Here is a 115,343-nt window from a genome sequence, read left to right as displayed (position 1 = left end):
TGGCGGTGACTATCATATTACCCCTGATTATAGTATTTGCTGTCTACGAATATAAGACGGTCATTACGCTGACCTTTGTCATGTTTGCGCTGAACTTTTTGACATTCTGGTGGGAATTGGCACGCTGGTTGGACAGCTGGTTACTGGAGGCATTGTACGGTTCAGATACGCACAGCCGCTGGAATATGGCCGGTTTTCAGAATAGCACAGACGATATCATTATGAGTTTTGTGATGGGGACGATGTTTATTGTGCTGCCGGCATTGTGGATGAGTGCTTTGTCTTGGGCGGGAATTAAAGGTGGAACAGTAATATCTGGAATGTTAGGTAACGGAGTAAAACAAGCACAAGATTCGGGGGGAAAAGTCGGTGGAGTTGCTGGGAATAAACTGACAAAATAAATCAATAACATCTTAAGAAAAAAGCGAGGCTTGGCTAAGACCCTGCTTTTAGTTGTCATCGGAGTCCATTCTAAATCCCCCCATGTAGTATCCATAACCTTCATAGCCATTCCGGTAGCCATTTTCATCTTTTGGGGTGTTTGAAAGATGTAATGTTTCTTCCTTGTTAGTCTGTGAAAGTCCTAACAACAGCCCGAAAATTAGTATAATTATTCCTGCTATAGCTAATGAACTCAGGAGTAATGCAATAGCTGAACTGCCAACAAATAAATAAATTGGCAAGTGTCCCACCCAGCCAGGGAGATTATGTTTGTGGGCTTTAGTAACACAATTTGCATCCCAGGTACGTAAACGTTGGCATAAGTTGAGATAAATTCCAGCAACTTTTGCTCCCCTAATTTGAGCACGTATTGTACGTTGTGTGTCATGATTGTCAGTCATTGAGTAGCCTCTTGTTGAGATGGTATTTATAAATAACATAATTATTTCTTGGTTAGGTTAGCCAAAAATTTAAGCGGCGTCTATGGTATGAATTGTAAAACGAGTTGTGTGTTATGCACATTTGCACAGCTGATAAAGTTCATTCACCTGACCCCATCAAAGGGTCGGGTGAATGAAAGCAGTTGGTGAGCGGGGTTGGCGAACCAACATCAGCGGTGTAACTGTGTATAACGCTTATTTAACGAAAGATGGGTAGTCATATTTTTAATCATTATGACATATATAGGTACAAATTTTTTGGTTGGTAAGATATGTGTAACTCAGCTTACCTTTTCGTTTGTCAAGTTAATATGGGATGTAAAGGATATTCTTTTAGTATTATTGGCAAATTTTAACCATGTATTAAGATATTTTTGCATCGCCAAAATATATGATAACTCTAAAGTTCCCAGAATGGATCTGTATTCCAGCTTTCTGGAAAACCAGCAGAATGTAACAGTGGTATTACTCTTGGGAATTCATGTGTTAAAGTGTGAATATCTTGGCCCACGTTTACGCCCAGTTTTAAGATTTTGCTTAAATGGTGAAGGGTTGCAAGAAAAACATAGATACGATTGTTATTAGTTGGAGGTATAGAAAGGTGTGGGATAATTTCTGCTGGGGCTCTTAAATTTGAATTCCAAAGACGATTATGATGTGCACATTTGTTTCTTACATCTCTTAATCCACTAATCCATCCAACCAGCGTTTCAAATTTTTTTACGCCAAATTCTTTGGATAAATTGTTAAGGATGTTTTCTCGTTCTGATATTTGAAAACGACGTTTGTCCAAGCAATCGTAAATAACAAATATATTTCCCAATGTTGCTAATTCACCGATAATCCAAAAAGGGGGTAGGGATTTATAATTATCATTTTTCTCATTATAGTACTTTTCCTTATAATGAGTGGCATATTTTTCATTACAAGATGTAAATGAATTTGATAACTTTGAACGTAATAAGTTTATTTTCTTTTCTTTTTTATTAAAGAAGTTTTTATCGTCGAGATACCAAAATGGATCATCTGTATATTCTGATATAGTGTGATCTAGCCTACTACGAAATTTTATTTCGAGTCGAGAAATTATGCGAAATATGTAATTGCGTAATGATTCATCGAAACGATAAATATCAAGGCCGTTTTCAAAAAAAATGCCATCACGAAATTGTTTTTTTCCTTCTTCATCTTGATACATGAACTGGAATAGATAAATTTTAAAACGATAATAGCTGATAAATGATAATATGTGTTCGGCTAATGCTTTATCTTTGAAATTTAGTCCCAATCACTAATAAGGTCTATAGGTTTGCGATGCGACTTTGCGTAGGGGATATGAACCATGATTAAAATTCCATAAAAAAAGCCCGCTTACGTTCCCGGAGGAAGGTAGCGAGCGTTGTCGATGCTTATGCTACCAGAGAAGAGAAAGATGTCAATAGCATATTGATGGTTTTTTGCCTTAACAGTAGGGTGTTTGACGCTATCTGTTTGTTGCTGTAGGATCCCTGTTGCTGATTGTGGCTATTGCTGCCAGCAACGTGCTAGGGTCACAGATGATGGAAATCATGCTGCTGATGCCGAAAAATATTTGGGATAAACCCTTGTTGAGAAATCAACAGGGGTTTTCTCGTTCTTCTTAATTAAAAGGAAAAAATTAGTATACGGAAATCCTATATATTGGCATTTGTTAGTACTATAATAGTACATCTTTTGTCTTGACAGAAGGTACATTCATAGGAAAGCTTTAAGTCATGTGGTTTCTCAGCATTGTGAACATCAAAAAACACAGATTTTTGGTTCTTATAGCTTGTAGTACTGAGTGATGATAGGGGAAGGTTATGCAATCAAAACGCCGAATTTCTGAACTTAAGCAAATGTCCGTAAAAGAGCGCAAAATTGAAGGCATGCGTCGAGCTAAGGCTGCTTTTGATCTGGCTGAACGTACAGGTACGTTAACAAAGCGTCCTGTTATCGTTGAGTGCTGCTTTTTTCGTTAGCTTGCCAGGTTGGTAATTATTCTTTGGGTGTTCTATCCAATTGTTTTAATACTCGCACACTCATTTCTCCGTGCTGCTTCTTAAGTGTACTGCATTCTTAATTGGCTATTTAGCCTGATTAAGCGAGAATTGAAAGGTATCGTCATTCTATACCTTGTGCTTAGCTCTACACTATTATGATCACTAATTGACGGTGTTTAATTTTTTTCTTGACTTATCAGGGTAGTAATGTAACGCAAAATTTCTTTATCTGTTGATTCATTCCCATCAAGAGCTACTTTGATTGCTTGTTTCAAATTTGATCTAATTTTAAGCTTATCAATAAGTTCTTCGATATCTTGCTTTTCATGGATCATGGTTAATATCCCTTCAATACCTTTTCTATGCATTAAATTAATTAATGTTTTTGCTTCTTTGACATCAAGAGAATCTAAAATGAGGGACCATGCTGTTTTTAGTTCATCATATCCATAGCCTGTGTCGTCTCTTTGAGAATCATCAGTAGGTTTTTCATTCGGAGTCCCAGAAGCTAGCCATTCCAAAGAAACACCTTCTATTCTAGCGATTTTCTGAGCTACATATAGAGATGGTAGTGTCTTTTTATCGAAGTAGTTATTTAACGTCGAATAAGGTATTTGCCATTCTGTTGAAACAGCTCGAAGACTCCTTCCTTTAAGAAGCTGTTTTAACCTGTTTTTAAAGGTTTCTTTTCCTTCTTCAAGGAAAGAAGCTTCGTTAGTCTTATTGTTCATATTTTCCTTTTTACGAATGAATTTCTATTTAAAGATCAGTAATATCTATAAATAGAAAATAATGGTTGAAATTTTCTATTTATAGAACGATAATCTACAGCAGTGAATGATCCTCCAAGGATTATCTGCACTGATATCTTTTTAGAGTAATTGAAATATAGATTGAAGTAAAACATACCATTAGCAGAGCTTAAAGCAGCGAAGTTACTTTTTGTTTTACAATGTTATTAAATAGTTATACCTGCTTGGAGAATTCTTGTGGAGAAAAAAGATTGGCACCCGGCCGATATTATTGCTGCATTAAGGAAGAAAGGAACGTCATTGGCTGCCGTTTCTCGGGAAGCTGGACTGGCATCGTCAACATTATCCAATGCTTTACAGCGTCCTTGGCACAAAGGTGAGACAATCATTGCGAATGCATTGGGACAGAAGCCTGATGAAATCTGGCCTTCCCGTTATCAGAAAAGAAGGAAGGGATATTGATCTCGAAGAGAAAAAATATGGTGGCTGCTATAGGAGCCATAAAAGCAACGCTCTGAAAGTGAAGCAACACAATCAGAGCGTCTGACCACAACATTATCGGAACTAATGCTATGGCTAATATGAATAGTAACATATCCTCATACTCAAAGCGTTATACATTTAACGCGCAATCTAATGTAGAAACCGAAGCACATACCTTGCTTACAGACTTTTCTTTGGTTTTAATTTTTTCTAAATCAATTGAGAAGCAATATTATGCACAGTAGCATCCCAGACATTCTCGACGACAGTAATATACCTGATCTGGATATCTTATGGTCTGCCATGTCGGATGCAATTGCATCACTGGATTTTTCATGTATTAGCTATACTGTACTGTGTCAGTTAATTGAATCATCCAAAGAAAATACTATGGGCATGTGTCATGGTGTAACTTTTCTTGGTGACTCAATGTTGTCGTTTGCCAGTAATAACATCCATGAATTTACGCCAGAGAGTTTGTGTCAGCTCGGGCATAGCCTAGAGGCGTTGAGTTCTCTATTACCGATGTTGTTTACTCTGCATGAAAAAGCGAGTGGTGAATGTCACCGTAGGGCTTTGAAAAACGAAATAAAATAGTTTTTTCAAATGAAACCGGAAAATTTTTGGATGGTTTTCCGGTTTAAAGGCATAAACTATTGCCGACAGGGTGTTCGATACTCATTAGAGCTGATTTTTCCCCTTCCCGAGGCCCGGTAAAAGTTTCTTTTGATGTATGGGCCCGTGTATTTTGTGAGTGGTGTATTAGTTCAGATTAGATCTGACACTTCGATTTGAAAAGAAGAGAGTTACCCGTTTTGATTAAAGGTCGCGCTAGGAATAGCCAGTAACGGCTATTCCTAGCGCGACCAATGAACACATTAATAAAAAGGACGTTAGTTGCTGCGGCTGACGCTCTTAATGGGATTCCTTCTGGTGTCAGAATCAATGACGGATCTGCGCCAACTCGTCTTCAGATAAGCCAGTCGCTTCGAGAACAGCCTCGCGAGGCATCCCCATTTTCAGAAGGCTGTGGGCAACGTCGAGTTTACCCAGCAGCACGCCTTCTTCACGTCCTTTCTGTTCACCCAACTGAATCCCTTTCCGAATCCCGCGTTGTTCGCCCTCGAGGCGGAGTTTTTCAGCGATAGTCATCAGAGCTTCCTCATGCTGTGGCACACGTGATGCCAGAGTGTTTAGCAAAGCAGCCGGATCGTGAGATTCTCCCGCCTGCAGCATATAGTTTATCACAGATATCAGTTGTTCCTGCGTGGTATATCCTTCCAGTAACAATGTTACCAGCTGGTCAAGCAGCTCGGTCAGATCACGCTGGCGAATGTGTTTCTGCAACATTTCGAGCACAGCCATACGACGATGTTTCATTATTTCGTCGTCCGGAATAACGGTAATATCAACCAGCGGAAAATCTTTATTGTACAGCTCGCCGGCAAGTTCCGGATCATCGAACTCCAAAAGCCAATTCATCGGATACGGATACGGACTGATCTTTCCCTGGTAGAATAGTACGGGTATCACCAACGGTAATGTTTTATGACCAGCATCAAGATGACGTTGCATGGCAGCAATGGCATAACGCAACATCCGAAAAGCCATGTGTTTATCAGGCGAGCTTTGATGTTCAATCAGACAGTATACATAACCGTCACCCTTACCCGTTTTCAGTGAATACAAAACGTCACTGTAGTATGGCCGCAGATCGTCTTCAATGAAGCTTCCCGATACCAGTTGCAGCGTATTCAGATCACAAACCTTCAGCAGAGTTAGTGGTAAATGGAACTGTAGAAAATCTCTGGCCGTATCTGGATGCGTCAGAAACTGCTTAAAAATAGCATCATGTAATGTTGGCGTAGTGTTCTTCTTCATTGTTCATCATATTCCCTGTAACCCCGATACTCATTTTAACATATTCTCCGGAGGTTCACAGAGAGATCAGTTCAGGTAAAAGGTTAAATGACCCTCGACAGAAACCAACCCCACATTTGTGATTTTTACTCCTACCTAGGTCAATACACATCCATAAATCAAGAAAACCTTGCTCTAACAGAACAAGGCTTTTTAATACATAAAATTTATTAATTGATTTTATTGGCTTTTTCCATAACAATTTTTAAGTTATCACGGGCATCTTTTTTTGTTTTGCCTTTACCTTGTATTGTTTTTGCATACTCCTCTACAGATATAATTTCATTTTTAGTTATGGTGTTATCCATTCTAGATACATCAAATTCAATAACATACTTACCATTAACAAGATAAGTATAAATATCTACACTTTGATCTATACCCTGACCTAAGAAATAAGCTGAATTAACAACCCCAAACTCTTTTTTTAAAAAAGGGATAATATTGTTTTGTTCTAACAACTTAAAATCAACCAACATCTTTTTTGCTAATTCATCTACATTCATATTACATCTTTCCCGGAGTTGCTGTTATCAAATTACCATGTTTATCTGTAAGAATTGTCATAGTATTTGTTGGTTTTCCATCACTAAATTTATCGACACCTATATTTCTATCAAAAGTAATTACTCGTTCATAAAGAATCTCTTTTTGACCAGTTGTCTTATTAATTGAAATACGAGTATTACTAATAGGTATTTTTGTAACTTCTGAACTCTTAAGGATATTTTTCACTTCAGACTGACTGATAGTAAATTGACTCGCGTTATCTTTACCAGAAAAATGACGTTTAATAACATGCTCCCAACCAGCCTTAGAGTCACCATTTTGAACATTGATACGAGATTGAACAATTGGGTGATCTAAATTTGTTTTAGCAATTACATTATCAGCACCGTTTGAAATTTTATATCCATTGACAGTAGAGATTTCCTTCCCTTTTTCGGTATTAACCTGCTGACCTTGGGCTGCATTGATGGCACTCTTACCTGCCTTACTAATCCCACCGGCCACCCCCGCAGACGCCGCAATTCCCGTCTGCCCCATAATCTTCACGATTTCCTGGGTCGTTTCTTCTGAACCGCCGGTGACTTGGGCACGATGGAGCACCAAATTCCGTGATGCGTCAATATTTGACATGGCACCCCGTAAATCTGCCCATTCCCGCACTTCTGCCGGCGTAAGGGAATCCAGCCCCTGCATTCTGGCTTTTTCCTGAATTTCGCCTATTCGTGCGCTGTAATCACCTTGCAATGCCCGCAGTTCTTTGGCAACAGCAACGCACTGGTCAGCGCCTGAACACGTTGCTATCCGTTCCTGAACCTTGTCATACTCCTGCCGATATTTATCCCTAACGGCAGAGCGGCAACTGCTATCACCCTGACAATTAACCAGTTCCTCACTGCGCGATTGATTCTTCTCCACACTTAGGTGATTGTTATCGACTGCGTTCTTCCCGGCTTGAGCCCCGGTAACGGCGCTGGCGGTGGAGTCACCAGCAATGCCGCCGGCCAGTCCTGCCGCCAGGGTGGAAAGGGTGCTGATAGTTTGCTTCTGCTCTTCCGTTAACTCACTGACTTTTGCCCCGTCGCCGTAAAGCTGCTTAATCAGGACCTGAGCCGCCAGTTCACCCGAAGCGGCACCGGCTGCCCCTGACAGGGCATTGTTACCGCTCACTTCCGCCGCCACCGCGCCTAAAATCGCATGGGCCAGCGTGTTGGTGGCGATATCCACCTGATGGTTTTTCGGGTCGGTGGTCAGCTCTTTTATCACGCCCGCCAGATACGGTGAAGCGCCCCCGGCCAGCGCCTGACCGAGATTGTTGCCCGCTAAGCCCTCAATCGCTGCCGTAGCCGCCTGTAGGGCTTTCTGATAGGTTCCGCCGGTCCCAAAGCCCGAGTCATTCAGTGCCTGTGTGTAAGCGGTGTCATAAACTTGCTTATTAATATCCGCCGCAGTCGGGTGTGGATTGCCACTGTCGACCAGTTTTTTTCTGGCTGCCGCTTTGTCCGGTTCACTGATATGGTCCAGCTTCGCTTTCGCCGCTTTGGTGGCGATAATTTTCCCTTCCGTACTGGCTATCTCGGTCATCTGGGCGCTGATTTCGCCAATCAGTCGCGCCTGTTTCAGCCGTTGCTGCTCTTTTTCCTTGTCAAATATCGGACTCAGGACATTGGCGGCATTATCGGTATCGCGGCTGAGGGTCGCGACATCCTGCGTCTGGTGCGCTTTATCCCGAATAATCAGGTTGCCGTCGCTGACGGCGGCGTGCGTGGTGCTGCTGTCATGGCCCTGGTTATTGGAACCGCTCAGCCCATTGACCGCCAGATTATTCAGGACCTGACCGGCGGTCGGTTGGCCGAGGCTGACGCCCGCGCTTTGCTGCTCAACAGTAAAGTCCGCTTGATTTTTAATATCTTTAAAGCCCAGCGTTCCGGTGTTCAGGGTGTTGTTGGCTTTATCGGCTTGACTCGCTATCACCGCGCCGTCCAGTTGGGTGTGGTCGCCGACGTTAACCTGATAGCCGCTTTTGCCGGCAAACAACCCGGTCTGCTCCTGCACGCTGTCATAGTTGCTGTGGAGTTTATTGCGGCTGGCATTGAGGCTCGCGGTGCCGTGGGTGAGGGGGCCCACGGCGGCGCTGACGCCCGCGCTGGCGTTGTGTTGCTGGCTGTCATAGCGCTGGCTGTCCTGCTCGCTGCTTAATGTCAAATGACGTTTTACCTCGGCGGTAATCTGCTCGCCGCTGACCTGGGCCCCTTTCAGCGTGGTATCCCGGCCACTGTTCAGCCCGACGGTCTGTCCCGCCTGTAACGTGGTGTTAGTGTGACTGACGCCGTTGCCGTTTTCACGGCCGGTGCCCCGACTGACATTGGCTGAGACGTTCAGGCCGGTGCCCCCCGGCCCCGCAGTCAGGCCCACGCCCAACGAGCTGCCGAGGCTGCTGTTTTTACCGGTAGTCTGTTCGGTGTTCTGGCTGGAGGAGAGCTGAATATCCCGGTTAGCATGCAGTTGCAGGTCTTTACCCGCCTGTAACTGGCTGCCCTGAATACGGATATCGCCATGCTGGCCTGATGCGCCTTTGCCATCCCCTTTGGCGGTTATGGTCAGGTTATCCCCGGCAGCGAGATGGCTGCCCTGTTGAGTGGTCTGGCGGTGCTGCTGTTCTGAACGGGAAGATTGACGCCCGTAGGACAGGCTCACCCCGGCCAGATTGTTATTGCCTTTGTCGTCACTGCCCTGAGCCTCCGCCAGTCGGCCAGCCTGCACGGCCTGTACCCCGCTCAAGGCGGCTTGAGTGTTTTGCAGGGCTTTCACTCGCGGGTCACTTTCATTGCGAGCGGCTCTGGCGGTTTGCGCCGCGCTGTTGACGGCACCCCCGGCGGCGCCACTCAGCGCCACGGTTAAGCCGCTCTGTTTTTGTTCGGTTTTTGTCGTGGTGTGATGGCGGTTTTCCGCGCTGGTGATATCGACCTGTTGACCGGCCAGCGTCAGGTCTTTACCGGCAATCACCTCGCTGCCGTGAACCCGGAGCTGTTCCCCCGCGTTGAGGGTGACGTTGCCCTGGCTGCTGCCGACCGTGCTGCCTTTACTCAGCTGGCTGTCACTGTCGGTGGTGACTTTCTGGCTGGCTTTGCCTAAGGTGAAGCCAATCCCCCCGGTCCCCATCAGGCCGGATTTTTTCTCCTGCCGCAAATGGGTTTCATCGTGTGCTTCCGCGGCGGTGGTGACGGTGAGCTGATGACCGGCGTTCAGGTTGACATCCTGCGTACCGGCGACATTGCTGCCGCTGATATTTAAGTTTTTACCTGCCTGGAGATTGACCTTATCGCCACTGAATGTGGCGCTCAGAGCCTGCCGGTCATGCACTTCGTCGTGGGTTTCCACTGACGATTTCGACAGCCAGCCTTTGCTGGTTTGTTTACTGTGCTCCACTAAATCGGATGAAGCCGTCCCGGTGGTCAGCGTCAGGTTATTGCCGGCCTGCGCCGTCAGTTGTTGACCGGCGTTGACGTGGGCGGCGGTGGCGTTCAAATCCTGCCCGGCTTGCAGGGTCACCTCACCGGCGCCGGTTATCTGGCTGCCGATATCTTGTTGCTGGGTCAGATGGCGATAGTTATCTTTCCCCCAGTTGCCCTGTTCTGTACGGCGCGTGCTTAAGGCGTCCAGCGTCAGGTCATGGCCTGCGGTTATCTCGGTGTGACTGTATTTACCGGCATTCTTGACGTCACTGGCGGTTAATTGGACATTGTTAATGGCGCTCAGCGATAAGGCGCCTTTATCATTCTGCACATAGATGCCCGCTGGACGGTCTAACCAGCGGTTAGCCTCATCCCCGCGCACGGTCGATGCGCTGATGATATCCCGGCCTGTCAGAGTCACCCGGTCATCGCCCTGAATCTGGCCGCCCCGGTTGGTGAGCGTCTGTTGGGCCGTCAAATCCACTTTGCCGCCGCGAATAAACCCACTATTGGTCAGATTGTTGGCCGTCAGTTGGGTGACGTCACGCCCGCTAATCGTGCCGCTGTTGGTGATATCGCCCTGACTGTTGAGCGCCACGGTATTCCCGGCCAGCAAAGCGCCGTCACTGCTCAGGTCGCCCTGACGGACGCGGGCATAAACCTGCGGCACGGTGACCACCTCGGTAGTGCCATCCGGCAGGGTCACGGTTTGGTTAGTCAGCCAGATAATATCCGAGGTCAGCAACGCCATCTGTGCCGGGCTTAAGGCGACGCCCGGCGTTAATTGCTGCTGTTTGCCAAAAGCGACACCGGCATCCATCAGCGCTTTAAACTGGGCTTCGTCGTTGTTGTAGCCCGGCAGATAGCGCTGGCCGGTCAGTTGGGTGATTTGGTCACGCACCAGACGCTGTTCGTAGAACCCATCGCCCAGGCGTTTGTGAACCAGCGCCGGGTCGTGCGTTAACTGTTGCCGCATGTAGTCCGAGCCCAGCCACTGTTTATACTGGGTAAATTTCGGGTCGGTCTCGACCAGATAGTGGCTGTCGCTGCCCGGCTGCACGGTATACAGGCTGTTATCCGGCAGGCGAGTATCGGGGGTCACCACGCGTATCACCGGATCGACTGTTTGCCCTTTGACGGTCTCCGGGGGCAATACCAGTGGCTGATTTTTGATACCGTTCACCGGCGTGACCGTCGTGGGGGCAGAATGTATCTGACTGGTCTGTCGGTCTGTAATCGTGATATCGGTGCCCTGTGGACGGGTATTCTCCTGCCAGGCCAGCGTTTTCAGGTCGAGGGTTTCTATTACGGGGGCCGGGTCATAATTGCTGCGGCTTTTCCCCTGCGAGGTTTTGGTGCCACCGAACCCGAACTTTTTCTTTTTGGTTTTTTTAGCATACCAGTGGGTCTGACTGCCCGTATCGGTGGTAATCCGTTCTCCCTGAGTAGCGATATTGTGCAGTTCGCCAATTTCACCACCGAGCGTGCCGCCAGCGACAATCTGGCTGTCGTGATTAGTGACCTGCGCACTGTTGAGCGTCATATTGCCCCCGGCCAGAATTTTACCGGGGTCGCTCTGTTTAACCTGAGTTTCCTTGACGGTGCGGGTGTACTGATATTCGTAAAAGTCATTACTGCGGCTGCCATCCGGCATGATGGCATCGTGCACTTTGTATTTATTGCGGTGGGAAGTGTCCACCTGTGACCAGTCATAACGGGTGGTCTGGCCGCTCAGTACCGCGTCATGATGCTGAGACTTTTCCGTTTCGACGACCTGGGTGACCAACCCGGCGTTGGTGTTGTTAATCCGGTCGGCATTAATCTTCAAGTGGCGCCCGGCTTCAATCGTCGCCGCGTGGTTATTGAGCTCACGCGCCTGACCGGTGGCCGTCAGGGTATTATCCAACTGACCGCCGATGCGCATGTCGCCCACGCTGTAAATCTGCGCATGATGCTGGTTGTTGAGCGTTCCGGTGCCGATGTCCAGCCGGTCACGTGCCGCAATGACCGCAGCTTTGCCGTCCTGGGCGGTGTTATTCAATGTGCCCGTCTGGAGGGCCAGCTGGTCCCCGTAAATGCGCCCGGTGCCGGTATTGTTCAGGGTGTTGGCCGTGAGATGAGTCAAACCGCCGTCAATCAGTCCGGTGTTGCTCAGGGTATCGTGAGCCTGGATTTGCGTTTGCCCGGCGCTAATTTCACCGGAGGCGCTATTGGTGAGATTGTGAGTGTCAAGATGCAGCGCCCGACCGGCTTTTATCTGGCGGTCGTTGAGGAGATTGCCGGTTGTTTTCAGGGTCAGATTGCCATTGGCCGCGGTGTTGCCGGTATGATGAAAATCCTCGGTTAAAGTGACCGCCATATCGCCCTGCGATAACAGTTGGCCGTCACCGCTCAGAGAGTGTGCGTTAATCGTGGCCTGTTCCCCGGCAATTAAGGTGCCTTGCCGGTTGTTAATCACCAGCGAGGTGTGCCCGCTCTTGTCGTCTACGGTAAGCTGTTTGCCCGCGGAGATTAACCCCTCGGCATTCTCCAGCGTGTGACTCACCTGAGCTTGCAGATGGTTGGCTGCCCGTAAAGCGCCCTGGGTATTGTCCACCTGTTGGGCATTGACCGTCAGGTTTTGTGCTTCCACCCCGTTATCCGTCTGCGCCGTCTCGCGGTTAATCAGGCGAGCGGTGTTCAGGGTCAATTGCTGACCGCCACGGATAAGGCCGCCGGTGTTATCGATTTGGGTGTCAACATTGAGTGTGGTGTCGCCCACCGCCTGCACCTGCCCGTGACGATTATCGAGCTGGTGAGTGTTCAGGGTTAAGGTGTCCGTGGATAACAGTTTGCCGTCCCGGTTATCCAGCGCTGCCTGCCGGGTGTCGATAACCACCTGTCCGCCTTGAAGATGACCGTGGCGATTGTCCAGTGGACCGCTGGTTATTGTGGTTTTTCCTTCTCCAATAATCTGGCCCTGCTGGTTATCCAGTAACTGCCCGTTAGTATCCAGAGTCAGGGCGTCGGCGGATTGTAAGGTGCCCTCGCGGTTTATCAGTTGTCGGCTGTGAATGTCCAGCCCGCCATTCCCGGCAATCTGTCCCTGAGTATTAGTGAGCTTGGCGCCGGTCAGCGTGGTTTTACCGTCCGCGGCGATTATCCCGCCGGTGTTATCAACATCGCCGGCGCGCAGGGTTAATTGCCCGCCGCTTAACACCCGGCCCGCCTGATTGTCCAGGGTGTCTTTGACGGTCAGTGTCAGCGAGCCTTTTTCGGCGGCCACGATGTTGCCGTGACGATTATCGACGGTCGTTGCTTTAAGGTTCAGGTTGCCGTTGCCCGCAAGGGTGCCGTGCTGGTTATCCAGCATTCGGGTGGTGAGGGACAGCGTATCTTTGCCCTGTTGTTGCATCATGCCGCCTTGATGGCTCAGGGTGTCGGCGTTGACGGTTATCTGCCCGGCCTGAGTTTCGGCGTGGTTGAGTTGCAGTTCACCGGCCTGTATCGTCAGGGCGCCATTGGTGAGCAGTTTGCCCTGATTGCCGAGCCACCGTTGGGTGTTGAGCGACAGTTTCCCGTTGCCTGCCAGTTGCACTGTCCCCTGAGTGTTATCGGCCTGATGCGCGGTCAGATGCAGGTCCTCGCCCTGACTGGCAATGTTGCCCTGCTGGTTGTTGAGCCGATCAGTAGTGAGAGTCAGTTTCCCCTGATTGAACACCATCCCTTCACGGTTATTCAGGGCGCGGGTATGGAGCGCCAGTTCACCGGTCCCGGTCTGGTTAATTTTTCCTTTCAGATTAGAGATATCCGGGGTCGTGAGGTGGATTTCCCGCGCCACTAACTGGCCGCCGTCGTTGTTAAACTGGCCCGGCGTTTTCGCGCTAAAACGGTCGGCGTTGACGGTAGCGCGAGTGGTACTGATGCCCGATTGACTGGCAGTCAGTTGAATTTGCCCGGCCGCCGTCTGGCTGTCGCTCAGGTCAATTTGTTGGCTGTGGATAGCCAGCGTATCGGCGGCCAGATTTTTGCCATTAGCCTGAACGTGCTGCGCGGTCAAGGTCAGTGAGCCGGGGCGGGTGGTGTTGCCGTTATCATCCAGTCCCGCGGCCCACACACTGTTATGGCTGCTGTGTATTGTGTCTGCGTTGACCGTGGTATCGCCGCGGGCTTCCACCCGGCCCTGATTATCTAACGCGCTGCCCGCCTGTAAATTCACCGCCGATTGTGACAGCAATTTGCCGGTGTTAGTGACATCGGCAGACGAGGTTAATTGCAACGCGTCACGGCTGCTGAGGGTGCCGCGGTTCTCTATCCGGCCATCGGCGGTGATATGGACCTCCCCGGCAGACGCGCCGATATTACCGGCATTATGCACGCCCACCCCCGCCTCGGTGCCTATCAGCCTGATTTTATGGGCATACATGCCGCCCAGCGCCGCCACATCCAACGCAAACTCTGGGTGCTTTTCATCGTCAACCGATTTTTTCTTAATCTGCTGATGCGTCGCATCGACAATATTGCGCCCGGTGGTCACTTTCAGGTCTTGCGCGTGTAATTTGGCGTTAATCGCCACGGAGCGGGCGATAATATCGGTGTAACTTTGCTGTGTGCTGTCCATGCCGCGCCCGTCAATCCGCACTTCCCCCTGATTGACATCAAACCCTTTCAGCCGGCCCTGTTCCATCAGCGCCTGTCCGGTGGTGAGCGTAGTGCGATGTGAGTTAATGAAACCGCAACCGTTACAGGTGATGCCCGCCGGGTTGGCAATAATCACCTCGGCTTTATGCCCGGCCACTTCAATCCAGCCATTAAGGTGACTGGGGTCACGACTGTTGACCTCGTTAAGAATAACGCTGGCGTCTCCTTTGGCTAGCCACGGATTGCCTGCGACCATACCGCCCAGTTGCGTCTGGGTGGCCTGATGGCTGTTATTGAGGATAACCCCCTGTTTATCCACGTCAAACTGACGGTAGGTATTGTGGGAAACGCCATCGGCGCCCGGCGTCTGGATATTGACCTGCGGCGTGCCGTTGGCGCTGCGAATGATCGTCGGTTGCTGGCGCCCCGGCGCCTGTCCGTCGGCCACAATCGCCGCCTGCGCGGTGAGCGAAATCCCGCCAAAGGCTAACAACAATCCAAACCGTAGCGCAGTGAGTCGGCAACGATGCTGTGGTGAAGAGGGGCACCGATATCGGCGCCCGGTTCGTCCCCGTCCGGCCCGCGCTATCTCGGCCACCACCATCCACAGCTGGCGGGATTGATTAAAGATAATACGATACAACTGCTTGTTCATGATTTTTACTCCACACAACACTACCCACCGGCAGTTTTGCTATTTGAATTAATACTGCCAATACAGGTTGAATCCGGCCGTGACGGGGGAAGTTTGGAAACCGGCGGGTTTGGACAGCGGGACGCCGACAAACAGGTCGTAGCTCACCCCTTTCAGGTTGCCTCTCCAGCCCAGGGCGCTCCCCGCCAGGTGTTTTCCGAGCAGCGCGTCGCTGCCCCGGCCGCCCACTTCGCCATAATCCATTGCCAGATACAGCGACTGCCCTTTCAGCGGGGTTTGCCAGTCCAATTCGTTGCGGCTGTACCAGCCCCGATCGGCGGATAAGGTCAACTCGCCATCAAAGCCGCGCACCGTCCAGCGACCGCCAATCGAGAATCGATCCTGGGGTGTCAATGGGCTGGCGCTTATCTGCCGCAGATATTGGGTTTGATAAGAAAAGGGCTGAGAAAACAGCGTTAACGGCCCGGAAAGCGTCGCCGAGAACTGGGTGATTTTAGGCAAGGCGGTCCCCTCATTGCGGTACTCTTCCGGCGCCGGTTGCGCGCCAAACCAGCGCATGCCCTGCTGGTAAGTCACCCGGGTATCCAGCGTCGCGCTGCCGATAAAGTGATGATGAGACAGCCCCAGCTTCCAGCCCGCAGTTTCCCGGCGCTGAACGTCGACTTCGGTCTTATCAATAAAATTGCGCGAAGTCCGGCGATAAATTTCACCGTTGAGCAAGGTTTTCTGGTCGGCGTTACGATGCAGCACCCGGCTAAGCTGGACCGCCAGGTTTTGGCTTTTGCCCCGGTATTGGATCGCCTGATTCAGCCCGGCTATCGTCTGGGTATAATCGTAATGACTGGCCGTCACGCTCGCCATCCAGTAGCCGAACGGCAGCGAGTAATAGAGCGTGTCGTTTTGGCTGCCTTTCCCGGCAGATGAGTGAATATCGCGCCCACCGGAGAGATAGAACAGGTCGCTGAGCGCCAGCGGGTTATCCAGAAAGAAGGTTAAACCGCCCTGATAACGCCCGGTGCTTTTGGAACCGGTATCATCCAGATACGTGGCGACTCGCCAGTGCCGGGACTGACGCCAGTCCAGCACAATATCGCTCTCCCCCGGCTGCGCTGCCGGGACAATGTTCATCTCCGCCTGCACGGTCGGGAAACGTTGCAAGTTTTCCAATCCCTGCTCGATATCCCGTAAATCCAGTAACTTGCCTTCACGCGCGGGAAAGGGGGTTATCCGCTGGATATAGTTCCCGCTGTCTGGGGTATAGCGGATATGCCGGATTTTGCCCGGTATCATCACCAGTTTTAAGGTTTGGGTACGCAAATCCTGGGGAGGAGCCAGAACCCGGCTGGTGACATAGCCGTGATTAATGAGCTGATCTTGCAACTGGGTTATCAGCCGGTTAATGCCTTTATCGCCCAGGCAATGGTTTTCGCCCTGTTGAGCGACACGCCGGAACGGTAGCCAGTGCGGGAAATTTTCGGTGCCGGCCAATACCACATGGGTGACAGGAAAACAGGGGGTTTCCACCGCAAAGGCGGATGCCTCCCCGGTTTCCGGTACCGACAGATGAACTTCCGCAGGCGGCGGGGCTAATTGCGCTTCCAGCGCTTGCTGGCGGGCCTGTTGATGAATGAGTTGTTGATCTGCGATGTCGGCGGCTTGACTGCCTGAGGCTACGCTACAAAAGACCGTTAATACCAAAATACTGCTTTTCATTGACTTTCTATTCCACAATGTCGAAACAGCATTAACCACGAATTTAACTTAACGATCAATATTTAGGGTTGATTATCAACCAGGCAACTAAAATAGGGGGTTGGTTAAGATAGCAGCAAAAACAAGAGGTTATATGACAAAGCAAAAAACAGGCCAATGTGATTATTTTGTAACAGCATTGTATAAAAAATAGATTAATATTAATCATTTAATAACCAGCATTAATAATTTCAAATTAACTTTATTGTTTTATTTTAATTATGTGATGTAAATCACATTTATGATGATTGATTTCAGCATTGAATGACTTGAACTGTGACAGTTATTTTTAATTTGTGATAAGTAATGACCTTTTCTGATTAGGTTGGATGATAACTTTTAGCTCAGTTGGCAGAACTATGCTATTGCGGATTGGGAGATAATCATCAGAAGCAGGTGTTCGTAATTCATTCACAGAGTGGAAAAAATCATGAACCTTAAGGAGACAAAGATCGCTAGTGCGGATTTATGCCAGTCTTGCTTTGTGTCAACTGTTCGGCCTGTCATTTTGCTCACTTTTTGAAAGGCATAAATGATTATTCTATACAGTATGAAAAGCTTTCTTGACCTTGAAATGGACCTTGATTAATTTAAGGCAGTATTCGTTGTCGCGTAAGCGATCGTTAATGTTCCCGCAGTCTGAGAGGAACGCCTTCGGGTGACTGATTTCAATGCCATTGTAGCCTGAGAGATGGCGTCTTCGGACGGCAAATCCGTTTATCCTTTGAAAACGGGTATCACTAACGATAGTGATGAAGGTGCAATTTCACAGACAGTTTTCCGACTTGCCAGTATCCTCAAACAACAACCTACGGTTCATTTTGCTTTCTACGCTTGCCTGGGTGGTTTCGTTCAGCAGTCTGGATGACTGTTGCCAGATTCGACAGGTTATTGGCTATTTTGCGGACAGCGCATTGGGTCCAGAGGAAACGGGCAGCGTCACTTGTTGGCGTGATAACGAAAACCAAGTGACGCTGCCAGCGTACAGCCTGCCAAGCCACGTAATACAAGCTTTCCCCACGTCTTCTACCGTCTGATCGACACGTAGTACATTGGTCAGGATAGTTTGAAGACTGCCACTTACCCTAACGTCTTGAGTGAAAAACAATCATGTTGACGTTTTATATTCAGAAGAAGGAGAACAATCGACTCGATATTGATGGCGACGTCAGTGAAAACTGGCGTTGGAGGTAGTCTGACAACGGTCAGGACGGTGTAAACCGCGAACAGCTCAGAGAGCTGGGGTGCCTCGTAAGAACTCAACATTTCGCCACCCCGATGCACAGATATCAGTCGAGCCGCAGGAAGCGCAAATCAAACCGTGCCGTTGGGGTTGAGAGATGACATTCAGAATACTGTTTTGTATTGCTTGCCTCCGTCAGGTTACAAGCGGTGGTGTCGTGTGGGTTAAAAAGGAAATCGTTTGAATGTCAAAGTTGAGTAAACAGTTAGTCACATTGGCCCGTCAGGCTGGCGGCAGTTTTAAAACCGTTTCAGACAGAATGAAAATAGCCAAACGTCTGGCAGAAAGCATGGCGATATTAAATATTCAAATCCGTGATATTAAGAATATGAAAATTAATCATATTGAAAAATATATTGATAGCCGAAAGTCAGAGAATATTTCAAAGCGCACGTTACAAAATGAGATGGCGGCTGTTCGGGCGATATTCGCTATGGCGGGAAGATCTCAATTAGCTAACCCTCATCACAAACGGTTAAGTAATCATGCGCTCGGATTATCTGGCGCCAGCCGGGAGGGGACTAAGATGGCGATTTCGGATGAGCGTTATCACACGACGCTTGTTGTGGTCCGGGGGAAAGATGAAGGGGTAGCTGCGGCTATGCAACTTTCTCGTTATCTGGGACTGCGAACGGAAGAAGCGGTTCAGGCGGCAAAGTCATTAAGAACGTGGGAAAAAGCCTTATTGCGTGGGGATGAAAGAGTGAGGGTGGTGTTTGGTACAAAAGGAGGACGTCCCCGTGACACGACGGTGGTTGATCGGGATAAAGTGATCCAGGCAGTCAGGGCGGCAATAAAGTATGCCAATAAAAATCAGGGTCGTTTGATTGATAAACCGAATTTACATTCGGCCATTGATCGTTACCGGAATATCGTCAGGGAAGCGGGGTTAACCGGAAAGTCTTCGCCACACAGTTTGCGTTATGCTTATGCTGTTGAGGCCATAAATTATCATTTATCGAAAGGATTAAGTCGAAAAGAAGCGGAAGCGATGGTTTCGATGGATTTAGGGCATGGGGATGGACGCGGGCATTATGTTGCCCGTGTCTACAATAAACAGCACGGTGACGATTAATCGGTTTTTGAATTTAATTTGAATCGAAACAGCCTTGGGCTTAGTTACGCTAGCAACAGGCTGGGCGGGGATACGCTATCCCGAAAACCTTTCTGCCTTTAATCGCTGGATGGAGAACTATCAATCGTTGTGGCTGTTATGGCGATTAAGCCTTTACGCGCTGTTGGTCTGGGGCAACCGGAAAATCTGGCAGTTGACGGAAAACAAACCGGAATATTGTGCCGTGTTAATCAGCGAATGTGCTGTTTATCCTGTTGTGTGAATATGCCCTGTCAGGCAGCATGGAGGTACGCGCGTGACGACAAACAGTTATCTGGAATATTTCCTGACTCTGCTCGGTTCAAACCGGGTTTTAAAACTTAAGGGATACGCAGTTATCCCTTAAGCATCATGGTTCGAATTTTATGCCAGTTTTATTTTTTTCCGCCTGTTTAACCTGTTTATCATTGCCCCGATAATTAAAAATTAGATAAATATTATTAGCGGGGCAGGTAAATTATTAAATTTATTTGTTTTCTTAATTTAGATTGGCTTTATATCCGTTTTCTGTGTTTTTATATTTCATATTGGCATTGCATTGACTCAATATGTATGATGTATATCACAAAAAAGCAAATGGCTTAATGTCATTTAATTCAAGGTGATTTACACTGAAAGCGCTATATTTCTCATGTGCTATTTACATTAACTCTTTTGTTTTTGGTAGTAGACGATTTATAGAAGCCTCAATGGTCGAACCCATTGAGGCTTCGCCATTTATGATAATGAAAATAAATAGAATTGGACCCGATTTACCTATTAATTTTAGCTATTCCTCTATTGAATTAATAGTGAAAACGGTTAGATTGTAAAACCTTTAATATATTCTAAAATGGTTCAGGGAAAGTGATGGTCGATACCGATAAAAATGATAATAGAAAGAAAAGTCAAAAACAATCCAGTCATTTTATTCCTTACAAAACGACATATGATTTACGTTTAAATAAAAGAGAGCCCAAATTAATCAACATATTGATGCAGGTCCAGGGCTATGAATATGGCTTTTTTACGGTGTTAGGAGTCCGCCCTTTATCACAACGGGGTAACCATAAAAACAGTGCCATCTATGTCGTGCGGTGCCGATGTGGTAAATATGCTGTCAGGACACTTAAGGCGATCAAAAATCCGGCTAATGTTACTGACATGTGTGAGCATTGTCTTCACCTGTACAACCTGAGGCGCAGAAAAATCTTTCACACTGAAGGAAAAGATGTCGATTTGTCAGAATTAACCGGCATTAAATATAAAAAACCTTTAGAAATTAAAGAATAAAGGAATAGTATTGCGCTTCAGTGTTAGATCCCAGGAGTGTGTGAAAGCGGCTGGTTAGATATCATAGCACTGGCATTGGCCCCGCCTGAGACACACGCTACCATCTGAATGTGATTACTAGTGATATGATCGCCTGTAAGGATCACCCATTAGATAGCGAAATAAAACGCCTATAGCCTGTAAGGGAGAGTATCACAATGCGGTACATCTGCGCACTTTTGGAAGCCGGTGTCGTCGGACAACAACCCACCGTCCGGCGATGAAAGTTACCCGGTGTTATTCACAACCGGCTTACCACGCAATACGGACAGAGCATTCTTTGCTTCGTTCTGAAAAACATTAACCTGCGTTTTGAACACTGACGATAAACATTCTGAATTCTGTACGGAAATTGTGCAACAGGATCAGTGAATGTCAATGATTTCAGCGTCCACCGTTGTGCGGCGTCACTTGTGTAAAAGCAGAGCGATTACTAAGTGATGCTGCAAGCGTACAACATCCAAAACCACGTAATACAGGTTTTCCCCGTATCTTCCACTTTCTGACCAATACGTAGTACCCTAGTCGGAGGGTTTAAAGATCGCAATCCACCTTAACGTCTTGAGTGAAAAACAATCATGTTGACGTTTTATATTCAGAAGAAGGAGAACAATCGACTCGGTATTGATCGGCGACGTCAGTGAAAATTGGCGTTGGAGGTAGTCTGACAACGGTCAGAACGGCGTAAACTGCGAACAGCTCAGAGAGCTGGGGTGCCTCGCAAGAACTCAACAATTTCCCCGCCCCGATGCACAGATATCAATCGAGCCGCAGGAAGCGCAAATCAAACATGCAACTTTCTCGTTATCTGGGACTGCTCTGGGACTGCGAACGGAAGAAGCGGTTCAGGCGGCAAAGTCATTAAAAACGTGGGAAAAAGCCTTATTGCGTGGGGATGAAAGAGTGAGGGTGGTGTTTGGTACAAAAGGGGGACGTCCCCGTGACACGACGGTGGTTGATCGGGATAAAATGATCCAGGCAGTCAGGGCGGCAATAAAGTATGCCAATAAAAATCAGGGGCGTTTGATTGATAAGCCGAATTTGCATTCAGCCATTGATCGTTACCGGAATATTGTCAGGGAAGCGGGGTTAACCGGAAAGTCTTCGCCACACAGTTTGCGTTATGCTTATGCTGTTGAGGCCATAAATTATCATTTGTCGAAAGGATTCAGTCGAAAAGAAGCGGAAGCGATGGTTTCAATGGATTTAGGGCATGGGGATGGACGCGGGCATTATGTTGCCCGTGTGTATAATAGACAGGGTGGCCATGATTAATCTGTTTTTGGATTTAGCTTGAATAAGAAAAGTATTCTGTTTAGCATAGATTGGCTTATTTGTTGTTTTTGAACAACTGTCAATGTTCTTGCAGTTTGAGAGGAACGCTTTCGGGTGACTGCTCTTAATGTCAGGGGGTCTGAGACTGACGCTTTCGAGTGACCTGTAATGCCACTGTAGCCTGCAAAGTGGCGCCTTTGGGCGGTACACCCGTTTATCCTTTGAAAACGGGTATCACTCATCAGTGATGAAGGTGCAATTTTACTGACCCAGTGGAGGCGTTTAGTTTCCCGATGGGCGACAATCTTCCTCAGTCATCAGGAGGATTGCTAATAGGAAATATAAAATGCGGCTTTGAGACTCACGAGTCTGCCCGTACAAGCGAACCACGTATAGGAAACCTGTTTGACCCCTGTTGACAGCAGTGATGATAATGACTGCGGTGACTGGCGTCATGAGATTTTCTACCTGCCGGATAAGCGGTTAATACCGTGATACCCATTCTGACTACCACCCTGACGGGGAAGACTTTTCCCTGATACAGGGAGAGTGTTCCTCGTTTTTTTCATTCGAGGAAATATGATGCAAACTTTATCGTTATCAACGGAAATATCGGTGAAATCTGTCCGGTTTGAAGAACTGTTTTCGACACAAAGCTGGCTTGAGGCGTTGTTAAAGAAAATGTTTTTTCGCCGGGCCATTCGGTTATGTCCCGGGTATCAGGGCGATTTCTGGGAGGGCCGTGTTTTGTCAAATGGCATTTTTTATGCCGTTCCGACGTTTCAACAACAATACCGTGTGTTTGTTGAGGATAATGGTTTTGAGGGGAGCATGTCAGCGGAGGCTTTTGGCATCACGGTGACGCTATTCTCTCTGTATGAACTGGCAGATTTCAGTGAGCAGGACGACGATATTAAAGCCTTTCATGCTTTGTATGGTTATGCTCGTGGGCATTCAGAAGCTAAAAAAATACTCGCGGCTATTGATTAAATATTATCTGCTTATTCGAACTGAATTTTTATTTAACCCAAGTGAGGCGTGTTTCCCGGGTTGGCGATAACAGGGCCAGTTCCCGTATCTTAAAGGCGTCCTGATAAGGATTGACCTGACGGATTTATTCACTTTGTATGATGTTCTTGACGGACATCTTTTTTCACTTCCCGGGGCTTGTCCCCGTCAAGGGCGGGTTTCCGGTAACAGGAGCTGTTAATGCCTGCTTTTCATTCACCTTCTGATCCGACAATCCTGCCGGCTTCAGAGACATTAACCCCGAAACAACGCTCACTTATCCGCGATTTGATCCGTGATGAGCGTGACTACCGAGATCGTGAAGCACTTCTTAAACTTTTGGGCATGATAACGCTGTTCAAAATTGCGGGGATCCTGACGTTAGGTGTGCTGTTGCTGGTTTTCCAGTTGTTATGGGGATAAAGGAGACGAACGATGTTAATGATCTTTGTGACAGTACTTTGGAGCGTTATTCGTTGGATTTCGCTGTCATTTTACCATGTTATGTCCCGGCTATTACGTCGAAGACAGGTGAGACTACCGGCAGCTCATACGCGAAGACACACGGTGTATGCGGGTAAATGGCAACTTTCTGATGACGCGAAGTCGTGCGGGAGACCAGTTGTGGTCAGAGATAGACACCGCTACAAACCGGGTGTGGAGTTGCTGTATTTCGGTGAGGAGAGTTCGGAGCCGTTTTATGGCGAGCGGTACCTTATCGACGAAACGGAAGCGGTGGATTCGGCGCAGCAGATGCTCACGCGTCTGTTGAGACAGCGTAGTTTGTCAAAGGTTTATGATGAGGCTGCATAATGGTCAATGAGACGTTGACTGCCGTTACCCGGTCGGTGATGCCGGCTGTGGCGATTGAAGAGCCAGTCTGGCTGCGAATGGTAAGTTATCCGTCTGCGCCGGAATATGAAACCGAGCGGTTTCATCAACTGATTTACCAGGCATTCAAAGCCTGGTCGGCAGCAAAGCCGGGAACGTGTGAGGTGACGTTTGGTTTTTTCTGTTTGCCGCATGACGGCGACATGAAGGCCCCCTTATGGCAAGCGCTGCGGCTTAAACATGAATCTGATCGGTTGCTGATTGCGTTGGACGCCTAATGGATTGATTACCCTGACGGGGAAACCCGTGAGGGTTAACTCCGTCAGTCATTTTTTTACAACAGGAGTTAACCCTATGAGTACAATGACGACGAAAGAACACATTCGAGAACCGTCCCAGTCCCTGTCAGTGCAGGCGCTGGCTGAGCCGGAAATATTCAGAAAAACCCGTAGCCGGTTTAATCAGTGGCTGCAGGCGCAATTCGACAATCACTATCACACGCTGAGAAATCACGGTTATCGCTGTTTTCTTGCTCGTCATCATCCGACCGAGCTTGAGCGTTACGATGAGGCCTGTGAAGCCTTACGGCGTGAGGAATTTCACCGGTTCAGTGAGTTGCAGACGCTGGGGCTGTTCCTGTATCAACAGGTTCAGCTAAAGGAGAAAAAACTCAGGCAGCGTCGTCGCTGGCTGTTGACCGGGATAGCATTAACGTCGCTGGTGACAGGCGTGTGTTTGATGTTTCACGCTTACGAGGTTGACTTGTCAGCAGTTTATCACTGGCTGACCGCGTTACCGGCCAAAATAGCGCATTATTTCATGCGCTAATTATTTATCCCCCGGGGAGAGACGACTCCCTGTGGAAGGGTCTCTTCCTTAATTTTAGACAGGAAAAATGATGACCCTTTCTTACCTACCGGATGATATCTGCCGGTTAATAACCCGACGTCTTACAGACAGCCTGGAAAGTGGATGGGCGCCCTGGCAAGCGGCCAGTGAGTACGGTTTGCCGCAGCATGCGCTGACCGGACAACCGTTTAGCGGTATCAATGTGCTGTTGCTCTGGCAAACTATGTTGCAGCGGCAGTTGATATCTAACCGCTGGTTAACCGGTGATGATTTAAGAGCGTTAGGCGGATGGGTGGTCAACGGTGAAAAACCGACAACCATCGTCCGTTACCGGCCTTCAATGTCGCTGATACGTGTCATTAATTTGGAACAATGTGAAGGACTGCCGACAGAACTTCAACCCGGTTTTCCTTTACCTCCGCGTCCGGCTCCCGGTTTTACCGCTGTTCAGCAACTGGTGACGGCCAGTGGGATCCCGGTGGTTCATCGGTCGGGCATCGTGCCCGTTTACCGACCATGGCATGACCGTATTGAGCTGCCTGTCCGGCGGGACTACGTTGAAGGTTCACAATACTGGCATGACTTGTTGCATCAACTGGTTTATGCCACTGGCCATCCGTCCCGGTTAAACCGCTTTGGCCTGACAACCCAAAGTGAGTTAGATGAAGCTCGGGAACAATGGGTGACAGCATTGGGCGCGGCGTTTGTGGCGGCATTAACCGGTGTCCGGGGTAACTCGGTCTATCCTGATAATACAGTACATTGGGAACACGCTTTGGGTTCAGATCCGTGGTGGTTATTTCAGGTGGCTAATGATGCCCGCCGTGCTATGGATTATTTGCAAGACCGCAGACAGCAGTTACCGACCCAAGTGGAATTGTGGCAGCAGATGGCTGCCGTGTTGCTCAGTGAGCACTATGGTTTGCCGCTGAATGACACCATGCTGGAATATGATGAGGTGGTTCAGCGCCATATTGATCAGGGTATCACGCCGCTGATGGCTGTCAGTGCTTTAGCCCGAATATATCACTGGGAACGGCATGACCAGCCAGAAGGCAGGTTGTTCCCGGAAGAGTTGGGGCAGGCCAGCGAGGCATTGGCGTTATTTGCCAGCCAGCCATCGTGTCTGAACTATGCTCGGATCCCGGTGGCAGAACCCGCGGATACTGGCGAGCCGGACAGATCATCACACGCTGAGGAGTTGTTGTTACCGCCGGTGGCGTCTGACCGTGGCTATGCGGATGAAGATAATGATCCGCCTGACGATAACGTTGTGGCGCTGCCATTAGCGGCAACTTACCGGGAACCGAATCCACATAAACAGGCTTTTATCAGACTGTTTAACCAGATTGCGCCCCATGAAAACCGCTGGCAGGTGTTCTGTGATTTTGTGCATATGGCAGCCTGTTCATTGTATAACGCGCTATTGCAAAATGAGGAATTTGAAGCGGACTATATGCAGCGGGTTAAACGTTATTCCCGTGAAGATGCATTCCGGCTGAGTCGTTTGCTGAGTGAAGTTATTATGGGACTGGAGTATGAGGTCGGTGATTTTCTGGGGTCTATTTTCATGGCGCTGGAATTAGGTAATGACCAGGCTGGCCAGTATTTTACGCCGTTTCCTGTCAGCCATATGATGGCCAGAATGCAGTTCGCTGAAGGCTTGACGAGGTTGGGATCCGGAGAGCATGAATATATCACGGTGTCTGACCCGGCTTGTGGCGCCGGCGGGATGATTATTGCGATGCATCAGGCCATGCTGGAAGCGGGGTTTAATCCTCAGCGGCAGATGTTGGCGTTTTGTGTCGATATCGACCCGGTTGCCGCGATGATGACGTATATCCAACTGTCATTGCTGGGCATCCCGGCCGTGGTCACGGTAGGCAATTCACTCACTCATGTCATGTCTCAGCAAATGGTGACGCCAATGTACCATTTAGGCTTCTGGCAGTTCAAACGTCAGCGTCAGGAAGCTGAAGACGAAATAGTGATGCGCAAGGCTGGCTGACATCACATCTTTAATTCAAAGTCACCATTGGGTGGCATCACATTAACCCGATAGGGGATATCCCCTACAGGGGGAACCCCGTCAATCACGAGATTTCCCTTATGTCTTTATTACGTTTTTATATTCGGCATCAATTCGCAGAGCGAATGGGGCTGGAGCTGGATGACGACGCTATTTTCTATCTGTTTCATGAGAGCCAGGGAGATTACATCAATACCTATATAAAGTTTATCAAAGAGTTACTTTTGCCCATCATGACTCATCTTTTGGACAGTTTGTCTGAGGATCCGGCAAACCGGGCCAGATGCAGAAATAGTGAGCGTATCCTGACGTTATGGATACGGGGAATGGATGCGATATCTCATGCTTATCAGGATCCGATGCTGATGCCCTATACCCATCCGGAAAGCAGTGGTCGTGTGGATACCCTTATCAGACCCGACACAGCCGTTTTGCTGAATATGTCGGCGGAGGAGTTTCTCCGTCTGACGGCACAGGATAACTTGCCGGAGGAGGAACAAATCACGCTGGAACAGTTCAGTAAAACGCAACAGTACTGGACACGTTTTATGGACTATTTGGATAAGCAGTTGACAGAAACGTGTCTGTATTGTTTTGAACGTTTGGGTCAATTTCTGCGTTACTTACAGGTTGAACCCCGTTTAATCCGGCGTTTTTCCTCCGCTATCGGTTACATCGATGTATTAATGGGGCCACAGGATTTGCACAATATTGATGCAGAGGAATTTGAGTCAGGGTATCTCGAAGACTATATCGATGAGGTCTCCGATGGATTTATGACGCCCGTCCAGTTTCGGGTTGATGTGGTATACAAAAATGATCGTGTGATAGAGAGTTTTCGATCAGATGTAGACATTGAAGATGTTAACAACCCAACAGTCAGAGATTATCGGGATGTGGTGGATGAGGCAATCACCTGGGTAGATGAGCAGTTTGTGCTGAAAACCCGTTCAGTGAGCCTGTCTTCGCCAGTACAGAGGCTGGCAGCATAACTAAAATTTAACCCATTGGGGGAAATGTTCCCTCAAGGGGAACGTTTCTCCTCAGGAGAACGACGATGTTACTTTTTAAGGCTAAAGACCTGAAACCCGTGTTGCGGGAAGCGATAGCCCATCAGTGTGACGTGTTGCTGGTCAAAGATCAGGGTATTTATATCATGTCTGATATGGGTACGATGCAAAACGGCAGGTATCTTGTCGCTTATGCGTGCGGTTATCATCCAGAGAAGGACGAAGGCTGGTATGAACGTGCCCGGGAGGCGGTGGGCGGAGATGATTTTGCGGAAAAGCTGGGTTTCTCCGTATTAACACTCAACCGGTTACTGAATGACAAATGTGATCTGAAGGTGACGCTGACAGCCACACAAATTATCACACAATTTTACCCCTGATTGCCGGGATGTCGGCAGTCGTTTTCACCCTGACGGGCGTTATTTCCCGTCAGGGGATAACGCCCGTTTTTATTTCGGAGCGTTACTGATGAAAAAGATTAAGACCAAAACAGCCTCAAAAATTATCCGCAAGAACAAAGTCGCTCGTCGTCATGGTAGGCGTTTCCGGCCTGATTTGTACCGGGTGATGACGGGCAGGATTATCGCGGCGTTTGGAAAAAGAAGGCGCCCTGATGTACAGGCCACAAAATTGTGGAGACCGGCTGTCCGGCTATAAATAATTCGGATAGGTCTATCCGAAAGCGGGATAGCCTTTTTTCACATCGCTGAACTTATCACCTGCCTGTGGGGGTATTGCCTTCACAGGGTATGCCCTGTTTCAGGTAAAAAAGAGGATTTTCTACTATGCCGAAGTGGTACGCTAATCGTTTGCATATCACGGGTCAACCTGACCAACTGGAGGCTCTGCAACAATGGGGATTGGGAGACGTCATTCCCTATTACGGGCAGGCTATCCATCAAAGTATTAAGCTGTTTGTCGCGGGCTGTGCCGGTCTCCTGCAACCCACTGAAACGACAGATTACCCACTTTATCCGGCGCTGGTAGCGAAAGGAACAGGGGTAGACTCACCGGAAAACCGGGCGTTTGAGCACTGGCTGGCCTTGTTAAAAGAGAATGTTGCGCTTGATGAAGTCACCAGCCAACAGATTGACAGGCTATACCAACAAAGTGGTCTGGCCGCGCGAAAATGGGAGACGTTGCTCCCGGCAGCGCAGGAAACCATCATAGCGTTGTTTAACCAAAAGTCCTGCGACTGGTTCGGTCTGGTTGACTGGAACGCAGAACGTGACACGGAAATGCTGTGGTCTCATCTTGATGACCGGCTGACAGAGACAGTTCCTTGTGACTTGTTTCTGCTGATACCGACCCGTCTTGCGAGTGAAATCAATGGATTTTGCGGTGGATTGTTAAGGGATCACGAAACGACTCGTGAGTTGTATATCCGATTGTACGGTATGGCACAGCCGCGAGGTTATGAAATAGCCTGGAAGCACAATGATGATGGCAGTCTGACCGGACATTTTGACAAAACACCCAGGGAACCGTGGTATGAAAAAGTCATAACACCTTTATCCAGGCAATATCACTGCCATATCACCCATTATTTTAAAGGTGGCCGTAGTTTTTGTGGTTACGACAGATACCGGAATGGGCAGAGGGAAGAGGGTAGCATTGATACACTGGAATTTGGCGAGGAAGATGAGGACGGTATCCGTAAAGTGGTTGGGCCGGACTACATTCTCGGCAATATTTCACATGACGGATGTTAGTGCGCTGACAATGTTATCCCGCAGGGAAATTCCTGTGGTGAATTGACATAAAAAACAGGTTCAGGTTTGCCTGAGCGTCTGATAACGCTACTGCCGGCGGATATAACGCCGGCGATTTACCCATTGGGGGAATATTTCCTCTGAGGGGGCGTGTTCCCCCTTTTCTCAGGAACACGTTTTGTCTGTATTGATTAATCACAAAAAAGCGTTTATGGCTTTATTGAATGAGACAGCTTGTTATCATCATCGCTACCGGGTATTTGGTGATTTTGTGCAGTGTGCGGCAATCAGTTTGCATAATGCTGTTTGCCCGGACAGTGAGCTGGAGCAACAGTATTTGCAAATCATAAAATATTATGAACCGGAAGATGTGACCCGGCTGTCTCAACTGCTTGTGCATGTCATGAGGGGATTGGAACACGAACCCCACGATTTTCTTGGCGGCATTTTCATGGAGATGAATCTGGGTAGCAAGCACCTGAAGCAATTCTTCACACCCTGGCATATTAGCCGGGTGATGGCAAACATGCAGTTGAGTGACATGCGACAATTTTTAGAGAAACACCCCTTTTTCACCTTGTACGAGCCTGCCTGTGGCGCGGGTTGTATGGTTATTGCGGTGGCGGAAGAATTGAAAACCTCAGGCTATATCCCTGCCCGGCATATGTGGGTATCCTGCGTTGATATGGACGTCGTAGCCGCTTCCATGGCGTATATCCAGCTTTCTCTGTTGGGGATACCCGGGGAGGTGGTGGTAGGTAATGCGCTGACAAATGAACGTCATCGGGTCATGTATACCCCGGTACACTGGCTGGAAAACTGGCCTTGTCGTCTCAGGAAAAATCGTAAGCAGCATGAAGTTCAAACGGTTTGAGACACTGGATTAAGCAAATTCCGGCTCTTGGGCCGGAGTTTTATCCAACAGGACGGAGATGAGAAATAAATCGATTGAGGCTGTTTTGTTCATCTCTGACACGTTTTGGTCTGAATCGGCAGTGCTTCCCAGAGGCACTGGACACATTCTATTTCCCTTAATCCTTTCTTGCATGAGCCGCCATGTGCCTTTTGTACTTATCATGACTGATTCAACGAAATAACCGGATACACGCTTCGTTTACCCGTGACGGAATTGGGAACGTTTGAATCATTGCGCGTGGTTTTCATCGATTAATTTTTACTCCCGGAAAAGAGTTTTGCCTTGTCCCTGTCAGAGGATGTATTAGGGTTTTGGGAAAAAAGAGGAGATTAATCGTGTTGAAAAAAATTAAAATCCTGCTGGCGGGAACATCCGCAGGAAAAAAGTTACTTCCACAACCCACCGCCATCCCAGAAACGGTCAAAGCAGGCTACTTTTTGCCGTCTGAGTCCAGACTGTTGCTGGATACTGCCCGGCGACGGCAGTGTTTACAGTGTCTGTGGGACAATAGCGCATTACCTAAAACACACTATCAGGCATTGTGGCTGGCCCCGTTACATGAGTGTGTTGCATTGATGCAACAACTTCCGGCGGCACCGCAGGGGTCTTATGCCCACCTGGGTGGCTTGATAGATGTGACTTTGCAATGTACTGCATTTGCCGTACGTCTGGCGAAAGGACAGATGTTACCGCCGGGTGTAGCCCCTGAGACGCAGGCAGAACAAAGTGTGATATGGAGCACGGTGGTGTTTTACGCTGCGTTATTTCATTTTTTACCTGTTTTGGCCCAGTTTGACGGAGAACTGGATGAAGGCCAACCCTGGTACCCGAGATTGGTTGTGCCGCAGGGGCCGTATCGTTTCCGGTTCAAAACTCCTCCAGTGGAGACGAGGGTTGCCTGTCATTTCGGGCTGTTACTCGCCGGACGATTGCTGCCGGCCAAGGCGTTGACCTGGCTGGCGTCAGTACCTCATGCCTTGCCTGCGCTGTTCTGTATTTTATCCGGTGACATGAAGGAAGATGACGCAATAAATCAGATAATTACAGCAGCTTTGAATAAAGCGGGCGCGCCGACAATATCAGAAATATTCTCTGTCGCGGCGGCATCACCGCAAATGATTGTTTCAGGAAACCTCGATGTTTCTGCTACGCCTTTATCAACAACAATGGACAGTGTTCTGCCTTCTCAGAGACGGCAGGAAGATAACACGATGACTGAAATTGTTTCATCAGCCGTGAGGCCGGTTGATGAGATCTCTTCTGCCGTCATGACAGTCGCGCCGGAGAAGGGGATGCCGCCGGATGGGAGCACGCAACAGCTATTGTCATTAATGGGGATAAATGTCGCGGGCACAGTGACAGAACAGGTTGTGGCCAGTGAAGCAGAAATCATACCGCCATACACGCCGGTGCCTTCACAACACGCGGTTCAGACAACATTGCAGCATGAAAATGTTATTGAGACATCCTGTATTGGAGAGCAATTCTGGGACTGGCTGTCCGCTGGGTTAAGGCATGGAGTGATGACCATTAATACGCCGCAAGCCCGGATACATCTGGTCAGTGGTTTTGTGTTTGTGAGTGCGCCGGCCATTTTCTTCCAGTTTCTCGGTGAGAAGAAACAGGCAGATGGCAAAGAGGTTAGCCAAAAATGGAAACGGGTACAAACCGCATTTGAGCGGCTGGGACGACATCGAGTCAGTGGTGGAAAGTGTTTTTGTTGCTGTCATCTTTATGATTCAGCTGATCGGACTGGCTCCTATCAACGTATTCATGGCTACTTAATCAAAAACACGTTGCTTTATCGTGACCGTTCTGTACCGGAAGATAGCCCTTTTCTCATGATTTCATGAGAAAGCATCTTTAATAACAATATGTTATTTTCTGCGCCCCGCAATGGGTTTTTAAATTGATGAAGTGAGGAAGTAGAGATGGACAGTATGACCTGGGATAACCTGCTGGATGAGTATTTCTTTGCCAAAATGTTGCGGCCGGATACGGAGTCAAGTTATCGCAAGGTGGTGAATACCTTCCAGGTGTTTGCAGGTGTGGACAATCGGCCTGCTCAAGTGACCCGACAACAGGTGCTGGCGTGGCGCAGATATGTGTTGCATCAGTCCGGACGGAAAGGTGTGACCTGGAACAGTAAGATTGCGCATATGCGGGCGTTGTTTAATTTGGCGATAAAAGAAAAAATACTGCCTCAAACGGAAAACCCATTTAATGGTGTCGTGGTTAATGCGAACAAGAAGAAAAAGAAAACATTAACCAAAAAACAGCTGACAGCCCTGTATCTCACGATGGGGCAATTTGAAGAGCGGGAACGACAGGCAGGGGATAACCATCGTGCCCGCTGTGCATTATATCCGACCTGGTATTGGCTGACGGTACTGGATACGTTGCGTTATACCGGGATGCGGCAAAATCAGCTATTACATATTCGGCTTGGAGATGTTGATCTGAAAGAACGCCGGATTATTCTTTGCTCCGAGGGGAGTAAGAACCATTATGAACACCTGGTGCCGGTGGTGAAATGGTTGTATCCGCGACTGGAAATTTTGCTGGAACGTGCCCTGGCGGCTGGGGCAAAACTGAGTGATCCTCTGTTCTGTGTGAACTATTTTACCGCCAAAACAGACAGAGGAAGTGAAACCGACCAGTTACAGACGATAAAGTCATTCTTTCGGCGCTTATCAAAGGAGTGTGGATTTGATGTGGGTCCACACCGTTTCCGGCATACATTGGCAACTGAACTGATGAAAGCGCCTGATCGTAATTTGCAAATGGTACGCGGATTACTGGGGCATCGCAGTATTGCCACGACGATGGAATATATTGATATCAATCTGGATATTGCCGGGCGTGCGCTGGAGCGTGAGTTAATGCTGTATATCGATGTTGAGCCAGAGAGAGGAGAAATGTTAATCGGATAAAGCAGAGTATGCCTGCTATTGATTGAACTTGTCTTAATCTATTACAAATTCCCTGTTGCAAGATAGGGAATTTTTTTGAACTGATACCATCACCCATAATTAACTTTCTTCTGATCAATGAGGAAAGTTGAGTAACCAACATACAACATCGTGTTAATTAATTCATTGATTTTAGTTTGGATGGCTTGACAGTTGCAATAGAACTTGTAAATATTGCGCTCGAGCGAAAAAAGGACACCTGATCTCTCAGATATCCTGAATCTAGAACCTTTATACTTTATATCGAAGCGACGCAAGATTAAGTCAACTGTAACGATGCACTTAGGTCCCAGTATCGAACGCCCGTTAAGTTTTTATCTCCCAACAAGCGCACTTTGAATTGGTGCCCGGAGGCGGAATCGAACCACCGACACGAGGATTTTCAATCCTCTGCTCTACCGACTGAGCTATCCGGGCAACGGGGCGCATTAAACCGTATTCAGCCTAAGTCGTCAATGCCTTTCTGATAAAAAATGATAAAAGCTGATTGTTTGCTCTCTTTTTGCCCGGAATTTGTGTGGTTGTTCATCTTAGGCTGATTTTTGTTAACTTAACGCACCATTTTTGCGACATAAGGCAATAGCTAAAACATCTTCTGCCAGCAGTTTTGCCGTAGCGATGTCATCAATATCCCGTTTGACCAGTAGCTTGCTCAGGCAACCTTCCAGAATCAGTTCCATCTGTTTAGCAACGAGTTCGCAATCTTCAATATCCAGTTGGTGTAGTAGCTCGGTGGTGTAACGGGAAGAACTCTGTTTTTGTAATTCAGCTAATTGATGAATAGGGTGGTCAGATTCAGGGAATTCGCTACAGGCCGCGATAAATAGGCAACCTGGGTAGCGCTTTTCTTTTACTTTTTCATCAAGGGCGGCATAACGAGCTAGTAGCTTCTCTTCCGGTGTCAGATTTTCATCCAGTAATATTTGTCGCTGCCAGACTTCAATTTGTTGGCCGTGATAACGTAGGCAGTCATAAAGCAGCGCTTCCCGATCGGACCAGAATTGCTTGAGATATTCGATATCCATGTTAAGCGAGCCAAAAAGTATCTCAGTTGTGATGGATAAGCCATGTTGCTCCAGTAAGTTTAAGGCATGACTAAGAACTTGTTCTCGTTGCACGGTGTTCTCCTTCTGAATCATTTTGGCAGATGTTGCAAATGTTCGTTAAAGCGGGTTGCATTCATAAAGCCATTTACCCGTGAATCAGGGATCTCTTTTCCCTGGGAATCAAAAAACAGAATGGTCGGTAATCCCCGAACGTTCAGTTTTTCTAAAAGCTGTTTCTGTTGCGGGCTATTATTCGTGACATTGGCCTGTAACAGTAAGGTATCCCGCAGTTGTGACTGAACTTGTGGATCGCTGAATGTATATTTTTCAAATTCTTTACAAGCGGTACACCAGTCAGCATAGAAATCAAGCATAATGGTTTTATGGCTGTTTTGTGTCATTATTTGTTCTAATTCCTGCCAGTTATTTATCTGACGGAAGTTGAGGCTGTGTTGCGATTGTTGGGTAACTGTTGTACCCCAAAACCAATCCTGCAATGGACGGGTAGCTATCAGCATCAGAATTAACAATATCAGTTGTATGACTCGTACCCAACCGTTTTGGCTTCTAATCGTCAGAGCAAATCCCCATCCCAGGAAACTGACGGCCAGCAGGCTCCATAATCGTATTCCCCAAGTATCACCGATAACTCTTTCCAGCAGGAAAACGGGTAGCGCGAGGATAATGAAGCCAAAAGCTTCTTTAACATACTGCATCCAAGGCCCACTGCGTGGCAGGAGTTTATGACCAAATAGGGTGACGGCAATGAGCGGTAATCCCATTCCCAAAGCGTAAAGATAAAGGGTTAGGCCACCTGCCACAGTATTACCACTTTGAGCAATGTAGAGCAAAATAGCGCTTAAAGGCGCGGTAGTACAAGGGGAGCAAATTAATCCCGCTAACGCCCCCATAGCGAATACACCGAGAAGTGAACCGCTTTTTTGCTGGTTGCTCCAGTTGACTAAGCGTGTCTGAACAGTGGAAGGCAGTTGCAGAGAATAGAGGCCGAACATTGATAGTGCTAGCAGAATAAACAATACGGATAAGCCAATCAGTACATACGGATGTTGCAGTGCGGCTTGAAATTGTAGACCCGCAGCCGCTACAACCAATCCAAGTAATGTGTAGGTGATCGCCATGCCTTGAACATAGCTTAGCGCTAACCAAAATATCTGTTTTAGGCTCTTAGGGCGTTGGCTGCCAAGAATAATGCTGGAAATCAATGGATACATCGGCAGTACACAAGGTGTAAAGGCAATACCGATGCCAATCAAAATTGCCCAGAGTGGTGAGAAAGGTAAATGCTGTTGATCATTTGATGCACTTTCTGGTGTTTTCTGAACAGGTTCAGTCGGTGTTGAGTCAGTTGTTTTTGATGGAACAACTGCACTCAATGGAACAAGACGGGTTTCCGGTGGATAGCAATATCCTGCGGCGGCACAGCCTTGATAAGTGACAACGATATTGGAATTGTTGTTCGCCTCTGTAACAGGAACATTGACGATAAGTTGTTGGAAATAAACTTCGGTTTCACCAAAAAATTCATCTCGATGAGCTGTACCTTGTGGCAACGTGATTTTACCCAGTGTGGCCTGTTGCGGCTCAATATGAAGTTGTTTGCGATAAAGGTAATAACCCGGTTTGATCTGCCAGTCTAACGTCAATTTGTCGCCTTTTTGCTGAAAATCAAACATGAATGCCTGATCTACTGGCAAATATGGATTTTGCCCCGGTTGTTCAAACAGCGAATTCGCTGCCGTTGAGGTAAAGAGGGTGCTGCAAAGCAGCAAAAATAGCATCAGAGTACGTTTAATCATAAAGATAATGATCGCTAATTAAATGAAATAGATTCAGCACTATAACCTAAGGCTGTCAGACCAGAAAGTGCTCTGGTTAAGATTAGAGCAGCCATCGAAGGTTTTCAGCGAAAATAGATCGTTTGGGAGAGGGGAGTCAGGGGCGGTATACGCCCCTGGGTTAAGTGGTTATTGGCAGCCGGAATTAGAGGATCATACTGCCGAATAGGAAACCGAAGGCAACAGCTAGAGCAACCCCAATGGTGCCAGGGATAAAGAATGGATGATTAAATACAAAACGGCCGATACGGGTAGTGCCGGTGTCATCCATCTGAACCGCGGCAACCAAGGTTGGATAAGTGGGCAGTATAAACAACCCAGAAACCGCGGAGAAAGAGGCGATGGCTGTCAATGGTGTGACGTTCAGAGCCAAAGCCATCGGCATCAATGCTTTTGCGGTTGCCGCCTGAGAATAGAGTAGGGCGGAACAGAAGAAGAAAATAATCGCTAGCAACCAAGGTTGAGAGTGGATTAAGTCTCCGGCAGTGTCTTTAATCCAATCCATGTTCGCTTGTACAAAAGTATCTCCTAGCCATGCAACACCGAGAATACAGATACATGCGCTCATACCCGCCTTAAAGGTACTGGAGTTCAGGATAGCGTCAGTATCAACTGAACAGAACATCGTCGTGATAGTTGCGACACTCAACATAATGATCAGAATAGCGTGAGTGGTGTTCATCAGAGGTTCTTCAATCAGGCCGATGCTTGGACTATTGACGATAGCATAAATAACAACACTGATAACACCTGACAGGAATAACAGAACGGAAGCTTTAGCTTTTGGTTTAACTTCAATTTGTTTGCTGCCACGCAGAGTTACTAGATTGTCTTCCAGACGTTTTAAGTAAACGGGATCATCAGACAGCTTGGAATTGAACGCCCAAGAGATGATGAAAGACATCAGAATGATAGCGGCGAAAGTGGATGGTAATAGCACCATTAACAGATGGATATAGCTGACGCCGTGGCCTTCCATCAGAGAAGACATATAAACGACCGCCGCGGAAATGGGGGAGGCGGTGATGCCAATTTGGGCCGCTACAACCGCCGTCGAAAGTGGACGGCATGGCTTAATGCCTTGCTCTTTCGCAACTTCAGTAATAACGGGCAATGCTGACAGAGAGATGTTACCTGTACCTGCAAACAGTGTCAGGAAATAGGTAACGATAGGTGCGAGTATCGTGATGTATTTTGGATTTTTACGCAGCAGTTTTTCCGTTTGCTGAACCAGATAATCCAGACCACCGGCAACCTGCATTGCAGAGATAGCAGCGATAACTGCCATAATGATGGAAATAACATCAAATGGGATATGCCCTGGTTTAACGCCAATTGCAGCCAGCACCAGAACGCCAAGACCACCGGCAAATCCAATGCCAATTCCCCCTAATCTTGCACCCAGGAAGATGGCCAGCAGAACGATAATCAATTCTACGGCTAACATAATAGTGACTCCTTGAAATAATTAAAAATTTGAAAATTTTAGGTTAATACTTTGTGCATGTAGGGAAGTAAAAAGGCACGCTATCCAGTTGGAGTTGCGTGCCTTGTTGCTAAGAGCTATTTTTTATTATATTCAACAACTTAATCGTCAAAACGTTTTGCCTTGTAAGATGGGCATTTTAGGTTCTCTACAGAGAAGATGTCATCCAATTGAGTTTCGGTCAGTAAGCCTCGTTCCAGCACGACTTCACGAACACTTTTACCGGTTTCAGCACAAATTTTACCAACAATGTCACCATTGTGGTGACCGATGAATGGGTTCAGATATGTCACGATACCGATCGAGTTGAATACGAAATTTTCGCAAACTTCTTTGTTAGCCGTGATGCCATTAACGCATTTTTCTACCAGGTTGCGGCAAGCGTTGCTTAGCAGGGAGATAGATTCAAACATGGCCTGACCGATAGCAGGTTCCATTACATTGAGCTGTAACTGGCCTGCTTCGGACGCCATAGTAACACAAATATCGTTACCAATAACTTTGAAGCAAACCTGATTCACAACTTCTGGAATAACCGGGTTCACTTTTGCCGGCATAATAGAAGAGCCTGCCTGTAATTCTGGTAGGTTGATTTCATTCAGGCCAGCACGAGGGCCAGAAGAGAGCAAACGCAGGTCATTACAAATTTTAGACAGTTTGACAGCCAGGCGCTTCAGAGCACCGTGGACCATAACGTAAGCCCCACAGTCAGAGGTGGCTTCAATCAGGTCTTCGGCTGGTACGCAAGGTAAACCTGAAACTTCCGCCAGTTTTTCAACCGCCAATTTCTGATAACCTGGTGCTGTATTCAAGCGGGTACCGATAGCAGTAGCGCCAAGGTTAACTTCCAGCAGTAATTCAGAGGTTCGGTTTAGGTTTTTAACTTCCTCTTTCAGCAGGATAGAGAATGCGTTGAATTCCTGCCCCAGCGTCATAGGAACAGCATCCTGTAACTGGGTACGACCCATTTTTAGGATATCGCTGAATTCTCTCGCTTTTTTATCGAAGCCCGCAATTAACAGTTCAATAGACTCGATCAGTTTCAGGATGGAGTTATAAACTGCAATACGGAAACCGGTTGGGTAGGCGTCGTTAGTTGATTGGCTTTTATTCAAGTGGTCATTAGGATTCAGGTACTCATATTCGCCTTTTTTATGGCCTAACAGTTCCAGACCAATGTTTGCCAGAACCTCATTGGTATTCATGTTGAGTGAAGTACCGGCGCCGCCCTGAAACACATCGACCGGAAACTGATCCATGCATTTGCCGGTATGGAGCACTTCGTCACATGCTTTGATGATGATGTCTGCAATCTTTTTAGGAATCGTTTGCAGTTCTTTGTTAGCTAAGGCTGCGGCTTTTTTTACCATCACCATGCCACGGATAAATTCGGGTACATCATTAATGGTGTTGTTACTGATATGGAAGTTTTCAATCGCACGTAAGGTGTGAATACCATAATAGGCTTCAGCAGGGACTTCTCGTTTACCTAACAGGTCTTCTTCGATACGAATGTTGTTTGACATGAGAACCTTCTTATTAGATGACGTTTTTACTGTCTAATTATGCGTTCATTAAATCATTATGTTGCCAACAGCAATAGTTATGATATGAACTTTTTATCACCGGATTGCCCACGTGATCATATGCTGGTTAGCAATAAATGCATTGAATCTGGATCACTTTATAGTGGTATTTGTTTAGTCTGATTTGATATATGTGATATTTATCACAATTGAGTGTTTAATTAGCAAAATTTTCAGAGGATTGAAAACGATAACTGTGACCCCAATTATATCTTTAATAAACTAAAAAACATTAATTTGGTTGTCCCTTGGATTTTGTTGATATGATTTATTCAGGATACAACCCGTTCATCCAAATCAATTGAAGGAGCACCAAGTGCGTTGGTTGCCATTTATCCTGATATTTTTGCTTGTCTACATTGAGTCAACCTTATTTGTGCGCGTTGCCTCCGAACTAGGTGTGCTGTTAACTCTGTTACTGGTGTTGTTTACTTCTTGTGTTGGTATCTCTTTGGTTCGCAGTCAGGGCATAAAGAATTTTCTCCAGATCCAGCAGAAGCTGGTTAACGGCGAGAGTCCGGCCGCAGAAATGATAAAAAGCGTTTCTCTTTTACTGGCGGGTTTCCTGTTAGTCCTTCCCGGCTTTTTTACGGATTTCCTTGGATTGCTGTTGTTACTGCCAGCGGTTCAAAAAACATTAGTGATGAAACTGATGCCACATATCAATTTCTATCGTCCTCATAATAGCGGTGGGTTTAGACGAGATAGTAATACTTTCGAGGGTGAATATGAGCGTAAGCAGGATAACGCCTCCCGTACGTTGAAAGATAGTAAACCCGATGATGACGAGCATAAGCCTCATTGATAAGCGGTAATTTTCTGAATGTTTAGTTTAATCATCGGTTTTTTTCTGTGGGCAAGAAAAAAGTAAAATATTTTTTTGCCTGCCCTTGAAGTATCATAAATAAGTCCCCATTTAATTTATTATGATACTGGTTTAATGAAAGCATGCTGGTATCAATCCTCTTACCTGATATGGACTTTCTTATAGGAGAGCTATCAATGAATATTCGTCCATTGCATGATCGTGTAATCGTCAAGCGTAAAGAAGTTGAATCAAAATCTGCTGGCGGTATTGTGCTGACTGGCACTGCTGCGGGTAAATCCACTCGTGGCGAAGTCCTGGCTGTGGGCAATGGCCGCATCCTTGAAAACGGTGATGTAAAAGCACTGTGTGTGAAAGTTGGAGATATCGTTATTTTTAACGATGGTTACGGTGTTAAGTCAGAGAAGATCGACAACGAAGAAGTGTTGATCATGTCTGAAAGCGACATTCTGGCAATTGTTGAAGCGTAATTGTTGCGCTTAGATCTTCTTAACTGAACGAATTTAAAGGAAAGAAACAATGGCAGCTAAAGACGTAAAATTTGGTAGCGACGCTCGCGTTAAGATGCTACGTGGTGTGAATATTCTTGCTGATGCAGTAAAAGTAACCCTGGGTCCTAAAGGCCGTAACGTTGTGCTGGATAAATCTTTCGGTGCTCCTGCAATCACTAAAGACGGCGTTTCCGTAGCTCGTGAAATTGAACTGGAAGACAAGTTCGAAAACATGGGTGCTCAGATGGTGAAAGAAGTTGCCTCTAAAGCGAATGATGCTGCGGGCGACGGCACAACAACAGCAACTGTATTGGCTCAGTCTATTGTTACTGAAGGTCTGAAAGCCGTAGCCGCTGGTATGAACCCAATGGATCTGAAACGCGGTATTGATAAAGCCGTGGTTGCAGCAGTGGCAGAACTGAAAAAGCTGTCCGTACCTTGCTCAGATTCCACCTCTATTGCTCAGGTAGGTACTATCTCCGCGAATTCCGACGAAACTGTGGGTAAATTGATCGCAGAAGCGATGGATAAAGTCGGTAAAGAAGGTGTAATCACCGTTGAAGAAGGTACTGGCCTGGAAGACGAGTTGGATGTCGTTGAAGGTATGCAGTTTGACCGCGGTTACCTCTCTCCTTATTTCATCAACAAACCAGAAAACGGTTCTGTTGAATTAGAAAACCCATATATTCTTCTGGTAGATAAAAAAATCTCCAACATCCGTGAACTGTTGCCAGTTCTGGAAGGTGTAGCTAAAGCAAGCAAGCCTTTGCTGATTATTGCGGAAGATGTTGAAGGTGAAGCACTGGCTACTCTGGTTGTTAACACCATGCGTGGCATCGTTAAAGTTGCTGCGGTTAAAGCGCCTGGCTTCGGTGACCGTCGTAAAGCTATGCTGCAAGATATCGCTGTCTTGACTAACGGTAATGTTATTTCTGAAGAGATTGGTCTGGAGTTGGAAAAAGCAACTCTGGAAGATTTGGGTCAGGCAAAACGTATCGTTATCAACAAAGATACCACCACCATTATTGATGGCGTTGGTGAAGAAGTTGCAATTGCAGGCCGTGTTTCTCAGATCAATCAGCAGATCAAAGAGTCCACTTCTGATTATGACCGTGAAAAACTGCAAGAGCGTGTAGCTAAACTGGCTGGCGGTGTTGCTGTTATTAAAGTTGGTGCTGCAACAGAAGTTGAGATGAAAGAAAAACGTGCTCGCGTTGACGATGCTCTGCATGCAACTCGCGCAGCAGTAGAAGAAGGCGTGGTAGCTGGTGGTGGTGTTGCACTGGTTCGCGTTGCGGCTGCTATTGCTGGTCTGAAAGGCGATAATGAAGATCAAAACGTAGGTATCCGTGTTGCAATGCGCGCAATGGAAGCTCCTCTGCGTCAGATCGTTGACAACGCAGGTGAAGAGCCATCTGTTATCGCAAACAGCGTGAAAGCAGGTGAAGGCAACTACGGTTATAACGCAACGACTGAACAGTATGGCGATATGATCGCAATGGGTATTCTGGACCCAACCAAAGTAACCCGTTCTGCACTGCAATTCGCAGCATCTATCGCTGGCCTGATGATCACTACTGAATGTATGATCACTGATATGCCTAAAGATGATAAAGCTGATTTAGGTGCCGCAGGTGGTATGGGTGGCATGGGCGGTATGGGCGGCATGATGTAATAGTCGCGTAGGTAGCTAGCCTGGTGGGTTACGTCCATAGTGGGTGCTAACTAAAGTTGTACTCATTACCTTCCCGTCGAAATAGCATTTGATAAAATCCGATATTCGGGCTGAGTTTTAGCCCGGATATCGATTTCCGTTTTACTAAGTGATTAGTTTATTAGGATAGCTGGAATACTTTCCCGTCAATCTTGTTTTTGCTGACGCCCCGATGAATAACGCAAGAGCTGCTCTTGCTATAGCGTTCTCCTCTCCTGTTCCTCTCCTCAGCACTATCTGGTGTGTCATGTTCGTGATCAAAAGCTTGGGCAATACAGTTCTGTTCTGTACCTGTGTGAAGCTATGACTTTATAAAGTGACTAGCCCCTTTTATCAGCTTAAAAGGCGACTTGATGTTCCACTATCTTATTCGTAAACAGCGTCAATCCCAATATTGCATCAATAAGCAAAATTCTCACCTAAATTTCAGATAGGAATTAACGACATTCGATCAGGTTGATCCGTAGGCATTGACCACAAACACGCAACGGGCTAAGTAATAAAGGTGGTTTGGAATGGGATAAATTCTTAAGCAAAAAAATATTTCCTTAAGTTTAGAAAAAATGAGCATATTAGACTAAAATTCATTTATTCATAGGACTTTGGAAAATAATTCAAATATCTATGCACAAATTTAATCGATCTACAGAAATGGCTGTGTTCGTTCAGGTAATTGAGTCGGCGAGTCTCTCTGCCGCTGCTCGCAAGCTCGACATGACGCCATCAGCAGTCAGTAAGCTTATTAATCGACTAGAGATGCGACTTGGTGTACGGCTGTTGAATAGAACAACACGTAAACTTCAATTAACGGCTGAGGGTTCTGTTTTCTATGAGCGTAGTGTCAGGATTTTGGAGGACATCATAGCCGCAGAACAAGAGGCAAATCAGGGAACAGCACCGCGTGGACGTATACGTGTGAATTGTCATGTTGCCTTTGGAAAACATTGCTTGATGCCTATATTACCGGACTTCCTGCAATGCTACCCGGAGATCACGCTCGACATCTCGTTATGTGACTTGGTAGTGGATTTACTTGATGATCATAGCGATGTGGCAATTCGTACTGGTCCCCCTCTGGACGACTCATGTCTCATGGTGCGCCGGTTGGGGTCAAGTCGAATGGTTGTGGTAGGATCTCCTTCATACCTTGAAAGAGTAGGGATGCCTGCTACGCCTGGCGATCTAGGGCGCTACAATCGACTTGGTTTTGGTTTCACCCGCCATGTGAAAGCGTGGCCTTTCATCGGTTCGGAAGAGTGGGTGCAACAATTGCCTTCAGGGAACTTGTTACTTGGTGATGGAGAAACCATGCGTAAAGCCGCAATAGCAGGACTTGGCTTAGCACGACTGGCCTGTTTCCATGTGAATGCTGATATTCAGGCTGGTTTGCTGCTACCTGTACTTGAGAACTATAATCCTGGCGATAAGGAAGAAATATATGCCGTTTTTGTCGGCACAGGCAGGCAACCTCCATCACGAGTACGGGTATTTCTCGACTATCTAGCAGAGTACATCCATATTGGTGATGGATGGTAATAACCATGAAATTGGTACCACGAAAATATTTGATCGAGTGTTATCGTGGTATCAATGGAATATCTGTATTCAAATTGAATCCGTGTTAAAAAGACATAGTTATTTATATATAATAAAATCCACATGAAATTAAGATGAGTATAATTGCTAAATCATCTTAATAAGTGTAATTTTTGCTAAATATAACATCAGATAATTACTTAATAAAAGATTGTTGTGAGATATTACCAATTTAAAACTGTTGATAGATGTTCTAATGGTATTTTTAACGAGATGGTTTAAGTTTAATATCATTCGCAACATCGGAATTGAATTTATCAGATAAAAAACAAGCACAAATATGCTAATAGGAAATATATGTCGGATTATTATAAGCTTATCCAAGACACTTTTAGGAGTTAAAGAATCGGTTAAATGTTTACATTATACTTTTAATATTGCAGATTGATTTTTTAAATGAAGAGAGATGTAGGAAAATTTATAATCCATATTAGTTTTGGTACTTGTAATATCGTGAATGATTTATCAGGTCATTAATATAATGGATAAAAGATTTTTTTGGGATATAACTAATGGGATAATTAATGAATTACCTTTTTATGGGAAAAGTAACTTATTGAGCTTATTCGTGTTATTTATTCGGTTATTTTCCCTATTTTTTTACTGAATTCATCTTGGTATAAAAGATTTTTGGCCTAAACATTCTACCTTAAGGATACTTTATTAAATTATTTTTTGCGATATTGGCACACAACAAGGTATATTGATGATTAATTGTCGAATTTACAACAATGAGTGAGGAAAAACATGCGAATTAAAGTTTTGCTCAGCGCTTCAGTGTTGCTACTGCTGGCAGGGTGTACGACCACCAACCAATTAACTTCTGGAGGTTCACAGGTTCTTTTTGTTGACATTAAGCCCGATAGCGAGTGTCAGTTATTAGGTGAAGTAACAGGTACACAAAGCAATTGGATGACTGGTGTAAGTAATGAAAGTAGCTCGATGCGTGGGGCAGCCAATGATTTACGCAATAAAGCCGCAGTCATGGGGGGAAATGTGATTTATGGAGTCACCAGTCCGAGTGAAAGTCTGTTATCGAGTTTTGCTCCACTGGATAGTAAAATGATTGGTCAGGTCTATAAATGCCAGTAATGGCATTCAGGATTTGAATGATATGCCCGGCTGAAAAGTATCCGGGCATGAATTTTTTGTTAATTTTGCCTTAATCCCAAATCAAGAGGTGTCTTACTCGGTTCTCCGCCGATTTCCCTTGCCAGACGAGGTACTAAGTAACCTGAAATTTTTGTCAGTAATTCTCGAATAAGCTCCCTGGCTTCTTCATCGCTGACCATAAAGTGGGCTGCTCCTTGTACTTTATCCAGCACATGAATGTAATAAGGCAGAATGCCTGCATCAAACAGAGCATTGCTCAAATCAGCCAGAGTATCAGAATGATTATTGACACCGCGTAACAGCACACTTTGATTTAATAACGTGATACCTGCTTGTTTCAGCAATATCATGCTGTTCCGTAAGGATTGGTCGATCTCATTAGCATGATTGATATGTGTCACCATGAGCACCTGTAGTCTTGATTGTGCCAGCCGATCACAAAGTGTTGTTGTGATCCGGGCAGGAATAACCACAGGCAGACGAGTATGAATACGTAGTCGTTTGATATGGGAAATTTTTTCCAGATTGCTAATCAACCAATCAAGTTCGTGATCTTTTGCCATTAAAGGATCGCCGCCAGAGAAGATAATCTCATCAAGTTCAGGATGTTGCTGAATGTAATCTAACGCTTGTTGCCAATTGCGTTTATTACCTTTGTTATCTTCGTATGGGAAATGACGGCGGAAGCAATAACGGCAGTTAACCGCACATCCTCCTTTAACCAGCAATAGTGCACGATTACGGTATTTATGTAATAGACCGGGGACAGCACTGCGTTGTTCATCCAGAGGATCGGTAGAAAAACCAGGTGTAAGTGTAAATTCTTCTGGTGTCGTTATGACCTGAAGCAATAGCGGATCATCAGGATCGTTTACTTGCATACGTGCAACAAAAGCCCTAGGTACCCGTAGTGGAAACAGGCGACGTGCGTCACTCCCCTTACTCAATGTCGGGTGTTCATCTAAAGATAATAATTGTAATAATTCATCAGGGTCGGTAATAACATCTGTAAGTTGTTTCAACCAGTCTTCTCTGATGATGATCTTTGGGGTTATAATGTGCGCCATTTTTTGGCTAAGCCATTTTGTTTAGAAAGAGGATCTCCATGGCTACTTATAGTACCAATGAATTCCGTTCAGGTCTTAAAATCATGTTAGATGGCGAGCCGTGCGCTATTCTTGAAAGTGAATTCGTGAAGCCGGGTAAAGGTCAGGCGTTTGCCCGTGTTCGTATTCGTAAGCTGATTTCCGGTAAACTGCTGGAAAAGACCTTTAAGTCTACTGACTCTGTAGAATCTGCCGACGTGATGGATATGAACCTGACTTACCTGTATAACGATGGTGAGTTTTGGCACTTTATGAATAACGAAACCTTCGAGCAATTAGCTGCTGATGAAAAAGCAGTTGGCGATAATGCGAAATGGTTAGTAGAACAAGCTGAGTGTATCCTGACGTTGTGGAATGGTCAGCCTATCTCTGTGACTCCGCCAAACTTTGTTGAATTAGAAATTACTGATACTGATCCAGGTCTGAAAGGTGATACCGCAGGTACGGGTGGTAAACCAGCAACTTTGAGCACTGGTGCGGTAGTTAAAGTACCTCTGTTCGTTCAAATCGGTGAAGTGATTAAAGTGGATACCCGTTCTGGTGAATACGTTTCTCGCGTAAAATAATTACCCCGACTGTATTCGATAAAAGCCGCAGTTCTGGAAGCAGACTGTGGTTTTTCTTTATTGGTGATAATACCGGGCATGGCTATTTTGTCTTTTAAGCTCACGATATTGTGTTATTGATACTGCAATTTTACACGACTATAATTCATCTCTGTTTCTAATGGTTATCCGGGACGACCTGGATATACTGCCGTTTTTTGGGGACGACTCCACAACTATATATGGGGCGTTGATATGTCCTGGTTTGTTCTTGTTATTGCTGGTTTATTCGAAGTCGTCTGGGCGGTTGGCCTGAAATATACTCATGGTTTCACCCGGTTGATACCGAGCCTTATTACAGCCGGTGCTGTGGCGCTCAGTATGGGGTTGCTTGCTTATGCGATGAAAGGCTTGCCAATAGGTACAGCTTATGCGGTGTGGACTGGAATAGGGGCAGTGGGTACTGCCATTTTTGGCATTATAGTGTTCGGTGAATCTGCAAGTTTTGCCCGGATTCTAAGTTTTGTTCTGATTATCGCCGGTATTATCGGTTTGAAATTGTCCAGTTAATATTGAACTGCACTCCAAAGGCTTCACATTTTGGCAGTGCAGCTTCTATATGGGATATTCTTTATCAAGAAATACCGACTTTTTGTAGTGCTTCTGCACGTTTCGTGCATTTGTGCATAGATCTTTACGCTATCAAAAAGGGTTGGTAGCGTGAATTAGTGACGTATTTGCTCCAGTTCATTCTGGCTTAGTCCGGTAGTTTTCATCACTGTTTCACGATCGATGCCAAGATCCAGCAGTGAACGGGCAATTTTCAATGCCGCTAGTTTTTCACCTTCCAGACGCCCTTTCTGTTCTAATTTCTGTGCAATGGTCATTAGTACCTCCTCATACTTCGGCACCTGCTTTGCCAGTTGCCGGATAAACCCTTCCGGATCAGCCGTATCGCCTGCCTGTAACAGATAGTTTAGCACGCTTTTTAACTGCTCATCCGTATAGTAATCGTACGCCAGCAGTATTACCAGCTCTTGCAATAGCTCCGAGATGTCTCGCTGTCGGATATGTTTTTGTACCATCTCCAGCAGGGCGACCCGTTTGTGCGTCAGTATTTCATCATCAGGGATAACCGTGAGGTCCACCAGTGGGAATGCATTGGAGTAGATTTCTGCTGCCAACGTCGGAGTATCAAAGCAGTCGAGCCAGTTGGTACTCCACGGATATGGCCGCGTTTTCCCGTGGTAAAACAATATTGGGATCACCAGCGGTAATTTCTTATGTCCTTGCTCTAAATGCCGCTGCATTGCTGAAATACTGTAACGCATCAGCCGGAACGCCATCATTTTGTCTGGGGAACTCTGGTGTTCAATTACACAATACACATAACCGTCACCTTGCACCGTTTTCAGGGAATAGAGGATATCGGAATAGTGTGCTCGCAAATCCTCTTCAATAAACGACCCAGGTTCCAGCCGGAGTGTATCGAGATCACATACTGCCTGTAATGCCGCCGACAAATGTATCTCCAGAAAATCCTTGGCTGTTTCAACATGACTTAAAAACTGCTTAAAAACGGCATCATGTGGCGTTGGTGTATTTTTTCTTTTCATGGGTGAATGGTAGCATACTTTCTTTTATATTGAAGGAATATTAGGCAAAGGAACTATCACTTCCGCCTATGCTTTTTTCACTTGTGTAGTTTTTCCTTTCGTGAATCAAAAGCAGGAGAATTTCGGAGAAATGAATATATCTTGGATGATAGCTTGAATAAGTTAAAGGCTGGACAAACCAGCCTTTAAAGATGTTTTCCTGCGTAAACAGATGTGAGGGTAGGTTTTTGACAACATTGATCAGGGTAAAGAGTATTTATAACTTCAGCTCGTTGCTGTTCGACTACAACGTAAAAACCCCAATAATCGCGACAACACTCAGAATCGCTGCCAGGCCGTAGAAAATCCATTTACTTGCAGGGATATGAATTTTCAGGTCATGCATACCGTGGTGGATACGGTGTGAACCACACCATAGCGGTAGAATAATCATCAGTAATAGGAAAGCACGACCAATAAAACTCTGGCTAAAAGCGAGAATTCGTGTGTAGCTTAATGCTTCTGGTGCTACTCCCAATGGTAAAAGGATTGCTACCAATAAAATAATGGCAGGGGCTACAATTGCGCCCCACATACCACCGGCGCCAAATAATCCCCAAAAAATCGGTTCATCGGAACGTTTAGGTATTTGATTCATTAGATCCTCCTTGAGGTTAAAATAAGGCTATACCTAATATAATCATGGTGGCGATAATAGTGACGGTCCATAGTAGTTTGATTACTGGCCCAGATCCCATTTTTTCGCCTTTTATCACTATGTTAGCTGCCTTCGGCGCTAGCTCAAACCAAGTTTTAGTATGCAGCAGAGCACCTAGCAGGGTGATGATATTAATCAGCAGAATGACAGGATTTTTCAGGAACGTGACAAATTCATCCCAGCTTTGTGCGCCGCCTTTTAGGGCGAATAGACCGTATATCAATAAGATACTGAACCACATAGTCGTCACTGCGGTACTTTCACGTAGAATATAGAAGCGGTAAAAGCTCAGTTTCTGCCACCAGTTGGGAGCCATGCTGCGAATATAAGGTTTACGTTTAGTCGTCATTACTCTCTTCCTCCCCCTTATTGTGGTTTTAGCATGGCGATCATGAAATCTTTCGCGCTTTCGATCTTGCCTTGTTGGATAGCCGCGGCTGAATCGACATGTTTCGGACAGACCTCAGAACAGTAACCAACGAATGTACAGCTCCATACCCCATTCTGGCTGTTAAGTTGGGGCATACGCTTCTTCTTACCGTGGTCGCGGTCGTCGAGGTTGTAACGATGAGCCAGAGTGATTGCCGCCGGGCCGATAAATTCAGGGTTCAGACCAAACTGAGGGCAAGCGGCATAACATAAGCCACAGTTAATACAGCCGGAAAATTGATGATATTTCGCCATCTGTGCTGGAGTTTGAATATTTGGTCCTTCAATAGGTTTACGGTCATTCCCGATGATGTATGGTTTGATAGCTTCCAGGCTTTCAATGAAGTGGGTCATATCCACTACCAGGTCACGCTCAATAGGGAAGTTAGCTAGCGCTTCAACTCTCATCCCTTGAGGATAATCACGCAGGAAGGTTTTACAGGCCAGCTTCGGCACGCGGTTAACCATCATGCCGCAAGAGCCACAGATAGCCATACGGCAAGACCAGCGGTAAGAGAGGTCGGGAGCGAGATTGTCTTTAATGTAACCTAGGGCATCAAGTAGAGAAGTTTGCTCATCATAAGGAATTTCATAGGCTATAAAATGGGGTTTATGGTCACTTTCTGGGTTATAGCGCATGACCTCCACTCTCAGGGTGTTCATATCAACCATTCTCCTGCTCCTTATATTTTTTCTCTTGTGCTGCGGCTTCACCGCCATATACACGTTTTGCGGGTGTGGATTTGGTGATTTTCACATCGCTGTATTCTAGGTGAGGGACATCTCCAGAGTTATAGAAAGCAAGTGTATGTTTTAGGAAGTTTTCATCATCACGTTCGGTACAACTTTTATCCAGACGTTGATGAGCGCCACGGGACTCTTTACGGTTTATCGCAGAGTGAATCATACATTCAGCCACATCCAAGCCAAAGCCAAGCTCAATGGTGTACAGTAGATCCGTGTTGAACACATTGGTGTTATCGGTGATTTTCACTCGTTTGAAGCGATCTTTTAATTCGGCAATCTTATCGATCGTTTTTAACATGAGTTCAGGGGTGCGATAGATACCGCAGCCTTCTTCCATCGAGATACCCATTTCATCACGGATTTTCGACCAACTTTCCGTCCCTTCTTGTTTCAGTAAGTTGTTCAAACGTGCGACTACATCACGTGCCTGGGCGTCTAATGGGCGGTCATTAACGGATTTGGTTTGTTGAACATGTTTTACAGCTTCTTCACCGGCCAGACGGCCAAAGACCACCAATTCAGCCAGAGAATTGGAACCAAGGCGGTTTGCGCCATGCAGGCCGACAGAAGAACATTCACCGACAGCGAACAACCCTTTAATGCGAGTTTCACATTTCTGGTCAGTTTCGATACCGCCCATTGTGTAATGTGCCGTAGGTCGGACCGGAATGGGTTCTTTAACGGGATCAACGCCGACATACGCTTTTGCCAGTTCACAGATGAAGGGCAAGCGTTCAAGCAATTTCTTCTCTCCCAAATGGCGGAGATCAAGATAAACCACATCGCCACGTGGAGTTGAAATAGTACGACCGGCACGCCATTCATGCCAAAAAGCTTGAGAAACTTTGTCACGAGGACCTAGTTCCATATATTTGTTTTCAGGTTTGCCTAATGGAGTCTCAGGGCCGAGGCCATAATCTTGTAAATAGCGGTAGCCATCTTTGTTGACCAGAATTCCGCCTTCACCACGACAACCTTCTGTCATTAGGATACCTGAGCCTGGCAAACCGGTTGGATGATACTGAACAAATTCCATATCACGCAGTGGTACGCCGTGACGGAATGCCATGCCCATACCATCACCGGTCACAATACCGCCGTTGGTATTGTAACGGTATACACGGCCTGCACCACCGGTTGCCATAATAACGGCATTGGCTCTTATCTGAATTCTGGCGCCTTCCATCATATTTAGTGCAACCAGACCGCATGCTTGCCCTTCGTCCACCAGAATATCGAGGACAAAATGTTCATCAAAGCGCTGGATTTGAGGGTACTTAAGGGAAGTCTGGAATAGCGTATGCAGCATGTGGAAGCCAGTTTTATCCGCAGCGAACCAAGTACGCTCTATTTTCATACCACCAAAACGACGCACATTGACGGAACCATCTTCTCTACGACTCCACGGGCAGCCCCACTGCTCTAGCTGGATCATTTCTATCGGGCAATGTTCGACGAAATATTCAACAACATCTTGCTCACATAACCAGTCGCCACCGGATACTGTGTCGTTGAAATGGAAGTCATAGGAGTCGTGAGCTTGGGTGACTGCGGCTGATCCACCTTCCGCTGCCACCGTGTGGCTACGCATTGGGTAAACTTTTGAGATCAGAGCAATCTTCATTTGAGGATTAGCTTCAGCGGCGGCAATTGCGGCACGTAGACCAGCGCCTCCGGCTCCGATAATAGCGAGATCGGCATTAAAAATTTGCACTGTGCTTCTCCATTATTTAAGTTAAATTAATTAATAAGCAAAATCGTCGTAACTTTCCTAAATGTTGTTGTTATTGTTTCTTATATCGCAAGATTTTGTAGATAAAATCTTGTGCTTTAACGATTAAGGACAGCTATTTATCACTATTTGTATTGGATTAAGTATAGCGATTTCCAAGTGAGATAAATTTGATATGAAAGGGTATTATTGTCAGATTTAGCAAAATCCGCCGTAAACCCTCGCCCAGTGCGAGGGTGTCGCAAAAGGCGTGTATTATCCGTTAAGATCTGCGTACTTCTTTTAAGCGCAGATCTTTTATGACCTTATTCATTCGAAAACGGGAACCTTCCCTTCATACCGGACGTCAGTTTGTCAAAGCTCAGCACTTACCTGTATTGGATGGCTCCCTTTCCCTTTCTGATTATCTCAGGCAAATGGGGGAGCGTAGCGCATTTATTGTTACTGACATTCTTGATGAGCAAGATTGGGGCCCTTTTGAACGCCATTATGCTTCGACAGGGAGAGCCCCTTATTCTCCACGCTCCATGATAGGGATCCTGCTTTATGGGATCATGAAAGGACACTGCTCGCTCAGAGAACTTGAACGACTTGCGCGTTTAGATTTAGGCTGTATTTTTGTCAGTCAGGGAATTACGCCCGATCATGCCAGTCTTGGGCGTTTTATTTATCAGCACCAATCCGTCCTGACGGGCTCGTTTTTTAAGGCACTGACCTTATCCATTTTGCACCGTAGTCATTCGGACGGCTCGTGCCTGGCCGGTGACGGGACAGTGATAGAGGCGGCCTGTTCTCATTACCACCTTTTAACTCAGGAAGCGATTTCACGTGAAAAAAATACTCTCACGGCCACCCCTGCCACAGCGCAGACAGAAAAACGCATAAAGCAATTGGAACAGGGAGCCAGCGTATTACGGCGCCGACAAGAAAATCGCGAAAAAAAAGGGAAGGATGCCAGCCAACTGCGTATCAATCCAACAGAACCCGAAGCCGTCGTCCAGAAACTTAAGCGGGGAAGGGGATTTTCAACTTCCTATAAACCGTCTGTTTTAGTCAACAACAGACGTCTTATCGTCGCTCACACGGTCGATCCCTCCAGTGAAACCCAAGTGATGGCCGCGTTATTGGCGCAGAATCTCACTATCTCGGGCGGTCACCCGGAAAAATTGATATTGGATGCCGGTTATTTCCATGACGATGTGATTGCTGAGGCGAAGAAACATCAGATCTTGCTGTTTTGTGCAGAAAATTCAGACCGACAGCGTGCACGAAAAATCTATCCTAAATCATTATTTACTTATGATGCTGAGCAAGATTGCTATATTTGTCCTGCGCATCACCAATTGTCCCTGCAAAGTACAGTGAAAGCCACTGAAAAAACGCGGCCCTATCGGGTTTATAGCGCTGACAATTGTGCCGGATGCCCGCAGAAAGCGGGCTGCACAAAGGCTAAAGGAGGAAGAAAAATAAAACGTTATCCGGAAGATGAAGGGAGGGAGGCGCTTCGTTTGCATATGGCCCGACCCGAGTCAAAACAGATATTGAGTCAACGAAAGAGCCTGGTAGAACCGGTATTTTCGGCATTACGGGGAATTCAGAGACTGGAACGCTTTCGGCGTAAGGGATTGTCAGCGGTAAAGCTGGAGTTTTCCCTGCATGCAATGGCCTATAACTTATCAAGAGCGGTGGCTCTGATATTAGGGATTATTTTTAGCCTGTTATCCATACAAATAACAGGCTGCCCAAAGTCAGTGATTGAATTTAACTTGATGCTTGAAAAAGTGACCTTAACCTTTTGCGACACCCTCTTTACGGAGGGGAGCAGTCACTTACAAAAATATGATCTGAGACAGGAATAAGTTATTTTTTTCTTCCGTTCATCACGATCTGGTAATGAGAGTGCCTTTTGAGGAAAATAATGGAGTGTTATGGTGGGGCTGAGCACACAGTCTGTGTAGTGTGAATTTAACTTATCTGATATTTTTGTCAGTATTAGAAATTGTGTAAATATCCAGTGAGATTCAGATAATTTATTTCTTCTGATGATATTATAATTAATAATCTTAAGTTATTTTTATTTTCTATAATTATTATTTAAATTAAATATAAAAATGACTTCTGTTTGTTTTATGGATGTTATAATTGAAAGTAAAATAACCATGTTATTGAAAATAGATGTGGAAATATAATTTGCCATTTGATTTTAATGACCTATATTTAGTAAAGGAGTTTTGTTTTTACAGGTATAGGGATAAGTAACATTTAAATAGTTTTTCATGATTAAAGTCATTTAACTTAATTAATTTAAGAAATCAAAATGTATTTAAATAGGAGAATATTATGGGATTACCAAATATCACTATTGCATTACAAGCAGATAATAATCTCTACCTGAGTCGAGTAGATCTGGCGGGGGTTCAGTATATTGAAGCTGTTAAATCTGCCATTGATATATACTCAAGATATAAATTAATACAGCTTGGTACTAATAAGATAGCGCTTCTTGCTGATAATGGGCTTTATTTGAGCCGGATTACTCGAACTGGTGGTGATTATATTGAAGCAGCGAAATCGAGTATTGATGTTTATTCTACGTTTACAGTAGAGGATGTCGGATGTAATGTGATTGCTCTACGCGCGGATAACGGGAAATATTTAAGTCGAATCACTCAGAATGGTGTTGATTACATTAAGCCGGATAAAGTTAATTTAGACGTGTATTGCCGCTTTAAAGTGACTACATTAATTGCATAAGTAATGATCTTTATTTGAGTTTTTTATGGTGGACAGGTAAAACTGGCCACTATTATTTTGTCTTATTTTTGTACTAATAATATCAGCCATTTACTATGTCAGATAAAAACCTATTACTTATTTTAAGATAATTAAATAATAATGGGTTTTAAAGTTATTTATAATGTTGAAATTAATAATTAAAAATAACTTTTATTTATAGTTTGTGGTTTTATAATTTAAATGTGAAAATGATTTATATTTAATGAATATTATAATTAAATCTTAAATTATCATATCATTCAAAATAGATATAAAAATATATTTTGGTATTTAATAATTATATTGGTTGTATATATTCATTGAAAAGATTTTATATTTACAGGAATAGTAAAATGTGATGCTTAAATTAATGCGCTATAAATAATATAGTTGACCAAAATAAACTAAATATATCTATACCCTATGGATTTCAAGATGCATCGCGGCGGCAAGGGAGAGAATCCCCGGGAGCATAGATAACTATGTGACTGGGGTGAGTGAGTGCAGCCAACAAAGAGGCAACTAGAAAGATGACGGGTATAAACAGGAGAATGTTATGGGATTATCAAGTAGCCCTATTGCATTACAAGCAGATAATGGATGCTATTTAAGTCGAATTGATCGAGGAGGAAGATTTGACTTTATTGAAGCTAATAAATCTATTATTGATATTTACACAAAATATTCTGTAACACAACTTAGCTCTAATAAGATAGCCCTTCGTGCAAGCAATGGCCTCTATTTAAGTCGGATCTCTCTGGCTGGTAGTGATTATATAGTAGCGATAAAATCAGACATTGATGTTTATTCTACTTTTATTTTAGAATATATCGACGATAATGTTATAGCTTTGTGTGCGGATAATGGAAAATATCTGAGCCGGAACAATTCTGGTGGTATTTTTAACTATATTAAACCGGATAAATACGACTTAGATATATATTGCCAGTTTAAATTTATAAAACTGTAATTGGACAATTGTGATCTCTTCTGGCGTATTATTATGGTGGTCAGTTTTATTTGACCACTATTGTTTTACTATTAAAATAATAGGATTAGTCATTTAATACATCAGGTAAAACATTAATTATATTTCATGATAATTTTATTGATAATGTATTCTTCGTGTTACTGGTCATATTATAATTATCATCTTAAATTATTTTTCAGTTTCCTTATAATATCTTAATTTTAATATGATAATTTCCCCTGGTTATTTAATAATTATAAGTAATAATTGGCTATATCGTCCATAATAAAGAGAGGATATATTTTATTGTTTAACGGCAGTAGTATATATTCAACAAGGGAATTTTATTTTCTATGGGCATAGAGAGTCGATATGAAGTTTAAATGGTATTCTATAAAGTAATTAATTATACCCTATGGATTTCAAGATGCATCGCGACGGCGAGGGAGCGAATCCCCGGGAGCATAGATAACGATGTGACTGGGGTGAGTGAGTGCAGCCAACAAAGAGGCAACTTGAAAGATGACGGGTATATATTTAAACGGAGGGTATGATGGCATTATCAGAGCACACTATCGCCTTGCAGGCAGATAATGGACTCTATTTGAGTCGATTCAGTCAAGGAAAGATTAATTACATTCAGGCTGGAAGATATACTATTGGTGCTTCTTCCCGGTATGTAGTGACGCTATTTGATGCTTATACAATGGCACTTCGGGCAGACAATGGGTTATATTTGAGTCGGGTTTATCGTCCTGGCGGTAATTATATTGAAGCTACAAAATTGAGTGTTGATGTTTATTCTACGTTTGCTGTAGAAGATGTCGGCTATAATTTGATAGTACTAAAGGCAGATAATGAAAAATATTTGAGTAGGATCAGCATAAAAGGTATTAATTATATTAAGGCGGATAAAACCCATATAGATGCATTTTGCCATTTTAAATTGATAACTCTGTTAGAGTAAATGGTGATTTTGTCTGGTATTGGCTTTGTTGTGTCAGGAAAAATCGATCACTATTTTATTGTTTATCTGGCGGTAATATTTTGGCAGATAGCTAATAATATATCCGGCAGTAGTCAATCTGCGATAGTCTTGATGCGAGACAAGCTAAGTTGTTCCGGGATGATCAGACGGTAATAATTTGTCTGATATGTGTGATGCAGGTAGACTGCACGTTTGGTTTTATTTTGGAGTCATTTACATGAGCGAAACAGCAAACTGGCAGCCAAGCGCACCTATCGCCAACTTGTTGAAACGAGCGACTATTTTAGCAGAAATACGGCGCTTTTTCGCAGATCGTGGGGTATTGGAAGTTGAAACGCCTGCGATGGGTCAGTTTACAGTGACTGATATTCAATTGTTTCCTTTTCAGACGGAGTTTGTTGGTCCAGGTGCCGCGGATGGTATGACTCTTTACCTGATGACAAGCCCGGAATATCACATGAAGCGCCTGTTGGCAGCAGGAAGTGGCCCAATTTATCAGCTGAGTCGCTGCTTCCGTAATGAAGAGGCGGGTCGTTACCATAATCCTGAATTTACCATGCTGGAATGGTATCGTCCTCACTATGATATGTATCGTTTGATGAATGAAGTTGATGATTTACTTCAACAGATCCTTGACTGTGAAAATGCGGAATCACTCTCTTATCAACAAGCTTTCCTGCGTTATCTGGATATCGATCCGCTATCAGCAGAGAAAGAAAAGTTGCGTGAAGTCGCGGCCAAACTGGATCTGAGTAATATTGCTGATGTAGAAGAGGATCGGGATACTTTATTGCAACTTTTGTTTGCTGTTGGCGTTGAACCGCATATTGGTACTGAAAAGCCAACTTTTATCTACCATTTTCCGGCTTCTCAGGCTTCTCTGGCGGAAATCAGCAAAGAAGATCATCGGGTGGCAGAGCGTTTTGAAGTCTATTTTAAAGGCGTTGAATTGGCGAATGGCTTCCGTGAGTTAACTGATAGTCATGAGCAGCATCAGCGTTTTGAACAGGATAACCGTAAACGAGCAGAATTGGGTTTACCTGTTCGACCGATTGATGAAAATCTGATTGGCGCCCTGAAACAAGGGATGCCTGAGTGCGCAGGGGTGGCGCTTGGTGTCGATCGTTTGGTGATGTTGGCTTTGCGGGCTGAAAAGCTCAGTGATGTTATGGCTTTTTCGATAACTAAGGCGTAATTATTAAGCGATAGGAACAGGGCGCAGATTGAAGCGCCCTGTTTGCATCTTATTTATGTTGATGCTGTTTTTGCAGGAATTTCACACCTAAGTCAGGAAAATCGGTGAATACACCATCTACGCCCGCTTGGTTATATATGATATCGAAAAGTTGATCGCCGCTGGCGGCGTATTTAGGTAGTTGATCAACCCGAATCGTATATGGATGGATTTTCATATTATTAGCGTGAGCCTCTTTCACCATACCGGTTAACTTAATATTGGTTGGGGTGGAATCCTCAGACACAATCATATGGTAATCAGGGCCAATGCCATCAGCATATTTTGCCACTTTTTGCATAGCTCCGGGTTTGAACATCCAGTCATAGCTGTAATTTGTCCATTTGCCGTCTGGTTGCTTTTCATAGGTTTCATTCCAGTCAGTGTAGGCGATAAGTTGAATTAGCTTCAGATCCATGCCTAACTTAGGTTCCAGTTCGTTTTTGATGCGTTTAAGTTCGTTGACATCAAAACATTGGAGGTAAACTTTGTCACTTTTCTTGGTGTAACCATACTCTTTTAGCACTGTCAGCACCTTAGTGGAAATATCTTTACCCTCTTGCTGATGGAACCAAGGTGCCTTGATTTCAGGATAAATGCCGATGTTTTTTCCGGTAGATTTATTCAATCCCTGAACAAACTCAATCTCTTCTTGAAAAGTGTGGATTCGGAAATCAGACTTCCACATTGGAAAACGGTTGGAGAAATTTTGTATTTGTCGGTCGTTTTTAATATCGAAGCCTTCTGTGAATTTTAATGATTTTATTTCAGACAAGGTAAAGTCGATGGCATAGTAGCGTCCGTCTTGACGAGTACGGCCGGGGAATTTGCTGGCAACGTCAGTGACGCGATCAAGGTAATGGTCATGTAAGACTATCAGCTCATCGTCTTTAGTCATAACCAGATCTTGTTCCAGATAATCCGCACCTTCGGCATAAGCCATCGCTTTGGCCGGCAGAGTGTGTTCAGGCAGATATCCACTTGCGCCTCGATGGGCGATAACAATCTTGTCTGCCGCTTGGGTGATACCTGACATAGATGAGGCTAAAATAATACCTGTTATTATTGTTTTGATTGGAGTTTGCATGTGTGTTTCTCCGTTTTAGTTATGAGATGAAATCTATCTCATTAAACTGTGCGCTTGATTGTGTTAGACACTGACTGACATAATCTCTTAGCTTAGTTTAGATGCTGAAAAAAGCCGCAACATATAAATGCTGCGGCGTAATTAATATTATCGGTGATATATCACAGTTTAATGACAGAGATTAGCCATATTGTTGGGTGATTTCTTGTTTATGTTTGCTTTCGGTAATTGTAACGATTAGCAATAGAATAACGGACAAGATACTCCCGCCAATCATTACCATAAAGCCGCTGTCCCAACCGAAAAAGTCAACGGTGTAGCCGATGATAGCACTTGCAGCAACAGAGCCGCCTAAGTAACCAAATAAGCCGGTGAAGCCAGCGGCTGTACCGGCGGCTTTCTTGGGAGCAAGCTCAAGGGCATGTAGACCAGTCAGCATAACCGGGCCGTAGATAAGGAAACCAATAGTCAGCATACAAGCCATATCTACCGCTGGATTACCTGGTGGGTTCAGCCAGAATACGATAGTTGCAATCGTGACCAGTGTCATAAAGAACACACCGGTTGCACCACGGTTACCTTTAAATATTTTGTCTGACATCCAACCACATAGTAGCGTGCCTGGGATACCGGCATATTCGTACAGGAAATAAGCCCATGAAGATTTATCCAGTGCGAAATGTTTGGCTTCACGCAGATAAGTTGGCGACCAATCAAGAATGCCGTAACGTAGCAGATAAACAAATACGTTAGCCATAGCAACCATCCACAGCAGTTTGTTCGGTAACACGTACTGCATGAAAATCTGTTTAGCGGTTAATTCTTTTTCATCTTTCTCTGTATAATCAGATGGATAGTCGTTTTTATACTCTTCGATTGGTGGCAAGCCACAGGATTGTGGTGTGTCACGCATCAGCGCGAACGCAATCAATGCAACGAGAATGGCGGCGAAAGCTGGCATGTAAAGTGCGGCTTTCCAGTCATTGAACCACGCCATACCCAACAGGAATAGCAATGGCGGTAAGCCTCCGCCGACATTGTGCGCGCAGTTCCAGATAGAAACGATACCGCCACGCTCTTTCTGTGACCACCAGTGCACCATAGTACGACCACAAGGAGGCCAACCCATACCCTGGAACCAGCCACATAGGAACAGCAGTATGAACATGGTAGTGATGCTGGAAGTTGCCCAGGGTACGAAACCCATAAACAGCATAACAACCGCCGCGAGGAGCAGACCCGCAGGTAAGAAGAATCGTGGGTTAGAACGGTCGGATACGGAGCCCATGATGAATTTGGAGATGCCGTATGCGATAGAGATCCCTGATAGCGCGAAACCGAGATCCCCTTTGGAAAAACCCTGCTCAACCAGATAAGGCATTGCCAGAGCAAAGTTTTTCCTTACCAGATAATAAGCCGCGTAGCCAAAGAAGATCCCCATAAAAATTTGCCAGCGTAAGCGACGATAGACGGGATCTATCTGTTCTGTTGACAGCCGGGACCTATGAGGTGCCGGCTTGAAAATACTTAACATATTTTGCCTCCGATGGCATTTCTAGTTATATAAATAGCTCGCCGGTTGACTAATGCCACCGGATGGGAAAATGAAAGGTTTTGTAAGTGGTTATTTTCCATAACGAAAATTATGATAGTAGAAATAACCCAACCTATCTGTGAAACAACCCTCAGTTGTTAAAGTTGTTCTGCCCCGGCGACAATTCTGAGTGATTTGTTAACTTTTTAAAATGTACTTTACCAATGAAATTGTGACTATTGTCACAATAACGAGCTTTACTTAATTGCTGGTGAGCGTTTTTGGTTCGTTTTTGTTCTTTATCAAACAAAAACCGTAGATTTTATGCATCTTCTATATGTGTATCCTTTCAGACAAGGGAAACGTTTCAATTGACGGTGAATGGGCTGCTAATCGATTTTAACGATAAACATACTGTTTTGACGGTATGCCTATAATCTGCCAGACTCATAATTTATACAGTTGTATAGCTGATATACCCAGTGGAGGAACCCATGACGATACGTTATGACAGCGATTTTTATGGTTGGACTCGGGAGCAGGCAGGTTTGCTTCGTTCCGGTAACTTGAGTCAATTGGATAGGGAAAACCTTTCGGAGGAAATAGAAAGTATGGGAAATAGCCAAAGAAACGAGCTGGAATCTCGTCTTGAGGTACTGTTTCTTCACCTCCTAAAATGGCAATTCCAATCTGAACGGCAAGGCCGGAGCTGGAAGCTTACGATTGAAGAGCAGAGAAGAAAAATAGCCCGTCGTCTTAAAAAAAATCCCAGCTTAAAGTCAGAACTTAGCGAAATTTCCTCTGATGCTTATGGTGATGCCATTATTGCAGCGGAGAGGGAAACTAATATTAGGCGTAGTGTATTTCCTGAAACTTGTCCTTGGACGTTTGAGCAAATAATGGATGAGAATTTCTGGCCTGAATAGACTCGATAAATTTATTCTTCCAAATGAAAGGGTAAAACCACCGGCTTTAAGCTGCAATACTGTGCTGTACCTTTATGGTGAATGGGCTGCTAATCAATTTTGATGATAAATATACTGTTTTGACGGTATGCCAATAATCTGCCAGACACATAATTTATGCAGTTGTATAGCTGATATACAAGTGGAGGAACCATGACGACACGTTATGACAGCGATTTTTATGGTTGGACGCAAGAGCAGGCAGGCTTGCTTCGTTCTGGTGATTTGAGCCAGTTGGATACGGAAAATCTTCTTGAGGAAATTGAGGCTATGGGGAGAAGCGAGCGCAGAGAATTACGATCCCGGTTGGAAATTTTACTCGCACACTTACTGAAATGGAGATATCAGGCAGATCGCAGAGGGCGAAGTTTGGAACTGACCATTGAAGAACAACGTGATAAGGCAATTGACTGTTTGCAAGAATCTCCTAGTTTGAAAAATAAGTTGGATGAGCATTTGGAAAAAGCTTACATCGCTGCTCGTCGATTAGCAGAAAAAGAAACGCTAATTAATCGGAATATGTTTCCTGAAACTTGTCCTTGGACATTTGAGCAAATAATGGATGAAAATTTTTGGCCTGAATAGACTCGATAAATTTTTTTCCTAACGCACTGATTTTGAACAGTGCGTTTTCTCGTTGCTCAACAACGTGGTTGATTGATTTTCACTTCACTGCAAGCAGTATTAACAGAAATTATTTGCTTTTCAGTGGATACTCATTGTATTAGCTAAAATGATTTTTTTTCATTTTTATGACCTTTGTCGTATCAATAATTACAGAAAAATTCATTGTGATCGCTGTGGCTGTACTCAAGGCAACAGTAGGAGCCAAAATAGTAACGGAAGTAAAATGCTAACAGTTTTAATTTCTTGTCGAAGAATATAATAATAAAGATAAAATATTAGTAAATTATTAATTTGATTTTTTTATATAAACTTATAAAATTTCGGTAGTGATATTGATAATTATTTCCATTTGTAGTAAATTGTATTTTCTTTAATTTATCAAAGATAATCATGGAAGTTTTCAATAAGGAAATAACTATGCCAAGTAAAGACTATGGGTTAGTTGATAAAGTTTTTAACGAAAATTTTAAAGGAATGCATGTAGAAACAATAACAGTAAAAATAGCGCCTTCAGGTACTAAATATACTAATTCGGCAGGAGACGTTAGCAAATCTACTTTTGGACATGTATGGGTTGAATTTCAGGGTGAATCAATCGGATGGGGCTTGGGTGATAATAAGCAAGTAGGAGGAGTTGAGAACATAACTTTTAGAGATTCAATCGCATACGATAAATCAAAAATTTCCAGTGTTACATATCCAATATATTCAGAAAGTGTTGTTCATAATATGAGAAATTACATTTCTGATTTAAAAAATGGAAATTTCTATGATTTTAAGCCGAATTATAACCTCCTTACTAATAACTGTATAGATTTTGTAAACTCAATTCTTCGAGTTTCACATTATGATAATGATAAACATGGTATAGATTTCATTCAGGAATTACGAGGAATGAGTCCAAATGCCGTATTAGATAATCTTGAAGAAATTGTTGAAGATCAGAAAAGTACAGAGACACCACTTATTATTGATTTAACTGGCGATGGTATTATTACCATAGCGGAAAATGGTTCTATATATTTTGATCATGATAATGATGGTATTGTTGAAAGTTCAGGATGGATAGAAGCCAATAATGCATTTCTGGTATGGGATAAAAATGGAGATGGAAAAATAAATAACGGAAATGAGTTGTTTGGGAATAATTCTATATTAAAAAATGGAATCAAATCAGCAAATGGGTTTGCTGCATTAGCAGATCTTGACGATAATTTTGATGGTATTTTTAATCAAAATGATAGTCTATGGAATTCATTAGAGTTATGGATTGATGCCAATAAAGATGGTATAACTGATAATGGAGAGTTGTATAAATTAAGTGAATCAGGAATCTCTGCTATAAATCTTACCTATAAAGAAAATGGATTCAAGGATATAAATGGTAATATTCATGGGCTTGAAAGCTCAGTACTCTGGAATAATGGGGATACGACTAAGATAGTGGATGTGTTTTTTGCTGTGGATAAAAACATACAGATGGCGTCACTAAATTCAAATATTGACATAATAGGGATAAATAATACTTTTAGCGAGATTATATTATGAGTAATTTTTTTGTAAAAAATAAGAAATATTTTCTCTACTCACTATTCTTTTTTTCTTTTATTGTTCAGAGTTCAGATATTAACATACAAGATATCCCATCGATTGTCTTCAATCATTCAGATGATTTTTTATCAGAATTCTCTATTCCAATGCCTAAAAATGAAGATGAATATCATGCGTTAATAGAGAAAGCAAATAGTGGTAATATAGATGCAAACTGGATGCTCGCTGTAATACAACAAACAGAAGGTTATCGTCAAGAAGCCAGTAAAAGATATAAGTTATCTATATCAAGAAATGATAAATATAAGTTAAGATCTATGGTTAATTTGGGATTTATTTTAGAGGATGAAAATAGATACTCAGATGCGAGAGCACTTTTCGAATTAGCTGGAGAAAGTGGATATTTTGAAGGCTATCGCACCATCGGAACCAATTATTTAAATGGGATTGGTGTAAATCAAGATTTTAATAAGGCCAAAGAGTATTTTAATAAAGGAAGCCAAATTGGATGTCATGAATGCACATTTCTTATTAATAATTGGAGTGATGTTATTAAGTTGAAAAAATCAGAATAGTGAATTTATATTTTGAGTTAATCTGTTAGTACTTAAGTGATGAGATCTTTTCAGGAATAAAAATTTGGGGAGGCGGGGTTCTTAAATATGGCGGCAGGCTCTGTTTGATGAATGAGACTTCATTAAAACAAATGATTAAATAAAAAATCAGTGCCTTGTCAACAAATTGAGCGGACAATTTGCCCGCTCTTGTTAAACTTAATACAGCCAGTCGCGTCCCATCCGGTCAGCAGCCATAATAGCGGCGTACACTTTTTCCGGTGTCACTTCAAAAGGCAGGTTGTGAATGGTTTCTTCCTCGGCACAACTGGCTTTCGCTACTGCCATCACTTTTTCTTTCAGTTTTTCACCATCTTTTACCCCAAGTTGATCCAGAGTAACCGGTAGTCCCATCTGTACACAGAAATCAAGGAAAGTGTCTAATTCTTCATTTGGGCTATTTTCCAGTATTAGTTGAACTAATATCCCAAAGGCGACTTTTTCGCCGTGGTACATGTGGTGGCATTCTTCTAATACGGTAAAGCCATTGTGTACGGAATGCGCGGCGGCTACTCCCGTATTTTCAAAGCCCAGGCCGCTTAAGTAAGTAATAGCTTCGATGACATTTTCCACCGCAGGTGTACTGACGCCCGCTTCAACAGCCAGTTTTGCTTTATAGCCCTCTTCTAACAAAGTTTCGTAACAGAGATGAGCAAGGGCTATTGCGGTACGGGATATCCCACCATCTGTCATTCGAGGTTTATGGCCGTCTCCACAAACACGGGCTTCGAAGTAAGTTGCCAACGCGTCGCCAATTCCGGCAATCAGAAAACGGGTTGGGGCTTTAGCGATAAGGCTGGTATCGATTAAGACAATATCTGGGTTTGTGGGGAGAAACAGATAGTCTTCGAATTTGCCATCATCGCTGTAAATAACTGAGAGAGCACTGGTTGGGGCATTAGTGGAAGCGATAGTGGGGGCAATCAGAACAGGTAGTCTGGATTCGTAAGCGACCGCTTTTGCGGTATCTTGTACTTTGCCGCCACCGATACCAATAACGGCTTGGCATTCATGTTTTTTAAGAATGTCAGACAGGCGTTTAATCTCATTCCGACTACATTCACCGCCAAACACTTCAAAATGGCGAGTAATTTCATACTGTTCCAGGCTGTTATGAACGGTATCTCCCACCAATTTCATCGCGGAATTACCGATGATAACCAAAACGTGGTCGGCGATAGTTTTTGTATATTTACCAATATGGAGCAGGGCATCAGGTCCCTGAATATATTTGGAGGGGGATTGAATAATTTTCAACATAAGAATATTCCTTTTGTGGAAACTCAATATCTGTTTGTCGCATCAATTTTCCTAACGAACAGAGAACAAAATGTGACAAACCGGTAAACTGTCTTCGGGTGAAAAAGTACTTAAATTACTTAACAGGCTAACACCATCTATAAAAATTAATGGTTGGTTATGGATAAATAAAGTTGTTATACCCGTTTTATAGTAGGAAATGTGTGTTTTTTTGATCTATGCCCGGATCTTTGCACTGGAACAGGCCCTTCTTCTTCATTGATCTGGCTGCGTTTGGTGCAGTTAGTGCCATAATGACTGCCTGACAAAATGGTCCTATTTTTTCAATTTTTTTCAACTTTTAAGCCATATGTCTTAAATTTCTCAAGCACAATTGCTATTTCCTCCGGGCTTAGAATAGGAACTGGATTTTGGATCGCCAGGGTCTGTAAATATAGATGAGCGAGCACTTCAACTTCATGCGCGAGCCACAGTGCTTTTTGTAGATTAGCCTCACAAACAATCATCCCATGATGCTGTAATAGAATGGCTTTTCTGTTTTTAAAACCATTAAATACATAGTCAGAAAGTTGTTTGGTGCCAAATGTTGCATAAGGTACACAGGGAATTGAATCTCCTCCCGCTGCTGCAATCATGTAATGAATGGCCGGGATTGGCTTATTTAAAATAGAAACCGCTGTGCAATGAATTGCATGATTATGGACAACGGCATTGGCATCGGGTCTGGCATGATAGACCGCCTGATGAAAGCGCCATTCACTCGAAGGGATCTTATTATTCTCAGGTTGACCGTTTTCATCTACATAAACAATATGTGTTTCAGTCAATTGTTCATAAGGGATTCCTGTCGGCGTAATTAACATTCCATTGTGATAACGGACGCTGACATTACCCGCAGTGCCTTGATTTAATCCTAGTCGGGTCATTTCTAAGCATATATTAATAATTTCACGAGATAATGTATTTCTTTTCATGATTATTTACCTTGTTTAAACTCGAAGTATGCTTTTATGCTAGTCAATGAAAAATAAATGAAGTTTGCTATTTGTTTTTGTTGTAATACTTTGTTGTTTTTAAATAAATATTTAAATTAATTTTTGTGATTAAGCTCAAATGTTTTTATCACTTTTTGGGGGTTAAAGATATCTATATTTATTTTTTTATTCCGTATTTTTCATTTCTAACTCAAACGGTCATTTATTGGTTTTATTGACCGTTTTTTCATAAAAAATATTATACGGTCATCTTTATGACCGAGTTAAATAAAAAAAACACAAACGGGCATGTGTAATGGATCTAATTTTAGTGATTAGGTTCACAATTTATCGGTATGAATAAATAAGTGTGATTGGGATCATTTTCTTATCTTACAGATAGCTAAAAATATGACTGATTCTGGAAGGCTTACAGTATCAACTGCGATAGATGAGGGAGCTATGGATAATATATCGATACAATCAAATATAGTGCGGGATAATAAAAAAAACAGAGGTTATTTAATCCCTTTTATTCTTTTATGTTCTCTCTTCTTTCTATGGGCTGTGGCAAATAACTTAAATGATATATTGTTGCCTCAATTTCAAAAAGCTTTTGTCTTAACAAATTTCCAAGCGGGATTAATTCAATCGGCATTTTATTTTGGTTATTTTATTATTCCTATTCCTGCTGGCATATTAATGAATAAGTTAAATTATAAAGCAGGGATAATTACTGGATTATTATTTTATGCTGTTGGCGCCGCCCTTTTTTGGCCTGCCGCAGAAGCGATGAGTTATACACTATTCCTGGTGGGGCTGTTTATTATCGCTGCGGGGTTAGGGTGCCTGGAAACAGCGGCTAATCCTTTCGTCACGGTATTGGGTCCTGAAAAAACCGGGCATTTTCGCATTAATCTGGCACAAACATTTAACTCGTTTGGGGCAATTGTCGCCGTTATTTTTGGGCAAAGTTTAATTTTATCTGATGTCCCTCATTTTCCCCAAGAAACACTTGATAAAATGACTGTTGAACAACTTGATACTTATAATCACAGTCTCGTCTTAGCGGTACAGTCCCCTTATATGATTATCGCTGCTGCTGTTTTAATGATTGCATTCTTGATTTTATTTACTAAATTTCCAGTGATACAAAGTGATACGCATGATAATAACAGCCCATTTTTTGAGTCTTTAGGTCGCCTTATTAAAGTCAAGCATTGGCGCTGGGCAGTGTTAGCGCAATTTTGCTATGTCGGTGCGCAAACAGCTTGCTGGAGTTACCTGATTCGTTATGCTGTTGATGAAATTCCAAGTATGACTCCGGGATATGCCGCCAATTATCTGACAGCGACAATGGTGTTTTTCTTTATCGGTCGATCGACGGGTACTTGGTTAGTTAAGCGATTTGCTCCGGAAAAAGTATTAGCTTGTTATGCTTTGATCTCCATGATCCTTTGCATTATTTCCGCGTTGGTGGGGGGATACATCGGTTTAATTGCATTGACCATTTGTAGTATGTTTATGTCTATTCAATACCCAACTATCTTTTCATTAGGAATTAAAGGATTAGGTCAGGATACCAAATATGGTTCTTCACTTATTGTAATGACGATTGTTGGAGGTGGCATTGTGACGCCTATTATGGGATTTGTCAGTGATGCAGTGGGCCACATTCCTACGGCTGAGCTTGTGCCTGCTTTCTGTTTTGTTGTGATCTTTATTTTCGCAAAATTCCGAGCGAATGCGTTACCTGGTCATCCGTTTAATTAAGAAAGCAAATAACAACTTTATTTGTATGGAGGAAATCGCATGAGAAAGAATATGAATTTACCCAAGATTGGTATTCGCCCAGTTATTGATGGCCGCCGTATGGGAGTGCGTGAATCACTCGAAGAGCAAACCCTGAATATGGCAAAAGCGACAGCTAATTTATTAACTGGACATATTTACCATGCTTGCGGCACCCCTGTTGAATGCGTTATTGCAGACACATGTATTGCTGGTCTTGCTGAATCTGCGGCTTGTGATGAAAAATTCAGTGCATTAAATATTGGTCTGACAATTACCGTCACGCCGTGTTGGTGTTATGGCAGTGAAACATTAGATATGGAGCCAACAAGACCAAAAGCTATTTGGGGATTTAATGGGACGGAACGTCCAGGTGCAGTCTACCTTGCGGCAGCTTTAGCCGCCCACTCGCAAAAAGGTATCCCCGCTTTTTCTATATACGGGCATGACGTTCAAGATGTCGATGACACTCGTATTCCTGATGATGTCAAAGAAAAATTGCTACGATTTGCTCGTGCTGGATTAGCCGTTGCTAGTATGAAAGGAAAAACTTACCTTTCTATTGGCGGTGCCTCAATGGGCATTGCAGGTTCAATGGTTGATCATGATTTTTTTGAATCCTGGCTTGGTATGAAAGTCCAATCTGTTGATATGACAGAATTACGCCGTCGTATTGATCAGCAAATATATGATGAAGAGGAACTTGAACTTGCCTTATCTTGGGCGGATAAGTATTTCCAATATGGTGAAGATCTGAATGCTAAGCAATATCACCGTTCACCAGAAAGTCGTCGCCAGGTTCTTCGCGAAAGTTTACTCATGGCTATTTGCATTCGCGACATGATGCAGGGAAACCCAAAACTGAAAGAAAAAGGGTATGGCGAAGAAGCACTCGGCTACAACGCGATTGTGGCGGGTTTTCAGGGGCAACGTCATTGGACAGATCAATACCCCAATGGCGATACTGCGGAAGCGATTTTAAATAGTTCATTTGACTGGAACGGCATCCGTCAGCCCTTTACGGTTGCAACTGAGAATGACAGTCTAAATGGCGTTGTGATGTTATTTGGCCATATGCTAACAGGGACGGCACAGATTTTTGCTGATGTTCGAACTTTCTGGTCTCCAGAATCTGTCGAGCGTGTTACGGGCAAAAAACTTACGGGACAGGCTGAAAATGGGGTGATTCATCTGATTAATTCAGGCTCTGCGACGCTGGATGGAACTTGTTGCCAAAAAGACGCTCAAGGCTATCCTACGATGAAGCCTCATTGGGAAATTACCGCAGAGGAAGTGGATGCTTGTCTGGCTGCAACGCAATGGCGCCCGGCGCTTCATGAATATTTCAGAGGGGGTGGCTTCTCCTCCAAATTCTTAACAAAAGGCGGCGTTCCTTTCACCCTGAGTCGTGTCAATATTATTAAAGGTCTTGGCCCGGTCCTGCAAATCGCTGAGGGTTGGAGTGTGGAGTTGCCTAAAGATATCCATGACGTTCTGGATAAGCGGACAAATGAAACCTGGCCGACAACTTGGTTTGTTCCGCGTTTAACCGGTAGAGGCGCCTTTAAGGATGTGTACTCCGTTATGGCGAATTGGGGGCTAATCATGGTGTGCTTTCTATTGGTCATGTTGGCGCCGATTTCATTACATTAGCTTCTATGCTCAGAATCCCGGTTTGTATGCATAACGTGGATGAGAAAGATATTTATCGTCCTTCTGCATGGAGTGCGCACGGTATGGAGCCAGAAGGTTCAGATTACCGAGCCTGCCAAAACTACGGGCCTCTCTATAAGAAATAGTGGCTGCCGGCGGTATGAATTGTACCGCCTCTTATTCCATGACAGGAGAGCGTATGGTTCAAGATGTGGTTTTAGTTTTGGATTGTGGGGCCACCAATGTGCGGGCTATCGCGGTTGACTCTCAGGGTAATGTGATTGCAAAGGCGTCAACACCGAATACTAGCGAGCCTGATAACGCCAATCCTCACTGGCATATATGGTCGCTGGATGCCATTTTAGAACGGTTGGCAGGCTGTTGTCGTGTGATTATCCCCCAATTATCGGGTTATAAGATACGTGCAATAACGGTGACGACTTTTGGTGTTGATGGAACATTGGTCGACGCAAAGGGTGGACTACTTTATCCAATAATTAGTTGGAAGTGTCCACGAACAATCCCTATTGTTGAAAATATTGAGCGTTACTTCTCCGCTGAGAAATTGCAAACGATATCCGGTGTCGGGCAATTTAATTTTAATACGCTTTATAAATTAATTTGGTTAAAGGAAAATCATCCTACTCTCTACGATAAAGCCCATGCATGGTTATTTATTTCTTCTTTAATTAATTATCGATTAACAGGAGTGATGTCAACTGATAGAACGATGGCCGGGACTAGTCAGTTGCTAAATATTCATAAGGAGCAGTTTAGTGGGGATATTTTAGATGCGATTTCTATTTCAGAGACTTTATTTCCTGAACTCATTGCTGCCGGTGAACAAATTGGTACTTTGACATCAGAGATAGCTAAAAAATTTCGCTTGCCTGCGGGAATTCCAGTTATTTCTTCTGGACATGATACGCAATTTGCTTTATTTGGCTCAGGTGCGGGTTTGAATCAACCTGTTTTATCTTCCGGCACTTGGGAAATTCTGATGGTACGTACTTCTCATGTGAATACCCATATCTTGCCTCATTATACTGGCTCTACATGTGAATTGGATGCAAGAAAAGGGGTCTTTAATCCCGGATTACAATGGTTGGCTTCTGGAATACTTGAATGGATTAGACAGCTTTTTTGGCAAGGAATTTCTCCTTCGGATGCTTATTTTCAAATGATCCATGAAGCTTTATCTGTTCCTCCCGGCGCTAATAACTTAAGAATGAATTGTCGTTTATTAACCTCCGAGGCGGGATGGTGCGGAATAACGTTAAATACTGAACGACGTCATTTTTATCGTGCCGCATTAGAAGCATTGGGATATCAATTAAAACAAAACCTATCTCTTTTGGAAAAGATAAGTGGATTTCATACTAAGGAGTTGATATTAGTAGGTGGAGGTAGCCGAAATTATCTTTGGAATCAAATAAAAGCAGATATTTTAAACCTACCCATAAAAGTCGTTAATGAATCGGAGACGACGGTGTTAGGCGCTTCTTTCTTTGCATGGTTTGGTATCGGTTGCTATGAATCCTCTGAGAAAGCTCGTGAGCAGTTTTCTTATCGCTATGAACTGTATACACCTGGTGAGCACCAAGAAGCTTATCATTCATTAGCTAAAAGTTTTATATAGGAATAGGTAATCTTCCGTTAAAGACAATTGTCCTATTTATTTCTTCTCGCCATCTCTTTTAAACATGCCGGTTAAAGTAGGAAATGGTAACGTTTTTGCTATCATCGTCACAGAGAACACGGCTAAATGTGGAAATATATTGCTAAACAAGGCGTGGTTTTCTAATGCTGATATTGGGCAGAATCATCCTATTCTGTCCCAATATAAAAGGGATTCCTTTATGAGAAATGAACGTCATCAAAAAATCATGGATCTTCTCCATCACCATGAATCGTTAACAACCACTGAACTTTCCGTAGTTTTGCAAGTAAGTAAAGAGACAATACGCCGAGATTTGCGATTTCTCCAAGAGCATGGTCATCTTCTTCGTCTGCATGGGAGAGCAAAAAGTTTAAACAGGGAAACACAGGATAATGGTGATCCTTTTAACATGCGGGTTAAAAGCCATTTTTCGAGTAAATCACTTATTGCTCAGCAAGCTGTGACTTGGATAAACGAAGGAATGATAATCGCACTTGATGCAAGTTCAACATGTTGGTATCTGGCAAAGCAACTTCCTGATATTAATATTACTATTTTTACCAATAGCATTCGTATTTGTCATGAATTATCAAAGAAGAAAAATATTCAATTAATCAGTTCAGGGGGAGTGCTGCATCGTAAATATGCTTGTTATATTAGTTCATCACTTATTACACAATTGAAAAGTCTAGAGATCGATCTATTTATTTTTTCCTGTGATGGCATTGATGCGAATGGTGATTTATGGGATTCGAATATTGATAATGCGGAATTTAAAGAGATTCTTATAAAACGAGCATTACAATCAATTTTGCTAATTGATAAGAGTAAAATTAACCGAAAAAGCGAAATTAGAATAGGAAATCGTAATAATATCACTGACATAATATCGAATTATTAGGGCAGGGCGGCAGACTATTGCTTTGTCCAATCTCTTAATCAGGCGATCTGATTAAGAGACAGGTATTTGTCGGACGTATAAAAATCAGCGTACTTGAATATAGGTACTATTAGTTTGATAGTTAAAGAAATATTTGAGGATTAGGTTCAATAAAATGCCGTAAGCGGGTAGGAAAAAGAGTAAGCAGATTAATAGCTTAAAGCAGTAATCGACTAACCCAATCTCGATCCAGTTAGCAGCCATGAAAGCATCGGTACTGCGATAGAAAGCGATAGAGAAAAAGGCAAGGGTGTCAAGTAAGTTGCCGAAGAACATCGCCGCTGCGGGAGCGACCCACCAATTACGTCTCCGGCGCAGACGATTGAAGACGTATACATCCAGGATCTGCCCAAGGAAGTAAGCCATAAAGCTGGCGCAGGCAATACGTGCAACAAACAGATTGAATTCAAGTAGTGCGGTAAACTCTTGCCACACGCCTTGGAAAAACAGGGCAGAAATCATATAAGAGATCAGCAATGCGGGGAGCATAACGGTGGTAATGATTCGCCTTGCCAGTGGTGCGCCGTAGATACGAACCGTCAAATCAGTTGCAAGAAAAATAAATGGAAAAGTAAAGGCTCCCCAGGTGGTATGAAAACCGAAAATAGAGACGGGGAGTTGCACCAGATAATTACTGGAAATAATAATTAGAATATGAAATAGCGAAAGCCAAATTAAAGCGGTAGTGCGCTGTTGTGTAATTGTAGTTGATAAAAACATTATTGTACCTTTTTGGAACATGGGGTGAGGGAACCCAATCAAATATCTGCCGTTTTAACTGACGACGCCTCACATGATACGTCGGTTGTACACAAATTCAAAATGCCGTATGTAAAGTTAATTTTTGCTAGCTTTTTTATAATATAATCCAGTTCCATAGATTGCTTGAAATTGTAGAGATAAGTTATGCCCGATGTGTTTACTAATCCAGACAAAACCCTTGATACACAGGGGCTTCGCTGTCCTGAACCGGTAATGATGGTGCGGAAAACTGTGCGTCATATGGAAGCAGGGCAGATGTTATTAATTCTTGCTGATGATCCGGCAACTACGCGGGATATTCCCAGTTTCTGCCGTTTTATGGAGCACCAATTGGTTGCGCAAGAAACGGAACAAATGCCTTATCGCTATCTGGTGCGGAAAAAAGAGAGCCAACTCTGAAATAACAACCAAGTTGAGAAATGAACGATTTTGCTTTTTACCATGCTTTCGAACGTCAATGAACTTTTATCACTGAATTCATCTTGCTATGGTACAGGATATGAGCCGGAAATAAGACTCATATCCTTATAATAGCCAGGCAATTTTCGTTATTTCAGCTTAATCCTTAATAACCTTACCGCGTTTGCTGTCACAAGAGCGGTTGCGCCGGAATCCGCCAGTACTGCCATCCACAAGCCTGTAATACCCAATAGGCTGGTGATAAGGAAGATACCTTTTAGTCCCAAGGCAATAGCTATGTTTTGGCGGATATTATTATGCGTTGCGCGGGAAAGGGTGATGATTTCCGACAAACCTGTCAGACGGTTGTGAGTCAATGCCGCATCTGCGGTTTCCAGAGCGACATCAGTACCGCTTCCCATCGCTACACCGATACTGGAAGCTTTCATTGCGGGAGCGTCATTGATGCCGTCGCCGACCATCATTGTGTTGTGATCTTTATTCAATGCAATGACCGCTTTGACTTTATCTTCCGGCATTAGCCCGGCGCGGAAATCTATTCCTAACTGACCTGCAATTGCCGTTGCTGCGCGTGGGTTATCCCCCGTCAACATCACTGATTTAATCCCTTGATCTTTTAGTAAACGGATAGCATCAATTGCATCTTGACGTAACGTATCTTGCATTGCGATAAGGCCAGTAAATTGTTCATCATGCATCACGGCAACAACGGTTTTACCGCAATCTTCTAACTGAACAATTTTTTGTTTCCAATGATCAGATAACGTGTTTTCTGGCAGTTTTCCGGGCGCACTGACGAGAATTCGCTTACCGTCTAATTGACCTTCAACACCAATCCCCGCCAACGCTTTACGCTGTTCAGCTTCGGTAATATTAACCTGTTTACTTTCTGCATATTGCAAAATGGCTTTAGCCAGTGGGTGGTGAGAGCCGCTTTCTACAGCGGAAGCCAAAGTTAATAACTGAGATTCGCTGATGTTTTCTACTGGTTGTACATTTGTGACTTGTGGTTTACCGGCGGTCAGCGTACCGGTTTTATCAAAAGCGATTGTGGTGATTAGTCCCAATTGCTCCAGCGCCGCACCGCCTTTAATCAAGGCGCCTCGGCGGGTTGCGGCTGCAAGGGCAGAGGTAATTGCGGCGGGTGTGGAAATCACCAAAGCACAAGGGCAACCGATCAGTAGTAAAGTCAGACCACGGTAGATCCATGTTTCCCAAGGTTGGCTGAATACAGTCGGTGGAATAATGATAACCAGCGCAGAGAACAGCATAATCAGCGGAGTGTAAATCCGGCTAAAACGGTCAATGAAGCGCTCAATCGGTGCGCGGCGTTCTTCGGCTTCTTCAATCAGTTGCAGAATGCGGTCAATGGCATTGTTGCCCTGTTCGGACAGCACTTTCATTTGGACGGCACGATCCACGGACAAACAACCTGCCGGAACTTTCTCGCACTGCATTCGTTCAACCGGAATAGATTCGCCTGTCAGCGCGCTTTCATCAAAGCTGGCGAATGAATTGAGTAATTCTGCGTCAGTGGGTAAACGTCCGCCGGGAGCAATCTCAATAATATCGCCGGGACGAAGGTCTGAAACTGGGACAGTTCTTTTCTCACCATTTTTTACCAGTAATGCTTCTTCAGGCACCAATGCCATCAATGCACTAACCCCTCGACGAGCACGGCCGGCAGCATAAGCTTCCAACATTTCACCAAGCATAAACAGTAGCAATACCATTGCCGCTTCAGCGGTGGCGTCGATAAACAGCGCACCGATGGCGGCAACACTCATTAATGTTTCAATGGCGAATGGCGTGCCTGATCGTATGAGCTGCCAGGCTTTGGTAACGATAGGCACCAGTCCAATCACGGTGGTGATAATAAAGGCAATACGGCCAAATGAAGGATTGATGTGAGAGATTCCCCAACTTATCAGCATCATCAGTGAAAGAGTGATGATCGGGGCAAATTCTTTCCAGCGGCTGCTTTTTGCTGCTTTCTGACTTGAATCGGAATTACGTAGAGCAAATCCAGCCTGATTAACAGCTTGAATAACTGCCGAACGGATATCTGTATCCGCATCCACGACTAGCTTTTCTGTGGCGAATAGAACCTTGGCTTGTTTCACTTCTGGAATTTTGCTGACCGCGGTTTCAATTTTGCGGGCGCAGCTTGGACAATCCATACCATTAACAACCCAACTGAAACGTTGGCTTGCCAAAAGCTCAGGTGCTTGTGTCTCTTGTGTATCATGGGAATGGTTATGCTTATGTGAGCAAGCCTTACCAGGTTCATGATTATGTAAATGCTCACTAACTTGTTTAGCCTGATCTGAACAAGTGGTAGTCGCACAGCAGCTTCCATGCTGGTGGTTATGTTGATGAGCACTATTTTTGTTTGAATTTGAGTACATGGACTCCCCCTGAACAGAGTTAACTCAAAGATAATGAGCAAACTCTACACTTTGGAGCCTACTCTAGAGTCAAACAAAAAAGAAAATAAATGGGTAAATTGCGCGACTGAGTACGGCTGTTCATTTTCAATATAATTTTTCTCTTAAAGATAAAGGGAACGAATAATTAGAAAATGGCCGATAAAATAACAGGTTGCTACAATCGCCTTAGAAGATTTGAATTGGAGGCGGTAATTGTTGATCAGCCAGAAACTGTGTGACAGTAACAACAAGATAGTGCCTGCTAACAGAGAGAAACCATACGCTGTATTAAGGGAGAAGTATTGTTCACCTGCCATCCACACCATTATCAGGAGCATAACGACTGAGGCGACAACCAGCCAGCGCATCTCCTCCAATTTATTCCAAATGACCAGCAGAATAATGGAACCCAGAACCAGTAAAATTAATGGCAACGGGAAGAAGAAACTGAAATTCATCTGCAATACAAAGCTTATCGTGTAGAGCAGATAACAGAGGAATAATGTGCTTAGAGAGAATAGTGAATACTTACTGGGGAGCATACGCAGAGCATCTGATATTAAAGCAGTCAATAACCCAAGACAGATTAAATAGCCTGAAATATGCAGCTCAGGCGCTTGCCATGCCCACAATAACAACAATAGCAAAGTGATTGGCCTAAATAGCCATCTTTGCCAGTTTGGACCACGGTAAGCTGCGTCAACATACAACCAACCAGAAAAAAATACTGCGATAAATGGCCAGCTCATCTTCGTTCCTTAAATAAGTGATGGATAAGGGGTCTGCTCTCTTACTATCAAAATATATACTGAAATAATGATGATTGGTTTAAGTATCTGTGCGGAAATAGGCAGTGAATTAAAAAATGGTTTATCTGTTTGAGACAGATGGCGACAGTTTTTGGACTCATGCCGGAAAGGGGAATGAAATGAATCATTCCTCACATAATTGTATATACTTTCCGGGTGTTGTGGGGCTGTGACCACTATTTGAGGTGATGGCTTTTACTCTTTCCGTTGTTTTTTCTGCATTGACAGTAGCTCAAAGACACCAAAAAAGAAGATTTTGGTTTGCATCAGGCTAGAGAGTTTTTGCTCTTTTGGCTGACTGGCTTTCAGAAGCAGCATTTGAAATGCATGCATGACCACCATGAAAATCATGGCGACATCCATAAAATACTTCAATGGTTTTGGAAATGGATGGATCAGGTTAAATATCAGAAATCCCCAAACGCAGATCATTAACAGTTTGCCCAATTGAATAAACATCAGTGTTACTCCAAGGTAATCATTATGCAGGTAAATAACGGATATAGAGCCGGTATGCGACTTGTCCGGCGACTTTTTCACGATGAAGTTGCCAGTTAACAGGCACATCAATCGCCGTTGATTCAGATTCAGCTTCAACATAAATCCAGCTCTCATCTGCCAGCCAATTTTGCTCTTCCAACAATTTTATGGTTTCGCTAAGCATTCCTTTACGAAAAGGAGGATCAAGGAAAACGACATCGTAGGGTTTTCCTGATTGAGATAAATAGGTTAATGCACTGTCGTTAATGACCTTGGCATTTTGGGCACTGAGCAAATCCAAATTCGTGGAAAGCTGTTTGGCTATATTACGTTCATATTCAATCAGGGTAACTTGTGCTGCATAACGAGAAAGTGCCTCTAATCCAAGTGCTCCGCTTCCTGCATAGCAATCTAAGCAGTGTGCTTCCTGAATAACCGGGGCTAGCCAGTTAAATAGCGTTTCTCTGACGCGATCTGTCGTTGGACGTAATCCGGGGCTATCCGGTACAGGTAATTTCCGGCCTCGCCATTTTCCGCCAATAATACGGATTTGTCCCATCGATTGCCGTTGTGATTTCTTTGCCATAATTTGAGTAACAATTGTTAAGACTTACAGGCATTAATTTACCATGAAATTCATTATTGATATGTGTTGAGCTATTACGAAAATGTTAGACTGACTCTAATTTCGTTATTATTCCTTGTTGTAACGCCATGATTTAACCTTGAGGAGTGCAGTGGCTAATGGCAAAAGAGAAAAAAAGAGGCTTTTTCTCCTGGTTCGGGCGTGGCCGTCAGGAAGAGCAGCAAAAAGAAGAACAATTGGCGGCGGAGCAGGCAGAACAGCAGCGTGTTGCTGAGGAAGCTGCACGGTTGGCGGCAGAGCAGGCAGAACAACAGCGTGTTGCAGAGGAAGCTGCAAGGTTGGCGGCGGAGCAGGCAGAACAACAGCGTTTAGCTGAGGAAGCTGCAAGGTTGGCGGCAGAGCAGGCAGAACAACAGCGTTTAGCTGAGGAAGCTGCAAGGTTAGCGGCGGAGCAGGCAGAACAGCAGCGTGTTGCCGAGGAAGCCGCAAGGTTGGCGGCAGAGCAGGCAGAACAACAGCGTTTAGCTGAGGAAGCTGCAAGGTTGGCGGAGGAGCAGGCAGAACAGCAACGTGTTGCAGAGGAAGCTGCAAGATTGGTAGAGGAGCAGATACAAACTGAACAGCCAAAGCCGGTTATATTAAAAGAGCAAGAGCGCCCGACTAAAGAGGGCTTTTTCTCTCGTTTGAAACGCAGTTTGGTTAAAACTCGTCAGAATCTAGGGTCCGGTTTTCTTAGCCTATTCAGTGGTAAAAAGATTGATGATGATCTGTTTGATGAATTGGAAGAGCAGTTATTAATTGCCGATGTTGGTGTTGATACTACCCGTAAAATCATTAGCAGTTTGACAGAGCATGCCAGCCGTAAAGAGCTAAAAGATGCAGAAGCCTTGTATGCCAAACTAAAAGAAGAGATGTCTGATATTCTGACTAAAGTGAATCAGCCCTTGGACATTGAAGGAAAAACACCGTATGTCATTCTGATGGTTGGTGTTAATGGTGTGGGAAAAACCACGACAATTGGTAAATTGGCTCGTCAATTTCAGGCACAAGGTAAATCTGTCATGCTGGCAGCCGGGGATACTTTCCGTGCAGCCGCTGTTGAACAGCTACAGGTGTGGGGGGAACGTAACCATATTCCGGTGGTAGCGCAACATACAGGCGCAGATCCTGCTTCCGTAATTTTCGATGCTATTCAGTCAGCTAAAGCTAAAGGTGTAGATGTACTCATTGCAGATACCGCCGGTCGTTTGCAAAATAAATCTCACCTGATGGAAGAATTGAAGAAGATTGTCCGGGTGATGAAAAAACTGGACGAAAATGCTCCACATGAAATTATGCTGACATTGGATGCCAGTACCGGTCAGAATGCGATAAGTCAGGCTAAACTGTTCCATGAAGCTGTTGGATTGACAGGTATCTCATTGACAAAATTGGATGGTACTGCCAAAGGTGGGGTAATTTTCGCCATTGCTGATCAGTTTGAAATTCCTATCCGTTATATTGGTGTTGGTGAAGGAATTGAAGATCTACGGCCATTTAAGGCAGACGACTTTATAGAGGCACTTTTTGCCCGAGAGGATTAATTACCTATGATTCGCTTTGAACAGGTCAGTAAAGCTTATCTGGGGGGACGGCAAGCCCTGCAAGGGGTGGATTTTCATTTGCGCCCTGCGGAAATGGCATTTCTAATCGGTCACTCAGGGGCAGGTAAAAGTACCTTGCTGAAACTCATCTGTGGCATTGAGCGGCCTAGCGCCGGGCATATCTGGTTTGCCGGTCATGATATCAGTCGGTTAAAAAGCCGTGAGGTACCTTTTCTGCGTCGTCAGATTGGTATGATTTTCCAGGATCATCATCTGCTGCTGGATCGGACGGTATACGATAATGTGGCAATGCCGCTGATTATTTCAGGCGCCAGTTCGGAAGATATCCGTCGTCGAACATCTGCGGCTCTGGATAAGGTGGGTCTGCTGGACAAAGCGAAAAATTTCCCAATTCAGCTTTCAGGGGGAGAACAACAACGTGTCGGCATTGCTCGTGCGGTTGTGAATAAGCCGACTGTTTTATTGGCGGATGAACCTACCGGTAATTTGGATGGTGAGTTGTCAGAGGGGATTTTACGACTGTTTGAAGAATTTAATCGGGTAGGAGTGACAGTGCTGATAGCGACCCATGATATGGCACTGATCGAAAGACGGAAATATCGTATCCTGACTCTGAGCCAGGGCCGTATGGCGGGAGAGCATCATGGTTAAAAATGTGCGTAAGGCAGCGGGGAAAGTAACAAGATCGAAAAGTAAAGTTTTACAAGGAGGATGGCGCGAGCAGTGGCGCTATGCTTGGATAAATACGTTGACAGATATGTCACGTCAGCCGTTGGCAACGTTGTTGACGGTGATGGTGATTGCGATCTCCCTGACATTACCAAGTGTTTGTTACATTGTGTGGAAGAATGTCAGCCAGGCTGCGGAAAAATGGTATCCCACCCCTCAACTGACGGTCTATCTCGATAAATCACTGGATGATAGCAGTGCTCAGAAATTAATAACTGAGCTGAAAGCACTTGATGGTGTGGATAATGTCAACTATCTCTCGCGTCAGGAAGCCATGACAGAATTCCGTGCCTGGTCTGGTTTTGGTAACGCGCTGGATATGTTGGAAGAGAATCCGTTGCCCGCGGTGGCTATTATCACACCGAAAATCGATTTTCAGAGTTCACAGACGTTAACCACGCTGCGTGACAGAGTTTCTCAGGTTAAAGGTATTGAAGAAGTTCGGATGGATGATAGCTGGTTTGCTCGTCTGGCAGCGCTGACAGGTCTTATCGGTCAGATTGCGACAGTGATCGGTATTCTGATGATCGTTGCGCTGTTTTTGGTCATTGGTAATAGTGTGCGTCTCACTATTTTCAGTCATCGTGATACGATTAACGTGATGAAGCTTATTGGTGCGACGGATGGCTTTATTTTGCGCCCGTTCCTCAATGGTGGTGTTTTGTTGGGGGCTTTGGGGGCAATTTTATCGTTAATTTTGTCTGCCCTGTTGGTGTGGAAACTTTCTGATGTTGTCACCCAGGTTGCCAGCGTGTTTGGCACGACATTTAATTTACATGGGCTTTCATGGGATGAGTCCCTGCTGTTGGTTTTGCTCTCCGCGATGATTGGTTGGGCCGCTGCCTGGTTGGCGACAACTCAGCATTTGCGCCATTTTACGCCAGAATAAAACGGTAATCTTTTCAACAGGCTGAGCGAGATCAGCCTGACAACGCAATAATCATCTCCTTTTTTCCTTAGGTAAGAGTTTCTTATTCACTGACTTAAATCCAAAATCACGATTTTCTACTGTGTAGAATTAATTAAAAAGGTGCTTGTACTCTCTCAGTGAACCTGACGGGTACTTTTATGAAATGGAATTAATATTTGTAGGAGATAGTACAAATAAAGTTAGTTGCATAAAGATAAAACTATCTGTTATTTTTTGTTCTGCGATCCCGTTATAGGGATGGTCGGTGCTAAAATTATTACTCTTCCACGGATCTGTAACTTGAATATGCACATTCTGGTGATAGACTGTACCGCTGTATGTTGAATGTTAGTTCATATACACTGATGTAATCTAATCCATACTAACGATTTGAGCCTTATTTGAGAGGATTTGAATGGCCAAAGAAATGCAAACCTTAGCGTTAGTTCCTCAAGGAAGTCTAGAGGGCTATATCCGTGCCTCTAATACCTATCCAATGCTGACAGCAGAGGAAGAGAAGGAACTGGCTGAAAGGCTGCATTACCAGGGAGATCTGGATGCAGCTAAGAAGCTGATTCTGTCTCATCTGCGCTTCGTTGTTCATGTCGCTCGTAGCTATGCTGGTTATGGGCTACCTCAGGCGGATTTAATTCAGGAAGGGAATATTGGCCTGATGAAAGCAGTACGTCGTTTTAACCCGGAAGTTGGGGTGCGTCTGGTTTCTTTTGCCGTTCACTGGATTAAAGCTGAAATCCATGAATATGTACTGCGTAACTGGCGTATTGTTAAAGTTGCAACAACTAAAGCACAGCGTAAGCTGTTCTTTAACCTGCGTAAAACTAAACAGCGCTTAGGGTGGTTCAATCAGGACGAAGTAGAAATGGTCGCCAAAGAACTTGGTGTGACCAGCAAAGATGTGCGTGAGATGGAATCTCGTATGTCAGCGCAGGATATGGCGTTTGATATGTCTGCCGATGATGATGGTCAGGAAGGTCAACCAGTTGCGCCAGTGCTGTATCTTCAAGATAAAGCTTCTGATTTTGCAGACGGCATTGAAGAGGACAATTGGGAAAACCATGCGGCTGATAAATTATCGGTAGCGATAGAAAGTTTAGACGAGCGCAGTCAGGACATTATCCGTTGCCGCTGGTTAGATGATGACAATAAATCTACCCTGCAAGAGCTGGCGGATAAATATGGTGTTTCTGCGGAGCGTGTACGTCAGCTTGAAAAAAATGCCATGAAAAAATTGCGTGTAGCCATTGAGGCGTAAATATATACCCTATGGATTTCAATATGCATCGCGACGGCAAGGGAGCGAATCCCCGGGAGCATAGATAACTATGTGACCGGGGTGAGCGAGTGCAGCCAACAAAGAGGCAACTTGAAAGATGACGGGTATAAAGTGATTTTGCGTTAACGCATTCATTATTAATAAATTAAAAGGGCGATAATGGTTTATCGCCTTTTTTATTTTTCACAGTTGTCATCTCACTCAGTTAATTCTATGAAATATGTGTCTTACAGGAGTTACGATCCCCATTCGCACTGGACGAGGGCTTACGGCGGTTTTTGCTAAATTGGAAGCATCGCCAGAAAAGCAAAGGAGCTGATTCAGCTCCTTTGCTCCTTTTTTACGATATTATTATGGATTGCAGCCAGCTTTTTTCGTTGCGCTATACCCCACATGTTTACGGTAAGGATCGAGATTCCATTTATCTTTGTTACGGGCAATATCCACGTGGCAGTCGAACTGATTACGCATACCTTTCGTATTGTACCAGTGTGGGCTGTTGCTGAACTTACGCTCTAGTTCTTTGAATGCCTCATTGGTTCTACCGAAGTGAAGATTGCGGCCACATTTGGTTGGCACAACCGCCAGTGTCATCTTGCCAAAGCGCTTTATCCACTTGCCCGATTCAATATACGGCCCGTGGCGGCAGTTACTGTGCCCATTGTTAGCGCTCGCAGGGAAAACAGCCATGCCGAAGAATAACACCAACAATACAAACCCTATTCTTTTCATATCACCTCCTAAACTACCCATAAATTGGGGTCAATGTGCATACCCAGTTGTAATGTGCATACCCAGTTATAATGGGCATACCCATTTATGATTATAATACTGAAAAATATTTCTTTTACCATATGTACATTATGTACATTAAATGTCACACATATCACATTGTGGATCACTCTGGTTTTATTGGATCATAATTTATCAGATCCCGCTGATCAGTATGGTGCCTAGCCTGGCGCCACATAGGCTTAGGGCTACCGCATGAACGTTTTTTATACACAATCTGTGGATTTATTTTCAATGCTGGCTTTTTGCGACACCCTCTAAAGTCGAGGGTTTCCTTCCGGAGGATCTATGAAAATTATTATTGCGCCTGACTCATTTAAAGAAAGTCTCAGCGCCTTACAGGCCGCTGAAGCGATAGAGCTGGGATTTCGTGAAATCTATCCACAATCTGAATACATTAAATTGCCGATGGCAGATGGTGGTGAAGGTACGGTTGAATCGATGGTTGCAGCCACCAATGGGAGAGTTGTACACCTGTCGGTTACTGGTCCGTTAAATCAGCCGGTGGATAGTTTTTTCGGCGTGCTAGGTGATGGAGAAACCGTTGTTATTGAAATGGCGGCGGCTTCTGGCTTGCATTTGGTGCCGATGGAAAAGCGCAATCCGCTGATAACTACGACTTATGGTACCGGTGAGCTGATGTTGGCCGCTTTAAATAAAGGTGTCAGAAAGATAATTTTAGGTATTGGCGGTAGTGCGACTAATGATGGCGGTGCTGGTATGATGCAGGCGTTGGGGGCCTGTTTGCTTGATTCTGATGGAAAAGAGCTGGAGCCTGGCGGGGCTGCGTTAAGTCGGTTTGCTAAAATTGATCTTTCTGGTTTGGATGCGTGTTTGAGTCAGACTGAAATTATCGTCGCCTGTGATGTGACTAACCCGTTATGTGGTGAGTTTGGCGCATCTGCTATTTTCGGGCCACAGAAAGGGGCGACGCCAGAGATGGTAAAAGAATTGGACGCGGCTCTGCGCCATTATGGTGAGAAAATTGAATTACTGACCGGCAATAAGGTCATTGACGTACCCGGTGCAGGAGCAGCAGGGGGAATGGGCGTTCCTTTACTGGGTTGGCTGGACGCTAAATTGCAACCGGGCATTGATATTGTGATCTCCACGCTGGAATTGGAAAAGGCAGTCCAAGGCGCTGATCTGGTTATTACTGGTGAAGGCCGAATGGACAGCCAGACTATTTACGGTAAAACGCCGATTGGTGTTGCTCGTATCGCCAAAAAGTATGCTATTTCAACCATCGCATTGGTTGGCAGTATAAGTCAGAACTATAGCATCGTTCATGAGCACGGATTGGATGCCGTTTTCTCAATTATGCCCGGCGTTTGTTCTCTTTCTGATGCTCTTGCTTGCGGGCATGAGAATTTGAGGGTGACTGCCCGCAATGTGGCGGCGGTCTGGAAAATGGGTCAGCTAGAATAAGAATTTGACTTGGGGTCGTAGTAAAAACCACAGGCACTCATAAAACCTTTTAATGCCGGTTCGTTAGCATTGGAGAACTTTTCAAGGTTTAATTTCCACTGGTTAATGGTGGGATGTTGAGCTTTTATTTCATTTATCAAATATAAACCCACTCCCCGGCGGCGTGTTATTTCACGGACACATAAATCTTTAAGCAGGCCGGATTGATCACTGAAAGTCACTTTTACTGCGGCCAGTAATCTATCATTAAAACGAGCAGCGAACAGTTTATTGTCGTTTTTTAGATAGATTTGCCACTGTTCAGGTGTTTGCTGAGGCCATATTTTTTTCAGATCAATCGTATCTTGTGTTGATAAAACAGTAAGTTGTTCAATAGTTAGCTTCATGGTTTTTCCATATTAATTTTAGTTGAATAGCTCAATGGAGTGTCGTGTAACCGCTTTTATACATTACTGGAAAAATGTTTTTAACATGATCGATATTTCGAGCGAAAGATTGCTTTACTAATATTTAATCAGAATATCACACTATATTTTGTCTAAATTCCAATCAATTTTGGCGGTATTTTATTCTGTAATTAATGCTTTTAGCTACCTTGTTCATTTGATTTTAAGCATGAAATGCTATTTTAATAACATGAAAAATAAAATCTTATTCATAAAAATTACTTTATCTAATCAGCGATCACAAAAGATCACGGTTATCCCATTAGATAATCGGAGATCTAAAAGGTAAGCACAATAAATTAGATTAATAACAACACGGGGATAAATAACATGAAAGTCATAACAGGTAAAAGCCTATTAACAGGCTGTATTGTCATGATGATGAGTCACTCACTGTGGGCGCAAGAGATCAAAGTGGCGATTGTGGGGGCAATGTCTGGTCCAGTTGCGCAATATGGTGATATGGAATTTACTGGCGCCCGTCAGGCAATTGCAGATATCAATGCTAAAGGGGGCATTAATGGCAATAAGCTGGTGGGCGTTGAATATGATGATGCGTGTGACCCGAAACAGGCTGTGGCCGTCGCGAATAAAGTGATTAATGATAACATTCGTTATGTTATCGGCCACTTATGCTCTTCGTCTACTCAACCGGCATCTGACATCTACGAAGATGAAGGTGTCATAATGATTACACCAGCGGCAACCAATGCCGATCTGACAACTCGTGGCTACCAGATGATTCTGCGTACTACCGGGCTGGATTCTGATCAGGGACCAACGGCAGCGAAATATATTGCTGAAAAGATTAAACCTCAGCGTATAGCTATTGTTCATGATAAACAGCAATACGGTGAGGGGCTAGCGCGATCTGTTCTCGATAAGTTGAAAAAAGCGGGAGCCAATATTGTCCTGTTTGAAGGCGTCACGGCTGGTGATAAAGATTTTTCGGCTCTAGTTGCCCGCCTGAAAAAAGAGAATGTGGATTTTGTCTATTTTGGCGGCTACTACCCTGAAATGGGGCAAATTCTGCGTCAGGCTAAGCAGTCTGGTCTGAATATTCGTTTTATGGGGCCGGAAGGTGTAGGTAACTCCTCACTATCCAATATCGCCGGAGCCGCTTCCGAGGGCATGTTAGTCACATTACCTAAGCGTTACGATCAGGTGCCGGTGAACAAAGCTATTGTTGAGGCGATCAAAGGTAAGAAAAGCGATCCGACTGGTCCGTTCGTCTGGACCACCTATGCTGCTCTGCAATCTCTGGCTGCGGCAATGAACCGTACCGGTAGTATGGAACCGACTGATTTGGTGAAAGACTTGAAAGCGAATCCAGTGGATACCGTAATGGGAACACTGAGCTGGAATGCTGTTGGCGATCTAAAAGGATTTGAATTCGGTATTTTTGAATGGCATGCAGATGGTTCTTCCACTTCTGTGAAGTAAAGTCATTAGAACGGTCATCAGCGCCTGTTTGCCAGGCGCTGTTATTCCAGAGGTACAACGTATGTCGGAGCAATTTCTCTATTTTTTACAACAGATGTTAAATGGAGTGACTCTGGGTAGTACTTATGCATTGATTGCCATTGGTTATACGATGGTTTACGGCATTATCGGGATGATTAACTTCGCTCACGGTGAAGTTTACATGATTGGTAGCTATGTCTCCTTTATTGTGATTGCGGCTCTTATCATGATGGGAATTGATTTGGGCTGGTTGCTGATTACTGCCGCTTTTTTAACATCAATTGTCATTGCTGCTGCTTATGGTTGGAGTATTGAACGAGTGGCTTACAGACCTGTTCGCCATTCCAAGCGCCTGATTGCCCTGATTTCAGCAATTGGGATGTCTATTTTCTTGCAAAACTATGTCAGCCTGTCACAAAGTTCTCGCGATCTGGCCTTACCTAGCCTGATTACCGGACAGTGGGTATTAGGTGAAAGTGATGGATTTTCTGCCAGTCTTAGCTCAATGCAACTGACCATCTGGATAGTGACATTTCTTGCCATGCTGATATTGACACTGTTTATTCGTTATTCCCGTATGGGACGTGCCTGCCGTGCTTGCGCGGAAGATCTGAAAATGGCCAGTTTGTTGGGGATCAATACTAACAGAGTGATTTCCTTGACCTTTGTTATCGGTGCGGTAATGGCCGCAGTAGCCGGTGTTTTGTTGGGGCAGTTCTACAGTGTGATAAATCCGTATATCGGTTTTATGGCAGGAATGAAAGCTTTCACCGCAGCAGTATTGGGAGGAATTGGCAGTATTCCGGGGGCGATGATTGGTGGCTTGATCTTGGGGATTTCTGAAGCCCTAACTTCCGCTTATCTGAGCACAGAATATAAAGATGCCGTTTCCTTTACTCTACTCATTGTTGTGCTGTTGTTTATGCCGACTGGAATTTTAGGCCGTCCAGAGGTAGAAAAAGTATGAAACATGCCAATTGGGTGAATGCCGTTATTGCCTCAGTCGTTTTATTTGTGTTGTCTGCCTTTATGATGGGAATGCAGTTGTCGCTGGACGGCACGAAGTTGGTCGTCCATCGTGCTGATGAAGTGCGATGGTTATGGATTGGTATTGGCTGTGCGATTGTTTTTCTGTTCCAGCTATTGCGTCCGGTTGTTCAGCAGACAATGAAGAAAGTGCCGATTAAAAGCTGGTCGTTGCCGGATTTCGATGGCTCAACTAAAAGGCAAAAGTTACTGGCAATATTGGTCATTATTGCTGCAATTGTCTGGCCGTTTATTGTCTCCCGTGGTAGTGTTGATATTGCTACGCTGACGTTAATTTATGTCATGCTAGGGTTGGGTTTGAATGCCGTGGTTGGTTTGTCGGGGTTGCTGGTACTTGGGTATGCAGGTTTTTATGCTATCGGTGCTTATACCTACGCTTTGTTAAGTCACTATTACGGATTAGGGTTTTGGCAAAGCTTGCCGCTGGCGGGGTTAACGGCGGCTTTATCGGGGCTGTTGTTAGGCTTTCCGGTATTGCGATTGCGAGGTGACTATCTGGCAATTGTTACCCTTGGTTTTGGTGAAATTGTTCGCATTCTACTGTTGAATAATACTGAAATAACCGGTGGTCCGAATGGTATCAGCCAGATCCCAAAACCGACTTTCTTCGGGTTGGAATTTAACCGCAGTGTGAAAGAGGGAGGTTGGGACACTTTCCACAACTTCTTTGGTTTGAAATACGATCCTAGTGATCGGGTCATCTTCCTCTATCTGGTGGTGTTACTGTTGGTAATACTGACAGTATTTATTATTAATCGGCTACTGCGTATGCCATTAGGCCGGGCATGGGAAGCGCTGCGTGAAGATGAGATTGCTTGTCGCTCTCTTGGTTTAAGTCCAACCCGAATTAAACTGGCTGCATTTACTATCAGTGCTGCATTTGCTGGTTTTGCCGGTACTTTATTTGCTGCCCGGCAGGGGTTCGTCAGCCCGGAGTCCTTCACTTTTGTTGAATCTGCTTTTGTGCTGGCGATTGTAGTACTCGGAGGGATGGGTTCACAGACTGCGGTGATTCTGGCGGCCGTTTTGTTGGTGGTTTCCCGTGAGATGATGCGTGACCTGAATGCCTACAGCATGTTGCTGCTAGGGGCAATGATGGTATTGATGATGATTTGGCGCCCGCAAGGGTTGCTACCGACAAAACGCCGTCATGTTAAATTGGAACGGCAGGTACAGAGAGGAAAGCAAGCATGAGTGCAACGCCATTATTGCAAGTTTCCGATCTGACCATGCGCTTCGGTGGCTTGCTCGCGGTTAATAACATTGCCTTGAGGCTAAATCAGGGGGAAATTGTTTCTCTTATTGGCCCTAATGGTGCCGGGAAAACCACGATCTTTAATTGTCTGACAGGATTTTACTGTCCGACTAGCGGTACCATAAAGCTGCGAGAAAAGCATCTGGAAGGGTTATCTGGGCAGGCCATTGCACGTATGGGCATTATCAGAACATTCCAGCATGTGCGGTTGTTCCGAGAGATGACGGTGATTGAAAATCTATTAGTAGCGCAGCATCAGCACCTGAAAAGGGGTCTTTTTGCCGGTCTTTTTAAAACGTCGGCATTCCGCCGGGCAGAATCTAAGGCTGTAGATTGGGCCATAACTTGGTTAGAACGGATTGGTTTATTACCACTGGCAAACAGACAGGCCGGTAATCTAGCATACGGTCAGCAACGGCGTTTGGAGATTGCCCGCTGTATGGTAGCTCGTCCGCAGATTTTGATGTTGGATGAACCTGCTGCGGGGCTGAATCCAAAAGAGACAGCAGAGCTTAATGCTTTAATTGCTGAACTGAGGGAATATCATCAAGTTTCTGTATTGTTGATCGAGCATGATATGAAATTGGTGATGGGAATATCAGATCGTATCTATGTTGTTAATCAGGGAATGTCTTTAGCGCAAGGACGGCCAGAAGAGATTCGTAACAACCCGGATGTTATCCGGGCATATCTGGGTGAGGTGTATTAATTATGTTGGAATTTAATCGGGTATCTGCCCATTATGGAGAAGTTCAGGTATTACATCAGGTCAGCCTGAATATTCAGCAGGGGGAAATCGTCACTCTAATTGGTGCAAATGGCGCAGGAAAAACAACGTTGCTCAGTACCTTATGTAGTGAACCCAGAGCAACCGAAGGTTCCATAATTTTTCGTGGTAAGGAGATCACCCAATGGCCGACATCTCGTATTATGCGTGAGGACATTGCGATTGTTCCCGAGGGGCGCAGAGTGTTTGCTCGTATGACAGTGGAAGAGAATTTGGCAATGGGCGGCTTTTTTGCTGATAGGACTCAGTATCCGCAGCGCCTTGAGCGGGTTTATGATTTATTCCCGCGTTTACAGGAAAGGCGTCACCAGCGGGCTGGAACGATGTCCGGTGGTGAACAGCAAATGTTGGCAATTGGTCGCGCTTTAATGAGCCAGCCACAATTATTGTTGCTGGATGAGCCTTCATTGGGATTGGCGCCGATAGTGATTATTCAGATTTTCGATACTATTCAGCAGTTGAGGGAAGAGGGGATGACAATCTTTTTGGTTGAGCAGAATGCAAATCAGGCGTTGAAATTGGCTGACCGAGGATATGTATTGGAAAACGGTAAGATCGTACTAGAAGACAGTGGATCTGCATTATTGGTTAATGAAGCTGTGAGAAATGCGTATTTGGGAGGATAGAGACATATTCTTTTTCACAGGAAAGGAATTAAGATGGTTGATTATCCTCGTAGTACTGGGAAGGTTGTTTTTCCCAAGGTGAGGACGCCATTAATAATGCTTTAAGTTTGGTATTAGTTGGGGTCGGGGCAACGAGTGTGGTTTCAAATGCCTTGAAACCCGCCCTTATTTTTTCTGGGTTTTTTTGTCATATTTTAAGCTATATAGTTTATTGGTGGAGTAATGAAAGGTCAATTAATTGTATTTAGTATATTTGAGTAGCTAAAATATACAGTCAAAATTATTTTTCTATTATTAAGCTAACTTTCTTTCATCAGAAAGAGAATGATTTTAAGAATGTTCATCTGTTATCTTGTAGAAGATATAATCAATTGGTAATAAAAATATTATTGATGCGGATATGGCAGAAATATATTTTGTTGTCATTTTAACGTTGTGAGTGAATTTGGTGAATTATTATATTTCACCGGATAAAGGTAAATTTGTAAAATAAAGAATAGAATTATATAGCGCTATAGTAACCAATATTAATATTATAAATTCAGGTGAATAACATAATGGTAATAATTTCTATTTAAATTTTTTATATATGTTTTTTATATGTATTTTTTATATATCATATAATTTCAATAACTCTTAAATAATAGTAATTTAATTGAAGCAGAGCGTTGACATGAAATATATATCTGCTATAGTTTTTTATTATCGTGGTTTGTTTCAGATATGTCTCATTAATGACATTAATTATAATATGGATATCTTATTGTTCTGGTGAGTTATTGTGGTATGTAAAGTCCACATAATATATTGGGGAATTAAATTTCAAAGGTAATAGCGGTTCTATAATGGTTAAAGAGTATCTTTAATTAAGTGGTAATACTGTGTTCTGAAAATATTTATATGTAAGTTGAATGAGTCTTATTTAAATTTGAATGAGGAAAATAAATATGTCTAGAATAACTATTGTTGTTGATTCAGATGAACAGAAAGCAGAAGTTTACTCTAATTCCCCTGTTCCAGTATATAAAGACTTAAATGCAGTTGGTCCTTTGAGTGAACTGACTATATCACCTCATGCTAGTGTGGAAGTATTTAGAATAGATACGCCAATAATTCCAGAATCCAGAAAATCTCTGAGAGTTGTCAATACAGGGCTAGCAAATAGTGTTACGGCTAAATTTTACTGGTCTCATAGTTTTACCTCTGAATGGTTTGAGTCTGGTTCGATAGATGTAGGATTAGGAGAAGATAAGGTATTAAATGTGCCTAGCAACTCCTTTTATTATAGTAAATTTGTTATCTATAATAACTCGGATAAAGTTGCTTATGTGACGGCAAATTTGGTCTAAACATCTTATCTTAATTGAAGGGTTTCATTATGCAGACAGAAAATGTTTTAGACATAAGAACCATTGTAGCTAATGAATATGCGGTAAAAACGAGTGCATTAGAGTGGGATGTTACTGACATTGTAAAAAATGCAATCATCGGGGGAATCTCTTTTATACCCTCAGTTGGCCCTGCTATATCTTTTTTAGTCGGTTTATTCTGGCCTCAATCGAAAGAAAATATATGGGAAGGGATTGTCAAACAAATTGAAAGGATGATAGAGGAGTCTGCGTTAAAGACGATTAAAGGTATCCTTGCAGGTGATATTGCATATATACAAGAGCGGATGGCAACCGTTGCTGATCTTCTTGATAAGCACCCAGGATCAGAAGAAGCGAGGAGTGCTTTTAATAACCTAGCAGAAAATATAGACGGTTATCACAAAAAATTTAATAATTTTTCCGATGATGTTAACTATCAGATATTACCCATGTTTTCTACTACGGTTATGATGCAGATAACATATTGGGTTGCTGGTTTAGAGAGAAAAGATGAAATTGGGCTTAGTAATATCGATATTGAAAAAGTCCGAGGATTAATTAAAAAGACGGTAGAACAGGCTAATAGCTATATTAATAATATATATGATAGAGAGTTAAATGATGCTCTTAATAACTCGACGGCTGATACTGTTGCAAATAATGTGATGTCTGTTCATGGTCACTGTCGTTTACATGGAATTGAATATATCAGTATTTGGGATAGATTAAGTGAAGCTGAGTCTGTAAATAATAGAATCTATGTTGATGTTTTAAGTTATTCTACTTTCTTTGACCGTCAAACAGCAAAAGCCAGAATTCAGGCATTGACTCCAGAGAAAGATATGGCTCCACCTCTCAAACCGGCTCTTAATGGAGGAAAAAGAAGAAAGATAGATTCGTTAACGGGACATATTGTGCGTATTGGCGGGGCAGCGAGGGTCGGAGGTCTGACAGTTGTATTTGATGATGGTAGTCGCCATCAATTAGGTACAATATCTGGTGAGACGTCATCTATTTCTCTGAATGGTAGTCGAATTACCAGTTTGGAAGTATGGGGCAATGGTGCTGTTGATCAAGCGGTCTTTACTTTGAGAGATGGTCGTTCGTTGTCATTAGGTTCTCCTGGAACATCTCGGTATAGGAAATTTCATGTCGGTGAAAGCCACTATATTGCAGGGATATATTTGTCCAGTGATTACAGCCCATTAGCCGGTCAGGCAGCAAATATTGCTGTATCTTATCAACTGATAAATGACGATGAAAAATAATAGCTTTTAATAAGTATATTTTATATACGTAGAGTGTTATTAGCTTTTATTTGATTATCTTCTTTATTTGATACATTTGCCGGCATCTCTGTTCATATGGTGAATCATGCTTTTGATGTCGGCAATTTTTGTATATTATCTCAATAACTATTTACTTTAATAACTATTTACTTCAATAACCACGTTCCTTATAAGCAAACATATATTCCCTTGGGGATCGACCGGTCATTTTTTTGAAAAAGAGGATGAAAGCGCTATCACTGGAAAACGCTAATTCATTAGCGACAGATGACAAATTTCCCTGTTTTGCCAGTAATTCTATAGATTTGATCAAACGCCACTGTTGCCGCCACTGCTGGTAACTCAATCCTGTTTCTCGGCGAAATATCCGACTGATGGTTTTCTCACTGGCGCCGATATTCATGGCAAGTATTTTGAGTGGTGGTGGCAGTGTGGTCAGAGGAATACGGGCCAAACGACGGTCGAAAGGGAGCGGTAATAATGTCGGTTCTCTTTTTGCCAGATGGATTTCGTCAAGGCAGACGGCCAATAGGTTAGCAGCAGCTCCATGTAACCAATCTGTATTAAAGGGAGCCAGCGCTATTCGTTCTAATACTGCGCGTAACAGAGGTGTAACTTCCAATACCTCAACGTGTTCCGCTAAGTATCCGATTTGATTTACATCCAGATAAATTGAGCGGTATCCGACGGATTCTTTTATTTCTGCTCTATGAATAATACGCGGTGGAATCCAGGCAACCCGAGTTGGTGGAAGTATGCATAGGTGATCTGCCAGGGTGATATTAATGCACCCTTGTTGGGTAAATAATAATTGCCCCATTTCATGTTGATGAAATCCTGAGTCATGATGACCTAGTTCGGCTGCAATCCCCACTACCGGTACTCCAAGGCTATCAGGATCAAAACTATCATCACGAGAAAGCCATGTCATATTTATGTCCTATTTAATAAATAAATTGTCTTTATTATTATAATGTGACAACTGATGGAGTGCTAATTTACGCTTATTGTCTAACTGATTAAGAAAAATACAATGCAACGTAAAATTGGACTTGTACTGGCAACAGCGTTAATGATGTTTCCACAAATTGTAGAAACCATCTATAGCCCGGCGTTAACCGATATCGCAAAGGAATTTAAAGTGAGTGCCGAACAAGCCGCTCAAACTTTATCTTTATATTTTTTTGCTTTCGCCATCGGTGTGGTGATTTGGGGACGTTTGTGTGATCTCATAGGAAGACGGCCAACGATATTGAGTGGATTATTACTCTATAGCGGTGCTTCATTAGTGGCATTACTGAGCCGTCAGTTTGAGTTGTTATTGGCGGCCAGAATGTTATCTGCATTTGGGGCCGCAGTGGGCTCGGTAGGAACTCAAACAATAATGAGAGATTCTTATCAAGGAAGTGAATTGGCTCGTGTGTTTTCTATCGTGGGCGTAGCTTTGGCAGTAAGTCCGGCAGTTGGCATGATAAGTGGTTCTATTTTGGTGTACTTCTGGGGATATAAAGGCGTTTTTTTGGGTTTGTCTTTACTCGCGGTATTACTGTCAAGTTGGGTTGCTATTTATCTGCCTGAAACCCGTCCGGTAGCAGTGGCGATAATACCACTCACAAGTACTTTACTTATGATGCTCAAGGATATGGCAATTTGGCGTAATGCCCTGTTGATAGCCCTCTTTAACCTATGTTTGTTCAGTTATTACCAATTAGCTCCATTTAATTTTGAACGGTTAGGATTCTCTCCTGAGATGTTTGGTTACACAGGATTATTTTTGGCATCGGGAGCAGGTATTGGTGCTTGGTTGAATAAACTCTTGCTCAACAAACAGTGGAATTCATCAAATTTAGTGTTTCTTGCCTCTGTTATTGTTCTGATTGGTGGTGGATTGATAATGGTTCTGGAAGATACTTGGTTGTTTATTCTGCCTATGATTTTGATTGTTGTGGCTTACGGAATTGCAATTCCTAACATCCTGGCTTCTGCATTGATTAATTATACGGATAGATTGGGAACAGCAGGAGCATTATTGGGTTTGCTATATTATTTGATGTTAGGCACAGGTCTTGCGCTAGCGGGTTGGAACCAACATCTTGGTGTTGTCTTGATATGTTGTGGTTGTTTTATCTTATTGTTGGCTGTAACCAATTATTTCATTTTAATGAAAGCTGAGAATAACCTATCAGTTACAGAATGACCTGACATTGGGAAGATTTGGAATTATGGTAAACCAATCAAGCAAAAGAAAGGTTCAATGCAGATTTTATAATTGCCAGGCAACTAAATAATCTGCATTTTATTGCGTAAGGCCCCCAAAATTCGGCATTACTTTTTTTGGTTTGGCAAAAAAGGCACTTTACCAAGAGGTACAGCGCCTTTTTTAATGAACTAACTTTAGTAATTAGTTCATGCCATATTTTTTCAATTTCTTACGCAGTGTGCCACGGTTGATGCCCATCATCAGGGCAGCGCGTGTTTGGTTGCCACGGGTGTATTGCATCACCATGTCCAACAATGGCTGTTCCACTTCAGCCAATACCAGCTCATACAGATCATTAACATCTTGACCATTTAATTGAGCAAAATAGTTCTTCAGTGCTTGTTTAACTGAATCACGTAAAGGTTTTTGAGTTACCTGATCTTGTGAATTTACAGTAGCAACGGTTAGTACGTCAGAATTTACGCGTTGTTCGAACATAGTTCTGTCAGCTCTTTTCTTTATATTACGCAAAATTTTCGAAATATGCCCCCAACACCTCCAGCTGTTCGCTGGCATCCTCTATGGTGTTGAATGTGCGCCGGAACTGGTCATCAGGAGCATGTTCCCGGAGATACCAAGATACATGCTTACGTGCGATACGGGCTCCCTTGCCTGGACCATAAAAGTCGTGCAATTCCCGTACATGCTCGTTCATCAAATGCTGTACTTCGCCAATCGGCATCGGTGACAGCAGTTCTCCTGTTTCCAGATAATGCTGGATTTCCCGGAAGATCCAGGGTCTTCCCTGAGCAGCGCGGCCTATCATCAGGGCATCAGCCCCGGTGTATTCAAGCACTGCTCTGGCTTTAAGCGGGTCAGTGATGTCACCATTGGCAATAACCGGAATGGCAACAGTCTGCTTAACTGTCCGAATATTGTCGTACTCTGCCTCTCCGTTAAATAAGCAGGCACGAGTCCTGCCGTGGATCGTCAGAGCTTGAATACCACAATGCTCGGCCAATTGGGCAATCTTTACACAGTTTTGTTCTTCTGGCGACCATCCAGTGCGAATTTTTAGCGTAACAGGAACATCTACTGCGTTTACAACGGTAGAAAGAATTTTTTCCACCAATTCTGGGTAACGCAGTAAAGCTGAACCTGCCAGCTTACGATTCACTTTCTTGGCTGGACACCCCATGTTGATATCAATGATCTGAGCACCATTAGCGACATTAATCTTCGCTGCTGCTGCCATTTCATCAGGATCACTCCCAGCAATTTGCACGGAACGAATGCCCGGTTCGTCACTGTGAACCATACGTAGCCGGGATTTGTCTGTCTTCCAGACCTGTGGGTTGGAAGAAAGCATTTCCGATACTGTCATACCTGCACCCATTTTGTAACATAGCGACCGAAACGGGCGGTCAGTTATGCCAGCCATTGGGGCCGCAATAAGACAGTTTTTCAGCTGGTATTGTCCGATACGCATAAACGAAGAAAGAGTGGCCATACTGTGACTGCAAGGGCGCGTATATTACGCATTTTTCGCAAAATATGAAAGGCCAAACTTTGAGCAAATCGTCATTTGTTACAACTTTTTTCCAACTTTTCTTCTGGGATAAACATAATTATTCATAAATAACATGGTGTTATATGTTATTGGTAAAGTTTATCACTTAGGATATTTCTATCAGCAAGTTTACTGATAGCACGGATTACCATCAGTAAGTGATCAAAATTCACACTTGCAATAGTATCAAAATAAAATAATTTTAATTTGTTACTATCTTTACCCCAGATATCCGACACCACTCTTCCTGTTCCGCAACAGGATCGATTGCGAATTTATCAGTATAGGCATGAATAACACTTTCTGCCTGATTTGTTAAAATACCCGATAGACCTAACAGGCCACCCGGTTTTGGTAATGCACCAATCACAGGGGCGAGTTCACGCAGAGGGCCTGCCAAAATATTAGCAATTACTACATCAGATTCAAGATCGGTTGGTGCATCTTTCGCCAAATATAGCGTTAAACGCTCCAGAACGCCATTACGTTCTGCGTTGTCTCGGCTGGCCTGAATAGCTTGTGGGTCGATATCTATGCCAATAGCGTGCGTTGCACCGAGCTTTAGCGCAGCAATTGCTAATATGCCGGAACCGCAACCAAAATCGATAACCGTTTTACCTTCCAGATTGAGACTGTCCAGCCATTGCAAGCATAATGATGTGGTTGGGTGAGTGCCTGTACCGAAAGCCAGTCCAGGGTCCAGTATAACGTTGACTGCGTTTGGGTCCGGGACATCGCGCCAGCTTGGACAAATCCACAAGCGCTCGCCAAAACGCATTGGGTGGAAGTTATCCATCCATTCACGCTCCCAATCTTTGTCTTCCAATTGTTCTATTTTATGAATAAATCCTTCACCCAACTCAGGAACTTGTTCGAGCTGACTGATCACAGCTTTCATATCGGTTTCAGCATCATACAATCCGATGACATCGGTATCTCCCCATAAACGGGTCTCGCCCGGTAAGGGTTCGAATACAGGATTATCGTGGCTGTCTTGAAAGGTGACTGAGACTGCGCCATTTTCCATCAGAGTATCTCCAAGGGATTCAGCGAGCTGTCCTGTGGTATTTAATCGAAGTTGTATCCAAGGCATAAAAAATTTTCCTTTAATGAGGTCTGAGCGCTTTTTGCGGTAATCGCTGACCGAGGGCATTGCCCATCCAGAAAGCCAACAGGCTAAGTAGCAATGATGGCACGATCGGGTGGAAGCCCAATAGATGGATATTGAAACTCGCGAGCAAAGTATAGCTTGTTGCCCCTGTAATCATTGAACTGATAGCGCCATAGGCATTGGCTTTTTCCCAATACAGGCCCAAGACTAATGGCCAGAGAAATACGGCTTGTAAGCCACCGAAAGCCAGTAGATTCAGCCAGATAATCATCTCGGGTGGGCGCCAGGCGGCTAAAAGTAGCAACAAACCAAGAATCAGGGTAGAAAAACTGGAAATCCGAGCCAATTTTTTTTCCTGTACGATTTGTTGTGGAAACAAGTTTAGGTAGAGATCTTTGACGATTGTTGCAGAAGATTGCAGCAGTTGTGCATTAATTGTGGACATAATGGCGGCCATCGGCGCGGCCAGAAAAATTCCGGCAGCGAATGGCGGCAATACAGTGATCATCAGTGTTGGGATCACCTGATCGGGAATGGTCAGATCAGGAATAATGGCTCGACCAATTGCGCCAGCTAAGTGCATACCAAACATCAGGATTGTCATGACGATGGTTCCGATGATAATCCCACGATGAACAGCTTTGCTATCGCGGTAGGAGATGCAACGGACGGCGGTGTGAGGCAACCCAATTACCCCAAAACAGACCAGTACCCAGAACGATGCCATGAAAGGCCCGTCAAGGATATGGTCTGCGCCTTGTGGGGAAACCAGATCAGGATTAATTGCGCGTAATGTGGTAACCGCTTCCGACAGACCGCCTGCCTTATAGATAATCGCTACCAGCAGTAGAACAGTGCCTAACAGCATTACCAGCCCTTGTAGGGCATCATTGAGGACACTCGCTCTGAACCCTCCAAATGCGGTATAGAGAGCGATAGAGATACCGAAAATCATTAATCCGGTGCCATAAGGGATACCCGCAGCCGTTTCCAGCAGGCGTGCGCCGCCAATAAACTGAACGGTCATCGCGCCGACAAAAGCGACTAAAAGACTTAGGCTGGCAAACCAAACCAGAAAACGACTGCCATAACGGGCATACAACATGTCATTAAGGGTAACGGCATTATAGCGGCGGGCGAGAATGGCAAATTTCTTACCTAACACTGCCAGGGAAAGCCATATTGCCGGCAACTGAATCAGCGACAGTAATACCCATCCCAGACCATATTTATAGGCGGCTCCCGGTCCGCCGATAAATGAGCTGGCGCTGATATAGGTAGCGGTAATGGTCATTGCCAATACAAAGCCGCCCATTGAACGGTTGCCAAGGAAATACTCAGTCAGAAAGGAGCCTTTCTGGTGGCGTCGATAAGCGTAAACTGACAGCAGAAATACCAATGCAAGATAGCCAAGCAGAGGTAAGATAACTTCACTTTGCATTCTCATCCTCCAGCGGGACTTCTTTGAAAATAAACTTCACCATTAACCAGCAGAAGATAATGAATACAACTGGTAGTAACAAACATGCCATTTCAAACCAGCGAGGTAAGCCGGTGACACCGGGATCATCACTGGGTAAATAGGCTGTCAATAGCCAGCCAATAAGGTAAGCGAGCGTTAGGAACACTGCCCAAAGGGCTTCTTTATGGGATTGAACAAATCGTTTGTCCATTCGTTCTTCCGGCAATTAAATAAGATGGGAAGAGAAGGATTGTACGGCAAGATGCGAATTCATTCAGGAAAAATGTGATAGCTTGTCAAGCGAGAGCGTTGCTGGCGGGAAAATTTGGGGAGAAGGTATTCTTAACATGGCGGCCATCTCCGTCGGGTGAACGGAATTTAATTAAAGCAAAGCGCCGGATAAAAAAACAGCGCTTTGTCAGTAATCCGAGCAGGCTATGTCCATATACAGCCCATATATGGACTCATTGGTGATTTGGGTATATTCTTTCATTGGGAGTTGTATATCATTATTGGAGAACGCTATGACCCTATTTACTTCGCCACGCATAACTACAGTATCAGCATTCAAGAAAGAACTGGCTTCTATGGATGTTTCCGACCCCGTAATCGTCACGCAAAATGGAGAACCTCTCTACGTGGTTCAAGATCCTGTTCAGTTTGAAATGCAGCAAGAGCAGATGGCCCTGTTACGACTGCTATCTTTTGCTGAAAAGGACGTGCAAGCAGGCCGAACGGTTTCATCTGCCAACCTTAGGGCTGGGCTGAAAGGATTGGTTGATGAGATTTGAGTACTCTTTTGCATTCCGGGACCAACTTCATGATCGGTTCTACTATTTGGCAAGACATATAGGCCAAGTCGCTACTCAAGAGCTTCTTGATAGTTTCATTGCTGGATTTGAGGGAAGGGTAAACGGCCATCCTGAAAGCACTCCATTATGTATAGAAGCAGCAGATCTTGGTTTCACCACTTATCACGATTATGTTGACCTCAAACTCCAGTTGAGAGCTATTTACCGTTTTTCTGAGTCAGAAGGTATCGTTTATCCATTACTGTTTTTAAGTACCAAGCAAAGTATTAGGCAGGCGCTTATTCAATACTGCCTACGCCAGTGACTGCTCCCCGCCGCCTGTAATTCTTTCGCGCCCTTGCGCTGGATGTTGATCGTTGCGTTGATATCACGATCATGTTCGACACCACAGCAAGGATAATCCACAGTAGAAGTTTTTAAAATCCCGATAATGTGACATATGAAAGGCAATCACGATGGTCGTATCGCCATGTCGATCTCAAATTCTGGATGTCCGACCAGAAGCCAGAGAGTCACTTCTTGTTCAGCTTTTGCCAGCGCTGGTACACCTTGATAGCGCTTTCGTCCTTCTTTTGGATCATGGGCAGGCGGCGTTCCTCGATGGGCTTCGCGTACTCTGCGTAGAACGTATCCAGCTCGAAGTACTTGCGATCATCCTTGTAGAATGGTGCGTAGTCTTCGCGTGTGGTGATGTAGATAACCTGTTTCGGGCTACAGTAGTAGAGTGAGCCTAGGCACATAGGGCAGGGGCTGGCGAGAATGTAGATATCGCAGTCGGTCAGGTGCTCGGTTCCGAGCTTCTTGCACGCTTCTCGTACGGCCAGGATTTCCGCGTGTGCGGTCGGATCACAGGTCTGTGCTACCAGGTTCGGGCTTTCAGCGATGATGTCGCCGTCACGTACGATCACGGTGGCGAACGGCCGACCTCCTTGCTCCACATTTTTCATCGCAAGGTCGATAGTGCGTTTTACAAAATTCATAGGAAAAACCTCATTAAAAATAGATTGAATCAAAGCGTGGTTGCCGACTCAGAGAGTTCGTGCTGGAATTTCAGAAAACCTTTGATGATCTCTTTCATGGTTGATCTCTGTGTCGTGTAACGAAAAGATGGATTGAAGATTACTTTCGGATATCCATAAGGTAAAAGACTGATTTATTATGCACTCCATAGGCATACCTTATGGAGACCCACATGCTTTTACGACATATCAACTATTTTCTTGCCGTGGCTGAGCACCACAGCTTCACGCGTGCCGCTACAGCCTTGCATGTGTCTCAACCGGCATTGTCGCAGCAGATTAAGCAGCTTGAGGAAACCCTTGGGGCGCAACTGTTTGATCGGACCGGACGTACCATGCGGCTGACGGATGCTGGCGAGGTCTATTTCCGCTATGCACGACGGGCATTACAGGACTTGGAGGAAGGAAAGCGTGCGATCCACGATGTTAGTGATCTGAGTCGCGGTTCTCTGCGCGTTGCCGTCACGCCGACGTTCACAACTTATCTTATCGGCCCCTTGGTCAAGTCGTTCCACAATCTCTATCCCAACATCACGTTAACGGTTCGGGAGATGTCGCAGGAGCGCATTGAAGAGCTTCTGGTCGATGACGAACTTGATGTCGGGATTGCGTTTGATGAGATCCACTCGCCTGATATCGATGCACAACGACTTCTGGTGGAGACGCTAGCGCTGGTCGTTGGTAAGGAGCATCCCCTTGCAAAGTGTCGAACGATGAGTCTGAAAGCCCTGAACAACGAGTCTCTGGTTCTCCTCACGTCTGAGTTCGCTACACGGAAGCAGATCGATCGTTATTGTAGGCAGAACGACATTTGTCCCCGCGTTTTGATGGAGGCCAATTCGCTAAGCGCTGTCATTGAGATCATCCGACATACAAGCCTTGCCACGTTGCTGCCGGCAAAGATTGCCTGTGATCGGGAGGAATTGGTTTCGATTGTTCTAACCCCCTCACTGCTACAAAGAACGGCGGTTCTCATGCAGCGAAAAGGAGCTTACCAGACGGCGGCGGCGCGGGCGTTTATCGAGCTTGCGCTGGAATATTAATGTTGGTGTTACTATTTTTTAATTGATATTTACATGAGTTTATTTTTGTAAAAGTTAATTATTTAATAAGTTGTATAAAAGTATCTCACTATCTGGAGAAATTATTTATAGAGTAAAAGATTATTAATTTAAAAAGTGGGTGGGATAAGGTATTGAGACTGTAATTTAAATAGTGTAAATCCAGTTTAAATTACAGTCTCATCCCACTTTGAGTTTTATCACGAGCAGGTTTTAAACTGTTGTTTAAAATCACTGTTTTAATTTAGAGTTTTAATCAGTTAGTGTTTTGACTGTTTGTTACCACTTTTACCACCTGATTTTTATTAAGTTTAATCACTATAGGATATCATGTTTTACGTTAAACCAACGTTAATCATACCCTTTACTGACGCTGTTTTACCGGCAATTCTGAGTAGTTTTAATAAATCACTACCCTTGATGTTTTTTCAGATAATCCCTCGTTTTTTCAGGATGTTAATCCTGCCATATTAATCGTTTTATCCATTTTTTTATTGCGTTGTTTTTATGGTTTTCTTCATAAAATAACGATGAGAAAGCGCATTAATATCCATCTGTTCGGATAATATTCTTTTGCATGCTAATTTCTTTTCGACTTTCTTTTAATGGTTAATGATTTCGATTAAATACAATTAACTCTCCTTTTGAAAAGTTGCATGTATTTAGTTAAATCCGCCTTTTATATTAAAAGCTTTAATATCTCTGTATTTAAGCTTTTAAATGGTCATAGTAGATTAGGTAATTATAAAATAAACGGAGTATAGCATCGCTGATAAATGCATTAAATATGGCAAAGAGTAAACTGTTTTTTAGTCATTCTGTCTTGCTTAAAAATCTGGTATTAATCGGAACCTATTTTTTAACCTTTATCTGATAGATAACTGAGTTAATCACCGCTAAAAAGGTGCTTACGATCGCCAAAAAAGGGAAATAGCTCATTTCTTTAATCATCTTTAATGCTTTTAAACGTTTTTGTTCTTTTTTTCATATCTAATCTAAAAGCCTCTCAGTTTTTTTAATGACTATCCCCATTTTGCGTAAACTCTTTTCAGGCATGCAAAATCTTTTGTTTGAGAAAATTTTTTTAATGCGGTTAATAGATTTAAAAGCCGTTTTTCCTGATGTTTTCTCTTCCAATATCAGTATAGTACCGAGTTTTTTACCTGCTTTAAAAAATCTTTAATGACTTTCGGTTTTACCTTTAATGACTAACTTTTTTACCGGTTTTTTCGTGATGCGTTTGCCCTTTTTACAGATTCTAAAATCACACTGATTTTACCTCAAGGTGGGTTTTTAAAGTGGTGGTAAACGCCGTTTGGCGAACAGAACTCAATTAAAACAAAGTGTCGGCTAAAAAGCAGCACTTTTTCAGTAAGTTGAAGGAGCGTTTAAACGCTCCTTCAAAGATATTAATGTCATTAAACCGGTTTTAAGTTTCCTGTAATCCCAGTTTTTTCTCCAGATAGTGGATATTAGTGCCACCATTCTGAAAATTTTCATCATTCATTATCGCCTGTTGAAGCTCGATATTTGTCTTGATGCCATCAATGATCAATTCTGCCAATGCGTTTTTCATACGAGCAATGGCATTGTCACGATTTTCACCGTAAGTAATCAGCTTACCAATCATTGAATCATAGTAAGGGGGGACGGTGTAACCAGCATAAATATGCGATTCCCAACGTACACCAAATCCACCTGGTGAGTGGAAACGGGTAATTTTACCTGGGCTTGGCAGGAACGTGTTCGGATCTTCGGCGTTGATACGACACTCAATAGCGTGACCACGAACAACAACATCTTTCTGCTTAATTGAGAGTGGCATACCTGCGGCAATCCGCAACTGTTCTTTAATCAGATCAACACCGGTAATCATTTCTGTAACGGGATGCTCGACCTGAATACGGGTGTTCATCTCAATGAAATAGAATTCGCCATTTTCATACAGGAATTCGAAAGTACCGGCGCCACGATAGCCAATTTCGATACACGCGTTAGCACAGCGTTCACCAATGCTGCGACGCATTTCTGGCGTGATGCCTGGTGCAGGGGCTTCTTCGACAACTTTCTGGTGACGGCGTTGCATAGAACAATCACGTTCAGCCAGATAAATGGCTTGACCTTGACCGTCGGCCAATACCTGGATCTCAATATGACGTGGATTCTCAAGGAATTTTTCCATGTAAACCATATCGTTATTGAAAGCAGCTTTTGCTTCCGCACGGGTCATATTGATTGATTGTTCCAGATCTTTATCGCTGCGGACGACGCGCATACCGCGACCGCCGCCGCCGCCAGACGCTTTGATGATGACAGGATAGCCGATGCGTTTAGCGAAGGCTTTGTTTTTCTCTGTGTCATCAGACAATGGGCCATCAGAGCCAGGTACACAAGGAACGCCCGCTTTTTTCATCGCATTGATAGCAGAAACCTTATCACCCATCAGGCGGATCGTTTCTGCTTTTGGACCGATAAAAATAAAGCCGGAACGCTCAACCTGTTCAGCGAAATCTGCGTTTTCAGACAGAAAACCGTAGCCAGGGTGAATAGCCACAGCACCAGTGATTTCTGCCGCAGAAATAATTGCCGGGATATTCAGGTAGCTTTTTGCAGAAGCTGCCGGGCCAATACAGATAGTTTCGTCTGCCAACAGTACGTGTTTTAAGTCACGATCCGCAGCTGAATGTACCGCAACGGTTTTGATCCCTAACTCTTTACAAGCTCGCAGGATACGCAGGGCAATTTCACCACGGTTAGCAATTACAATTTTATCAAGCATGGGAACGCCTCGTTATTCGATGACGACCAATGGCTCGTCAAATTCAACGGGTTGACCGCTTTCCACAAGAATCGCTTTAACCACACCTGCTTTGTCGGCTTCGATCTGGTTCATCATTTTCATTGCTTCAACGATGCAGAGGGTATCACCCACATTGACACGGTCGCCGATGTTGATAAATGGTTTCGCATCCGGACTAGGCGTACGATAGAAGGTACCTACCATTGGGGAACGAACAACGTGACCGTCGATTGCAGCCGATCTGTCGCTGATTGTTTCTGGTAGAGCCTGAGAAGGCGCAACAGCACTAGCCAGCGCAGGTTGTTGCGCTTGAACGGGAATATATTGTTGAGCTGCCGGAAAACTCTGGGGGGCTAATGCGCGGCTGATGCGCACTGACTCTTCCCCTTCAGAAATTTCCAGTTCAGAGATGCCAGATTCTTCAACCAGCTCGATCAGTTTTTTTATCTTACGAATATCCATGAGTGTGATTCCGTACTCTTCTGTTTAATTAGTTGAGTTTTGACAAGCGGTTTACCGCTGCCTGTAATGCAAAGCTATAGCCATCTACCCCTAAACCGCAGATTACACCAACAGCAAGATCTGAAAGATATGAGTGATGACGAAATGGCTCGCGCGCGTGAACATTGGAGAGGTGGATCTCAATAAATGGGATCTTCACTGTCAGCAATGCATCACGCAGTGCCACGCTGGTATGCGTGAATGCAGCAGGGTTAATCAAGATAAAATCAGTATTACCCTGTGCAGAATGAATTCTATTTATCAGCTCAAATTCTGCATTGGATTGCAGGTGACTGAGTTTGCCCCCTAATTGATGGGCCTCTTCAGACAATTTGCTGACGATATCACCAAGTGTTAAGTTGCCATAAATATCAGGCTCCCGGGTTCCTAACATATTTAGGTTAGGGCCGTTAAGGAGTAAAATGTGAAACTTGTCTGCCATTGTGCTGGTATCTCCGGCAATTTGTCAACAATGTGCCAACATAATCCGATATTAGCGATTTGTCATCTTTTTGTAACAGCCACTTAGTTCATTTCGGCGATAAAGCGCGACATTATAATGATATCGTAGCATTTGGCAGCTAAATACTGGTCTTATCAGAAAAAATGTCAAGAATAAAACCACTGTACTTTAGAGGCTAATCACAATTCTTAACGAACTCTTACTAATGTACGTCCTGTAACTTGGTTAGCTATCAATTTATTGGCGTATTCCACGGTTTGGTCCAGTATTATCTCCGTCGTTGCCCGCTGATAAAAAGAAGCAGGTAATAGCTTTTGCAGGCGTTGCCACACGGCAGGTCGCTTGGCTGATGGAACCGTGACGGACTCTACGCCTTGCAGACGTACGTTACGTAAAATAAATGGCATCACTGTTGTTGGCAGATTTGCATTACCGGCGAGGCCACAGGCGGCAACGGTACCGTTATAGTGAGTTTGAGCCAGTATTGTCGCCAGTACATTATCGCCTACCGTGTCGATAGCTCCGGCCCAAAGTTGTTTTTCCAGTGGGCGAGGAAGTTGGCTAAATTCATGGCGCGGCAAAACCTTTTTTGCCCCTAGGGATAACAAATATTCATGATTTTCTGGTCTGCCGCTAACGGCAACAACGGAATAGCCAAGTTGTGAGAGTAGCGCTATCGCCGTACTGCCTACACCACCACTGGCGCCTGTCACAATAACATCACCACTTTCTGGTTTAACGCCGCCTTGTTCCAGGGCGATAACGCACAGCATGGCGGTAAAGCCAGCAGTACCAATGATCATTGCTTGTCTGCTATCCAAATCGTCAGGTAAAGGTGTCAACCATTCCCCTGAAACTCTGGCTTGTTCCGCCAGTCCACCCCAATGATTTTCTCCTACACCCCAGCCGGTTAATAATACATGCTGACCGATATGAAAACGGGGATCTTCGGTACTGTGTACAATGCCAGAGAAATCAATACCCGGTATCATTGGGAATTGGCGGATAATTTTTCCTTTACCTGTAATGGCTAATGCATCTTTATAGTTCAGTGTTGACCAGTGAATATCGACGGTAACGTCTCCCACGGGAAGATGAGAAACATCGACTTCTTCTATAGACGCTGATAATTGGTTCTGTTGTTGTTTGAGTAGCAGGGCTTTCATTATTGTTCCGTTCTCTGTAATTGATTTTGTCATTCAATTAAGGATAGATAAAAATGGGTGATTTACATAAGGTATATAAGAAAAAATAAAGTGTTGATGGATTATAAAACAGAATTTATTTGCATTTTTATCTGTAATCCCATTGTCATATTCCAGCTTTGTTGCATATGGCGTTCTATTTCAGAAAATTCTGTTTTTTATTATTTTTTAGCAGAAAGTATTGTATTTTAGTCACAGTTTATTACATCATTAATTGTTCACTACACAGACTATGTACTTGCAGTTAAGTATAGGTAATGGTGAGCCGAGGTATGGGTCTAATGTGAGCTTATCGGAATAGCTATTGGTCAAAAAGCAGCAGCGGATTTAGCCGGTACGGTACCAGTGGCGCCATAATGCGGAATTATGCAAAATCAGGTGGTTCTTGCATTTCGTTATGGAACAATTGGTAAAATTAACCCATTTTTATGCAGTTTTTTTCTGCTCCGTTTGGGAGAAGTAACGTAGAATATCGCGTTGTTGATATGAATAACGTAGCCACTTTTTTATTGAAGCAGGTGCTTGTGCGCCTTGTCGCTGCTTCATGTGGTTGGTAGAGTAGACGGGTTTCGTTCCGTCCCCAGCTTGCAGGATTATCCTTTCGCTATGTTTAAAAAATTTCGTGGCATGTTTTCCAACGACTTGTCTATTGACTTGGGTACCGCCAATACCCTTATTTACGTCAAAGGTCAGGGTATTGTATTGAATGAACCTTCTGTTGTCGCAATCCGTCAGGATCGTGCGGGTTCATCGAAAAGTGTTGCTGCCGTTGGGCAGGAAGCAAAGCAAATGCTGGGTCGAACACCGGGTAATATTGCGGCAATTCGTCCGATGAAAGATGGCGTGATTGCCGATTTTTATGTTACCGAGAAGATGCTGCAACACTTTATTAAGCAAGTTCATAGCAACAGTTTCATGCGTCCAAGTCCGCGAGTTCTGGTTTGTGTACCTGTTGGCGCAACTCAGGTCGAGCGTCGGGCAATCCGTGAATCGGCGCTCAGTGCCGGCGCTCGTGAAGTATTTTTGATTGAAGAGCCTATGGCTGCGGCGATTGGCGCTGGCTTACCTGTTTCTGAAGCCACTGGCTCAATGGTTGTGGATATTGGCGGCGGTACTACGGAAGTGGCGGTTATCTCTTTGAATGGGGTTGTTTATTCATCTTCTGTACGTATCGGTGGAGATCGCTTTGATGAGGCGATTATCAATTACGTTCGCCGTAATTATGGTTCACTGATTGGTGAAGCAACGGCTGAGCGTATTAAGCACACGATCGGTTCTGCTTATCCTGGCGATGAGATGTTGGAGATTGAAGTTCGTGGTCGTAACCTGGCAGAAGGTGTACCACGCGGCTTTACGCTTAACTCCAACGAAATTCTTGAAGCTCTGCAAGAGCCTTTAACGGGTATTGTCAGTGCGGTTATGGTCGCCCTTGAGCAATGTCCGCCAGAATTGGCTTCCGATATTTCAGAACGAGGCATGATCTTGACTGGTGGTGGTGCATTATTGCGCAATCTTGACCGTTTACTGATAGAGGAAACGGGTATTCCTGTCATTGTTGCGGAAGATCCGTTGACGTGTGTTGCCCGTGGTGGTGGAAAAGCACTTGAAATGATCGACATGCATGGCGGTGAGCTCTTCAGCGAGGAGTGAGTGTTAACTTGCAAGTGAGGGAGGAATGACGGGTAGCTCAGACCTCCTTGCTATTGCTGTCTGGGAATTCCATTGTTTATGAAACATACAGTTTGGAATAGCGCAGCTTATGAAGCCAATTTTTAGCAGGGGGCCTTCCCTGCAATTACGACTTTTCTTTGCTGTTATTGTTGCCATTGCTTTGGTTGTGGCAGACAGCCGTCTTGATGCTCTCAGTAAAGTCCGTAATTATATGGATACGGTAGTCAGTCCATTTTATTTTCTCGCCAATGGCCCGCGTCAAGTGCTTGATGGTGTGTCAGAAACCCTTGCCTCCCGTGAACAACTTCGATTGGAAAATCGTGCTTTACGCCAAGAATTATTGATGAAAAACAGCGATATGCTGTTATTAGGGCAGCTTAAACAGGAAAATTCCCGCTTGCGTGAGCTATTGGGATCGCCTTTACGTCAGGATGAACACATGATGGTGACGCAGGTGATCTCCGGTAGGGCTAATCCTTATAGTGATCAGGTCGTCATCGATAAGGGATCAAGAGAAGGCGTTTATGAAGGGCAACCTGTTATCAGTGATAAAGGCATTGTGGGTCAGGTGGTTGCTGTCAGTCAGTTTACTAGCCGGGTATTACTGATTTGTGATACGACCCATGCTTTGCCAATCCAGGTCTTACGTAATGATATCAGGGCGATTATTGCCGGTACGGGTTGTGCTGATGATTTGCAGTTTGAGTCACTACCAAGCAACACAGATATTCGGGTTGGGGATGTGCTGGTGACTTCTGGGTTAGGCGGCCGTTTCCCGGAAGGTTATCCGGTGGCGGTGGTTTCGTCAGTTAAAGTCGATAATCAACGGGCTTATACGGTGATTCACGCTCGGCCAACGGCGGAATTACAGCGTTTGCGTTATTTGCTGTTATTGTGGGGAGCGGATAATAATCCATCCGAACCACTGCCTCCCTCAGAGGTTTATCGTGTAGCTAATGAACGTTTAATGCAAATGATGCCTCAGGTATTGCCGCATGCAAATGAAATGGGACCGCCAGCGCCATCGTCTGTTTCTGATGAAACAACCAAGACAACAGAAAGAGTGAAAAATGCTGAATCGACAATAACGTCTGCTAAATTTATAAATTCGGGAAATCGTTAATGAATCAATACCGGAGTCATGGGCGTTGGGTCATTTGGTTATCTTTCTTGATTGCAATGGTGCTGCAAATTATGCCGTGGCCGGAGCAAATTTATATGTATCGGCCAACCTGGTCGGCACTATTGTTGATTTATTGGGTGATGGCGTTACCTCATAGAGTCAGCGTTGGTACTGGTTTTGTATTGGGGATCATCGTAGATTTGATTCAGGGGGCGACACTGGGTGTTAACGCTTTGTCTTACAGCCTTGTGAGTTATTTGGTGTCATTTAAGTTTCAATTATTCCGCAATATGGCGCTTTGGCAGCAGGCTTTGGTCGTCGTTGCTTTATCGATACTGATGGATTTCAGTGTTTTTTGGGCGGAATTTTTGTTATCAAATGTTGCTTTTCATCCAGAAGTATTCTGGAACAGTTTGGTCAATGGTATTCTTTGGCCGTGGTTGTTCCTGTTAATGCGAAAAATCCGTCGTCAGTTTAATGTACATTAGTGGTCGGATCGCCGTTTTTAATGTCCTGACAGAGCTTATTCCAGCAGGCGTTACTGATGCAGGCCATTCTTTCCAAATAACTTGAGGATATGAGTAGTGTGTATAACCTCAAAATGGTAAATGAAATAGCCTAATGAGATAGGTAGTAGTAAGGACAATATCATCATGAAAACCCTTTATCTGGCTTCCGGCTCACCAAGGCGGCGTGAGCTTGTTGAATTATTGGACTTTAAATTTGAAATTCTTTCTCCTCAGGTAAAGGAGCAATGGCAAGAGGGTGAAACCCCGCGTCAGTATGTTAGCCGATTAGCAAAAGATAAATCTCTAGCGGGAGTTGCTATTGCACCAGAGGATTTTCTGGTGTTGGGAGCGGATACTGTTGTTGTCTTGAATGGTAAGATTCTCGAAAAACCGCGCAGTGAACAACATGCTGTTGAAATACTCAGTGCACTTTCCGGTCAGTGTCATCAGGTGATGACAGCTATTGCTTTATCAGATAGTCAGCGTACCTTAAGTGATATAGTCGTTACAGATGTAACCTTTCGCCAATTATCCACGCAGGAAATTTTGGATTATGTAGCAACCGGTGAGCCGATGGACAAAGCGGGTGCTTATGGTATTCAGGGAAAAGCGGGTTGCTTTGTTAAAACGCTGAATGGGAGTTATCACTCAGTTGTTGGTCTGCCATTGGTGGAAACGCACGAATTAATCACAGAGTTTTTTGCGTTAGTTGATGGGAAGGGGAACACATGACAGCAGAGTTATTAGTCAACATCACACCGTCCGAAACGCGTGTCGCTTACATTGATGGTGGGATTTTGCAAGAAATCCATATTGAAAGGGAAGCTAAAAGGGGCATTGTCGGCAATATTTATAAAGGTCGTGTAAGCCGGGTATTGCCAGGGATGCAGGCTGCTTTTGTTGATATTGGTCTGGAAAAAGCCGCTTTTCTTCATGCCTCAGATATTGTGCCTCACACGGAATGTATTGCCGGTGAGGAGCAAAAGAACTTTCATGTCAAAGATATTGCTGAGTTGGTTCGCCAGGGGCAAGATTTAATGGTTCAAGTGGTGAAAGATCCCCTTGGTACTAAAGGCGCTCGGCTAACTACCGATATTACTTTACCTTCCCGCTATCTTGTCTTTATGCCCGGAGCTTCTCATGTCGGGGTTTCACAACGTATTGAAAGTGAAGGCGAGCGTAATCGGCTGAAAAATATTGTCGCTGACTATTGTGATGAACATGGTGGTTTCATTATTAGGACGGCTGCCGAAGGCGTTGGGGACGAAGAATTAGCTCAGGATGCGGCTTTCTTGAAACGTCTATGGAGTAAGGTGATGGAGCGTAAAAAGCGCAATATCACTAAAAATAAACTTTATGGCGAATTGGCTCTGGCCCATCGTATTTTGCGTGATTTTGCCGGAGCAGCCCTTGATCGTATTCGTGTGGATTCTCGTTTGACGTTTACTCAGTTACAGGAATTTATTCGCGAATATATTCCTAAAATGACAGCCAGATTGGAACTTTATAACGGTAATCAGCCTATATTCGATCTGTTTGATGTAGAAAATGAAATTCAGCGAGCACTTGATCGAAAAGTTGAATTAAAATCAGGTGGTTATTTAATTATTGACCAAACTGAAGCGATGACCACAATTGATATTAATACCGGCGCATTTGTCGGGCATCGCAATTTGGAAGAAACTATTTTCAATACTAATATTGAGGCGACGCAAGCTATTGCCAGGCAATTAAGACTGCGTAATCTGGGTGGTATTATTATTATCGATTTTATCGATATGAATAGCGAAGAACATCGTCGACGGGTATTGGCTTCTCTTGAGCAGGCGCTGAGTAAAGATCGTGTTAAGACGACGATTAATGGTTTTTCCCAACTCGGATTGGTGGAAATGACCCGTAAGCGGACTCGTGAAAGTATCGAGCATATACTTTGTAGCGATTGTCCTACTTGTAAAGGAAGGGGAACCGTAAAATCGGTTGAAACTGTCTGTTATGAGATTATGCGTGAAATTGTGCGTGTGCACCGGGCAGTCGACGCAGATCGTTTCCTTATTTATGCTTCGCCAGCAGTGGCCGAAGCGCTGAAAGGAGAGGAATCTCATGCACTGGCGGAAGTGGAGATTTTTGTCGGCAAGCAAGTAAAAGTTCAGACAGAACAGCTCTACAGTCAGGAACAGTTTGACGTAGTTATGATGTAACCATCCAATTTGCTGACATAACAGCATTGGTAATCAAGGAGATGCGTGTGAGGCGACTGCCGGGAGTATTATTAGCGACAGCCGCAATAGTCATTATTATTGTGGCTTTGCTTGTCAGTGGATTACGTTTTCTACTGCCACATATTAATGATTACCGTCCACAATTATTCGCTAAAATTGAGTCAATTATTGGTGTACCTATTGATGCTGGATATATTGCGGGAGAATGGGAGTCTTTCGGGCCTGTTTTTGAATTACGTGATATCAGTGTAAAAACGGCAAATGCAGATGTGAAAGCCAAAAAGATCACGGTTGCATTGGATATCTGGTTATCTTTGTTAAGAATGCGTTGGAATTTTCGCGATCTTACTTTTTATCAGTTACAGGTAGATTACCATCAACCGCTATTTAATGATCAAAGCGGTAATATGTTTTCCCAATCGGATCTATTGTCTGAGCTGTTTCTGGAGCAGTTTGATCATTTTAATCTGCAAGATAGTCGGTTTACTTTCCTTACTCCCTCTGGTGAACGTGCTGATCTGTTGTTACCACAATTAACCTGGCTGAATAAAGATAATCGTCACCGTGCTCAAGGGAAAATTAGTCTCTCTTCTATCAATAATCAGCATGGGGATATACAAGTTAAATTTGATTTGCATGACACTAATGGCGTGTTGGATAACGGGACCATTTATTTACAGGCAGATAATGTTGATATTCATCCGTGGTTAAGTCATTGGTTGCAGGATAATACTGGGTTGAAGGATGCTGAGTTTAGTTTGTCTAGCTGGATTATGCTTAAAGAAGGTCGAATTGATGGCGGCCAACTACAACTCCGTCAGGGAGAAGCTAATTGGAAAGTTGCTAACAAACCTCACAACCTTTCTGTCAGTGATCTGGTATTTCGGATGCGTCGCCAAGATGGTGGTTGGTTGTTTGATGCACCTGAGCTGGCAAATTTGATCACTGATGGGCAGCAATGGCCGTCAGGAAAAGTATCAGTGCTCTATCTGCCGGAAGCCAAGAGAGTTGACGGTCATGATCATTGGCGTGTTCGGGCGAAAAATATTCAACTTGAACGGCTAAGTAGCATTTTACCGACTTTTTCTTTTTTGACTTCTGATCTGGTGAAGGATTGGCAGCGTCGTCAGCCACAAGGGTTGGTAAAGTACCTTGCCCTCGATATTACACCCAAAATGGAAGATGATTCCCGAATCAGTGTGCAATGGCAAAATGTTAGTTGGCAACGCTGGCAGAAATTGCCTTCTATCGATAATTTCTCGGGTTCTCTCAATGGCAGCTTGCGGCAAGGTAGACTGAGTTTTGCGTTGAAGGATAGTGTTGTTGATTACCGAGATATGTTTCTGGCGCCGTTTGAGATATCCCAAAGTCATGGCGAAATACTCTGGCGGCAAGGTGAGCGAGGTTTACAACTCTGGAGTCAAGGGTTGGATTTGCAAGGGAAATCATTGTGGGTCAATGGTGATTTTCGTTATCAACAGCCTAAAGAACAGCCTCCGGCGCTAAGTATTCTCGCGGGAGTGCGGGTTTATGATGCGGGTGATGCCTGGCGATATTTTCCAGAACCTTTGATGGGGACGCCTTTGACTGACTATCTGACAGCTTCAATTATTAAAGGGCAGATAGAAAACGCGACTTTTGTTTTTCAAGGCAATCCAAAAGATTTCCCGTTTGTAAAGAATAATGGGCAGTTTCAAGTTTTTGCTCCATTGCGTCATGCGACTTTCCAGTACCAACCAAACTGGCCGGCACTGCTGGATCTCAATATTGATCTTAATTTCCAGAATAACGGCTTATGGATGCTTGCTCCGCAAACGGCACTTGGTAAAGTGAAAGCGAGTAATCTGTCAGCGGTAATTCCTAATTATCGTAACAAGAAATTGTTAATCGACGCGGATATTCTGGGAGATGGCAAAGATATTCATGAATATTTTACCCGCAGCCCGTTAGCACATTCTGTTGGTGAAACGCTGGAGACATTGCAGGTTGGTGGTCAGATCGCTGGTAATTTGCATTTGGATATTCCACTCAATGGCGGCAATGTGGATGCTCGCGGTGAGGTGACTTTAAAAAATAATCATTTGTTGATTAAACCCTTAGATAGCGAAATGAAAAATGTGAGTGGCCGGTTTCGCTTTAATAATGGTAATTTACAAAGCGGCAAATTATCGGCCCAATGGCTTGGGCAGCCTGTTACGGTTGATTTTTCTACCGAGAATTTACCCAAAAACTATCGAGTCAATGTTGGTCTGAATGCGCGTTGGGCTATTGCAAAATTATCTGGATTTTTACCGGCGATTGCTAAAGTGTTTTCTGGCTCTGTTGATTGGGAAGGAAAGATCGGTATTAATTTGCCGTTTCAGAGTAAGCCTCAATATGATGTGAAAATCGACGCTGACTTATCACAAGTGGATAGTCATTTATCTGCCTTGAAAGCGGATGAACTGCGCGCTCTTCATATTCTGGCTGATGGTGATATGGAGCAGTTGCGAGTAAAAGGCATTTTAGATAAACAGTATGCATTTAATACTCAATGGCATTTGGCAGGGAAAAGTACTCAACTGT

103 protein-coding genes, 1 tRNA gene and 3 pseudogenes (2 of these 107 only partly in view) are annotated in these 115,343 nt (G+C 44.2%); 67 read left to right on the top strand and 40 right to left on the bottom strand.

What is annotated here, in order from left to right; translation table 11 throughout:
* Positions 1-401 carry the final stretch of a conjugal transfer protein TraG N-terminal domain-containing protein gene (locus B0X70_RS21005; RefSeq protein WP_217470289.1) on the top strand. 1,111 nt of this gene lie to the left of the window's left edge, so the window shows 401 of its 1,512 coding nt (coding positions 1,112-1,512); its start codon lies off the left edge, out of view; the stop codon is at positions 399-401.
* 48 nt (positions 402-449) lie between these two features.
* On the opposite strand, the gene B0X70_RS21000 is transcribed toward B0X70_RS21005, so the two are convergent.
* Positions 450-842, bottom strand: coding sequence for a hypothetical protein (locus B0X70_RS21000; RefSeq protein WP_217470288.1), 393 nt, complete (start codon positions 840-842; stop codon positions 450-452).
* A 439-nt stretch (positions 843-1,281) separates the two neighbouring features.
* A complete protein-coding gene (locus B0X70_RS20995) occupies positions 1,282-2,169 on the bottom strand; it encodes an Abi family protein (RefSeq protein WP_217470287.1) in 888 nt (295 codons plus the stop codon).
* Between the two features lie 223 nt (positions 2,170-2,392).
* Here B0X70_RS20995 and B0X70_RS25635 point away from each other — a divergent pair, with 223 nt between their 5' ends.
* Both B0X70_RS25635 and B0X70_RS20990 read left to right on the top strand, forming a co-directional pair.
* A complete protein-coding gene (locus B0X70_RS25635) occupies positions 2,393-2,524 on the top strand; it encodes a hypothetical protein (protein ID WP_256448157.1) in 132 nt (43 codons plus the stop codon).
* Positions 2,525-2,722: 198 nt separating this feature from the next.
* On the top strand, positions 2,723-2,881 hold the full coding sequence (locus B0X70_RS20990; RefSeq protein ID WP_021324431.1) for a hypothetical protein: 159 nt from the start codon (positions 2,723-2,725) through the stop codon (positions 2,879-2,881).
* A gap of 197 nt (positions 2,882-3,078) precedes the next feature.
* Here B0X70_RS20990 and B0X70_RS20985 read toward each other — a convergent pair whose 3' ends face one another.
* On the bottom strand, positions 3,079-3,633 hold the full coding sequence (locus B0X70_RS20985) for a helix-turn-helix domain-containing protein (RefSeq protein WP_110086622.1): 555 nt from the start codon (positions 3,631-3,633) through the stop codon (positions 3,079-3,081).
* 258 nt (positions 3,634-3,891) lie between these two features.
* On the opposite strand from B0X70_RS20985, the gene B0X70_RS20980 reads away from it, so the two are divergent.
* Both B0X70_RS20980 and B0X70_RS20975 read left to right on the top strand, forming a co-directional pair.
* The gene (locus tag B0X70_RS20980) at positions 3,892-4,116 is read left to right on the top strand and encodes a helix-turn-helix domain-containing protein (protein ID WP_021324429.1); all 225 of its coding nucleotides are present in this window, start codon (positions 3,892-3,894) and stop codon (positions 4,114-4,116) included.
* Positions 4,117-4,371: 255 nt separating this feature from the next.
* Positions 4,372-4,734 carry a hypothetical protein gene (locus tag B0X70_RS20975; protein ID WP_217470286.1) on the top strand — a complete coding sequence of 121 codons (363 nt, stop codon included), beginning with the start codon at positions 4,372-4,374 and terminating at the stop codon, positions 4,732-4,734.
* 345 nt (positions 4,735-5,079) lie between these two features.
* Here B0X70_RS20975 and B0X70_RS20970 read toward each other — a convergent pair whose 3' ends face one another.
* From B0X70_RS20970 to B0X70_RS20955, 4 genes and pseudogenes are all read right to left on the bottom strand, one after another.
* Complete coding sequence (locus B0X70_RS20970; RefSeq protein ID WP_036807898.1) at positions 5,080-6,018, bottom strand: Rpn family recombination-promoting nuclease/putative transposase; 939 nt, start codon at positions 6,016-6,018, stop codon at positions 5,080-5,082.
* 209 nt (positions 6,019-6,227) lie between these two features.
* A complete protein-coding gene (locus B0X70_RS20965; protein ID WP_217470285.1) occupies positions 6,228-6,563 on the bottom strand; it encodes a hypothetical protein in 336 nt (111 codons plus the stop codon).
* A 916-nt stretch (positions 6,564-7,479) separates the two neighbouring features.
* Positions 7,480-15,294, bottom strand: a pseudogene (locus B0X70_RS20960) (two-partner secretion domain-containing protein); the annotation flags it as partial.
* 48 nt (positions 15,295-15,342) lie between these two features.
* The gene (locus tag B0X70_RS20955) at positions 15,343-17,007 is read right to left on the bottom strand and encodes a ShlB/FhaC/HecB family hemolysin secretion/activation protein (protein WP_217470284.1); all 1,665 of its coding nucleotides are present in this window, start codon (positions 17,005-17,007) and stop codon (positions 15,343-15,345) included.
* Positions 17,008-17,737: 730 nt separating this feature from the next.
* Between B0X70_RS20955 and B0X70_RS20950 the strand changes: the two genes are divergently transcribed.
* The 19 genes and pseudogenes from B0X70_RS20950 (at position 17,738) to B0X70_RS20860 (ending at position 33,277) form a co-directional block, all read left to right on the top strand.
* Positions 17,738-17,914 (top strand): hypothetical protein, encoded by a 177-nt coding sequence (locus B0X70_RS20950; RefSeq protein WP_160297013.1) that lies wholly within the window; start codon positions 17,738-17,740, stop codon positions 17,912-17,914.
* Positions 17,889-18,083, top strand: a complete 195-nt coding sequence (locus tag B0X70_RS20945; protein ID WP_217470283.1) for a hypothetical protein — start codon at positions 17,889-17,891, stop codon at positions 18,081-18,083. Before B0X70_RS20950 ends, B0X70_RS20945 begins: the two co-directional genes overlap by 26 nt.
* 390 nt (positions 18,084-18,473) lie before the next feature.
* Positions 18,474-19,364 (top strand): integrase domain-containing protein, encoded by an 891-nt coding sequence (locus tag B0X70_RS20940; RefSeq protein ID WP_217470282.1) that lies wholly within the window; start codon positions 18,474-18,476, stop codon positions 19,362-19,364.
* 34 nt (positions 19,365-19,398) lie between these two features.
* Positions 19,399-19,626 carry a hypothetical protein gene (locus B0X70_RS20935; protein ID WP_181148744.1) on the top strand — a complete coding sequence of 76 codons (228 nt, stop codon included), beginning with the start codon at positions 19,399-19,401 and terminating at the stop codon, positions 19,624-19,626.
* 626 nt (positions 19,627-20,252) lie between these two features.
* Positions 20,253-20,675, top strand: a complete 423-nt coding sequence (locus B0X70_RS20930) for a hypothetical protein (RefSeq protein WP_110086621.1) — start codon at positions 20,253-20,255, stop codon at positions 20,673-20,675.
* Positions 20,676-21,533: 858 nt separating this feature from the next.
* A pseudogene (locus B0X70_RS20925) lies at positions 21,534-21,989 on the top strand (integrase domain-containing protein); the annotation flags it as partial.
* Positions 21,990-22,568: 579 nt separating this feature from the next.
* A complete protein-coding gene (locus B0X70_RS20920) occupies positions 22,569-22,979 on the top strand; it encodes an antirestriction protein (RefSeq protein ID WP_217470281.1) in 411 nt (136 codons plus the stop codon).
* Between the two features lie 219 nt (positions 22,980-23,198).
* Entirely contained in the window at positions 23,199-23,420 is a 222-nt protein-coding gene (locus tag B0X70_RS20915) for a hypothetical protein (RefSeq protein ID WP_036814765.1), read from the top strand.
* Between the two features lie 12 nt (positions 23,421-23,432).
* Positions 23,433-23,810, top strand: coding sequence for a hypothetical protein (locus B0X70_RS20910; protein ID WP_036814764.1), 378 nt, complete (start codon positions 23,433-23,435; stop codon positions 23,808-23,810).
* Positions 23,810-24,106: a hypothetical protein gene (locus B0X70_RS20905; protein WP_046396235.1), complete on the top strand. Its 297-nt coding sequence runs from the start codon at positions 23,810-23,812 to the stop codon at positions 24,104-24,106. The genes B0X70_RS20910 and B0X70_RS20905 overlap by 1 nt, the downstream gene beginning before the upstream one ends.
* Positions 24,090-24,656, top strand: coding sequence for a hypothetical protein (locus tag B0X70_RS20900; RefSeq protein WP_246593351.1), 567 nt, complete (start codon positions 24,090-24,092; stop codon positions 24,654-24,656). The genes B0X70_RS20905 and B0X70_RS20900 overlap by 17 nt, the downstream gene beginning before the upstream one ends.
* A 70-nt stretch (positions 24,657-24,726) precedes the next feature.
* Positions 24,727-26,685, top strand: a complete 1,959-nt coding sequence (locus B0X70_RS20895; protein WP_246593350.1) for a TA system toxin CbtA family protein — start codon at positions 24,727-24,729, stop codon at positions 26,683-26,685.
* A 101-nt stretch (positions 26,686-26,786) separates the two neighbouring features.
* Positions 26,787-27,698, top strand: coding sequence for a hypothetical protein (locus B0X70_RS20890; RefSeq protein ID WP_217470279.1), 912 nt, complete (start codon positions 26,787-26,789; stop codon positions 27,696-27,698).
* A 65-nt stretch (positions 27,699-27,763) separates the two neighbouring features.
* Positions 27,764-28,096 carry a DUF3085 domain-containing protein gene (locus B0X70_RS20885; protein WP_046975216.1) on the top strand — a complete coding sequence of 111 codons (333 nt, stop codon included), beginning with the start codon at positions 27,764-27,766 and terminating at the stop codon, positions 28,094-28,096.
* Between the two features lie 88 nt (positions 28,097-28,184).
* Positions 28,185-28,373, top strand: coding sequence for a hypothetical protein (locus tag B0X70_RS20880; protein ID WP_040152197.1), 189 nt, complete (start codon positions 28,185-28,187; stop codon positions 28,371-28,373).
* Between the two features lie 128 nt (positions 28,374-28,501).
* Complete coding sequence (locus B0X70_RS20875; RefSeq protein ID WP_217470278.1) at positions 28,502-29,428, top strand: DUF1281 domain-containing protein; 927 nt, start codon at positions 28,502-28,504, stop codon at positions 29,426-29,428.
* Positions 29,429-29,606: 178 nt separating this feature from the next.
* A complete protein-coding gene (locus B0X70_RS20870; RefSeq protein WP_246593349.1) occupies positions 29,607-30,302 on the top strand; it encodes an N-6 DNA methylase in 696 nt (231 codons plus the stop codon).
* 377 nt (positions 30,303-30,679) lie between these two features.
* Positions 30,680-32,197: a conjugal transfer nickase/helicase domain-containing protein gene (locus B0X70_RS20865; protein WP_246593348.1), complete on the top strand. Its 1,518-nt coding sequence runs from the start codon at positions 30,680-30,682 to the stop codon at positions 32,195-32,197.
* A gap of 78 nt (positions 32,198-32,275) precedes the next feature.
* Entirely contained in the window at positions 32,276-33,277 is a 1,002-nt protein-coding gene (locus B0X70_RS20860) for a tyrosine-type recombinase/integrase (protein ID WP_217470276.1), read from the top strand.
* Positions 33,278-33,657: 380 nt separating this feature from the next.
* Here the strand turns inward: B0X70_RS20860 and B0X70_RS20855 are convergent.
* From B0X70_RS20855 to aspA, 5 genes are all read right to left on the bottom strand, one after another.
* Positions 33,658-33,733: transfer RNA gene (locus B0X70_RS20855), tRNA-Phe, on the bottom strand.
* A gap of 128 nt (positions 33,734-33,861) precedes the next feature.
* Positions 33,862-34,434, bottom strand: a complete 573-nt coding sequence (dicD, locus tag B0X70_RS20850; RefSeq protein WP_217470275.1) for a division control transcriptional repressor DicD — start codon at positions 34,432-34,434, stop codon at positions 33,862-33,864.
* 17 nt (positions 34,435-34,451) lie between these two features.
* Positions 34,452-36,179, bottom strand: a complete 1,728-nt coding sequence (locus B0X70_RS20845; protein WP_217470274.1) for a protein-disulfide reductase DsbD — start codon at positions 36,177-36,179, stop codon at positions 34,452-34,454.
* A gap of 184 nt (positions 36,180-36,363) precedes the next feature.
* The gene (locus B0X70_RS20840; protein WP_110086402.1) at positions 36,364-37,665 is read right to left on the bottom strand and encodes an anaerobic C4-dicarboxylate transporter; all 1,302 of its coding nucleotides are present in this window, start codon (positions 37,663-37,665) and stop codon (positions 36,364-36,366) included.
* A gap of 140 nt (positions 37,666-37,805) precedes the next feature.
* Positions 37,806-39,230, bottom strand: coding sequence for an aspartate ammonia-lyase (gene aspA, locus B0X70_RS20835; RefSeq protein WP_110086403.1), 1,425 nt, complete (start codon positions 39,228-39,230; stop codon positions 37,806-37,808).
* 376 nt (positions 39,231-39,606) lie between these two features.
* On the opposite strand from aspA, the gene B0X70_RS20830 reads away from it, so the two are divergent.
* The 5 genes from B0X70_RS20830 to B0X70_RS20810 all read left to right on the top strand — a co-directional run bounded on the left by B0X70_RS20830 (position 39,607) and on the right by B0X70_RS20810 (position 45,009).
* The gene (locus B0X70_RS20830) at positions 39,607-40,095 is read left to right on the top strand and encodes an FxsA family protein (RefSeq protein WP_036809432.1); all 489 of its coding nucleotides are present in this window, start codon (positions 39,607-39,609) and stop codon (positions 40,093-40,095) included.
* A 197-nt stretch (positions 40,096-40,292) separates the two neighbouring features.
* Entirely contained in the window at positions 40,293-40,586 is a 294-nt protein-coding gene (locus B0X70_RS20825; protein ID WP_036809429.1) for a co-chaperone GroES, read from the top strand.
* Positions 40,587-40,635: 49 nt separating this feature from the next.
* Entirely contained in the window at positions 40,636-42,282 is a 1,647-nt protein-coding gene (groL, locus tag B0X70_RS20820) for a chaperonin GroEL (protein ID WP_036809426.1), read from the top strand.
* Positions 42,283-42,972: 690 nt separating this feature from the next.
* Positions 42,973-43,857, top strand: a complete 885-nt coding sequence (locus B0X70_RS20815; RefSeq protein ID WP_235200956.1) for a LysR family transcriptional regulator — start codon at positions 42,973-42,975, stop codon at positions 43,855-43,857.
* Positions 43,858-44,664: 807 nt separating this feature from the next.
* Positions 44,665-45,009 carry a DUF4156 domain-containing protein gene (locus B0X70_RS20810; RefSeq protein WP_036776064.1) on the top strand — a complete coding sequence of 115 codons (345 nt, stop codon included), beginning with the start codon at positions 44,665-44,667 and terminating at the stop codon, positions 45,007-45,009.
* Positions 45,010-45,068: 59 nt separating this feature from the next.
* On the opposite strand, the gene epmB is transcribed toward B0X70_RS20810, so the two are convergent.
* On the bottom strand, positions 45,069-46,097 hold the full coding sequence (gene epmB / locus B0X70_RS20805) for an EF-P beta-lysylation protein EpmB (RefSeq protein WP_036809420.1): 1,029 nt from the start codon (positions 46,095-46,097) through the stop codon (positions 45,069-45,071).
* Positions 46,098-46,135: 38 nt separating this feature from the next.
* Between epmB and efp the strand changes: the two genes are divergently transcribed.
* Both efp and sugE read left to right on the top strand, forming a co-directional pair.
* Entirely contained in the window at positions 46,136-46,702 is a 567-nt protein-coding gene (gene efp / locus B0X70_RS20800) for an elongation factor P (RefSeq protein ID WP_036776062.1), read from the top strand.
* 234 nt (positions 46,703-46,936) lie between these two features.
* On the top strand, positions 46,937-47,251 hold the full coding sequence (sugE, locus tag B0X70_RS20795; RefSeq protein ID WP_036776061.1) for a quaternary ammonium compound efflux SMR transporter SugE: 315 nt from the start codon (positions 46,937-46,939) through the stop codon (positions 47,249-47,251).
* A 155-nt stretch (positions 47,252-47,406) separates the two neighbouring features.
* Here sugE and B0X70_RS20790 read toward each other — a convergent pair whose 3' ends face one another.
* The 5 genes from B0X70_RS20790 to frdA all read right to left on the bottom strand — a co-directional run bounded on the left by B0X70_RS20790 (position 47,407) and on the right by frdA (position 51,884).
* On the bottom strand, positions 47,407-48,297 hold the full coding sequence (locus tag B0X70_RS20790) for an Rpn family recombination-promoting nuclease/putative transposase (protein ID WP_036776060.1): 891 nt from the start codon (positions 48,295-48,297) through the stop codon (positions 47,407-47,409).
* A 283-nt stretch (positions 48,298-48,580) separates the two neighbouring features.
* Positions 48,581-48,934, bottom strand: a complete 354-nt coding sequence (gene frdD, locus B0X70_RS20785) for a fumarate reductase subunit FrdD (RefSeq protein WP_036776059.1) — start codon at positions 48,932-48,934, stop codon at positions 48,581-48,583.
* Positions 48,935-48,950: 16 nt separating this feature from the next.
* The gene (gene frdC / locus B0X70_RS20780; protein WP_036776057.1) at positions 48,951-49,343 is read right to left on the bottom strand and encodes a fumarate reductase subunit FrdC; all 393 of its coding nucleotides are present in this window, start codon (positions 49,341-49,343) and stop codon (positions 48,951-48,953) included.
* Between the two features lie 17 nt (positions 49,344-49,360).
* Positions 49,361-50,095 (bottom strand): succinate dehydrogenase/fumarate reductase iron-sulfur subunit, encoded by a 735-nt coding sequence (locus tag B0X70_RS20775; protein WP_217470273.1) that lies wholly within the window; start codon positions 50,093-50,095, stop codon positions 49,361-49,363.
* A complete protein-coding gene (gene frdA, locus B0X70_RS20770; protein ID WP_217470272.1) occupies positions 50,088-51,884 on the bottom strand; it encodes a fumarate reductase (quinol) flavoprotein subunit in 1,797 nt (598 codons plus the stop codon). The genes B0X70_RS20775 and frdA overlap by 8 nt, the downstream gene beginning before the upstream one ends.
* Before the next feature lie 317 nt (positions 51,885-52,201).
* On the opposite strand from frdA, the gene B0X70_RS20765 reads away from it, so the two are divergent.
* The 5 genes from B0X70_RS20765 to epmA all read left to right on the top strand — a co-directional run bounded on the left by B0X70_RS20765 (position 52,202) and on the right by epmA (position 57,830).
* Complete coding sequence (locus tag B0X70_RS20765) at positions 52,202-53,761, top strand: transposase (RefSeq protein WP_217470271.1); 1,560 nt, start codon at positions 52,202-52,204, stop codon at positions 53,759-53,761.
* 481 nt (positions 53,762-54,242) lie between these two features.
* On the top strand, positions 54,243-54,656 hold the full coding sequence (locus B0X70_RS20760) for a fascin domain-containing protein (RefSeq protein WP_036809405.1): 414 nt from the start codon (positions 54,243-54,245) through the stop codon (positions 54,654-54,656).
* A gap of 577 nt (positions 54,657-55,233) precedes the next feature.
* Positions 55,234-55,647, top strand: coding sequence for a fascin domain-containing protein (locus tag B0X70_RS20755; RefSeq protein WP_036809402.1), 414 nt, complete (start codon positions 55,234-55,236; stop codon positions 55,645-55,647).
* 550 nt (positions 55,648-56,197) lie between these two features.
* Complete coding sequence (locus B0X70_RS20750; protein WP_246593347.1) at positions 56,198-56,614, top strand: fascin domain-containing protein; 417 nt, start codon at positions 56,198-56,200, stop codon at positions 56,612-56,614.
* Positions 56,615-56,852: 238 nt separating this feature from the next.
* The gene (gene epmA, locus B0X70_RS20745; protein WP_217470270.1) at positions 56,853-57,830 is read left to right on the top strand and encodes an elongation factor P--(R)-beta-lysine ligase; all 978 of its coding nucleotides are present in this window, start codon (positions 56,853-56,855) and stop codon (positions 57,828-57,830) included.
* A 49-nt stretch (positions 57,831-57,879) separates the two neighbouring features.
* On the opposite strand, the gene glpQ is transcribed toward epmA, so the two are convergent.
* Both glpQ and glpT read right to left on the bottom strand, forming a co-directional pair.
* On the bottom strand, positions 57,880-58,956 hold the full coding sequence (glpQ, locus tag B0X70_RS20740) for a glycerophosphodiester phosphodiesterase (protein ID WP_214040327.1): 1,077 nt from the start codon (positions 58,954-58,956) through the stop codon (positions 57,880-57,882).
* A 181-nt stretch (positions 58,957-59,137) separates the two neighbouring features.
* Positions 59,138-60,490, bottom strand: coding sequence for a glycerol-3-phosphate transporter (glpT, locus tag B0X70_RS20735; protein ID WP_036776048.1), 1,353 nt, complete (start codon positions 60,488-60,490; stop codon positions 59,138-59,140).
* A gap of 494 nt (positions 60,491-60,984) precedes the next feature.
* On the opposite strand from glpT, the gene B0X70_RS20730 reads away from it, so the two are divergent.
* From B0X70_RS20730 to B0X70_RS20715, 4 genes are all read left to right on the top strand, one after another.
* The gene (locus tag B0X70_RS20730; protein WP_217470269.1) at positions 60,985-61,416 is read left to right on the top strand and encodes a DUF29 domain-containing protein; all 432 of its coding nucleotides are present in this window, start codon (positions 60,985-60,987) and stop codon (positions 61,414-61,416) included.
* Between the two features lie 192 nt (positions 61,417-61,608).
* Complete coding sequence (locus tag B0X70_RS20725) at positions 61,609-62,040, top strand: DUF29 domain-containing protein (protein WP_105398395.1); 432 nt, start codon at positions 61,609-61,611, stop codon at positions 62,038-62,040.
* A 459-nt stretch (positions 62,041-62,499) separates the two neighbouring features.
* A complete protein-coding gene (locus B0X70_RS20720) occupies positions 62,500-63,630 on the top strand; it encodes an SPM autocatalytic domain-containing protein (RefSeq protein ID WP_246550559.1) in 1,131 nt (376 codons plus the stop codon).
* Positions 63,627-64,208, top strand: a complete 582-nt coding sequence (locus B0X70_RS20715; RefSeq protein WP_110091346.1) for a tetratricopeptide repeat protein — start codon at positions 63,627-63,629, stop codon at positions 64,206-64,208. The genes B0X70_RS20720 and B0X70_RS20715 overlap by 4 nt, the downstream gene beginning before the upstream one ends.
* A gap of 198 nt (positions 64,209-64,406) precedes the next feature.
* Here the strand turns inward: B0X70_RS20715 and B0X70_RS20710 are convergent, their stop codons facing one another.
* Positions 64,407-65,507 (bottom strand): glycerol dehydrogenase, encoded by a 1,101-nt coding sequence (locus tag B0X70_RS20710; RefSeq protein ID WP_110091347.1) that lies wholly within the window; start codon positions 65,505-65,507, stop codon positions 64,407-64,409.
* A gap of 323 nt (positions 65,508-65,830) precedes the next feature.
* On the bottom strand, positions 65,831-66,481 hold the full coding sequence (gene fucA, locus B0X70_RS20705; RefSeq protein ID WP_105398393.1) for an L-fuculose-phosphate aldolase: 651 nt from the start codon (positions 66,479-66,481) through the stop codon (positions 65,831-65,833).
* 462 nt (positions 66,482-66,943) lie between these two features.
* On the opposite strand from fucA, the gene fucP reads away from it, so the two are divergent.
* From fucP to fucR, 4 genes and pseudogenes are all read left to right on the top strand, one after another.
* Entirely contained in the window at positions 66,944-68,254 is a 1,311-nt protein-coding gene (gene fucP, locus B0X70_RS20700) for an L-fucose:H+ symporter permease (RefSeq protein ID WP_217471779.1), read from the top strand.
* Positions 68,255-68,293: 39 nt separating this feature from the next.
* Positions 68,294-70,071, top strand: a pseudogene (fucI, locus tag B0X70_RS20695) (L-fucose isomerase).
* 53 nt (positions 70,072-70,124) lie between these two features.
* Positions 70,125-71,564 carry an L-fuculokinase gene (gene fucK, locus B0X70_RS20690; RefSeq protein ID WP_040149240.1) on the top strand — a complete coding sequence of 480 codons (1,440 nt, stop codon included), beginning with the start codon at positions 70,125-70,127 and terminating at the stop codon, positions 71,562-71,564.
* 220 nt (positions 71,565-71,784) lie between these two features.
* Positions 71,785-72,486 (top strand): L-fucose operon activator, encoded by a 702-nt coding sequence (gene fucR / locus B0X70_RS20685; protein WP_036809377.1) that lies wholly within the window; start codon positions 71,785-71,787, stop codon positions 72,484-72,486.
* Between the two features lie 84 nt (positions 72,487-72,570).
* On the opposite strand, the gene B0X70_RS20680 is transcribed toward fucR, so the two are convergent.
* Entirely contained in the window at positions 72,571-73,245 is a 675-nt protein-coding gene (locus tag B0X70_RS20680; protein ID WP_036776038.1) for a 7-cyano-7-deazaguanine/7-aminomethyl-7-deazaguanine transporter, read from the bottom strand.
* 186 nt (positions 73,246-73,431) lie between these two features.
* Here B0X70_RS20680 and tusA point away from each other — a divergent pair, with 186 nt between their 5' ends.
* A complete protein-coding gene (gene tusA / locus B0X70_RS20675; RefSeq protein WP_036776036.1) occupies positions 73,432-73,686 on the top strand; it encodes a sulfurtransferase TusA in 255 nt (84 codons plus the stop codon).
* 149 nt (positions 73,687-73,835) lie between these two features.
* Here tusA and B0X70_RS20670 read toward each other — a convergent pair whose 3' ends face one another.
* From B0X70_RS20670 to rsmD, 4 genes are all read right to left on the bottom strand, one after another.
* A complete protein-coding gene (locus B0X70_RS20670; protein ID WP_217470267.1) occupies positions 73,836-76,115 on the bottom strand; it encodes a zinc/cadmium/mercury/lead-transporting ATPase in 2,280 nt (759 codons plus the stop codon).
* A gap of 143 nt (positions 76,116-76,258) precedes the next feature.
* Positions 76,259-76,885 (bottom strand): lysoplasmalogenase, encoded by a 627-nt coding sequence (locus B0X70_RS20665; RefSeq protein ID WP_036809370.1) that lies wholly within the window; start codon positions 76,883-76,885, stop codon positions 76,259-76,261.
* Between the two features lie 255 nt (positions 76,886-77,140).
* Positions 77,141-77,404 carry a DUF1145 family protein gene (locus B0X70_RS20660; RefSeq protein WP_036809366.1) on the bottom strand — a complete coding sequence of 88 codons (264 nt, stop codon included), beginning with the start codon at positions 77,402-77,404 and terminating at the stop codon, positions 77,141-77,143.
* A 22-nt stretch (positions 77,405-77,426) separates the two neighbouring features.
* Positions 77,427-78,011, bottom strand: a complete 585-nt coding sequence (gene rsmD / locus B0X70_RS20655) for a 16S rRNA (guanine(966)-N(2))-methyltransferase (protein WP_036809363.1) — start codon at positions 78,009-78,011, stop codon at positions 77,427-77,429.
* Positions 78,012-78,169: 158 nt separating this feature from the next.
* Here rsmD and ftsY point away from each other — a divergent pair, with 158 nt between their 5' ends.
* From ftsY to rpoH, 4 genes are all read left to right on the top strand, one after another.
* Positions 78,170-79,594, top strand: a complete 1,425-nt coding sequence (gene ftsY / locus B0X70_RS20650; protein ID WP_217470266.1) for a signal recognition particle-docking protein FtsY — start codon at positions 78,170-78,172, stop codon at positions 79,592-79,594.
* A gap of 6 nt (positions 79,595-79,600) precedes the next feature.
* Positions 79,601-80,266, top strand: a complete 666-nt coding sequence (gene ftsE, locus B0X70_RS20645; RefSeq protein WP_040149253.1) for a cell division ATP-binding protein FtsE — start codon at positions 79,601-79,603, stop codon at positions 80,264-80,266.
* Positions 80,259-81,233 (top strand): permease-like cell division protein FtsX, encoded by a 975-nt coding sequence (gene ftsX / locus B0X70_RS20640; protein ID WP_040149255.1) that lies wholly within the window; start codon positions 80,259-80,261, stop codon positions 81,231-81,233. The genes ftsE and ftsX overlap by 8 nt, the downstream gene beginning before the upstream one ends.
* Positions 81,234-81,669: 436 nt before the next feature.
* A complete protein-coding gene (rpoH, locus tag B0X70_RS20635) occupies positions 81,670-82,527 on the top strand; it encodes an RNA polymerase sigma factor RpoH (protein ID WP_036776026.1) in 858 nt (285 codons plus the stop codon).
* A gap of 372 nt (positions 82,528-82,899) precedes the next feature.
* On the opposite strand, the gene B0X70_RS20630 is transcribed toward rpoH, so the two are convergent.
* Entirely contained in the window at positions 82,900-83,280 is a 381-nt protein-coding gene (locus B0X70_RS20630; RefSeq protein ID WP_217470265.1) for a DUF2599 domain-containing protein, read from the bottom strand.
* Positions 83,281-83,628: 348 nt separating this feature from the next.
* Between B0X70_RS20630 and B0X70_RS20625 the strand changes: the two genes are divergently transcribed.
* Positions 83,629-84,768 carry a glycerate kinase gene (locus tag B0X70_RS20625; RefSeq protein ID WP_217470264.1) on the top strand — a complete coding sequence of 380 codons (1,140 nt, stop codon included), beginning with the start codon at positions 83,629-83,631 and terminating at the stop codon, positions 84,766-84,768.
* On the opposite strand, the gene panM is transcribed toward B0X70_RS20625, so the two are convergent.
* Positions 84,756-85,154 (bottom strand): aspartate 1-decarboxylase autocleavage activator PanM, encoded by a 399-nt coding sequence (panM, locus tag B0X70_RS20620; RefSeq protein ID WP_110091355.1) that lies wholly within the window; start codon positions 85,152-85,154, stop codon positions 84,756-84,758. The two genes, B0X70_RS20625 and panM, sit on opposite strands and share 13 nt — an antisense overlap.
* 390 nt (positions 85,155-85,544) lie before the next feature.
* On the opposite strand from panM, the gene B0X70_RS20615 reads away from it, so the two are divergent.
* The 7 genes from B0X70_RS20615 (at position 85,545) to B0X70_RS20585 (ending at position 93,031) form a co-directional block, all read left to right on the top strand.
* Entirely contained in the window at positions 85,545-86,657 is a 1,113-nt protein-coding gene (locus B0X70_RS20615; protein ID WP_040149259.1) for a branched-chain amino acid ABC transporter substrate-binding protein, read from the top strand.
* 61 nt (positions 86,658-86,718) lie between these two features.
* The gene (livH, locus tag B0X70_RS20610) at positions 86,719-87,645 is read left to right on the top strand and encodes a high-affinity branched-chain amino acid ABC transporter permease LivH (protein WP_217470263.1); all 927 of its coding nucleotides are present in this window, start codon (positions 86,719-86,721) and stop codon (positions 87,643-87,645) included.
* Positions 87,642-88,919, top strand: a complete 1,278-nt coding sequence (locus tag B0X70_RS20605; RefSeq protein ID WP_217470262.1) for a high-affinity branched-chain amino acid ABC transporter permease LivM — start codon at positions 87,642-87,644, stop codon at positions 88,917-88,919. Before livH ends, B0X70_RS20605 begins: the two co-directional genes overlap by 4 nt.
* On the top strand, positions 88,916-89,689 hold the full coding sequence (livG, locus tag B0X70_RS20600; RefSeq protein ID WP_214040314.1) for a high-affinity branched-chain amino acid ABC transporter ATP-binding protein LivG: 774 nt from the start codon (positions 88,916-88,918) through the stop codon (positions 89,687-89,689). The genes B0X70_RS20605 and livG overlap by 4 nt, the downstream gene beginning before the upstream one ends.
* 2 nt (positions 89,690-89,691) lie before the next feature.
* Positions 89,692-90,393, top strand: a complete 702-nt coding sequence (gene livF, locus B0X70_RS20595; protein ID WP_217470261.1) for a high-affinity branched-chain amino acid ABC transporter ATP-binding protein LivF — start codon at positions 89,692-89,694, stop codon at positions 90,391-90,393.
* A 947-nt stretch (positions 90,394-91,340) separates the two neighbouring features.
* A complete protein-coding gene (locus tag B0X70_RS20590) occupies positions 91,341-91,742 on the top strand; it encodes a hypothetical protein (protein ID WP_110091358.1) in 402 nt (133 codons plus the stop codon).
* A 29-nt stretch (positions 91,743-91,771) separates the two neighbouring features.
* Entirely contained in the window at positions 91,772-93,031 is a 1,260-nt protein-coding gene (locus tag B0X70_RS20585; protein WP_105394658.1) for an insecticidal delta-endotoxin domain-containing protein, read from the top strand.
* Positions 93,032-93,203: 172 nt separating this feature from the next.
* Here the strand turns inward: B0X70_RS20585 and B0X70_RS20580 are convergent, their stop codons facing one another.
* On the bottom strand, positions 93,204-93,983 hold the full coding sequence (locus B0X70_RS20580) for an AraC family transcriptional regulator (RefSeq protein WP_214040311.1): 780 nt from the start codon (positions 93,981-93,983) through the stop codon (positions 93,204-93,206).
* 102 nt (positions 93,984-94,085) lie between these two features.
* Between B0X70_RS20580 and B0X70_RS20575 the strand changes: the two genes are divergently transcribed.
* Positions 94,086-95,249 (top strand): Bcr/CflA family efflux MFS transporter, encoded by a 1,164-nt coding sequence (locus tag B0X70_RS20575; RefSeq protein WP_217470260.1) that lies wholly within the window; start codon positions 94,086-94,088, stop codon positions 95,247-95,249.
* A gap of 204 nt (positions 95,250-95,453) precedes the next feature.
* Here B0X70_RS20575 and fis read toward each other — a convergent pair whose 3' ends face one another.
* The 5 genes from fis to B0X70_RS20550 all read right to left on the bottom strand — a co-directional run bounded on the left by fis (position 95,454) and on the right by B0X70_RS20550 (position 99,606).
* Positions 95,454-95,750, bottom strand: coding sequence for a DNA-binding transcriptional regulator Fis (fis, locus tag B0X70_RS20570; RefSeq protein WP_010847912.1), 297 nt, complete (start codon positions 95,748-95,750; stop codon positions 95,454-95,456).
* A 25-nt stretch (positions 95,751-95,775) separates the two neighbouring features.
* Positions 95,776-96,741, bottom strand: coding sequence for a tRNA dihydrouridine synthase DusB (gene dusB, locus B0X70_RS20565; protein WP_036776082.1), 966 nt, complete (start codon positions 96,739-96,741; stop codon positions 95,776-95,778).
* Between the two features lie 283 nt (positions 96,742-97,024).
* A complete protein-coding gene (gene prmA, locus B0X70_RS20560) occupies positions 97,025-97,915 on the bottom strand; it encodes a 50S ribosomal protein L11 methyltransferase (protein WP_217470259.1) in 891 nt (296 codons plus the stop codon).
* Positions 97,916-97,928: 13 nt separating this feature from the next.
* Positions 97,929-99,374: a sodium/pantothenate symporter gene (panF, locus tag B0X70_RS20555; RefSeq protein ID WP_217470258.1), complete on the bottom strand. Its 1,446-nt coding sequence runs from the start codon at positions 99,372-99,374 to the stop codon at positions 97,929-97,931.
* Positions 99,364-99,606 carry a YhdT family protein gene (locus B0X70_RS20550; protein WP_036809321.1) on the bottom strand — a complete coding sequence of 81 codons (243 nt, stop codon included), beginning with the start codon at positions 99,604-99,606 and terminating at the stop codon, positions 99,364-99,366. Before B0X70_RS20550 ends, panF begins: the two co-directional genes overlap by 11 nt.
* 313 nt (positions 99,607-99,919) lie before the next feature.
* Between B0X70_RS20550 and B0X70_RS20545 the strand changes: the two genes are divergently transcribed.
* Positions 99,920-100,186 carry a type II toxin-antitoxin system Phd/YefM family antitoxin gene (locus B0X70_RS20545; protein WP_228998715.1) on the top strand — a complete coding sequence of 89 codons (267 nt, stop codon included), beginning with the start codon at positions 99,920-99,922 and terminating at the stop codon, positions 100,184-100,186.
* A complete protein-coding gene (locus tag B0X70_RS20540) occupies positions 100,176-100,511 on the top strand; it encodes a hypothetical protein (RefSeq protein ID WP_036809317.1) in 336 nt (111 codons plus the stop codon). The genes B0X70_RS20545 and B0X70_RS20540 overlap by 11 nt, the downstream gene beginning before the upstream one ends.
* A gap of 208 nt (positions 100,512-100,719) precedes the next feature.
* On the opposite strand, the gene B0X70_RS20535 is transcribed toward B0X70_RS20540, so the two are convergent.
* A complete protein-coding gene (locus tag B0X70_RS20535; protein ID WP_040149294.1) occupies positions 100,720-101,187 on the bottom strand; it encodes a nucleoside deaminase in 468 nt (155 codons plus the stop codon).
* A gap of 212 nt (positions 101,188-101,399) precedes the next feature.
* On the opposite strand from B0X70_RS20535, the gene cynR reads away from it, so the two are divergent.
* Entirely contained in the window at positions 101,400-102,269 is an 870-nt protein-coding gene (cynR, locus tag B0X70_RS20530; RefSeq protein ID WP_036809313.1) for a transcriptional regulator CynR, read from the top strand.
* A 1,447-nt stretch (positions 102,270-103,716) separates the two neighbouring features.
* Here cynR and accC read toward each other — a convergent pair.
* The 4 genes from accC to acuI form a co-directional block, all read right to left on the bottom strand.
* Positions 103,717-105,066 (bottom strand): acetyl-CoA carboxylase biotin carboxylase subunit, encoded by a 1,350-nt coding sequence (gene accC, locus B0X70_RS20525; RefSeq protein ID WP_036809310.1) that lies wholly within the window; start codon positions 105,064-105,066, stop codon positions 103,717-103,719.
* Between the two features lie 12 nt (positions 105,067-105,078).
* Positions 105,079-105,549, bottom strand: coding sequence for an acetyl-CoA carboxylase biotin carboxyl carrier protein (gene accB, locus B0X70_RS20520; RefSeq protein WP_036809307.1), 471 nt, complete (start codon positions 105,547-105,549; stop codon positions 105,079-105,081).
* Positions 105,550-105,577: 28 nt separating this feature from the next.
* Positions 105,578-106,030 (bottom strand): type II 3-dehydroquinate dehydratase, encoded by a 453-nt coding sequence (aroQ, locus tag B0X70_RS20515; protein ID WP_036809304.1) that lies wholly within the window; start codon positions 106,028-106,030, stop codon positions 105,578-105,580.
* A gap of 209 nt (positions 106,031-106,239) precedes the next feature.
* Entirely contained in the window at positions 106,240-107,217 is a 978-nt protein-coding gene (acuI, locus tag B0X70_RS20510) for an acrylyl-CoA reductase (NADPH) (protein ID WP_217470257.1), read from the bottom strand.
* 645 nt (positions 107,218-107,862) lie between these two features.
* On the opposite strand from acuI, the gene mreB reads away from it, so the two are divergent.
* The 6 genes from mreB to yhdP form a co-directional block, all read left to right on the top strand.
* The gene (gene mreB / locus B0X70_RS20505) at positions 107,863-108,906 is read left to right on the top strand and encodes a rod shape-determining protein MreB (RefSeq protein WP_011148194.1); all 1,044 of its coding nucleotides are present in this window, start codon (positions 107,863-107,865) and stop codon (positions 108,904-108,906) included.
* 109 nt (positions 108,907-109,015) lie between these two features.
* Positions 109,016-110,050 (top strand): rod shape-determining protein MreC, encoded by a 1,035-nt coding sequence (gene mreC, locus B0X70_RS20500; RefSeq protein WP_036776005.1) that lies wholly within the window; start codon positions 109,016-109,018, stop codon positions 110,048-110,050.
* The gene (gene mreD, locus B0X70_RS20495) at positions 110,050-110,538 is read left to right on the top strand and encodes a rod shape-determining protein MreD (protein WP_217470256.1); all 489 of its coding nucleotides are present in this window, start codon (positions 110,050-110,052) and stop codon (positions 110,536-110,538) included. The genes mreC and mreD overlap by 1 nt, the downstream gene beginning before the upstream one ends.
* A gap of 165 nt (positions 110,539-110,703) precedes the next feature.
* Positions 110,704-111,291, top strand: coding sequence for a Maf family protein (locus B0X70_RS20490; RefSeq protein ID WP_036809295.1), 588 nt, complete (start codon positions 110,704-110,706; stop codon positions 111,289-111,291).
* A complete protein-coding gene (gene rng, locus B0X70_RS20485; protein WP_217470255.1) occupies positions 111,288-112,757 on the top strand; it encodes a ribonuclease G in 1,470 nt (489 codons plus the stop codon). The genes B0X70_RS20490 and rng overlap by 4 nt, the downstream gene beginning before the upstream one ends.
* A 47-nt stretch (positions 112,758-112,804) precedes the next feature.
* A protein-coding gene (gene yhdP, locus B0X70_RS20480; RefSeq protein ID WP_217470254.1) for an AsmA2 domain-containing protein YhdP crosses the window boundary here: on the top strand, positions 112,805-115,343 show its 5' portion. Its footprint extends 1,259 nt past the window's final position; 2,539 of the gene's 3,798 nt are visible here — the first part of the coding sequence; it begins with the start codon at positions 112,805-112,807; its stop codon lies off the right edge, out of view.

The sequence above is a fragment of the Photorhabdus akhurstii genome, from assembly GCF_019090985.1.
Classification (GTDB): Bacteria; Pseudomonadota; Gammaproteobacteria; order Enterobacterales; family Enterobacteriaceae; genus Photorhabdus; species Photorhabdus akhurstii.
The sequence above is the reverse complement of the archived record's forward strand: the minus strand, read 5'-3'. Positions and strand labels throughout refer to the sequence as shown.

What these genes read in the sequence shown, in the direction of transcription:
- B0X70_RS21000 (WP_217470288.1), bottom strand. Translation starts at nt 842, where the DNA reads ATGACTGACAATCATGACACACAACGTACAATACGTGCTCAAATTAGG.
- B0X70_RS20990 (WP_021324431.1), top strand. Translation starts at nt 2,723, where the DNA reads ATGCAATCAAAACGCCGAATTTCTGAACTTAAGCAAATGTCCGTAAAA.
- B0X70_RS20985 (WP_110086622.1), bottom strand. Translation starts at nt 3,633, where the DNA reads ATGAACAATAAGACTAACGAAGCTTCTTTCCTTGAAGAAGGAAAAGAA.
- B0X70_RS20975 (WP_217470286.1), top strand. Translation starts at nt 4,372, where the DNA reads ATGCACAGTAGCATCCCAGACATTCTCGACGACAGTAATATACCTGAT.
- B0X70_RS20970 (WP_036807898.1), bottom strand. Translation starts at nt 6,018, where the DNA reads ATGAAGAAGAACACTACGCCAACATTACATGATGCTATTTTTAAGCAG.
- B0X70_RS20965 (WP_217470285.1), bottom strand. Translation starts at nt 6,563, where the DNA reads ATGAATGTAGATGAATTAGCAAAAAAGATGTTGGTTGATTTTAAGTTG.
- B0X70_RS20955 (WP_217470284.1), bottom strand. Translation starts at nt 17,007, where the DNA reads ATGAAAAGCAGTATTTTGGTATTAACGGTCTTTTGTAGCGTAGCCTCA.
- B0X70_RS20950 (WP_160297013.1), top strand. Translation starts at nt 17,738, where the DNA reads ATGGCGTCTTCGGACGGCAAATCCGTTTATCCTTTGAAAACGGGTATC.
- B0X70_RS20940 (WP_217470282.1), top strand. Translation starts at nt 18,474, where the DNA reads ATGTCAAAGTTGAGTAAACAGTTAGTCACATTGGCCCGTCAGGCTGGC.
- B0X70_RS20930 (WP_110086621.1), top strand. Translation starts at nt 20,253, where the DNA reads ATGGTCGATACCGATAAAAATGATAATAGAAAGAAAAGTCAAAAACAA.
- B0X70_RS20920 (WP_217470281.1), top strand. Translation starts at nt 22,569, where the DNA reads ATGATGCAAACTTTATCGTTATCAACGGAAATATCGGTGAAATCTGTC.
- B0X70_RS20915 (WP_036814765.1), top strand. Translation starts at nt 23,199, where the DNA reads ATGCCTGCTTTTCATTCACCTTCTGATCCGACAATCCTGCCGGCTTCA.
- B0X70_RS20910 (WP_036814764.1), top strand. Translation starts at nt 23,433, where the DNA reads ATGTTAATGATCTTTGTGACAGTACTTTGGAGCGTTATTCGTTGGATT.
- B0X70_RS20905 (WP_046396235.1), top strand. Translation starts at nt 23,810, where the DNA reads ATGGTCAATGAGACGTTGACTGCCGTTACCCGGTCGGTGATGCCGGCT.
- B0X70_RS20895 (WP_246593350.1), top strand. Translation starts at nt 24,727, where the DNA reads ATGACCCTTTCTTACCTACCGGATGATATCTGCCGGTTAATAACCCGA.
- B0X70_RS20890 (WP_217470279.1), top strand. Translation starts at nt 26,787, where the DNA reads ATGTCTTTATTACGTTTTTATATTCGGCATCAATTCGCAGAGCGAATG.
- B0X70_RS20885 (WP_046975216.1), top strand. Translation starts at nt 27,764, where the DNA reads ATGTTACTTTTTAAGGCTAAAGACCTGAAACCCGTGTTGCGGGAAGCG.
- B0X70_RS20880 (WP_040152197.1), top strand. Translation starts at nt 28,185, where the DNA reads ATGAAAAAGATTAAGACCAAAACAGCCTCAAAAATTATCCGCAAGAAC.
- B0X70_RS20875 (WP_217470278.1), top strand. Translation starts at nt 28,502, where the DNA reads ATGCCGAAGTGGTACGCTAATCGTTTGCATATCACGGGTCAACCTGAC.
- B0X70_RS20860 (WP_217470276.1), top strand. Translation starts at nt 32,276, where the DNA reads ATGGACAGTATGACCTGGGATAACCTGCTGGATGAGTATTTCTTTGCC.
- B0X70_RS20845 (WP_217470274.1), bottom strand. Translation starts at nt 36,179, where the DNA reads ATGATTAAACGTACTCTGATGCTATTTTTGCTGCTTTGCAGCACCCTC.
- B0X70_RS20840 (WP_110086402.1), bottom strand. Translation starts at nt 37,665, where the DNA reads ATGTTAGCCGTAGAATTGATTATCGTTCTGCTGGCCATCTTCCTGGGT.
- aspA (WP_110086403.1), bottom strand. Translation starts at nt 39,230, where the DNA reads ATGTCAAACAACATTCGTATCGAAGAAGACCTGTTAGGTAAACGAGAA.
- B0X70_RS20825 (WP_036809429.1), top strand. Translation starts at nt 40,293, where the DNA reads ATGAATATTCGTCCATTGCATGATCGTGTAATCGTCAAGCGTAAAGAA.
- groL (WP_036809426.1), top strand. Translation starts at nt 40,636, where the DNA reads ATGGCAGCTAAAGACGTAAAATTTGGTAGCGACGCTCGCGTTAAGATG.
- B0X70_RS20815 (WP_235200956.1), top strand. Translation starts at nt 42,973, where the DNA reads ATGGCTGTGTTCGTTCAGGTAATTGAGTCGGCGAGTCTCTCTGCCGCT.
- B0X70_RS20810 (WP_036776064.1), top strand. Translation starts at nt 44,665, where the DNA reads ATGCGAATTAAAGTTTTGCTCAGCGCTTCAGTGTTGCTACTGCTGGCA.
- epmB (WP_036809420.1), bottom strand. Translation starts at nt 46,097, where the DNA reads ATGGCGCACATTATAACCCCAAAGATCATCATCAGAGAAGACTGGTTG.
- efp (WP_036776062.1), top strand. Translation starts at nt 46,136, where the DNA reads ATGGCTACTTATAGTACCAATGAATTCCGTTCAGGTCTTAAAATCATG.
- sugE (WP_036776061.1), top strand. Translation starts at nt 46,937, where the DNA reads ATGTCCTGGTTTGTTCTTGTTATTGCTGGTTTATTCGAAGTCGTCTGG.
- B0X70_RS20790 (WP_036776060.1), bottom strand. Translation starts at nt 48,297, where the DNA reads ATGAAAAGAAAAAATACACCAACGCCACATGATGCCGTTTTTAAGCAG.
- frdD (WP_036776059.1), bottom strand. Translation starts at nt 48,934, where the DNA reads ATGAATCAAATACCTAAACGTTCCGATGAACCGATTTTTTGGGGATTA.
- frdC (WP_036776057.1), bottom strand. Translation starts at nt 49,343, where the DNA reads ATGACGACTAAACGTAAACCTTATATTCGCAGCATGGCTCCCAACTGG.
- B0X70_RS20775 (WP_217470273.1), bottom strand. Translation starts at nt 50,095, where the DNA reads ATGGTTGATATGAACACCCTGAGAGTGGAGGTCATGCGCTATAACCCA.
- B0X70_RS20765 (WP_217470271.1), top strand. Translation starts at nt 52,202, where the DNA reads ATGACCTTATTCATTCGAAAACGGGAACCTTCCCTTCATACCGGACGT.
- B0X70_RS20760 (WP_036809405.1), top strand. Translation starts at nt 54,243, where the DNA reads ATGGGATTACCAAATATCACTATTGCATTACAAGCAGATAATAATCTC.
- B0X70_RS20755 (WP_036809402.1), top strand. Translation starts at nt 55,234, where the DNA reads ATGGGATTATCAAGTAGCCCTATTGCATTACAAGCAGATAATGGATGC.
- B0X70_RS20750 (WP_246593347.1), top strand. Translation starts at nt 56,198, where the DNA reads ATGATGGCATTATCAGAGCACACTATCGCCTTGCAGGCAGATAATGGA.
- epmA (WP_217470270.1), top strand. Translation starts at nt 56,853, where the DNA reads ATGAGCGAAACAGCAAACTGGCAGCCAAGCGCACCTATCGCCAACTTG.
- glpQ (WP_214040327.1), bottom strand. Translation starts at nt 58,956, where the DNA reads ATGCAAACTCCAATCAAAACAATAATAACAGGTATTATTTTAGCCTCA.
- glpT (WP_036776048.1), bottom strand. Translation starts at nt 60,490, where the DNA reads ATGTTAAGTATTTTCAAGCCGGCACCTCATAGGTCCCGGCTGTCAACA.
- B0X70_RS20730 (WP_217470269.1), top strand. Translation starts at nt 60,985, where the DNA reads ATGACGATACGTTATGACAGCGATTTTTATGGTTGGACTCGGGAGCAG.
- B0X70_RS20725 (WP_105398395.1), top strand. Translation starts at nt 61,609, where the DNA reads ATGACGACACGTTATGACAGCGATTTTTATGGTTGGACGCAAGAGCAG.
- B0X70_RS20720 (WP_246550559.1), top strand. Translation starts at nt 62,500, where the DNA reads ATGCCAAGTAAAGACTATGGGTTAGTTGATAAAGTTTTTAACGAAAAT.
- B0X70_RS20715 (WP_110091346.1), top strand. Translation starts at nt 63,627, where the DNA reads ATGAGTAATTTTTTTGTAAAAAATAAGAAATATTTTCTCTACTCACTA.
- B0X70_RS20710 (WP_110091347.1), bottom strand. Translation starts at nt 65,507, where the DNA reads ATGTTGAAAATTATTCAATCCCCCTCCAAATATATTCAGGGACCTGAT.
- fucA (WP_105398393.1), bottom strand. Translation starts at nt 66,481, where the DNA reads ATGAAAAGAAATACATTATCTCGTGAAATTATTAATATATGCTTAGAA.
- fucP (WP_217471779.1), top strand. Translation starts at nt 66,944, where the DNA reads ATGGATAATATATCGATACAATCAAATATAGTGCGGGATAATAAAAAA.
- fucK (WP_040149240.1), top strand. Translation starts at nt 70,125, where the DNA reads ATGGTTCAAGATGTGGTTTTAGTTTTGGATTGTGGGGCCACCAATGTG.
- fucR (WP_036809377.1), top strand. Translation starts at nt 71,785, where the DNA reads ATGAGAAATGAACGTCATCAAAAAATCATGGATCTTCTCCATCACCAT.
- B0X70_RS20680 (WP_036776038.1), bottom strand. Translation starts at nt 73,245, where the DNA reads ATGTTTTTATCAACTACAATTACACAACAGCGCACTACCGCTTTAATT.
- tusA (WP_036776036.1), top strand. Translation starts at nt 73,432, where the DNA reads ATGCCCGATGTGTTTACTAATCCAGACAAAACCCTTGATACACAGGGG.
- B0X70_RS20670 (WP_217470267.1), bottom strand. Translation starts at nt 76,115, where the DNA reads ATGTACTCAAATTCAAACAAAAATAGTGCTCATCAACATAACCACCAG.
- B0X70_RS20665 (WP_036809370.1), bottom strand. Translation starts at nt 76,885, where the DNA reads ATGAGCTGGCCATTTATCGCAGTATTTTTTTCTGGTTGGTTGTATGTT.
- B0X70_RS20660 (WP_036809366.1), bottom strand. Translation starts at nt 77,404, where the DNA reads ATGTTTATTCAATTGGGCAAACTGTTAATGATCTGCGTTTGGGGATTT.
- rsmD (WP_036809363.1), bottom strand. Translation starts at nt 78,011, where the DNA reads ATGGCAAAGAAATCACAACGGCAATCGATGGGACAAATCCGTATTATT.
- ftsY (WP_217470266.1), top strand. Translation starts at nt 78,170, where the DNA reads ATGGCAAAAGAGAAAAAAAGAGGCTTTTTCTCCTGGTTCGGGCGTGGC.
- ftsE (WP_040149253.1), top strand. Translation starts at nt 79,601, where the DNA reads ATGATTCGCTTTGAACAGGTCAGTAAAGCTTATCTGGGGGGACGGCAA.
- ftsX (WP_040149255.1), top strand. Translation starts at nt 80,259, where the DNA reads ATGGTTAAAAATGTGCGTAAGGCAGCGGGGAAAGTAACAAGATCGAAA.
- rpoH (WP_036776026.1), top strand. Translation starts at nt 81,670, where the DNA reads ATGGCCAAAGAAATGCAAACCTTAGCGTTAGTTCCTCAAGGAAGTCTA.
- B0X70_RS20630 (WP_217470265.1), bottom strand. Translation starts at nt 83,280, where the DNA reads ATGAAAAGAATAGGGTTTGTATTGTTGGTGTTATTCTTCGGCATGGCT.
- B0X70_RS20625 (WP_217470264.1), top strand. Translation starts at nt 83,629, where the DNA reads ATGAAAATTATTATTGCGCCTGACTCATTTAAAGAAAGTCTCAGCGCC.
- panM (WP_110091355.1), bottom strand. Translation starts at nt 85,154, where the DNA reads ATGAAGCTAACTATTGAACAACTTACTGTTTTATCAACACAAGATACG.
- B0X70_RS20615 (WP_040149259.1), top strand. Translation starts at nt 85,545, where the DNA reads ATGAAAGTCATAACAGGTAAAAGCCTATTAACAGGCTGTATTGTCATG.
- livH (WP_217470263.1), top strand. Translation starts at nt 86,719, where the DNA reads ATGTCGGAGCAATTTCTCTATTTTTTACAACAGATGTTAAATGGAGTG.
- B0X70_RS20605 (WP_217470262.1), top strand. Translation starts at nt 87,642, where the DNA reads ATGAAACATGCCAATTGGGTGAATGCCGTTATTGCCTCAGTCGTTTTA.
- livG (WP_214040314.1), top strand. Translation starts at nt 88,916, where the DNA reads ATGAGTGCAACGCCATTATTGCAAGTTTCCGATCTGACCATGCGCTTC.
- livF (WP_217470261.1), top strand. Translation starts at nt 89,692, where the DNA reads ATGTTGGAATTTAATCGGGTATCTGCCCATTATGGAGAAGTTCAGGTA.
- B0X70_RS20590 (WP_110091358.1), top strand. Translation starts at nt 91,341, where the DNA reads ATGTCTAGAATAACTATTGTTGTTGATTCAGATGAACAGAAAGCAGAA.
- B0X70_RS20585 (WP_105394658.1), top strand. Translation starts at nt 91,772, where the DNA reads ATGCAGACAGAAAATGTTTTAGACATAAGAACCATTGTAGCTAATGAA.
- B0X70_RS20580 (WP_214040311.1), bottom strand. Translation starts at nt 93,983, where the DNA reads ATGACATGGCTTTCTCGTGATGATAGTTTTGATCCTGATAGCCTTGGA.
- B0X70_RS20575 (WP_217470260.1), top strand. Translation starts at nt 94,086, where the DNA reads ATGCAACGTAAAATTGGACTTGTACTGGCAACAGCGTTAATGATGTTT.
- fis (WP_010847912.1), bottom strand. Translation starts at nt 95,750, where the DNA reads ATGTTCGAACAACGCGTAAATTCTGACGTACTAACCGTTGCTACTGTA.
- dusB (WP_036776082.1), bottom strand. Translation starts at nt 96,741, where the DNA reads ATGCGTATCGGACAATACCAGCTGAAAAACTGTCTTATTGCGGCCCCA.
- prmA (WP_217470259.1), bottom strand. Translation starts at nt 97,915, where the DNA reads ATGCCTTGGATACAACTTCGATTAAATACCACAGGACAGCTCGCTGAA.
- panF (WP_217470258.1), bottom strand. Translation starts at nt 99,374, where the DNA reads ATGCAAAGTGAAGTTATCTTACCTCTGCTTGGCTATCTTGCATTGGTA.
- B0X70_RS20550 (WP_036809321.1), bottom strand. Translation starts at nt 99,606, where the DNA reads ATGGACAAACGATTTGTTCAATCCCATAAAGAAGCCCTTTGGGCAGTG.
- B0X70_RS20545 (WP_228998715.1), top strand. Translation starts at nt 99,920, where the DNA reads ATGACCCTATTTACTTCGCCACGCATAACTACAGTATCAGCATTCAAG.
- B0X70_RS20540 (WP_036809317.1), top strand. Translation starts at nt 100,176, where the DNA reads ATGAGATTTGAGTACTCTTTTGCATTCCGGGACCAACTTCATGATCGG.
- B0X70_RS20535 (WP_040149294.1), bottom strand. Translation starts at nt 101,187, where the DNA reads ATGAATTTTGTAAAACGCACTATCGACCTTGCGATGAAAAATGTGGAG.
- cynR (WP_036809313.1), top strand. Translation starts at nt 101,400, where the DNA reads ATGCTTTTACGACATATCAACTATTTTCTTGCCGTGGCTGAGCACCAC.
- accC (WP_036809310.1), bottom strand. Translation starts at nt 105,066, where the DNA reads ATGCTTGATAAAATTGTAATTGCTAACCGTGGTGAAATTGCCCTGCGT.
- accB (WP_036809307.1), bottom strand. Translation starts at nt 105,549, where the DNA reads ATGGATATTCGTAAGATAAAAAAACTGATCGAGCTGGTTGAAGAATCT.
- aroQ (WP_036809304.1), bottom strand. Translation starts at nt 106,030, where the DNA reads ATGGCAGACAAGTTTCACATTTTACTCCTTAACGGCCCTAACCTAAAT.
- acuI (WP_217470257.1), bottom strand. Translation starts at nt 107,217, where the DNA reads ATGAAAGCCCTGCTACTCAAACAACAACAGAACCAATTATCAGCGTCT.
- mreB (WP_011148194.1), top strand. Translation starts at nt 107,863, where the DNA reads ATGTTTAAAAAATTTCGTGGCATGTTTTCCAACGACTTGTCTATTGAC.
- mreC (WP_036776005.1), top strand. Translation starts at nt 109,016, where the DNA reads ATGAAGCCAATTTTTAGCAGGGGGCCTTCCCTGCAATTACGACTTTTC.
- mreD (WP_217470256.1), top strand. Translation starts at nt 110,050, where the DNA reads ATGAATCAATACCGGAGTCATGGGCGTTGGGTCATTTGGTTATCTTTC.
- B0X70_RS20490 (WP_036809295.1), top strand. Translation starts at nt 110,704, where the DNA reads ATGAAAACCCTTTATCTGGCTTCCGGCTCACCAAGGCGGCGTGAGCTT.
- rng (WP_217470255.1), top strand. Translation starts at nt 111,288, where the DNA reads ATGACAGCAGAGTTATTAGTCAACATCACACCGTCCGAAACGCGTGTC.